The sequence below is a fragment of the Paraburkholderia lycopersici genome (assembly GCF_900096975.1).
Taxonomy (GTDB): Bacteria; Pseudomonadota; Gammaproteobacteria; order Burkholderiales; family Burkholderiaceae; genus Paraburkholderia; species Paraburkholderia lycopersici.
The window spans coordinates 114,084-224,986 of the sequence record NZ_FMYQ01000008.1; the positions used below are offsets into that span (position 1 = coordinate 114,084).

The window sequence follows — 110,903 nt, forward strand, 5'->3', positions numbered from 1 at the left end:
CGTCACGGCCGCTTGTCGCGCTGCGCCGCCGACGTGAAATCGAAGCTCGCGAAACAGCCGTCCTGGTACCGCTGCGCCACTGGATCGAGCGGGTTCTTTTGCGCCAGAATCCCGGCCGCCCAATCTTCCGCGTTCTGCGTCGGCTCTTGGCCAAGATGGCGGTATTCGGTGGGCTTTGGCAGGCAACTGCCAATGTGCACGTTCACGGTCTCGATGCCGTGCCTGTTCCAGTAGAGGCGCGCGAGCGATTCGCCCCACGCCTTGGAAAGACCGTAGAAGCCGCACGGGCACACAAGCACCGGGGTGATAACCAATACAAAAAAACTATTTGCACAAAGTTGTAAAGCAAATAACGAGATGACGGGGATTTCCCCCAATCGGCATGCGTCCTTCGATGCGCGCGTTCGGCGGTGCGGACCTCGGCGTGCTTTACGTCACGACGATCTGGCCGCCAGCAAGCTGGGAAGCAGGACGGCCTCGTGTTCGCCATCGACGCAGGCGTGCGTGGATTGCCGGAACCCGATTTCGCAGGTTCGCTGCGCGCGGCTGTTTGACTTTTTTCCTCTGTGCCTTCACAGCAGCGCGCGACCGAAATCGGTCTGCGGCGGTCCGGTTCGACGTCGCGGTACGTGGTCACGACCCGGACGCTTGCGCGGGCGTGCAAGGCAAAGTGGCAGCAAATTGGTAAAGCGGGCTCGAACGGGCTTCAAACTGGCTGAAACAGGCGTGAAACGGGCGCGGAACGGGGCCGGCCAAGTGCACGGGAACGCCGTCGGTACGCCATATGACTTACAATTGACGACACTCCTGACAACCCAAATGCATCGTCCGATCATGCCTGAGCAGAAGGCGCCGAATATGCCGGCGCGGATTTACAGCGATATCCTCAACCGCATCATCGAAGGTGAATACAAGGAAGGGGAGCGCTTGCCGACCGAGCACATGCTCGCGGAGCACTTCGCGACCTCGCGCCCGACGGTGCGCGAGGCGCTCGCGCAACTGCGCGCGGACGGCATCATCGCCACGCGCCACGGCTCCGGCACGACGGTCATGCGGCGCCCCGACCCCGACGTGCGCCGCTTCGCGCCGCTCGAAACGTTGTCGGACATTCGGCGCTGCTACGAATATCGCGTGGTGGTCGAAGCGGGGGCGGCCTCGCTGGCCGCGCAAAAGGCCGATGACGCGGACATCGCCGCCATCCGGCGCGAGTGCGACAACCTGCAGACCATCATCGAGACATCGGGTATCGGCGCGAAAGACGACTTCGCGTTTCACATGGCCGTGGCGCGCGCCTCGAAGAACCAGTTCTTCATTGCGGCGCTCTCGGGCATCCAGGAGCAGATGGTGTTCAGCATGAATCTCTCGCGAAATCTCTCGCTCGTGAAGTCGATCGAGCGGCAGCGTCTCGTCCAGGGGGAACACCTCGAAGTGCTCGAAGCGATCCAGGCGCGCGACGCCGAGCGCGCCTCGGCAGCCATGCGCGCCCATCTCGAGCGCGCTGTGAACCGCATGTTCGGTTCCTGAGTTTCCCGATCCGGCGCGGGCCGTGCGCATGCGCTGCTTCGCGTCGCCGATGTCCCGCCAGTCGGCGTTTTTCCCTCGAAACGACAAACGGGCGTGGGCCTCGCATTGCACGAGAACCACGCCCGTCTTCTTCAGCCGGGTCTGGAGGGCGAGCCGCCCCCCAGTGGAAACGGAAGCAGCTTACGCAGCCTGCTTGACCGCGCGCGCCGACGCTTGCGCGACGGCCTTCGTCGCGGCCTTGCCGGCGGCATCGAAGTTGCTTTCCGCAAATTCGACAGCCTGCTTCGTAGCCTTGTTCACCGACGAGTACGCGCTGCTGGCGGCGTTCAGCGCCGACTTGATCGCGGCGACAGCGGCTTCCGAGCCGGCCGGCGCGTTCTTCGCGGCGTTGTCTACGAACGATTCGATCGCGCGTTGCTGCGACTCGTACTGCGACTGGGCGGCGGTGGCGAATTCAGCCTGCGCGGCCGAAACAATGCCGTAAACGCTGCGGCCATAGGCCAGCGCCTTTTCGGCGGTGGGCTGGGCGGCGCCGGCCTGCACGGCGAAGAAACCTTGCGGGTCCTTTGCCGAAAGCGCGCGCTGCGCGTGTTCCTGGCTTTCGGCGAACGCCGAGCGGGCCGTTTCGATGTTGAGTTCGGCGAGCTTGATCGCACCTTCGAATGCCTTGCTCGTCAGACCGAAGAGCGTTTCGAGGCCAGCTTTCTGGGTTGCGGCGAACTGTTCGGGGGTCGGCAGGTTCATGTCGTCTTTCCTGTAGGGGGACGCTACGCGTCGGCTCCGGTTGCGAAAAAAGGGAAAACTTTCGGATCGATCACCGGTTCGCGCAGAGAAGGTTTTGTGCGATGCAGCAATCGACTTCATATTAACCCAGCCATAATTCGTGTCAAGTGATTTTTGTGCGTCGCAGCAATTATGTAAACGCCTGATTCTTTGCTGGAAATTTCCAGTGCCGGGAAATGCGGGGTGCGGGATGCGGACCCGCGCGCCTGGCGCCGGCTTTCGTCCGACCAGCCGCCGTAAGAACCGGAACGGTGGCGGCGCTTTTACGCACGTTCCCTTTCCCTTGGCGATCGACGACAACCCCTGCCTCCAAACTGGCGCGCTTGCCATCTGGCGGATTCGGCGGCGTCAGGGACGGGGGCGCATAATGCGCGGGTCGCCGCTCGGGCCGCGTTGGACACGCCCTGCGGCGTGCGGCCCGCGGCGGGAATAAACGCGCCGCGCCGCGCGTTATCCCCACTGTTCCGCTACGGCAGGCTCATGTGAAAACTTCCCTTTCCGCCGAATCCGCTTTCGCCGATCCCGCTGCCGGCGCGCAGAAATACACGCGGGTGGCGGTGCTATTGCACTGGTTGATCGCGCTACTGATCCTCACGAACGTCGTGCTCGGCCTTACCGCCGCGTTGCTGCCCGACGGCGCGCTTTCGGACATGGCCATTCGCCTCGTGATCGACACGCACAAGTCGATCGGCATCACCGTGCTCGGCCTCGCGATCCTGCGTCTGCTGTGGCGCGTCACGCACCGGCCGCCGCCGCTGCCCTCCGAATTCCCGGGCTGGGAGCGCGCCTCGGCCCATGCCGCGCACCTTGCGCTTTACGTACTGATCTTCGCGATGCCGCTGACGGGCTGGCTGCACGACTCCGCCTGGGTCGCCGCCGCTTCGCATCCCATGTCTCTCTACGGCCTCGTGCCCTGGCCGCGCATCGGCTTCATCACGAGTCTCGATCCGGCCACGAAGGAACAGTTGCACAACCAGTTCGGCGCGCTGCATACGGCGTGCAGCTATGCGCTCTACGGCGTGCTCGCGCTGCACGTTGCGGGCGCACTCAAGCATCAATGGATCGACCGTCATTCGGTGCTGCGCCGGATGATGCCGTGAGCAACACGCGAGGAAACGACTTGAATAACACGCTTGAAGAGGCGCTGGCCCGCACGTCGCCGCGTCTCGTCCCGCCTCCCACGCCCTTCGCGAGCATCGTGATTCATTTGAGCGTCATGGCGCTCTGGGTCGTGTTGTTCGCGCGCGCGTTCTTTCTGCAAGGCGTGGTCGCGTGGTCAACCGGCATTGCCTACGTGGTCTACGACACGGTGTTGCTGTTGTTCGTCGCGTGGAAGGCGCGCGTGCTGCTTGCGCCGGCTGCCGTGTCGCGCGCAGGCGAAAGCGCCCACGCCGGCGAGGCGAAGCTGCCGACGCTCGGCGTGATCGTCGCCGCGCACAACGAGGCCTCGGTGCTACCGATCACGCTCGATGCGCTCTTCGCGCAAACCCGCGCGCCGCAGCAGATCGTGATCGCCGACGACGGTTCGACCGACGGCACCGGTGCGCTGCTGGCCGGACGCTACGGCCTTGTCGAACCGTGCGAAGGGCAGTTGAGCGCGCCTTCGCTGCAATATCCGAACCTGCGCTGGCTGAAGCTCGCGCACGGCGGCAAGGCGCGCGCGCTCAACGCTGCGTTGCTTGCGATCGCAACGGAAGCGGTCATGACCGTGGACGCCGATACGCTGCTCGACCCCGGCGCCTGCGCCGCGATGGCGAGCGCGTTTGGCGGCGAGCCCGAGCTGGTCGCGGCGGCGGGCCTGCTCACGCCGGTTTGCGACCATACGTTGAGCGGACGCTTCTTCCAGTGGTTCCAGACCTACGAGTACATCCGCAATTTCATCTCGCGCTTTGCGTGGATGCGTGCCGACAGCCTGTTGCTGGTCTCCGGCGCGTTCGCCGGTTTTCGCCGCGATGCGGTGATGGCCGTGGGCGGTTTCGATGCGGACTGTCTCGTCGAGGACTACGAACTGATACACCGTTTGCGCCGTTACTCGGCGCGCAAGGGACTTGGCTGGGATGTGCGCGTGCTCGGCGCAGCCCGCGCGCGCACCGACGCGCCCGGCACGCTTGCGAGTTTTCTGCGCCAGCGCCGCCGCTGGTTCGCGGGTTTCCTGCAGACGCAGTACTGGTATCGCGACATGACGGGCAATCGTCTGTATGGAAAGCTCGGCCTCATGATGCTGCCCGTCAAGGCGTTCGACACCGTGCAGCCTGTTTATGGACTGACGGCGTTTGCGCTGTTGATCGGCTTTTTGTTCGACGGCCGCTTCACGATCGTGTTGCCGGTGCTGGGCGTGATCGTCGGCAAGATTGCAATCGACCTCGCATTTCATTTGTACTCCGTCCATCTTTATCGCCGCTGGAGCGGGGATCGCACGCATTCGAGCTTCGGTATGGCGTTTCTCGCCGCCATCTTCGAGCCGTTCTCGTTCCAGTTGATGCGCCACAGCGGCGCGGCGCTCGGCTGGTTGCATTTTCTGCTCGGGCGGCGCAAGTGGGGTGTGCAGCGGCGCACGGGACTGGCGGCTGCGCACAGTCGCGAAAGTGCGGCGTCTCAATGACCGGAATGCGGCGCTCGCGCGCCGTACTTCGCGCAAGGCATTCGCGCGAAACGCGGGTTCGCTCGGCGCGCTCCTTGCCGATCCCTCGTGGATCGAGTGGCGTCTGCATGCGCCGGGCGCGCCCGGTGCACCACCTTGAGGCGCGGATGCGGCGCTGACCCGACGCGCGCCATGTCGATACCGCCGATCCTGTCCGCCCTGCACCAATCGAGCGCATGAAACAAGGTCGCTTGCCGTGGCATACCCCTTGCTTTTTCGCCTGTACCGCAGCGCACGGCGCATTCCGCTTCAATCATGAGACGAAACGCGGCACGCCGCTGCACGCAGTCGCATTCACGCGCGAGAACGAACCGATGCAAGTCCATGACGAGATGCGCGAAGAGGGCGCAGTGCGCCCGCACTACGAACGCTTTCAGTACTGGCTGGAGAGGCAGACCGGCGAGACGATGGCGCGCAAGCGCGCCGAGGCGGACTTGCTGTTCCGGCGGGTCGGCATCACGTTCGCGGTGAACGGCGACCTCTCCGGCACCGAGCGGCTGATTCCCTTCGACCTCATTCCACGCATCTTTCCCGCCGACGAATGGGCGTTGCTCGAACGCGGGCTGCGCCAGCGCGTGCAGGCGCTCAATCTGTTCCTTCACGACGTCTATCACGAGCGCAACATCGTGCGCGCGGGCGTGATTCCCGCCGGACAGGTCTATACGAATGCGCAGTATCGCCCGGAGATGCAGGGCATCGACCTGCCGCTGGGCGTCTATGCGCATATCGCGGGCATCGATATCGTGCGTGACGGGCGCGATGGCGCGTTCTATGTGCTCGAAGACAATCTGCGCGTGCCCTCCGGCGTGTCGTACATGCTGGAGAACAGAAAGATGATGATGAGGCTCTTCCCCGAGCTGTTCGTCCTGCACAAGGTGGCGCCCGTCGCGCACTATCCCGATCTGCTGCTCGATACGCTGCGCTCGGTGGCGCCCGACGGCGCGGACGATCCGACCGTGGTGCTGCTCACGCCCGGCATGTACAACTCGGCGTATTTCGAGCATACGTTCCTCGCGCAGCAGATGGGCGTTGAACTGGTGGAAGGCAAGGACCTGTTCGTGGAGGATAACTACGTATTCATGCGGACGACACAGGGGCCGCGCCGCGTCGACGTGATCTACAGGCGCGTGGACGACGACTTTCTCGATCCGCTCGCATTTCGCGCGGACTCGGCGCTCGGCGTGCCGGGACTCCTCACGGCATATCGCGCGGGCCGCGTCGTACTCGCAAACGCCATGGGCACGGGCGTGGCCGACGACAAGTCGATCTATCCATACGTGCCCGACATGATCGAGTTTTATCTCGGCGAAAAGCCGATCCTGAAGAACGTGCCGACCTGGCAATGCCGGCGGCCCGACGATCTTGCCTGGACGCTCGAACACCTGCCGGATCTCGTCGTGAAGGAGGTGCACGGGGCAGGCGGCTACGGCATGCTGGTCGGGCCCGCTTCGACACGCGCGGAAATCGAGGCGTTTCGCGCGCGGTTGCTCGCGCGTCCGGGCAACTACATCGCACAGCCCACGTTGGCGCTGTCGGCTTGCCCGACCTTTGTCGAGGCGGGCATCGCGCCGCGCCATATCGATCTGCGACCCTTCGTGCTTTCCGGCAAGACGATTCAAATGGCGGCGGGCGGTCTCACGCGCGTTGCGCTGAAGGAGGGCTCCCTCGTCGTCAACTCGTCGCAGGGCGGCGGGACCAAGGACACATGGGTGCTCGAATAATTTCACCGGCCATGCCGCACGTTCAAGACGAGGTCCGATCATGCTGAGCCGCACTGCCGATCATCTGTTCTGGATGGCCCGCTACATGGAGCGCGCGGAAAATACCGCGCGCATGCTCGACATCAATCTGAAAGCGCTGCTGCTGCCGGGCAGCGCCGACGCCGAAGCGCGCACGCATCGCGCGGTGCTGCGCATCTCCGAACTGGAGCGGGCGTTCGACGCGCGCCACGAGGAAACGACGAGCAGCAACGCGCTCAAGTTTCTCGTTGCGGACCCAACGAATCCTTCGAGCATCTATTCGTGCCTGCAGGCGGCGCGCGAAAACGCACGCGCGGTGCGTGGCACGCTCACGACGGAATGGTGGGAAACGATCAACGACACCTGGCTGCAATTCGCGGAGCGTCTGCGTGGCGGCGAACTGGAGGCGCATCCCGATGCGTTGTTCGAGTGGGTGAAGTTCCGCTCGCATCTGTCACGCGGCGTGCGCTTCGGCACGGCGTTGCAGGACGATTCGCTGTTTTTCACGCAGCTCGGCACGTTCCTCGAGCGCGCGGACAACACGGCGCGCATTCTCGACGTGCGTTTCGTCGAAGTGGAGAATGCCGATTCGCGTTCAGCTGCGCGGCAGCTCGAGGACTTCTATTACTGGACTTCGATTCTCAGCTCGGTTTCGGCGCTCGAAATCTATCGCAAGGTTTATCGCGACGTAGTGACGCCCGCACGCGTGGTGGAACTGCTGATACTCAACCAGCAAATGCCACGCTCGCTGCTGGCGTCGCTCGACGGCGTCTGCGCGAATCTCGCGATGCTGCGCACGGAGGCCTCGCGCGAAGTCGAGCGTACGGCCGGCAAGCTGCGGGCCGAACTGCTCTATGCGGACCTCAGGCAGATCTTTTCGATGGGCGTGCATACGTTCCTTACGCAATTTCTCGCGCGCGTGTATGAACTGGGCAATCAGGTTGCGCGCACCTATTTGATGTTGCCGGTGAGTTAGCGCGATCCAGCGCTTATCGATATCCGAATCGTCTCGTTGGAGGAATGACGTCATGCAGCTCGCCATCCGGCACGACACGGTCTACCGCTACGAAGCGCCCGTGCATTATTCGATCCAGCAATTGCGGCTTTCGCCGCTCACCACGCCCACGCAGATCGTCACGCAATGGCACATCGATGCGCCGGGCAAGCTCGATGCCGGCCGCGACGCCTATGGCAACGCGATGATGACGCTGGTGCTCACGCGTCCTCATACGGAAATCCGCCTGCGCGTGCGCGGCGAAGTGGAAACCGTGGCGCTTCCCGACGGTCGCCTGTCCGAAGGCGAGGGCCCGGTGCCGATGCATCATTTCACGTCGCCCACGCGGCTCACCGAGGCGGACGAGGCCCTCATGGAGTTTGCCCACAGCCTGGCGCCGCTCGACGACACAGCGGCGGTCCTCCAGGCCGCCGAGCGCATCGCCGAACGCGTGCGCTACGAGTCGGGCGTCACGGACGTGACACATACGGCGGCGGACGCGCTCGCGCTGGGCCGCGGCGTGTGCCAGGATCACGCGCATGTGATGCTGGCGGTGTGCCGCGCGCGTGGCGTGCCGGCGCGCTACGTGAGCGGCTATATCGATCCCGGCGACGTGCCCGGGATGGCGAGCCACGCGTGGGTCGACGTCTGGCTCGACAACGGCTGGGTGACGGTGGACGTCACGCATGCCTGTTTCGCCAGCGAAAAATATTGCCGGATCGCGGTAGGGCGCGACTACGACGCTGCCGCGCCGGTTCGCGGCAGCCGCGTAGGCGGGGCCGGGGAGACGCTCGACGTCAGCGTGCACGTGAGCACGCAGCAATCGCAGCAGTAGGTATGCTCCGATAATAAAGTAACAAAGACCGGGATGAGCAAGGAGGCACATGACGTACTGTGTGGCAATGGCAGTGGAAGAAGGACTGGTGTTTCTTTCGGATACGCGCACGAACGCGGGTGTCGATCACATCAGCACGTCGCGCAAAATGGCCGTGTTCGAGGAGCCCGGCGAGCGCGTGCTCGTGCTGCTCGTCGCGGGCAATCTGGCCATCACGCAGGCCACGCTGCAAGTCTTGACCGAACCGCAGGACGCGGCGCGCCCCACGCTCTGGAACGTGCCGACCATGGTCGAGGCCGCGCGCGTGGTGGGCGAGGCAGTGCGCGAAGTGCATCGGCGCGATGCGGAGGCGCTCAAGACCTTCAACGTCGATTTCAACTGCAGTTTCATTCTGGGCGGCCAGATCGGCAGCCTGCCCATGCGCCTGTTCCAGGTCTACGCAGCCGGCAATTTCATCGAGACGTCGAGCGTGAATCCCTATTTCCAGATCGGCGAGTCGAAGTACGGCAAGCCGATCATCGACCGCGTGCTTACGCCGTATACGCCGCTTGACGAGGCCGCGAAATGCGCACTCATCTCCATGGACTCGACGCTGCGCTCGAACCTCTCGGTCGGTTTGCCGCTCGATCTGCTCGTGTACGAGCGCGATGCGCTGCGCGTTACGCGATACGCTTCGCTCGATCAGTCGAATGCGTATTTCCAGATGATTCATTCGACGTGGGGCGCGCGCTTGCGCCAGGTGTTCGGCGAGATTCCGGACCCGCTCTGGGCCGACGAAGGCAACGTGCCGAGGCACGAGCGCACGACGTTGCCTAGCGCCCCGCGCCCCGCGCATGATGGCCACGTGCCCGAGCCGCGCCCCGCGCAAACGCTCGCGCAAGCCCAGCCGAACGCGGCGGCAAACGCGCCGCGCATGCCGCGCGATGGCTGACAGCGCCGCTTCGGAACCGGGCTCGCCAACCTCTCGCATGGCCTGCCGGTAAAGGAACCGGTATCCTCCTGCGTAGCATTCGCGGCACGCCGCGCGCACCGTCGCGCGTCCCCTCGACAGGACAAAGGAGGAAGGCTGATGAAGCAGACCGACGACCCGAAAAGCGGGCACCCCGAGGAACACACCGTTCCCGGCGGCCCGGAAGATCCCGCGCGCCGGCGCGTGCTCGGCGGCCTCGCGGCGGTTGGCGTCGGCCTCGCGCTCGGCGGTTGCCAGACGCCGGAGCAGAGCGCGGCGGCCGCGACGCGCAGCGCCGCCGATTCCCGCGTCGATGCCGCGCTGCGCGATCAGGTGCGCCAGATCGTCGTGATCTATGCGGAGAACCGCAGCTTCGTGAACCTGTACGGCAACTACCCGGGCGTCCAGATGCCGCTCGCCAGCGTAAGCGCCGAACGCTACGTGCAGTTCGATCGCGATGGCAAGACGCCGCTGCCGCAGTTGCCGAAGATCTGGGGCGGTCTCGTGCCCCAGGCGCAGGAGCTCGACGGCAAGCGCTACATGATCGCCGAACATGCGATCATCGGCCTTCCGAACCGGCCGTTTCGTATCGTGGATGCGCAAGGCAATCCGTTGCCGAATGGCGTCATCACACGCGACCTCGTGCATCGTTTCTATCAGAACCAGATGCAGATCAACGCGGGCCGCAACGACCAGTTCGCCGCATGGGGCGACTCGGGCGGTCTTGTGATGGGGTACTACGAGAATTCGGCGCAGACCTTGCGGCTCTGGAACATCGCCCGGCAGAACACGCTGTGCGACAACTTCTTCATGGCGGCTTTCGGCGGCTCATGGCTCAACCACATCTTCCTGATTTCCGCGCAGGCGCCGCACTACGCCGAGATCGAGGCCAGTGCCGCGAAGCATCTCGCTTCGGTGGTGGAGGGCGACGACCCCAGGGGCACGCGCCTGAAGCTCGCGCCGAACTCGCCGGCTTCCGCGCTCGACGGGCCGCCGAAGTTCGTGAACGACGGGCTGTTCACGCCGGACGGCTATGCGGTCAACACCATGGCGCCGCCTTATCAGCCGAGCAACGTGCGCCCGTCTGCGGACGGCAATCCCGCGCTCGCCGATCCTGCCAATCCGCGCGTGCTGCGCCCGCAGACCTATGCGACGATCGGCGACCGGCTCTCCGCGAAAGGCGTGGACTGGGCCTGGTACAGCGGCGCCTGGCAGTACGCGCTCGATCATCGCGACACGGGCGCGGTGCCCGACTTCCAGTATCACCATCAGCCGTTCAACTACTTTGCGAACTTCGCGCCGGGCACGGCCGAGCGGGCGCGTCGTCTGCGCGACGCGGGCGTGGGCGACGACCCGGCCACGAACCGTCTGCTCGCGGACATCGACGCCGGGCGCTTGCCCGCCGTCACGTTCTACAAGCCCCAGGGCAACCTGAACATGCACGCCGGCTACGCGGATGTGGAATCGGGCGATCGCCACATCGCGACCGTGATCGAGCATATCCAGCGCGGTCCGCAGTGGGCGAACACAGTAATCGTGGTGACGCACGACGAAAACGGCGGCTGGTGGGACCCTGTTGCGCCGCCGGCGGGCGACCGCTGGGGCCCCGGCTCGCGCGTACCCGCGCTCGTCATCGCGCCGTTCGCGAAGAAGGGCTACGTCGATCACACGTTCTACGACACCGTTTCCATCCTGCGTTTCATCAGCCGCGTGCACGGCCTCGCGCCGATCGACGGCGTGGCCGCGCGTGACCAGGCGTTCGTTTCGCGCGGGCAAACGCCGCCCGGCGATCTCACGGCGGCGCTCGACCTGGCTTGAGCGCGCGCTTCGTGTGGCGACGGCGGCACCCGGAAAGCCCCACGTTGCCTTCCGGTTGCCCATATGAAGCGCAAATTGACGCGAGCGCGACACAAGCGACGAAGTCCCCATGCGATCAAGGAGTTGGCGCGATCGCCAGGCGGTTATCAACAGGTTTTTCCCCGAAATCTGTGGATAATTTTGTCGTGCTCGCAACAACCTCGATTATGCGAGCAGGAAAGACCGCGAATCGCCGGCTACCGCAATTCGCCCGATCTATACCATCCCAGGCGCGGAAGCCACTACCTTGCTCTTGCGGATATCGATCAGTCAGTGCCGTACTTCGGCGAGTGCGGACCGTACAGCAACCCGTTCGGTGGCCCGGCATGCAGCAACCGGTAGCTTGTGATGCCGGCAATAGCGTGGCTTCTGTCAGTCACTGAGTTAGCAATCTGCTTGATCGCCGCTGTCACCAGCATGCCGATCAATCCACCACCGCTGTTGTTGTTGCCCTCGTTGCTGCTCGCGCTCGCGCTACCCTGCCAGAGCACATCGCCCGTTTTGAGGTCGATGAGTTTTGCTGAGGCGGTGACTATCGCTGCGCTGTCCAGCATCCGGTACACCGTGCCGTATTGCGTCACCTTGCAGTACAACGCAGCATCTGCGCCGAAAATCTCGCGCAGTTTGGCGGGCGCGGTCGCCTGGATGTCGTTCGCCGTCGTCAGGCCGTTCTGCCTGAACGTCTCATCCATTACCGCCACCGGTACCACGTAGTAGCCGGATTCGGCGAGTGGCATCGTCATCTGGGAGAGCATGCTGCTCGTTGCGTTGACGTCGGACGTTTCATTGGTCGGCGGCAAGACGAGGATCGAGCGCGGCCGGCTGTTCTTGAATGCCGTGTAGTCTGCGTGCTTTACGGGCTGCGCACATGCGGCGAGTAGCGCAAGCGTCGAGAGGGCAAACCAGAGTTTGAGAGAAGAGAACTTGGACATGGTGGCTCGCTCAGGGTTGCTTCGGTTTCTTCATCAGGAAGTCCATATAGATCGAGGATTCCGGAAAGAGCGCTTTCTCGGCCTCGAACTCCTGCATGGCCTGCGTGTCGTTGCCGACACTCGCGTACAGCATCCCCAGTTGCGCATGGAACCCTGGTGGTGGCGTGCGGCCCTTGCCGCGAATTTCCTGAAGCGCTTTGTCCAGCGCGTCGATCTGCTCCTGAGGCGCCTTTCCTCCCTTCAGGTAGTCGTAGACTGCTGGCTGGTAGCCGTTCCACTGATAGAGCGGTGGTGAGGTGTTCGCCGCGCATCCACCGAGAAACACGGCAGCCGCTGTGACTGGCAGGCAGATAACCCGTTTGATTTTTATTCGTTGCATTGTGGACCCTGTCGCATGGTTATTGCAGTTGTTGAATCCTTGACGGCCGAAGCGGCCGTGCACGCCTATCGGGCTGCCTTTAATGCGCCGGCGTCGACCTGTTCGACCAGATGATTGACGGCATTCTGGATCGCGAGGTCGAGCACCTTGCCGTTCAGTGTCGAGTCATAGCTCGCCGTGCCGCCGAAACCGATGACTTCGCGGTTGGACAGGCTGAACTCGCCCGCCCCCTGACTCGACGTGATGACTTCCGATGTCGTCGTGTCGACTACGTTCAGGCTGACTTTTGCGTAAGCGATCTGCTCCTTGCCGCGACCGAGGATGCCAAACAGTTCCTGGTCGCCGACTTCCTTGCGGCCAAACTCCGTCACATCGCCGGTGATGATGTAGTGCGCGCCCTTGATCGCCTGTTCCTTCTTGAGGAAACCCGACTCCTGGTGGATTTCGTCAAGGTTGTCGCGATCGAGGACATTGAAACGCCCGCTTTGCTGAAGCGCCGTGATCAAGATGGTCTTGGCCTGGCCTCCGAGACGGTCGATGCCGTCGGAGAAAATGCCACGCATGTAGCTCGACCGGTTATCAAACTTGCCCACTGCAATGCCAACCGGTTTGCCGGCAGAGGGTCTCTGGGCGCTGGCGACTGGGGGTACCGGCAACGAACGCGACGACTCGGTCGCGCAGCCGGCAAGGGCGACAACAGCAGCTGAGAGCACAACGCCGTACATTTTTGACGGACTCATTTTTCTTCTTCCTTTTATAAAAAAACAATTGATTCGATACCATCAGGGACGAAGCAGCATAGCCCCATGGGTTCGAAGGGAAACGCTTCTGCCAATTTCAGAATTGCGCTGTTACCTGGAAGCCGAGCGTTACGCTCGGTGCGGGAAAACCGGACGGTGCATAGATCGGAGTACCGGCGAATACGTCATAGCTGTACGTGCCGAGGCTAGTCGGTACGGAGCCCTTCACGCCAATAGCTGCACCCGCGAGTTGCGTGCCGGCCAGCGCCACCGTAGAGGGGCCCCACAGGTGGCCGTAATCCACGCCCGCGTATATTGCTTGCCCCGTCTGCCCGAGTGGATATTGCAATTCGTTGCGCCAGTAGAACCCCTTTTCCGCCGCCAGCATCGTTTCGCCGCTGAAGCCGCGCACGGTGTAGCGGCTTCCAATGGTCAGATCGTCGATGTAGTTCAGTTCGTCATTGGTGAACTGCCCGTGCAGCGTGCCGACATAACGCAGCAACTGACCGGCTACCTTGAACGGCACCGACAAGTTGGCATCGAGCGTCGCCATCTTGAAGCGATAGGTCGGTCCACCCGGCGTATCAGGCTGCGCGCCTAACCCGCCAATGCCTAGCCGGTAAGCAAGCGTGCCGTCGAACTGTGCTGCACCGAAGTAATGGCGGCTTGTCAGGCCTGCTTCGATGAACGTGTTGTCGCGGGACTGCTGCGGGATTTCGGTATCCTCGATAAAGCTCGCGCCCCATCGCTTGACAAGCTGGAACTCGACGCCCGATACATCGCTCTGGCTGCGATAGATAACTCGCTCGAGCTTCACGCCTGCCGTCTGCGCGTTGCCACTCGAAACGAAGATCTGGTTGCCCCAGGCAATCTGCTGGTAATACGTATTCGTGTAGCCGTACAGCGTGCCGGTCCAGTAGCCCCACGGCACCGAATACGAGGCATTCCATCCGTGCGTGCCGAGTTCGTGATTGCCGAACTGCAAATCCTGGTTGAAGCCACCCGACAGAATGTCATTCAGACCCAGCAGGTTATACAGGCCAAGCGTCACGTTACCGATATAGCGGCCTGCCGCGTTCGTGCCCGAGTTGTCTGCGGAAATCACGAGCGACCATGGTTTGGTGCGCATTGCGGTAATGACCACATCGCTTTCGCCCGGTACGGCGCCGGGAACGATCTGTATGCTCGCATCCTGGTTCGGCACGCGCTTCATCTGCTCCAGACCTTGCTCAAGGTCGCGCAACTGGAGCACTTCACCGTCACGCGTGGGAAAGGCCGTTTTCCAGGTGCCACGCGTATTCGCGCTGGCGAACTTGAGATTGCGGATAACGCCCGGTATGAGCGCGAATTTTAGCGCTCCCTTTGACAGATCCTGTGCGGGAAGCAGGACGCGCGTGGTAACGTACCCGTGGCTCAGGATCACGCCTTGCAGGCCCTTGGTTAGCATATCGAGGCCTTGTTTACCGACGCATTGCCCCTCGTAGCGCCGCAGCCAGTCGTGCAGAAATGCGAACGGGTCCATCGACAGGGCAGACGCGCCTTTCGCACGGACCACCTCGGGCAGTGTGTCCGGCACCTCGACGGAGAACGTGTCGATGCGGAAGCACGGTGTCTCGGCGGGCAAGACCGGCCACTCTCCCACCAATGGCGCAGCCGAGCGTACAACGGGCGCTGCAACGGTCGCTGAACGCTGCAGCGCGTCGCGTCGCTGCTCGACCTGTTGTTCCTGTTCGGCGCTCGTGCGGGCTACCGCTGCAGCATCGGGTGGCGTTTGCGCGTAGACCGCAAATGTAGCGAGAACAGAGAGTGAGAGTACGGCCAGATTTTTCTTGTTTTCCACTAGTCACAAATTCCTATACCGATACCAATGCTCTTTTAGTCAACGTAGCTAGCCATCAGTCAATATCGCCCGTGATATTGAAACCGTTGAAGTCGCCGCTGCCGTCGATGATCGGGTTGCCTGTGCTGGGGATACTCTCGACGTCTTGACGAAGCCGCCGTCGTCCATAGCCAGACCGGACCCGTTGGTGATCGCGACAGCAGCGGTTTTTGCGCTCGCCGCCTCGACATACTTCTTCAGTAACGAAGGAGTGTTGCTGTTGACCTGGTTGACGATGCCCGGTTTCGCCGTGATTCGCGTTGTCTTTTCCAATTGCCGCTTCGGAAACGGCGACGGACATTCCCCGAAGCTCGCTGAAAACAAGCCGGAAACAGCGGTTATTCATTCTTCTCGACCTCGTGATACCGGATGAACCCTCTCCGCTTTGCAGGGTGTGATCCAGCTACTTCAGATAGTGCCGGGCCAGGCATCGCCATGGTATGTATTTCACATGTCGCGCGGCATTGGTACACGCGCGTGATTGGATCTGATATTCCCCGAATTCGCGAAAAATATCTGTCAATTGTTGTCAATTATCCAGATTGGCACCGCCCAGTATCGTATGGACACGACGTCACCCGGATAGGTAGCGTCCATTGAGCAGCGGTTGCCGGTTTTCATCTCGATCGTTGCACTGGACTCGACGCGCTTGCTGTGCCAATCACTGGAGGTCGCAATACCGCGGGATCGTTGGCTGTGAACTGGTTTTCCGCGGTCGTTAGCAATGTTCCATTCGCGGTAAAAATCCAGAATTGGGTAATTAAAAAAACGATTTTTTAATTCGAAGGGTACGAGATAACGAGATTGATTGAAGATGAGATCTATCGCGTTGGCTGCTGTAACCTTGTCAGCCTGTCGTCGTCGGACATGCAGGCGATGCAGCCGCTCGTGGTGCTCGCCAGGCGCGTAGGCCATTGAGGTGTCGTTGCATTGTCGTGCGGATAAGACACGAGAATCAGAAGGCCGCGGAACGTGTCGCCTTGCATCAATCGGTGTTTGAATTTCTACGCGAACGTTCTAGTTGTGAATTTTCAGCTATTTTTAATTGAGATGCCATTTTTAGGACTGGTCTGATACGAGATTGACGGGCTGGCGACTATAGTCGGCCGGCTCCGCTTGGGAATTGGGAAACGGAGCGGAACCTTCAAATCGCGCGATCTTCTCGTTGTTTCTGGTTTCCCGATTTGTGAGGTCGATCTTGCGATTGCAGGTGCTTACTGCAACGTTTCACCAAACTCCGTCGAGAACAATGAAAGAAAAGCGCGTGTTATTGGTCCGTGTAGGCATGCTTGGTGACACCATCTGGGGAATGGCGCCCATAAATAAACTACTGAAGTACTATGGTCCAGATTCGACGGTTGATATTGTCGTCAAGAAAGGAATGGGCGGTCTGTTCAAACACGATCCAAGGGTTGGGCGCGTATTCGAAATCAGGAAGAGAAAGTTGCCGCTCTTCTTAAGTCCAACAAAACTGCAAATTTTATGGCATTCGGTCCGCCACCCCTATGAGCTAGCGCTCGACATGGAGACAAGACCGTTCTCTGAGCTATTGTTCCGGCTGTTGCGAGCCAGGAAGAAGATTCTGGCGCGAGCGATCCGCGACGATATCGGGGCCCCTACAGAGCATGCTGTTGAGTCGATCCGTAAGATTACCCGGCTGGCCCTCCCCAAAGATTTGGCGGACGCGGTCACGCCAACGCTAGTGGCCCCGACTTCGATCGATCGACGTTCGTTACTTCCGATCGAAGGCCCTTATATCTGCCTTCATTTCGGGAACAGCTGGATCGCGTCCGGTAGAAAAGCTTTGCGTGCATGGCCCTCGGAGTATTGGAGGCAGTTGCTTTTGAACTGGGAATTTTTTTTCCCTGGGCACACCCCCGTTGCTATTGGCACCGCCTCGGAGAAAACGTTGGCGGCGTCGATCACCGCGGGGATTAAAGGGTACATTGATCTTTGCGGAAAGACGGACGTGCCGGGAATGATGGCCGTCATTGCCGGCGCTGACGCGCTCATTGGTACGGACACCGGCCCGAGTCATATGGCGGCGGCTTTCGGCACACCTGTTGTAGCGGTATTCGGTCCGACGCAACAGTTTCAGACTGGGCCGTTTGCAGATGGCCAGAACTGCGTTGAGATCCTGTCCGCCGCAATGTTGTGTCGTCCCTGCGTTCGCACACCGGCGTTCGAGCGTTGCCAACGCAATCGCTGCATGGAGGCGATTACGCCGGCAATGGTAGCGGCCTCGGCACAAAGGCTCATTCAATTGCGCCGACGAGGATCAGACATGAAGTGCACTTCGCGCTCGCGGTGAGCGGCGACCATGTGGACGTCGCCTGAGAGTGGGGTAGTACGGTGGCGTATTCAGAAATAGCGCGCACATCAAGCGGCAGCACGCGTCGATGAGGGCGGTTTCGGACGTTTCCTGACACGTCTCCATGTCGAACTCCGCACAAAAGACGTCGTCGGATACGGTTTGCAGATCTTCGCCATTGCACCGGCAGCGTGGAGCGAGGCGTCGTTGTGAAGAAAACGGAAAACGCCTCTGTGATTGCGTGGGGGCTTCTTCCGGCATTACGGATTCAGAAAATGAATAACCGTTGTTACCGGCTTGTTTTCAGCAAGCTGCGGGGAATGCTGGTCGCCGTGGCAGAAACGGCAACGACTCACGGCAAGGACAGCCAGGGCGAAACCACCGGATCATCCGTATATCGCGGCATATCGCTGTTTGCCATGCGTCAGGTGGCTTTTGCAGCACTCGCACTGTTTGCCTTTACGCCGGTACTGTCCGGCGCGCAGATTGTTCCGTCCGGAACCCATGCGCCGAACGTCATCAGCACTGCGAATGGCGTGCCCCAGGTGAACGTGCAGAAGCCGTCAGGTGCCGGCGTTTCGATGAACACCTATTCGCAGTTCGACGTCCAGAAAAATGGTGCAATTCTCAATAACTCACCTGTTATTGTGAATACGCAACTGGCTGGGCAGATCAATGGCAACCCGACCTTCGGATCGAACGACGCCGCGAAGATCATCGTCAACCAGGTCAACAGCAACAACCCGTCGCAGTTGCGCGGCTATGTCGAAGTCGCCGGCCAGAGGACGGCAGCGGTCGTCGTATCGAATGCATCGGGACTTATTGTGGATGGCGGCGGGTTTATCAACACGTCGCGCGGTGTTCTCACGACCGGCAACGCGCTGATCGACGCGAACGGTAACCTCGCCGGATTCGATGTCACGCAGGGCAACATCACGGTCCAGGGCGAAGGCTTCAACGCATCGAATATCGACCAGGCCGCTCTGATCGCGCGAGCCGTGCAGGTCAACGCGGCGATTTACGGCAACACGCTGAATGTCGTGACCGGTGCGAACAACGTCGATTATTCCAGCCTGAAGGCAACACCCGTTGCCAGCAGTGGGGCCGCGGCCGGTGTTTCCATCGACGTGTCGCAGATCGGTGGGATGTACGCGAACCGTATCATCCTGGTCGGGACCGAAAACGGCGTGGGTGTTGCCAACGCCGGCACGCTTGCCGCACAGGATGGCGACCTGACGCTGACCACGGCGGGACAGGTCATGCAGTCCGGGCGGATGCAAGCGAGCGGCAATGTCGCGATCAGTGCCGGCAGTGTCGCGAACAGCGGCACGATTTACGCGCGGCAGAGTACCGCCCTTGCCTCGGCTGGGGCGCTGACGAACAGCGGCACGCTCGCGGCGCAGTGGGATACATCCATCCGCGCGGGCAGCGTCGCGTCAAACGGTCTGCTAGGCGCAGGCATCAACAGCGACGACACGCTGGGTACGGCCGGCAACCTCACGGTATCGTCGGCGGGCCTGCTCTCCGCGACCGGTCACAACGTTGCCGCCAGCAGGGTTACGCTCGACGGCGTGTCGCTCGACCTGTCGAGCGCGCGGACCCGGGCGGGCACGGCGCTTGTTCTCTCTGCCACAGGCGGCGACCTGAGTCTGCGCCGCGCGACCACGGGCGCGGGATCGTCCATCACCGCGAATGCGGCCGGTACGCTCGACAACAGCGGCGGAACGCTCAGCGCGCCGCAGCTCGCGATCCAGGCGGGCAACCTCACGAATCGCGGCGGTACGATCACGCAGACCGGAACCGGGGCGACGGACATTGCCGCAGCCGGCACACTCGACAATACGGGCGGCCTGTTGCAGACCAACAGTGCGGGCCTGACGCTTGCGCCTGCCGCCCTTGTCAACGACGGTGGCAGGATTGCCGTTTCGGGCACAGGTAAGCTGTCCGTATCGGCCGGATCGCTGTCGAATAATGGCGGCACGATTGCCACCAACGGCGCGCTCGCGATCCAGCGCGGACTCATCTCGAACCGGGGCGGCACGCTGGAGGCGAAGTCGTCAGCCACGGTTCAGGCCAGCTCGCTCGATAACAGCGCGGGTGGGCACATCGCGGCGCAGGCGGTGTCCATCGCAGACACGGGCGCGTTCAATAACGCGGGCGGCACCGTGCAGGCAGCCGATACGCTTGGCGTTGCCGCGCAAACGATTGCGAATGACCGCGGCACGATTGCCAATGCCGGGACGGGGGTGACCACCGTTACGGCATCGGGCACGCTCACGAACACGGCTGGCGGTTTGATCGGCGGCAATGGTGATACGTCGGTATCGGGTGGAAGGATCGACAATCGTGGCGGTTCGCTGGTGGCGGGTGGCGCATTGTCCACGCGGTCGGGCAGTACCCTGGACAATACGGCGGGCCGGATCCAGGCCAGCGGCGATACGTCGGTCGCGGCGCAAGGAGCCATTGCCAACGTTGGCGGGCGGATCGGCGCGAACGGTTCGCTACGGGTGTCGGGCGCGTCGCTCGACAATACCTCGGGGCGCGTTGCCAATACGGGCACTCGCGTCACCGCACTTGACGCCGGGACCATCACAAACAGCAACGCAGGCGGCACGGCCGGCGCGGGCGTCATCGGCGGCAACGGCGATGTCGTGATTTCGGGCCAGTCGCTGTCGAATACCGGCGGCGGTCAGGTGGTCGCCGGCCATGACCTCTCGATCAACGAATCGCAGGCCGTGGACAACTCGGGTGGCAAGCTCTCGGGCACAAACAATCTGACGCTCAACGGTACAGGCGCAGCGCTTTCCAATGTAAACGGCTCGATCCACGGCGACGGCACAGTGTCGCTCCACGCCGCATCGTTCGACAATACATCGGGCACGATCGGCAACGACCGGGGCAGCGGCGGCAGCGTCGCGGTCACGACTGGCGCGCTCACGAACCAGAACGGCGCCATCGGCAGTGACCGGAACCTGACGCTGACGACGAACCAGCTCACGGGCGACGGCACCATCGTAGCGGGGCAAGACGGCGCGGTGACGGTCAACGGCGATTACACCTACAGCGCGGCCAACCGGATTCAGGCCAATCACGACCTCGCCTTCACCGTAGCGGGCAACCTGACTAATCACGGCGCGCTGGCAGCGGTCAACGCGCTGACTGTAAGCGCGGCGAACGTCGACAACCAGGCCGGCGGCACCCTGAATTCCGTCAGCACGACGCTCAACGCAGCGGGCGCGATCAGCAACGAAGGACGCATCGAAGGCGATGCGGTCATCACGAACAGCGCAACGCTGACCAATACGGCGACGATCATTGGCAATACGGTGACGCTCAACGCTTCGCAGTCGATTGCCAACGACGGTGCGGCGGCGATCATCGCGGGGGCGTCGGGGGTGAACCTGTATTCACCGGGCGATATCTCGAACACAGACGGCGCGAACGTGTTCAGCCTGGGCAACGTGAACATCGCGGCCGATGCGACGCGTGATGCGAACGGCCTGCTCGCGAACCGCGCGAATTCGGTGACGAACGACCAGTCCACGCTTCAGGCGCAGGGTAACGTCGAGATTGCCGCGCAGACGCTGACCAATACGCGGCCCGCGCCGGACGTCGAGACGGTCGCGACCGATGTATCGACTGTCTACCAGACCAAGCGGGCCAAATACATAGCGTGCGCGACCACGAATGCCGACGGGCATTCGTCGTGTACGCAGGCAGTATGGGACTACGGTTACAAGAGTCCGGTCAACAGTACGTTTTCCGCCACGCAGATCGTGTCGGAAACCTCGGGGTCGAACGCGACCGATAACGTGCTGGTCGTCAATGTCGCTGGCGTAGCGCGAACGATCTACTACAACACGCTGACGAAGAATGGGGACGGCACTGTCACGGTCAATTACTGGGATGGCTATGATCCGAACATCAATTATGTTCCGGACTCGGAATACGTCACCCGCAGTGACGCCCACAACGGCTACCAGCGGGTCGAGATTGCGCGGAACACGACGACTACCACGCAGCGGGACCAGGTAAGCGGCACATCGGCTCAGCAGGGGCAGTTGCTGGCGGGCGGTAACATGACGCTGGCGAACGTTGGCACGCTCAACAACGCGTACAGCGCCATCGCGGCGGGCGGCTCCATCCAGATCGGCAGTACCAGGCAGGACGGTACGCTCGACCCATCCGGTAGCGGCAATTACGGCGGCACACTCGTCAACAACGTCGGGCGAACCCTCTATCAGTACCAGCAGCAGGACATCGTTTCGACCTATGCGTGGAACGAGGACATCGGACGTGATGTGGGGATGGTCGTGCAGCCCTCCGTCGTTCTGTCTCCCGTCGCCATCGGCGGCACGGGCGGCACGATCATCGCGAACAACGCGGTCAGCATCACCGGCACGGACATCAACAATACGAACGTGGCGGCAGCGAACTCCGCAACGGGGGCGACCGGCGGCACGCTCGGCGCCAATCAGGCACTGGTCGCACAGAAGGCGGATGCGCCGCGGACGGTGGCCGATAGCAACGAGTCGTTGCACATTACCTTGCCGACGAACGGCTTGTATTCGCTGCACACTGCGCCGAACGCGTCGTATCTGGTCGAAACCGATCCGCGCTTCACAAGCTATACGAAGTTCATCAGCAGCGACTACATGCTGGGCCAGCTCGGCCTGAATCCGCAGAACGTGGAGAAGCGCCTGGGCGACGCCCTATATGAACAGCAGCTCGTGCAAAACCAGATCACGCAGTTGACGGGGCGCGTCTACCTTCACGGTCATGACAGCGCCCTGGACGAATACACGGCGCTAATGACGGCGGGTGTGAATGTCGCGCAGGCGTTCGGGTTACAGGTTGGCGTGGCGTTGAGCGCCGCGCAGATGGACGCGCTCACGAGCGATATCGTATGGCTCGTCAACCAGACCGTCGCGCTGCCGGACGGCACGACGCAGAACGTGCTGGTGCCGCAGGTCTATCTCGCGCACACGCACGCGAACGACCTGCAACCGACCGGCGCACTGATTGCCGCCGACGATGTCGCGTTGCACGCGACCGGCAGCGTGACCAACATGGGCACGATCCAGGGCGGCGCGCAGACGGCGTTGACCGGCACGAACATCGTGAACCGCGCGGGCACGATTGCGAGCAGCGCCACGGACGGCACGACCGTGGTGTCGGCGGTCAACGACGTCGTCAATGCGTCGGGTCTGATCACCGGCAACCGGGTCGCGGTGCTGGCGGGCAATGACATCGTGAATGCGACGCTGGTCGATAGCACCGGCATCCGTTCGGCAGTGGGTGGCGGCAAGGTCAGCCAGACGTTGCTGGGCGCGCAGGGGACAATTGCCTCGACCGGTGACATGCTGGTGAGCGCCGGCAACGACCTTGCCGTACATGGCGCGAACATCGCGGCGGGCGGCAGCGCATCGGTCGGCGCAGGTCATGACATGACAGTGGACGCGGTGCAGTCGGTCACGTCGCAGTCGTTGAACCAGAACGCGAACCGCCATTGGGAGGCGAACGGCGTCACGCACGAGACGAGCGCCATCACCGCAGGCGGCAACCTCGCGATGCAGAGCGGCAACGACATGACGCTCAAGGGCGCACAGGTCATGGCGGGGGGCGACCTGGCCGCGGCGGCTGGAGGAAATCTGACCGCTACGACCGTCACCAATACGGCGAAATACGACAACGTAGCGGCCGACAGCAGGACGCGTCAGCAGGTCGATCACACCTACGACGAACAGGCGGTCGGCACGAGTTTCACGGCGGCCGGCAATGCGACGCTCGGCGCAGTCAGTGCCGATGCATCGAAGGGCAACGTCACGCTCACCGGTTCGTCGCTGACGGCGGGCATGGTGGGCGACGTCGATACCGGCGCGGGGGCCGCGAACATCGCGGCGACGGGCAACGTGACGCTCAACGAGGCCCGCGAGGAACACGACAGCTATCAGGCGGTGCAGTCGCGGCGCGGCAGTTTCGTCAGCAGTACGAAGACCGGCACGATGCAGAACACGCAGTCGAACATCGGTGTCGGCAGCCTGGTATCGGGCGATACGGTGAACGTGCAGGCGGGGAAGGACCTCACGGTGCAGGGCAGCACGGTGGTCGGCACGAACGATGTGAGCCTTGCCGCGGCGGGCAACGTCAGTATCACGACTTCGCGGGACACGCAGACCCGGGACAGCTACTACAGGCAGACCCATTCGGGAATCGGCACATCGGGACTGAGCGTAACGATTGGTACGCAGTCGGCGTCTGAAACGGGCCAATCGTCATCGGTGGTGAACAACGCCAGCACGGTCGGCTCGATCAATGGGGACCTGACCATTTCGGCAGGCAAGGATCTGCATGTGACCGGCAGCGATCTGGTGGCGGGCGGTGACGTGACGGGAACGGCACAGAACGTCATCATTGATGCAGCGACCGACAGTTACCATCAGACGCAGAACCAGCAGACCCGTAGCAGCGGTCTGTCGATTGGTCTGTCGGGTAGCATCGGGGATGCGATCAACGGCGCGTACCAGCAGGGACAGGCGATCGGCAGCAGCGCCGGCAGTAGCAACGATCGCGCCGCGGCGCTGCACGCGATTGCTGCGACGGGCGATGCGGCGCTCGCGGGTTATGGTGTCTATCAGGCGGCCAAAAGCGGGCTTTCGTCGGCGAGCGCGCCGAGCATCGGCGTCCAGGTCAGCGTTGGGTCGAGCCACAGCAGCAGCGACTTCAGCGAGAACCAGACAGCAGAAAAAGGGTCGACGGTCATGGCCGGCGGTACGGTCGCGCTGGTGGCGAGCGGCAACGGCACGTCGGGTAGCGGCAATGTCACCGTCGCCGGATCGGACGTGAGCGGTACAGACGTACTGCTTGCGGCGAAGAATCAGGTGAATCTGCTTAACACGACGAACACCGATTCGACGCGCAGTTCGAACGCTTCCAGCGGCTGGAGTGCGGGCGTATCGGTCGGCACGAACGGTGTGGGCGTATCGGCATCGATGCAGAACGCGCATGGTGACGGCAACAGCGACGCGGCGATCCAGAACAATACACATGTGACCGGTACGAGCAGCGTGACCGTCATATCCGGTGGTGACACGAGCCTCATCGGATCGAATGTGAGTGGGGGAAAGGTCACAGCGGACGTGGGTGGCAACCTGAACGTCGCGAGTGTGCAGGATACGACGGCGAGTGCCGCGCACCAGAGCAGCGCGGGTGGTGGGTTTAACGCGAGCATGGCGGGCGGCAGCGCGAGCTTCAGCGCGCAGAACGGGCATGGCGATGGCACCTACGCGCAGGTCAACGAGCAGGCGGGAATCTACGCTGGCGACGGCGGCTTTAACGTCAACGTGAAGGGCAATACGGACCTGACGGGCGCGGTGATATCGAGCACGGCCGAAGCGGAAAAGAACACGCTCGCCACCGGCACCCTCACCTTCAGCGACATCGAAAACCACTCGCACTACAGTGCGGCGAGTAACGGCATCGGCGCGGGTATCGGCGTGGGCAGCACGGGCAAGGCAACCGGGCCGGGCTCGGTGAGCGGCTCGGGCGGGATCACGCCGATGATCTCGCAGGACGAAAACGGCGACCAGAGCGCGACGACGCGCAGCGCGGTGAGCGCGGGCACGATCAACGTGACGAACCAGGCGGCGCAGACGCAGGACGTGGCGAGCCTGAGCCGGGATACGACGAACACTAACGGCACGGTGTCGGCCACGCCGGACGTGAACGCGATCCTGAACCAGCAGGCCGATACGATGCAGGCGGCGCAGGCGGCGGGCCAGGTGGTGGCGCAGGGCATCGGCGCGTATGCGGACAAGAAGGAAAAGGACGCGCTCGCTGCGGCCCAGAAAGCCTACGAAAGCGGGGATCTGGACGCGATGGGCGCGGCCCTGGCCGATTACAAGAACTGGAAGGAAGGGGGCGACTCGCGCGCCGAACTTCACGCGGCGGGCGGCGCGCTGATTGGTGGGCTTGGCGGCGGTAGCGCGTTCAGCACGATTGGTGGCGCGGCGGGCGCGGGACTGTCCTCGAAGCTGGCGCCGCAGACGAAGGAACTCAGCGATGCCATTGCCGGTGCAACGGGCTCGTCGCTGATCGGGAACCTGGCCGGGAACGTCGCGGCGGGCCTGAGCGGGGCGCTCATCGGCGGCACGGCGGGCGCGGCGATGGGCTCGAACGTGAACCTCTACAATCAGGGGAACAACAAGGACGAAAGTGCGCTGGCCCAGGCGGCCGGGGATCTGGTCGATCTGTACAACGCGGCGAGGCAGACCCAGCAGGCGGTTAGCGACGCAATCTCATCGGGTGTGAACCAGTTCATCGGGCAGATGAACGCTGACGCGCAATCGATGAGTTCGCAGCGTCCGTCGGACCTGGCGGCACAGGGCGCAAGAAACGGGCTGGACGCGATAGTGGGAATGGGCGGAGGCAAACCGCCGACCGCGAGCCCGGGGGCGGTGCTGGTTGATGGCGCGGGACAGGCGCTCGCGGGCGGCACAAGTTCCAGTGCGTCCGTAGCAGGGTATGGGGCGGGTAATACGACGCTCAATAGTGGGAACGGCAATGGCGAGAGTGGCAGTAGCTCGCTTCTTGATCCACAGGCAGAAACGCACGTTCTGTACGGTGATGGGCCGACTTCCGGGGGGCATCTGTCGGGGGTTGGAAAACCGGGGAAATCGGAGTTTCCTTCTACGTGGACTCCGCAAGACATTACCAATGCTATTTCTGATGGCTACGAATCCGAATACGCAGTGGTCGAAGCCATCAGGAAACGGTTATGTGACAGGGGCGGGCACAGTTAATGGTGTGGAAATTAAGGTGGTTGTCGATCCGAGCAAGGGGCGCATTGTGACTGGATACCCAACGAATTTACCGAGAAATCCGAAATGACAAGTCAATCAGATTTTGAATTTATTGAAGATAATTTAATTTTTGTTCTGGATGAGATGTCGGCGCAACCGGAGGTTGGTCAACATTACCCGGCGAACGTGATGTCATATGAGGATGAGATAGCGCAAATCCGGGAGTTTATTGAACTGGCGGGGGAGTACGGGCTTGCATTCGAATATATAAATAGCGCGCTGGAGCAATTCCCGTACAGGATCTCGGGTAAGGCGGCTGTCAAGTTGTTAGAGGTTGGGCTGCTAATGGGGTTCAAGTCAGAAAATGACAAGGATAAGAGATTTGATAGAAGGCACTAGTTTGCTTTGGTGATGAGTCGTCGCTGGGGTGGTTCACGAAGGCTTGCGCGGTTCTGGAGCAGTGGGACGCAAGTGCCCTGTTCCGCCGGGTTTGCCGTCTCCCTTCGGGAGCCGTCAAACCCGGCGGGACGATGACGCGCAACCTTGACAGTCCTTAACAAATGTCTGGCACGCAACTGGCAAAATCGCGTCTTAAAGTGAAAACCCGCGTCGGGGCAAAAAATTGCAGATCGGAGGTCACGTCAGGGCAAAACGGACTGCAAGCCTCTGGTGCGTCAAGGGAAAACCGGCTTCGACAACACGGCGCACGTTGGACGTTCGCAACTGGGATGAGGGTGGGACGAATCGCGTAGCGCTGCACGTCGCGGGTGGTGCGTTGATCGGTGGGCTGGGTGGTGGAAGCATCGGGACGGCGTTGCAGGGCGCGGCGGGCGCGGGGCTGTCGGCAGCGATGGCGAAGCAACTGGACGATATCTACAAGGGCGTGGGATCAGCGACGGGTTCCGAGCTGCTCGGCAGCATCGCGGCGAATGTAGTGGCTGGTGTGGGCGGTGCGCTGGTCGGTGGCGCAGCGGGAGCCGCCACGGCCTCGAACGTCGAGCTGTATAACCAGTCCCTGCACCGGAAGAAGAATGATCTGGTTGCGCAGGCGTGCTCGGCGACTGGGCAGTGTAACGAGGCGGTGCTGAATGCGGCGATTCAGGCGCAGGGGGACAACGCACAACTTGCACTTGGGACAATGTCTCCAGATCATGTGTCGATCCAAGGCAACATCTATATTGCTTCAGGCGGCGTAGTAATTAATCTGCACAACGGCGATACATTTGGAAGTTGGGCGCTTGGTAAGCCCATCCCCACGTATTCGTTGAAGCCCGGGCTTTCCGTGACGTTCGGGAGTATTCTTGGTGGAGGCGGTGCAGAAGGTACTAGCTCGTACTTGGCCGGTGGCGGTGCTAATGCGTCAACGTTCGTACCTGTTCCTGGCTTCCCTGCCATTGGTGCGGGTGGTGGGATCAGTCACGCGTATGGTGGACAAACCTCCATTGAGTATGGTCTTGGCTTCCCGCCGGGTACCGCAGTGAATCCCATTAGTTATGGGTTTGACATGAAAAAGTAGAGGGGCCGATATGGCTGGACCATCGTTCAAACCGGGCCAATACGAGAAGCTGAGTAAAGGTCAAAAGACAATCTACTGGGTTGCCATCGTTATTGGATTTACTCTGATTGCCGGCATCTGGATTTATAAACTCGTTCTGGCACATTGAAACAACAGACCCAGCCTTGAGCTGGGTTTGTTGTTTCAATGTGCCGTTCAATCGTGCGTGATGACGAGCCTGCCGTGTTCGACCTCGATCCTCACGTGCTGGCCGGCCTCGAAGCCCGCAAGCTCAAGCCACCGCCCCGAGAGCTTGATCCACGGATAAAGCGGCGGGTCCGTGTGGGTTCGCGCATTGATGCGCCGGTATCGCCACGACTGCTGGACGGTGACGCGCCGCTCCGGATGGCGGGCAATGCATTAAGAATGGCATCAGCCATGATCAACTCCTTGCTCGAGTTGGTTGTGGTCAGCGGGCCGCAGGTGTTGGTAGCACCTGAATGTCTCCGCAGGCAACGACCTTCGCGTAGCCGGCAGCGTCCTTCACGCGGGCCAGGACGTGAGCATGGCCGGCAAGACGGTCACGATTGACTCCGCTTATGACACGTCTTCGCAGGCCGAGCAGCAGAAGGCGCACTCGGCGGGGTTGACGGTCGGCATCACCAATCCCGTTGTCTCAGCCGTCCAGACTGCCACGCAGGTGACGAAAGCCGCGCAGCATGTCGATGGCGATCCGCGTCTGCTGGCACTGACGGCTGCGACGACGGGCCTTGCCGCGAAGAATGCCTACGATGCCGTGGGCGGCGATCCGGTGAAGGCGGCAACCACGGTAGGCATCAACATTTCCCTGGGCGCCAGCAGTAGTCACAGCAGCGGCGAGGCGCAGTCGAGTATCGCTGTAGGCAGCACTGTCGCGGCGGGTCGTAACGTCACGATTGCAGCAGCGGGTGCAGGAGCCGACAGCAACGTCAACGTGATCGGCAGCACGATTTCGGCGGGCAACGACGCGTTGCTGGCGGCGCAGGGCAACGTCAACCTTCAGGCTGCGCAGAACACGGGCAGCCAGCGCAGTAACAGCAGCGGCGCAAGTGCGGGTGTCGGCGTGTCGATTTCGGCGCGTTCGACCAATGGCATCTCGTTCACGGCAAGCGCATCGGGCAGTCGCGGCAATGCCGACGGCGATTCGACCACGTGGGCAAACACGCACACCGTGGCGGGCGACATGTTCACGGTCCGGTCAGGCGGCGACACGAATCTGGTGGGCGCGGTGGCCTCGGGCAGGCAGGTCGTGGCCGACGTGGGCGGTAACCTGAACATCCAGAGTCTCCAGGATACGGATCACTACCGCTCGAAGGATCTGAGCGCAGGCATCGGCGTCAACGCGTGCGTGACGCCGCTGTGTGGGCGTGAACAGCCTGACGACCGGCACGCTCACGTCCAGCGAGATCCTGGCCTTCCCCCGTTCTGCCGGACGGGTAAATTAGCCCGTCATACGCTGCTCGAACTGAACCGGGCTAAGGAAGTTCAGTGTTGAATGTCGGCGATGCGGGTTGTAGAAACGCTCGATGTAGTCGAACACGTCGGCCCGCGCTGTGTCCCTCGTGCGATAGATGCTTCGGTTCACACGTTCGGTCTTCAAGGTGCTGAAGAAGCTTTCCATCGCGGCATTGGCGCTCCTATGTCAAGAAGTGCGTGCTGAATCGGCTAGGTCAGCCAGAATGAGCGGGTACAGTTCCCTGACGATATAGCGCTTCAGGCAGCGGTGAATCTCCTTGTTCGACATGCCCTCCCTGGTTCGTCGCTCGACGTATGCCCGGGTTCTCGGATCACTGCGCATGCGCACCATGGCAATGGTCCACAAGGCATTGTTTGCGGCGCGGTCGCCGCCTCGGTTCAGGCGATGTCGGACCGTTTTGCCAGAAGATGCCTGTAATGGACTCGTGCCACAAAGCGCGGCGAGAGCGGCATCGCTTTTCAACCGCTCCGGATTGTCGCCTGCAACGGCAACAAGCACTGCCGCCGTTTGAGGCCCAACGCCGAATCGTTCTCGAAGCCGTCTGGCATGCTTGAGGGTCAGTTGTTCGAGCATCGCGTCGAGCGTCTTGAGTTCCTCCGCGAGCGCCAAAGACGATGTTCAAACCGGCGGCTGGAATGGACTATTGGAATAGACAATGATGCAAGAGAAAGAAAGTGGCTTACCCTGCCCATGCTGTGAAAGCTTGACGATTGGTGTACGAGGCGATTATGAAATCTGCCCTGTGTGCGGCTGGGAAGACGATCCAGTGCAATCAGATGATCCAGCATTCGCAGGAGGCGCCAATCGAAGCAGCCTGAATGAGGCTCGCAAGCATTGGCGGACAACGAAAACGAAGGTGCATTAAAAACAACCCCGGCCTTGGCCGGGGTTGTTGTTTGCAGGGCTGTTCAATCGTGCATGATGACAAGCCTGCCGTGTTCGACTTCGATCCTCACGTGCTGGCCGGCCTCGAAGCCCGCGAGCTCAAGCCACCGCCCCGAGAGCTTGATTCACGGATAAAGCGGCGGCTCGGTGCGGGTTCGCGCATTGATGCGCCGGTAGCGCCACGACTGCTGGACAGTGGCCTTCCCCCGTTCTGCCGGACACATCAGCTAAGCTGACGTAATCCGACGAGGACGGAATGAGCAAAACGAGAAGGCACTTCACCGACGAATTTAAACGCGAAGCGGTCCGGCTATGCAACGAGTCGGGGGCCGTCTTAACCCAGATAGCGCGTGACCTTGGCATTGGCGAGAACCTGCTGCACCGTTGGGTCAGGCTGGCGCGAGATGGGGCGCTGGAGATGGACGCCAGCAAGCCACTGCGAGCCGAAGCACTTTCCGAAGTGCAGCGCTTGCAGCGCGAGTTGAGGCGGGTCACGATGGAACGCGACATTCTAAGAAAAGCGCTCGGCTACTTCGCGAAGGACCCGCAGTGAAGTATGCCTGGATAGTACGGCAGCGCGGCGTCTGGCCGACTCGGGCCATGTGCCGGTTGCTCGGGGTCTCGCATAGCGGCTTCTACGAATGGCTCGGCCGGTCACCGGGCAAGCGTTCGCAGGAGAATGTTCGACTCACGCGGCTGGTCCGGGAAAGTTTCGAGTCAAGCGACAAGACCTACGGTAGCCCACGCATCTGGCACGATCTGCGTGCAGCGGGCGAACGCTGTGGAGTGAATCGTGTTGCCCGATTGATGCAGCAGGCCGGATTGCAGGCTCGACAGCGGCGACGTCGCATGCCTGGCAATTCAGGGGCTGCTGCGGCTCACGGCATCGCGCCGAATTACCTGCAACGCCAGTTTGAAGCTGACGCGCCGAACCGGAAATGGGTCGCCGACTTTACCTATATCTGGACTGCAGAAGGCTGGGTGTTCGTTGCCGCCGTGATGGACTTGTACTCGCGCCGCATCGTCGGCTGGTCAATGAGCAACACGATGCATGCGAAGATGGTGGCCGACGCATTACTGATGGCGCTCTGGCGACGTGGCCGGCCCGCGCAACTGATACACCACAGCGACCAGGGCAGTCAGTACACCAGCGAGGACTTCCAGTCGCTACTCAGGCAGCAAGGCATTACCTGCAGCATGAGCCGTCGCGGGGACTGCTGGGACAATGCCGCGATGGAAAGCTTCTTCAGCACCTTGAAGACCGAACGTGTGAACCGAAGCATCTATCGCACGAGGGACACAGCGCGGGCCGACGTGTTCGACTACATCGAGCGTTTCTACAACCCGCATCGCCGACATTCAACACTGAACTTCCTTAGCCCGGTTCAGTTCGAGCAGCGTATGACGGGCTAATTTACCCGTCCGGCAGAACGGGGGAAGGCCAGTTTACCGGAGGCCGCTCACCGGCAGCGCCGGTTGTGGTGCGGGTCGATCAGATCAGTGCATGTATGTGACGCGACGCGCACGGTCGCTCAACTGCAGGCCTGCGTCGAGCAGCGCGATCGCGAACCAGCGTGCGGACTTGAGCATGCCGCTCACGCTCGGCATGGGCAGCCAGTCGTTGAGCAACTGCACGGCGGCTTCGCTGCGCGTGGACTGCAGGAGCGCGATGACCTGCAGCAGCGAGCCTTCGTCCTTCGCAAGTTCGGAGGCGCAGCGGCAGCGCGTGTCGAGCGGCCGGGACGAGGCGCGGCACAGCGTGCCCATCAGCAGATCGAAGTGGCCGATTCCCGCCACGCCGAGTCCCGCTTCGACGAGCACGCTGCGCCAGCTTTCCGCCTTGGCATAGGCGTCGCAGTGCGGGCGCAGCCAGGTGCGCACGGCGCGCAGGACGGTCTGTTCGGCGCTGTCGGGATGCTGGACGAAGGAGTCGTCGATCAGCGTGTCATTTCTCGCGAAAGGGGCGGTGTGGTTCATGGAGCCTCCTGTCGGCCGGCGTGAGTGCTTTAGCTGTCGATCCGGAACGGGTGCGCTTCCGCGCTTGCTCCGGGCCTATGCAAATCTGGCGAACGAATCGGGGTGCTGCCCGCGCGCCACGACTCATCATCCGAGTCGTGGCCGGTCGTCCGGCATGAGTTCCATTTTCGGACAAATCATCATCAAATGCAAATGATTCTCATTTGATGATGATTCGACGAATGATAAGACCTGGCGCCGCTGGGAAAAGACTGTTCCAGCCGGGCTGCTTAATGAGGGATAAGCGAGACGCTAAAGTGCCGGCATGCGTGTTCCAGTCCCTGGCACATCGTGAGAGTTGGCCCCGGCCCCATGAAGGCCGGGGCTTTTTTTTTGCGCCGCGCAAGGGCCTTCATCGCGGAACTGGTACGGATTTTGACCGGTGCGCAGGGCCATATCCCGACACATAAGTCATTGAACCGAAAGAAACAAGTAAGGTATTATTCGGGCCGCGCAGCGCGACTGCCTGCCGCGCGTCACAGCGCCCTGGGAGTCGAAAGCGCTGCTTTTGCGATCAGAAATGGGCCGTAACAGCCCATTTGTTGTTTTTCGTCTTAGTATGTTTCTTAATAAAAACAATGACTTGTGTCAATCGTAGATCCGGCCCGTGTTGTTGCGCTGCAAAACTTCCGTATTCCGTTTACCCTCGTTAACCCTTGAACGTGTGTTGCATTTCGCCTCGTCGCTGACAAATACATTACAGCCAGCCTGGTCCGATTTTCACCCCGCGTTAATCTTTCAAATTGCTTTCGCACCAGAGCGTGCGTTGTCGAAGCTTTTGCTCCGCATTTTTAAGGTCCCGTTGAAATGCAATCCGTTCCATTCCTGAGTCTGGCGATCTGGATTCCCATCCTGTTCGGCGTGGCTGTGCTGCGCCTCGGGTCGGATCGTCATCCGCAGCGCGCTCGCTGGCTCGCTCTTATTGGTGCCATCGTCGGCCTGCTGCTGACCTTCCCGCTCATCTCCGGCTTCGACAACCATGCGGCCGGCATGCAGTTCGTCGAGTTCCGCGACTGGCTGCCTGAATTCGGCGTGGCGTGGCGACTCGGTATCGACGGTATTTCGATGTGGCTCGTGGTGCTGACCGCGTTCACGACGCTCGTGATCGTGATCGCCTCGTGGGAATCGATCACGGTGCGCGTCGCCCAGTACTTCGGCGCGTTCCTGATTCTCTCGGGCCTGATGGTCGGCACCTTCGCGGCGACCGACGGCATGCTGTTCTTCGTATTCTTCGAAGCTACGCTGATCCCGCTGTACCTGCTGATCGGCACGTGGGGCAACGCGCGCCGCACCTACGCCGCGGTCAAGTTCTTCTTCTTCTCGCTCGCCGGCTCGCTGCTGATGCTGGTGTCGATGCTGTATCTCTACAGCCAGTCGCACACCTTCGACATGTCCGCGTGGCACAGCCTCACGCTCGGCTTCGTTCCTCAGATCCTGGTGTTCATCGGCTTCTTCGCGGCCTTCGCGGTGAAGGTGCCGATGTGGCCGTTCCACACGTGGCTGCCCGACGTTCACCTCGAAGCGCCCACCGGCGCGACCGTGCTGATGGCCATGCTCAAGCTCGGCGGCTACGGCTTCCTGCGCTTCACGCTGCCGATCACGCCCGACGCCGCGCACTTCTTCGCGCCGGCGATCATCACGCTCTCGCTCGTGGCCGTCGTGTACTCGAGCCTGCTCGCGCTCGCGCAGACCGACATGACCAAGCTGCTCGCGTACTCGACGGTCGCCCACATGGGTCTCGTCACGCTGGGCCTGTTCCTCTTCAACCAGATCGGCACCGAAGGCGCGATCGTGCAGATGATCTCGTACGGCTTCGTTTCGGGCGCGTTGCTGCTCTCGGTAGGCGTGCTGTTCGACCGTACCAGGACGCGTACGATCTCGGCCTATGGCGGAATCGTCAACGTGATGCCGCGCTACGCGACCTTCATGATGCTGTTCTGCATGGCCAACCTCGGCCTGCCGGGCACGTCGGGCTTCGTGGGCGAGTTCATGGTCATCATGGGCGCGATCCGCGTGAACTTCTGGATCGGCGCGATTGCCGCGACGACCATCATTTTGAGCGCTGCGTACACCCTGTGGATGTACAAGCGCGTGATCTTTGGCGCTGTGGCGAACAAGGGCGTCGCGAAGCTGGCCGACATCGGCCGTCGCGAGTCGCTGATCTTCGCTTCGCTCGCGGCGCTGGTGCTGGTGATGGGCCTCTATCCGAAGCCCTTCACCGACGCGATCGAGCTCTCGGCGGCGAACCTCGTCACCCAGGCCGGACGCAGCAAGCAACCCGTCGACGACGCAGCGCCTGCCGACGCAGTGCGCGCGGGCACGGACGTTCGTGCGTCGCAGCCGCATTCGCCGACGTGATTTCATAACAGGTTGACGACGCAACGAAGCGCCGTACCGCTGGAAGGCGGTGCGGCGTTTCGTTACGTGTAAGGGTTTTCGAATCTGCGATTCGAAAAGAGCCGCGGCGAGCCGTTGTCAAGGGCGGAGTGGGGCGCGCGTGCGTGTGTTCCCGAGGCGCGACAAACCTCGCGAACGCATGCGACAAAGTGTCTCAATCCTCTTTTGACAAAGGTCATTTTCCACATTCATTGATTGCGAAATATCAAAGCGGCTGTATGATGCGGGCGCGCTTCCTTTGTCGGATGTCAGGGGATGTGTCCGGAACTATTCAATGAATGAATTTCAGGCAAACGTGATGAAAAGAACGACCTTTCAAAGGTTATTGCTTCCCGTAAGCGCCGGATTGGCCATGTGTCTTTCTGGATGCAACATGGAAGTCCTCGACCCCAAAGGAAGTGTGGGCATGGCGGAAAAGTCGCTGATCGCGACCTCCACCTGGGCCATGCTGATTGTTGTGATCCCCGTGATCTTCTTGACGCTCTGGTTCGCTTACCGCTATCGCGCGTCGAACCGCAGCGCCACGTATGCGCCGAAGTGGTCGCATTCGACGGCTATCGAAGTCGTCGTCTGGACCATTCCGACGCTGATCATTCTCTTCCTCGGCGTGCTCACGTGGAAAACCACGCACGAGCTTGACCCCTACAAGCCGCTCGAATCGAACGTCAAGCCCATTAACGTCGAAGTCGTCGCACTCGACTGGAAATGGCTCTTCATCTATCCGGATCTGGGCATCGCCTCGGTGAACCAGCTGGCCGTGCCGGTCGGCACGCCGGTGAACTTCAGCATCACGTCGGATTCGGTGATGAACTCGTTCTTCATTCCGCAGCTCGGTACGCAGGTGTACGCGATGGCCGGCATGCAGACGCGTCTGCACCTGATCGCCGACCAGGCTGGCGACTACGCCGGCATGTCGGCGAACTTCAGCGGCAAGGGCTTCTCGGACATGAAGTTCCGCACGCTCGCCACGAGCCAGCAAGATTTCGACGCGTGGGTCCAGAAGGTGAAGGCGTCCTCGACGCAGCTTTCGATGGATCGATACGCGACGGTCTCGCAGCCGAGCGAGAAGGCGCCTGTCGAGTACTTCTCGACGGTAGACCCGAAGCTCTTCAACAACATCATCGCGAAGTACAACAACGGCCACGTCACGAATTTCAGTGACCCGTCGTGCGTGACCAAGGGGTAAGCAGGCATGTTCGGAAAACTTACACTGGATGCCATTCCGTATCACGAGCCGATTATCGTCGGCACGATGATCGGCATGGCGCTCATCGGGGCAATCGTGCTCGGTGGCGTCACTTACCTCGGTAAGTGGAAATATCTTTGGACGGAGTGGCTGACGAGCGTCGACCACAAGCGTCTTGGCGTGATGTACATCGTCGTCGCCCTCATCATGCTCGTGCGCGGCTTTGCCGACGCTATCATGATGCGTACCCAGCTCGCGCTCGCGTACAACGCGCCGGGCTATCTCCCGCCGCACCACTACGACCAGATCTTCACGGCGCACGGCGTCATCATGATCTTCTTCATGGCGATGGCCTTCATGGTCGGCCTGATGAACATCATCGTGCCGCTGCAGATCGGCGCACGCGACGTCGCGTTCCCGTTCCTGAACTCGCTGTCGTTCTGGATGACGGCCGTCGGCGCGGTCCTGCTGATGATTTCGCTCGTCGTGGGTGAATTCGCGCAGACCGGCTGGCTCGCGTATCCGCCGCTTTCGGAGCTTGCATACAGTCCGGGCGTCGGCGTCGACTATTACCTGTGGGCACTGCAGCTTTCGGGCGTGGGCACGCTGCTGACCGGCGTGAACTTCTTCGTCACGATCATCAAGATGCGCGCCCCTGGCATGACGATGATGAAGCTGCCGGTGTTCACGTGGACCGCGCTCTGCACGAACGTGCTGATCATGGCGTCGTTCCCGATCCTGACCATCGCGCTCGCGCTGCTCGGCCTCGACCGCTACGTCGGCACGCACTTCTTCACGAACGATGCCGGCGGCAACCAGATGCTGTACCTGAACCTGATCTGGGCCTGGGGTCACCCCGAGGTGTACATCCTGATCCTGCCGGCGTTCGGTATTTTCTCGGAAGTCGTGGCGACCTACGCGAAGAAGCCGCTGTTCGGCTACAAGGCCATGGTCTACGCGACCTGCGCGATCATGGTGCTGGCGTTCCTCGTGTGGCTGCATCACTTCTTCACGATGGGTTCGGGCGCGGACGTCAATGCGTTCTTCGGCATCATGACGATGATCATTTCCATCCCGACGGGTGTGAAGATCTTCAACTGGCTGTTCACGATCTACCGCGGCCGCCTCGAGTTCAGCGCTTCGGTGCTGTGGACGATCGGCTTCATGGTCACCTTCACCATCGGCGGCATGACCGGCGTGATGATGGCGATCCCGGGTGCGGACTTCGTGCTGCACAACTCGCTGTTCCTGATCGCTCACTTCCACAACGTCATCATCGGCGGCGTGCTGTTCGGCTATCTCGCCGGCATGAACTTCTGGTTCCCGAAGGTTTTCGGCTTCAAGCTCAACGAAAAGCTCGGCAAGCGCGCATTCTGGTTCTGGCTGGTCGGCTTCTACGTCGCGTTCGTGCCGCTGTACGTGCTCGGCTTCATGGGCGTGACGCGTCGTCTGAACCACTACGACAATCCGGCATGGCATCCGTGGATGGTCATCGCCTGGGTCGGCGCCGTGCTCGTGCTGATCGGCATCCTGCACCAGTTCGCGCAGCTGTACGTTTCGATCCGCGACCGCAACCTGCCGGAAAACCGCGACCTGACGGGCGATCCGTGGGGTGGCCGTACGCTGGAGTGGTCGATCTCGTCGCCGCCGCCGTCGTATAACTTCCCGGTCATCCCGCACGTGAGCGAACTCGACGAATTCGCGCACCTGAAGGAAACGGGCCGCGAAACGCCGGACGTCGCGAACACGAAGTACACCGATATCCATATGCCCTCGAACACGAGCGCTGGTGTGTTCATCGGCTTCTTCAGCCTGGTGCTCGGCTTTGCTGGCATCTGGCACATCTGGTGGCTCATGATCGTTGGCTTCGTCGGCATTGTCGGCACCGCCATCGCGTACAGCTTCCAGAAGAACGAGGGCTACTACATCCCGGCCGCCAAGGTCCGGGCAGACGAAGAACTGCGCAATCGCGCACTGGTCAAGGCGTTCGAAGAGAAGCAACGCCGTGGCAAGGTTGAAGCAGCACTGGAGGCCAACTGATGTTGACGAAGACAAGTGCGGCCGCACTCGCGGAGCACGATCACCACGATCACCCGCCGTCACACTCGGTGTTCGGCTTCTGGCTGTACCTGATGACGGACTGCATTCTGTTCGGCTCGCTGTTCGCAGTGTTCGCCGTGATGCAGAACCAGTTCGCCGGCGGTCCGACGGGCAAGGACCTGTTCGACATCCCGGGCGTCGCGCTGGAAACGGCGGTGCTGCTGCTGTCGTCCATCACGTACGGCTTCGCGATGATCGGCGCGCACAAGAAGCGCACCGGTCAGGTGCTGTTCTGGCTGGCCATTACGTTCCTGCTGGGCGCGACGTTCCTGTATTTCGAACTGCATGAATTCGCGCACCTGATCGAAGAAGGCGCAGGCCCGCAGCGCAGCGCGTTCCTCTCGTCGTTCTTCACGCTGGTCGCCACCCACGGTATCCACGTGACGTTCGGCATGATCTGGATGGTCGTCCTGATGGTGCAGGCCGCGAAGGCGCCTGTTCTCGGCGAGCGCGAAATCCGCCGCCTGACGTGCCTCAGCCTCTTCTGGCACTTCCTGGACATCGTCTGGATCTGCGTGTTCTCTTTTGTTTATCTTGCGAGCGTGATCTAAATGAGTGCTCATTCCATCCACGAAGAAGAAAGCCACGGCAGCTTCGGCGGCTATCTGGCCGGTTTCATCCTGGCGGTGGTGCTCACGGCCGCTTCGTTCTGGCTCGTCCTGCATGGCGGCTTTCCGCGCGAAACCGCGCTGATCGGCCTCGCCGTGCTGGCCGTCGTGCAGATCCTCGTTCACCTCGTGTTCTTCCTGCACATGAACACGTCGTCGAGCCAGCGCTGGAACGTGACCGCGTTCGGTTTCACGGCGTTGACCGTGCTGATCGTCGTGATCGGCACGCTGTGGGTCATGCACAACGTCAGCATGAACATGATGTCGCGCTAAGCGTTCATCGTTGCCGGACTTGCGCGTCGTTCCTCGAACGGGGCGCAAACGAAAAACGCCGCCAGGCCTTCGGGCCGGCGGCGTTTTCTTTGGGGCTCGCGGATCTCGCCGGGACGTTCTTCGCGAGGCAAACGCGCGCTCGCCTACGCGCCGAAGCGCTGGCGCACGATGTCCGCGACGGCCTTGCCGAGCCGATGGTGTTGCGCGGCTTCGAAGTGGACGCCGTCCGTAGGGCTGACCGCCGCGAATTCGCCGGCGTCGAGAAACGCCGAGCCGTACTTCACGGCCACGCGCTCGTAGAGCGGGGCGAGCAGGCGGGATTTGGCCGCACCGCCCGCGAAGATCGCGCCGAGAAAGCCGATCTCCTCGATCGGCACGGGCGACATCAGCAGCACGTGCGGCGTCGAGCCGCCCGGACCCGCGCGGCACGCGACCAGCGTTTCGAGCAGCACGTCGACCGAATTCGCGATGTCGGCCGGCGTGACGGAAAAGCGTGTCTTGAGGTCGTTGGTGCCGAGCATCAGCGCGACCACGTCGACGGGCAACTGGCTTTCGAGGCACGGCCGCAGGTACGCGTGCCCGTTCTTGTGCCGGCCTTCGATCGGATCGTCGTGAACCGTGGTGCGTGCGGGCAGGCCTTCCTCGACGATCGTCCAGCCTGGTCCGAGCGCCTCGCGCAGCGCTCCGGGCCAGCGGTCGGTAGGGCCGAAGCGTTCGAGGACGCCGGGCGCGGTCAGCGGCTTCGTGCCGTGCGTATTGGAATCGCCGTAACAGAGCAGGGTGCGTGACGTCATGGTTTGCCTCTCTCCAGGTTGCGGGGTTGCCGGGGGTGCAATGCCACTACTCAGCATGGGAGATTACTAGACGACCGGTCTAGCCGCTCGGTAAGATGCGATCCCATGAACGCAGCCGCAGCCGCCGATGTGCGGCAACATATCCTCGATACCGCCATGCCCATCTTGCTGGGCAAGGGCTTTTCCGCAGTCGGTCTCAACGAGATCCTCGCGGCTGCCGGTGTGCCCAAGGGGTCGTTCTATCACTATTTCGGCTCGAAAGAGGCGTTCGGTGAGGCGCTGCTGAACGCGTATTTCGCCGAATATGCGGAGCGCCTCGACGATCTGCTGGTGCGGCAACCGGGTACGGCAGCCGAGCGGCTGCTGTGTTACTGCGAGCATTGGCGCACGACTCAATGCGCCGACGACCCGGTCGGCAAGTGCCTCGCGGTAAAACTGGGCGCGGAGGTGAGCGATCTTTCCGAGGCGATGCGCGCGGCGTTGCGTCTCGGCACGGACACAGCCATTTCGCGCATTGCTGCCTGCATCGAGGAAGGACGGGCGGACGGCTCGCTCGCAAACGTGAACGATGCCGCGACAGCGGCGGTGACGCTCTATGAACTGTGGCTGGGCGCGACGCTGCTCGAAAAGATCCGCCGCGACCGCAAGCCGCTCGACGCCGCCATGGCGACCACACGAATCCTGTTGAACCTGCCTCCGGGCAACTGATCGAACGCGAAGCTGCGGGGAGCGGCGCGCGAGATCGCCGCGGATTGCGCCGATGAACTAGACAACCGGTCTAATAGTAACGTATTCGCTACGCCGAAAAGACCGGTTCCAGGGGCGCATGAGCGCCCGAATCTCACCGATAAAGGAACGCCGATGAAAGTTCTGATCGTTTTGACCTCACACGAAGAGCTCGGCGACACGGGCAAGAAAACGGGTTTCTGGCTCGAGGAATTCGCTGCGCCGTACTATGCCTTGCGCGACGCGGGCGTCGAGCTCACGCTCGCTTCGCCCAAAGGTGGCCAGCCGCCGCTCGATCCGAAGAGCAGCGATCCTTCGGCGCAGACCGGTGCGACGCGGCGGTTCGCGTCCGACAAGCAGGCGCAAGCGGCGCTTGCCAATACGAAACGTCTCGCCGATGTCGACGCCAGCGCGTTCGACGCCGTGTTCTATCCGGGCGGCCACGGCCCGCTTTGGGATCTCGCGGAGGATCCCGTGTCCATTGCGCTGATCGAAAAGACGATCGCCGCCGGCAGGCCCGTAGCCGCCGTTTGCCACGCGCCTGGCGTGCTGCGTCATGTGAAGGGCGTGGACGGCAAGCTGCTCGTGGCCGGCAAGTCGGTCACCGGTTTTTCGAACGCCGAAGAGGCGGCGGTGCAACTGACCGAGGTCGTGCCGTTCCTCGTCGAGGACATGCTGAAGGCGAGCGGCGGCCAATACACGAAGGCCGCCGACTGGCAGCCGCACGTGGCCACCGACGGCCTGCTCATCACGGGGCAGAATCCGGCGTCGTCCGAGCCGGTTGCCGAGGCTTTGCTCGCGGCGCTGCGCCGCACCTGATCGTTCGTGCTCGTTTCGTTCCCGCTCGTTTCGTTCGAGCGAGTGCGCCTGTTTTCCCCGTTTTTTCCTTTCGGCAACGCTGCGAGCGGCGGCTGTCCGTCCGCGCCCGGCTCCGTCTTGCCGGGAGGAAATCCCGTTTTGCCAACCGGCGCGGGCGCCGCGCGCAGCGCGACCTGTGTCAACAAAGGAGCTGTAGATGTCCGCATTGTTCGAACCGTTCAAGCTCAAGGGCGTATCCCTGCGCAACCGCATCGCCGTGCCGCCGATGTGCCAGTACATGGCCGTCGATGGCGTGATCAACGACTGGCATCACGTCCACTACGCGCAAATCGCGCGCGGCGGCGCGGGCCTCGTGATCGTCGAGGCGACGGCGGTTTCGCCCGAGGGCCGCATCACGCCGGCTTGCGCGGGCCTCTGGAACGACGCGCAGGCCGAGGCATTCAAGCCGACCGTCGCGGCGATCAAGGCGGCGGGCGCCGTGCCCGGCATCCAGATCGCGCACGCGGGCCGCAAGGCGAGCGCAAACCGCCCGTGGGAAGGCGACGACCACATTGCCGATAGCGACGCGCGCGGCTGGCAGACCATCGCGCCGTCGCCGATCGCGTTCGGCGCCCATCTGCCGAAGGTGCCGCAGGCGATGACGCTCGACGACATCGCGCGCGTGCGCGAGGACTTCGTGGCCGCAGCGAAGCGTGCGCTCGAAGCCGGTTTCGAATGGCTCGAGCTGCACTTCGCGCACGGCTATCTCGGCCAGAGCTTTTTCTCGACGCACTCGAACCAGCGCGACGACGCGTACGGCGGCAGCCTCGAAAACCGCAGCCGTTTCCTGCTCGAAACGCTGGCTGCGGTGCGCAAGGTCTGGCCCGAGCATTTGCCGCTGACGGCGCGCTTCGGTGTGATCGAGTACGATGGCCGCGACGAAGAAACGCTCGCCGGGTCGATCGAACTCGCGAAGGGTTTCAAGCGCGAAGGGCTCGACATGCTGGGCGTGAGCGTCGGTTTTTCGACGCCTGCGGCGCAGATTCCGTGGGCGCCCGCCTTTCTCGCGCCGATCGCGCAAAAGGTGCGCCGCGCGGCCGGTCTGCCGGTGTCGTCGGCGTGGGGCATCGGCACGCCTGAACTGGCCGAGCGCTCGGTGGCCAGCGAGCAACTCGACCTCGTGATGGTGGGCCGCGCGCATCTTGCGAATCCGCACTGGCCGTACCGCGCGGCCCAGGCGCTTGGCGTGGAGCGCGCCGCGTGGACCTTGCCCGCCCCCTACGCGTACTGGCTCGAGCGCTACAAGGCCGGCTGAGCACCGCCGGGATTTGCCGATCAGCACGACTGTCGATGACGAGGGAATTTCAATGACTGTCTATCTATTTGCGAGCATCACGCCCAAGCCCCAGCATGTCGCCGAAGTGGAAGCGCTGATGCGCGACATGGTCTCGCACACGCGCAAGGAGCCGGGCAATTTGCGCTATGACCTGTTGCGCCGTGCGGACGGCGCGCCGGGCTTTCACCTCTATGAAGCCTATGTCGACGAGGGCGCGGTGCAAGCGCATCGCGAGAGCGCGCATTTCGCCGCATACCGCGCGCAGATCGCCGCGTGGGTAACGGAGCCGCCCGAAGTGAAGCTGTTGACGGGCGTGGATGTCGCCGACTGAAGCGGCGATTTCGTCGCGTTCGTGATCGCGTTCGGCGAGCGCCGGACATCGTTTCGCAGCGGTGTCCGGCGTATTGCTTTCGAGCGCCGCTTAGCCAGCCATATCGAGCACGACGCGGCCTTCGATTGCGCCGCGCTCCATGCGCGCGAACACGTCGTTGATGTTCTCGAGCTTGTCCGTGGAGACGGTGGCCTTCACCTTGCCTTCTTCGGCGAACATCAGCGACTCTTCGAGGTCGAGGCGCGTGCCGACAATCGAGCCGCGCACCGTCACGCCGCCTAGCACCATGTCGAAGATCGGCAACGGGAAGTCGCCGGGCGGCAGGCCGTTCAGCGACACCGTGCCGCCCCGGCGCACCATGCCGAGCGCCTGTGAAAACGCAATGGGCGATACCGCGGTGACGAGCACGCCGTGCGCGCCGCCGATTTCCTTCTTCAAATACGCAGCGGGGTCGGTCGTTTTCGCGTTGACCGTCACGGCCGCGCCGAGGCGTTTCGCGAGTTCCAGTTTCGTATCGTCCACATCGACGGCCGCGACGTTGAGTCCCATCGCGCGGGCGTATTGCACGGCCATGTGGCCGAGGCCGCCCACGCCGGAAATGACGACCCAGTTGCCAGGGCGCGCGTCGGTGACCTTCAGGCCCTTGTAGACCGTGACGCCCGCGCAGAGCACCGGCGCGATCTCGATGAAGTCGATATTTTTCGGCAACCGCCCTACGTAATTCGCGTCGGCCTTTGCATATTGAGCGAAGCCGCCGTTCACCGAATAGCCTGTGTTCTGCTGCTGCTCGCAAAGCGTTTCCCAGCCGCCCAGGCAATGTTCGCAATGGCCGCACGCCGAATAGAGCCATGGGATGCCCACGCGGTCGCCTTCCTTCACATGCGTAACGCCCGCGCCCACACCGACGACATGGCCGACTCCCTCGTGACCCGGAATGAAGGGTGGCTGCGGCTTGACGGGCCAGTCGCCGTGCGCGGCGTGCAGGTCCGTGTGGCACACGCCGCACGCTTCGATCTTCACGAGCAGTTCGCCGGGCCCCGGGGTGGGCACAGCCACTTCCTCGAGCACGAGGGGTTGGCCAAATGCGCGGACTACCGCGGCTTGCATCGTCTTGTTCATCGTCGAGCTCCTGAATGGCGGCGCGCGGCTGGATGCGAAGCGCATCGCGGTGTCGCCTTGCGTCCGCGGCTGATTTTCAAGTTTGGCGGAAAGAAGGTTCGTGTGCGATGAGCGTGCGCAAGCGTCGCTTCGGGCGGGAAATAGGCGGCGAAGCCTTTTCAGACGAATCTGCCGTTAAGTTAATATTGAATAAGGTGCCGTAACAGTCCCGTTGCCGAGAAACCATGAACCCGATGCAAAGCGATTTTCTCTTCGAGCGCGCGAGCGAGAGCCATTTCGCCGGCGATTTGCCGTGCGCGCGTCAGTTGTATATGCAGATTCTTGCCGGCGATGCAACGCATGCGGGTGCGATGTTTCGGCTCGGCGTCATCGGTTTGCAGGAAGGCGTACCGGCCGATGCGATCCTCTGGCTTCAACGCGCGCTCGCCATCGAGCCCGGCCAGCGGCGCTATCGCGAAGCGCTGGCGCAGGCATGGGCGATGGCCGGACGCCATGCCGAGGCGGCGGACCTGTATCGCGATCTGCTCGCAGACGACGCATCGTCCGCCGATCTCTGGTGCGGGCTTGGCTCGGCGTTGCAGGCCCAGGGGGCGCTACGCGAAGCGGTCGATGCATGGCGCTCGGCGCTCCAGTGCGACGCGAACCGCGGCGACGCCTGGAACAATCTCGGCAATTGCCATCGCCTGCAGCGCGAACCCGGCGAGGCCGAAGCGGCGTATCGCCGCGCGCTTGCCGTGCAACCGGGCGACGCTACCGCGTTGACGAACCTCGGCACGCTGCTGCAGGAGCAAGGGCGCGACGAGGCGGCGCTCGACAGCTTGCGCGCCGCGTTGGCGGCGGGGCCGGAGGCGGCGGCCGCGATGATCAACCTCGGCGTGCAGTTGACCCGCCTCGGGCATCTGGACGAAGCGTTGCCCTTGCTCGAGCGCGCGACGGCCCTCGAGCCTCACCTCGCGCACGCCGCCTATAACTACGGCGTCGCGCTTCAGGCGCACGGCGGTCTGCGCGAAGCCGAAGCGCAATATCGCCGCGCGCTCGCGCTCGACCCCTCGCATGCGCAAGCGGCCAACAATCTCGGCAACGTGTGCCGCGATCTCGGCGCGTATCGGGCCGCGCGCGAAGCATACGAAACGGCCATGCGCGTGCGGCCGGATCTCGTCGATGCGTACAACAACGCCGCCAACCTGATGCGCACGCTCGGCAGTCTCGACGAGGCGCACGCGACGCTGCGCAAGGCCCTGAGCATCGACCCGTCGCACTCGGCCACGCTCAACAACCTGGGCAACGTCCTGAAGGACAGTGGAGACCTGGACGAAGGCGTCGAATGTTTTCGCCGGGCCGCGGCGAGCGAGCCCGGCAACGTCATCGCGCACAGCAATCTTCTGTATGCCTTGTCGTTTCAGGCCACGGATCCGCAGGTGATCCTCGACGAGGCGAGACGTTGGTCCGCACAGCACGAGGCGCCGCTGAGCACGGCACGCATCCGCGCGCATGCCGGATCTGCGCACGGAAGGCGATTGCGCATCGGCTACGTATCGGCGGATTTTCGTGAGCATTGCCAGGCATTGTTCACGACGCCGCTCCTTGCCCATCACGACCGCATGCGCTTCGAGATTCATGCCTATTCGAGCGTCGCGAGGCCCGATGCGACGACCGCGCGCCTTGCCGCGCATGTCGAGAAATGGCACGACGTCCGTACCTTGAGCGACGCGGCGCTGGCGGACAAGATCCGTGCGGACGGCATCGACATCCTCGTCGATCTCACGATGCATATGTCCGACGGCCGGCCTCTCGTGTTTGCGCGCAAGCCGGCGCCGGTGCAGGTCGCGTGGCTTGCGTATCCGGGCACCACCGGGATCGAGGCGATCGACTGGCGGCTCACCGATCCCTGGCTCGACCCGCCGGCACACGACGGCCACTACAGCGAGCGGTCGTGGCGTCTGCCGCACACGTTCTGGTGCTATGCCCCACTTGATTCGGAACCCGAAGTGAATGCGCTGCCCGCGCCGCAGGCGGGGCATGTCACGTTCGGCAGCCTGAACAACCCCTGCAAGCTCACGGATACGACACTGCGTTTGTGGGCGCGCGCGCTTGACCGATTGCCCACGGCACGCCTCGTGCTCATGGCCGCCGAGGGCGACGTGAGGCATCGCCTTGCACAGCGGCTGGCGCGAGCCGGCATCGACCCGGTGCGCGCGCGCTTCCTGCCGTTCAGGCCGCGCGACGCCTATTTGCGCAGCTATCACGAGATCGATGTCGGCCTCGACACGCTGCCGTACAACGGCCATACCACGTCGCTCGACGCGCTGTGGATGGGCGTGCCCGTCGTCACGCGCATCGGGCCCACGGTGGCAGGGCGTGCGGGCTGGAGCCAGCTGGCGAACCTCGGTCTCGCGGAACTTGCCGCCCGTTCCGACGATGCGTTCGTGGAGGCCGCGGTGAACCTCGCGACCGACCTGCCGCGACTCGCGGGGCTGCGCGCGACGCTGCGCGAGCGCATGGCGCAGTCGCCGCTCATGGACGGCGAGCGCTTTGCGCGCGGTCTCGAGGCCGCGTACGAAGGCATGTGGCGCGCCGCGGCGCAATAGCGCGACCTGGCGCAAACAAAATATAGCGCGGCCTGGCGCGCAAATTCGCAGCACGGCTCGCGGCAGCCGGGCTGCGAAGCACACGCTCGGCGTGCTGTATAAATATACAGTAAAATCTGAGCCTGACAGCCAGGGCCGCGCACCGGATTCTCCGCGCGCGCCGCGCTGCAAGCTGCCGGGCCGCGCCGCCACTCGCGCGCCGTCCGGCCCCATGCGTGTGATCCAGCCGGAATGCCAGCGCAAGTGAGCGAAAACCGATCCATCCGAATCCGTGGTGCCCGCCAGCACAACCTCAAGAACCTCGATCTCGACCTCCATACCGGTGAAATGACGGTCGTCACCGGGCCTTCGGGCTCGGGCAAGTCGAGCCTTGTGTTCGATACCCTTTACGCGGAAGGCCAGCGCCGCTACGTCGAAACGTTCAGCGCCTACGCGCGCCAGTTCCTCGACCGCATGGACCGGCCGCAGGTCGATCGCGTCGACGGCGTGCCGCCCGCCATCGCCATCGACCAGACGAACCCCGTGCGCAGCTCGCGTTCTACGGTCGGCACGATGACCGAGTTGAACGATCATCTGAAGCTGCTTTACGCGCGCGCCGCCAGTCTGTTCGACCGCGTAACGGCGCAGCCCGTGCGGCACGATACGCCCGAGACGATTTACGCCGAGCTGATGGCGCGAACCGCTGTCGGCGATCCGCGGCTCGTGCTCACGTTTCCGGTCGAGTTGCCCGATACGACGACCGAGGAAGAAGTCGCGCAATGGCTCTCCGCGAGCGGCTATACGCGCGTGCAGGCGCAGCGCGAGGTGAAGACCGCCGACGGCACGCGCAAGCTGCTCGACGTGGTCGCCGACCGTTTCCGCATGCAGAACGTCGAGAAGAGCCGCGCGATCGAGGCGATCGAAGCGTCGCTCAGGCGCGGCGGCGGTCGCGTGAACGTCCATGTGCTGCCCGACAGCGGAGCCGATGCGCAAGCCGAGCCGCAGATCTGGCGCTTCTCGACCGGCCTGCATTGCCCCGACAGCGACCTGCGCTACGCCGACCCGCAACCCGCGCTGTTCTCGTTCAATTCCGCCTATGGCGCCTGCGACGCGTGCCGCGGCTTTGGCCGCGTGATCGGCGTGGACTGGGGGCTCGTGATCCCCGACGAGCGCAAAACGCTGCGCGGCGGCGCGATCAAGCCGTTGCAAACGCCCGCGTGGAAGGAATGCCAGGACGATTTGATGCGCTATGCCGCAAAGGCCGGCATTCCGCGCGATACGGCATGGTCCGAACTCACCCGGGCGCAGCGCGATTGGGTCATCAACGGCGCGCCCGACTGGAAAGGTAGCTGGCAAACGCAGTGGTACGGCGTGAAGCGCTTCTTCCAGTATCTGGAATCGAAGGCCTACAAGATGCACATTCGCGTGCTGCTGTCGAAGTACCGCAGCTACACGCCGTGCGAAACGTGCGGCGGCGCGCGCCTGAAAACCGAGTCCCTGCTGTGGCGTCTCGGCACGCAGCAGAACGCCGACGAAGTGCTCGCGCCGTCCGCGCGCTTCCTGCCGCACGGCGTGGAGTGGGCGCGCGCGCAGCTCGAAGCGCTGCCGGGCCTCACCGTGCACGACGTCATGCTGCTGCCGATCGAGCGCATTCGGCGCTTCTTCGACACTCTTTCGCTTTCCTCAGCATTGCTCGACGATGCGCTGAAGCTGCTGCTTGCCGAAGTGCGCACGCGCCTGAAGTATCTCTGCGACGTGGGCCTCGGCTACCTCACGCTCGACCGCCAGAGCCGCACGCTCTCGGGCGGCGAAGTGCAGCGCATCAACCTGACCACGGCACTCGGAACGTCGCTCACGAAAACGCTGTTCGTGCTCGACGAGCCGAGCATCGGCCTGCATCCGCGCGACCTCAACCGGATCGTCGAAGCGATGCACCGGTTGCGCGACGCGGGCAATACGCTCGTCGTGGTCGAGCACGATCCTTCGGTCATGCTCGCTGCCGACCGTCTCATCGACATGGGCCCCGGCCCCGGCGAGCGTGGTGGCACGATCGTCTACGACGGCACGCCCGACGACATCCGCTCCTCGGGCACCTTGACCGGCGAATACCTGGGCGGCCGTCGCGCCGTGGCCGACGCCTCGCACTGGGAACGCCGCCCTGTGGACGCCGCGACGCCGAGCCTGCTGCTCGAAGGCGCGAGCGAGCACAACCTGCGCGACGTGACCGTGCAGATTCCGCTGCAGCGCCTCGTTTGCGTGACGGGCGTATCGGGTTCGGGCAAGTCGACGCTCGTGCAGGACGTGCTGTATCCCGCATTGGCGCGTCATCTCGGCAAGGCCACCGAAGCTCCGGGCACGTTCCGCAAGCTGAGCGGCGCGGAGCAGATCAGCGACGCCGTGTTCGTCGACCAGTCGCCGATCGGCAAGACGGCGCGTTCGAATCCGGCCAGCTATGTCGGCGCGTTCGACGAGATCCGCAAGCTGTTTGCCAAGGCGGCGCTCGCAAAGCAGCGCGGCTATACGGCGGGCATGTTCAGCTTCAACTCGGGCGAAGGGCGCTGCCCGACCTGCGGCGGCTCGGGCTTCGAGCACATCGAAATGCAGTTCCTGAGCGATGTCTATCTGCGCTGTCCCGATTGCGATGGCAGCCGCTACCGCGCGGAAGTGCTCGAAGTGAAGATCGAACGCGGCGGCCGCACGCTTTCGGTAGCGGACGTGCTCGACCTCACGGTGAGCGAAGCGGTGCGATGCTTCGCTGAGGATGCCGAAGTACTGCGCGTGCTGCAGCCGATCGTGGACGTGGGGCTCGAATACGTGAAGCTCGGCCAGCCGGTGCCGACACTCTCGGGCGGCGAGGCGCAGCGCCTCAAGCTTGCGGGCTATCTCGCCGAGACGGCGCAGTCGCGCGGCAAGGATGCGGGCGGCCGCCTCTTCATGTTCGACGAGCCGACCACAGGTTTGCATTTCGACGACATCGCCAAGCTCATGCGCGCGTTCGGCAAGCTGCTCGCGGGCGGTCATTCGCTGCTCGTCATCGAACACAATCTCGACGTGATCCGCGCGGCCGACTGGCTGATCGATCTCGGCCCGGAAGGCGGCGATGCGGGCGGCGAGATCGTCTGCGTCGGCACGCCCGACGACGCGATTGCGTGCCAGCGATCGCACACGGGCGCGGCGCTCGAGCGCTACGAAGCACAACTGCGCAGCGGCGCCGAGCCGTTGCTCGCCGAAGAAGAGGGCGTGGCGCTGCAAACCGCGTTGCGCGCGGCGCAGGCGCGCCGCGAAGTCCAGGGCGAGGACGTGGTGCGCATCGTGAACGCGCGCGAGCATAACCTCAAGGCGCTCGACGTCGATATTCCGCACGGTCGCTTCAACGTCATCACGGGCGTGTCGGGTTCGGGCAAATCCACGCTCGCGTTCGATATCCTCTTTCACGAGGGGCAGCGTCGCTACCTGGAATCGCTCAACGCCTACGCGCGCTCGATCGTGCAGCCCGCGGGCCGCCCCGAAGTCGATGCCGTGTACGGCATTCCGCCGACCGTCGCGATCGAGCAGCGCCTGTCGCGCGGCGGCCGCAAGAGCACGGTCGCCACGACCTCCGAGGTGTGGCACTTCCTGCGTCTGCTTTACGTGAAGCTCGGCGTGCAGCACTGCGTGCATGACGGCACGCCCGTCACGTCGCAAAGCGTCGATGCGATCGTCGCACAACTGCTGCGCGAGCATCGCGGCCAGCATGTCGGTCTGCTCGCGCCGCTCGTCGTCAATCGCAAGGGCGTGTACACCGATCTCGCGAAGTGGGCGAAGGCGCGCGGCAACACGCATTTGCGCGTGGACGGGGAATTCGTGCCCGTCGCGCCATGGCCCAGGCTCGATCGCTTCCGCGAACACACCATCGAATTGCCGGTGGGCGATCTCGTGATCGAGCCCGAAAACGAGGCGCAATTGCGCTCGATGCTCGACGCAACGCTCGAGGCGGGCAAGGGTATCGTGCATCTGCTCGCGCCGCTCGACGGCCTCGATCGTGCGCTCGGCAACGGCGGCTCGACGGCGCACATCGGCGCCGTGAAAGTGCTTTCCACGCGGCGCGCTTGCCCTGTGTGCGGCACGAGCTATCCCGAGCTCGATCCGCGCATGTTCTCGTATAACAGCAAGCACGGCTGGTGCACGACCTGCGTCGGCACGGGCCTCGCGCTCACGCGCGAGCAGCGCGCCGCCTACGACGACACCATCGTCGCCGAAGACGGACGCGGACGCGAGCAGACGCTGCCTTCGGAAGAGCAGGAGCCCGAAGGCATGGTCGACGAGCCGTGCCACGATTGCGGCGGCACGCGACTGAATCCGGTGGCGCGCGCCGTGACGTTCGACGCGCATCCGATCGTCGATGTCGCGCAATGGACCGTTGCGGATACGCGCCGCTGGATCGATGCGCTGAAGCTCGACGGGCGCGACGCGCAGATCGCGCGCGACGTGGTCAGCGAGATCCGCAGCCGTCTGCAGTTCCTCGAGGAAGTCGGGCTTGGCTATCTGAGCCTCGATCGCGCCGCGCCGAGTCTTTCGGGCGGCGAGGCGCAGCGCATTCGTCTCGCGGCGCAACTGGGCAGCAATTTGCAGGGCGTGTGCTACGTGCTCGACGAGCCGACCATCGGTCTGCATCCGCGCGACAACCAGATCCTGCTCGACGCGCTGCGCAACCTTGGCGAGAAGGGCAACACGCTCGTCGTCGTCGAGCACGACGAGGACACGATCCGGCGCGCCGATCACATCATCGATATCGGACCGAGCGCGGGCAAGCGCGGCGGCCGCGTGGTCGCGCAGGGCAGCGTCGCGGATCTCGCGGCGCAGGCCGATTCGCTCACGGGCCGCTATCTCGCGCAGCCGATCCAGCACCCGCTGCAGCCGCGCCGCGAAGTGCGTCCCGCGCGCGCGGGACGCGAGGCGGTGCCGGGCCAATGGCTCACGGTGCACGGCGGCAAGCTGCACAATCTGCGCAACGTCACCGCGCAGATTCCGCTCGGGCGCCTCGTGGCCATTACCGGCGTGAGCGGTTCCGGCAAGTCCACGCTCGCACGCGACGTGCTGCTTTCCAACCTGCTCGACGCGGTGGGGCGCTCGGTACTTTCGTCGCCGGCCGTGCGCCGCGCGCGCAAGGCCGCGAAAGAGCGCGCGCCGAGCGCGGCGGAACGCCGTTCGAGCGTGCTTGCGCGCGCGAGCGCCAAGCCGAAGCTGGAGGTTTCGCATAGCTGGCAGGGCTGCGATTCCATCAGCGGATGGGAGAGCATCGACCGCGTGCTCGAAGTCGATCAGACGCCGATCGGTAAAACGCCGCGCTCGTGTCCCGCCACCTATATCGGCGTGTGGGACGCGATTCGCCGGCTCTTTGCCGGGACGCTCGAGGCGCGCGCCCGCGGTTACAGTGCGTCGCGCTTCTCGTTCAACACCGGCGACGGACGTTGTCCCGCGTGCGAAGGCCAGGGCGTGCGCACCATCGGCATGAGTTTCCTGCCCGACGTGAAGGTTCCGTGCGACGTGTGCCACGGCCAGCGCTTCAATCCCGAAACGTTGGCGGTGACGTGGCGCGGCCGGAACATCGGCGAAGTACTGACGATGGAAATCGACGAGGCCGTGGAGTTCTTCGCGTCGATCACGAATATTTCGCATCCGCTGCAACTCATGAAGGACGTGGGTCTCGGCTATCTCACGCTCGGCCAGCCTTCGCCCACGCTTTCCGGCGGCGAGGCGCAGCGCATCAAGCTCGTGACCGAGCTGTCCAAGGTGCGCGACGACGTCACGCGGCGCGGCCAGAAGGCGCCGCACACGCTCTATGTGCTCGACGAGCCGACGGTCGGCCTGCACATGGCCGACGTGGCGCGACTCATCAGCGTGCTGCACCGGCTTACGGACTCGGGGCATAGCGTCGTGGTGATCGAGCACGACCTCGACGTGATCGCCGAGGCCGACTGGATCATCGACCTCGGGCCCGAAGGCGGCGTGGGGGGCGGCACCATCGTCGCCGCCGCCGATCCCGAAGCGCTCGCGAAGGTGCCGGCGAGCCATACCGGTGTGGCGCTTGCGCCGGTGCTCGCGCGTGGCCGGAGCCGCGCCGAAGTTGCCGATCGGAAACCGGCGGCCGACCGGCGAGCGGCAAGCTAAACGGTTTATCGCCGGGCTGCGCAGCGGGCCGCAAAGGCCCGCTGCGCCTTGAAACCGCTTGATCTGTGCCGCGCGCGCAAGGTATGATGGGCTCCGCTTGCAGCAAACGGTCTCTCACCTGTAGCGGCGTCACCTGGCGAGCGGAGCAGCGGACTACAGATCCCCTCCGAACTGGTCGCGGGTTCCACACCCAGACCCCTCATCAGTGCAGCAAGGCTTCGCAGTTTGCTCGCGAAGCCTTTGTCTTTTCAGGGAAGACGATTCGATGCCGATCGTTGTATCGGCGCCTTGCCCTTGACGAAGCGAGAGGAATTAATCGATGTTCGACCTCGATGGAGAGGCGCGCGAACGGCTCATCGTGTGGATTCGACGCCGCATGGAAGAGTACGGCATTACGCTCGAAGAGCTTGAAGCGTCCATTGCCGAAAGCGAGAAACTACCGAAGTACCGCGACGCATACGGGAATACCTGGAATGGCGAAGGTGAAATGCCGTCCTGGCTATTACGCTATAAGCACGCGGGACAGGATATCGAGCATTTTCGCTGCTAGCCGCGACAGTGCACGAAGGTGCGCCGGCGTTGCCGTTCGACCGTTCGCGGCGCATGCCGCAAAGCACGCGCGCTGCTGCTGCGCCCAGTATTATTCAGCATGGTTTTAAAATGCCTTTCGGCGCGGTACCGATATTAATCGCGTCCCTGTAATCTGATGCCCCAGTCTGGAGCGTAATGATTTACGCATTGGCTTTCGGCGACCACGTTTGGTGGCTGCTTCTGGCAATTGGCGGCATTTGCGCCTGCGTGATCCGTCAGACTTTTTGAAATCGCCGGTTGGCCGCGCGATCAAGCTGCGCGACAATCTCGCCCATTCCGTTCATGCTGCGGCAGGGAGGTTGTCATGGCGATACTCGTGCTGGGCCTCGTGATTTTCATCGGCGTACATTCGATTCGCATCGTGGCCGCCCCGTGGCGCGCCGCACAGATCGAGCGCTTTGGCCCGCAAGCGTGGCGAGGCGCGTTCGCGGTGCTCTCGATTCTGGGCATCGTGCTTACCGTCCATGGTTATGGCCTGTCGCGCCGCTACCCGGTGCCGGTCTGGTTGCCGCCTTTCTGGACGGCCCACATTACCGCGCTTCTCACCGCCATCGCCTTCATCATGATCGTGGCGGCATATGTGCCCGGCAATCACCTCAAGCGCGCGCTCGGTCAGCCGTTCGTGACGGGTATCGCGGTGTGGGCCTTCGCGCATCTGCTCGCCAATGGCACGCTCAACGACATCGTGCTCTTCGCGGTTTTTCTCGTGTGGGCGCTGATCGAGCTTCGCGTCGAGAACCGGCGCGATCGCGAGGCGGGCGTCGTCTATCCGCCCGCACAGGTGTCGCGCGATGCCGTGGTCGTCGTGATCGGGCTCGCGGCCTGGGCCGTATTCGCCTTCTGGCTGCATGGCGTGCTGATCGGCGTCCGGCCGCTCGGCTGAAAGGCGCGGTAAGCCGCAAGCCAGGTACAGGCCAGGTACAAGCGGGCCCAAGGCGAGCCGCAAAAAAAGAAGCCTGCGCATGGCAGGCTTCGCAAGGTACGGCTCGGAGTTCCGCGATCAGATCGCAGTGGAACGATCATAGGGCCAGTTCATGAAAGGCGTGTGAAAGTGCAGACAATTCGGTCCGCGCCCGCCCCGATTCATCACAGATCGAAGAACACCGTTTCGCATTCGCCTTGCATGCGGATGTCGAACGTATAGACGATGCTGCCGGCCTGCTCGCTGCGGCGCGCGACGAGCGTGTCTCGGCGGGCTTCGGGCACTGCGGCGAGCACCGGGTCTTCGGCGTTGGCGGCGGCTTCGTCTTCGAAGTAAATGCGCGTGAACGTGTGCGTGAGCATCCCGCGCATCATCACGATCACATTCAGATGCGGGGCTTCCCCGGCGGCCTCGCTGCCTGGCTTGACGGTGCGCACGACGAAGCGGTGTTGCGGATCCGCGCCCGTGCCCACGCGCGCAAAACCGCGGAAGCCGTTTTGCGCGATTTCCTCGCGCGAAGCCGGATAGCGGCCGTTCGCGTCGACCTGCGAAAACTCGAGCATCGCGTCGAACACGGCGTTGCCGTCGCCGTCGAGCACGCGGCCGATCAGCGTGATGTGCTCGCCCGGCGTTTCGGGCCCGGCCACGTCGGCCGTGAAGAGGCTCTTCAGATCGAAATCGTATTGTTGCGGACACAGGCCGTAGGCGAAGTACGGGCCGACGGTTTGCGAGGGCGTTTCCTTGAGTGCCATGGTTCAACGCTCCGTGGGGGTTTGGTTCGGACCGCGCAGCACGACGTCGAATTCGTAGCCGAGTGCGAAGCCTTCTTCGGTGACGTCGAGCGAGAAACGCGAGATCAGGCGTTCGCGTGCGTGCTCTGGCGTGCCCTGGAAGATCGGGTCGAACGCGAGCAGCGGGTCGCCGGGGAAATACATCTGCGTCACGAGGCGCGAGCCGAAGTAGTCGCCGAACAGCGAGAAGTGGATGTGATTCGGACGCCACGCATTCGGATGATTCCCCCAGGGATACGCGCCCGGCTTGATCGTGAGGAAGCGATAGCGGCCGTCGTTGTCGGTGATCGCGCGGCCCGCACCGAGGAAGTTCGGGTCGAGAGGCGCGTCGTGCTGGTCCTGCTTGTGGACGTAGCGGCCGGCGGCGTTGGCCTGCCAGATTTCCACGAGCGTGTTGCGTACCGGCTTGCCGCCTTCGTCGAGCACCCGGCCCGTCACGACGATGCGCTCGCCGAGCGGCGCGCCGTTCCTCGCGGCGTTGCGCGTGAGATCGTGATCGAGCGCGCCGAGGTCGTCGGTGCCATACACGGGCGCATGCTGGTTGCGCAGCTTTTCCTTCAGCGCAATGAGCGGGAGCGTGGGTCCGCGTTTGACCGACGAACGATACGGCGGATAAACGTACGCGGGATGCGAGTCGAAGTCGCGCGGCGACAGGATGGACTCGTCCATGGGATGTCTCCTCGGTGGATTGGATTTTGGGGAAGGAGGCTCGTCGCCGAAGTGCGAATACGGTGCGAGCCGGTGCAGCCACTTTATCCAATGCGAAAAGTTATGCAAAATGATGTTTTTTCGCATCTCGTATAACAATTCGTTATGCAAAACCGGCTCGCGGACGGACGCGTCAAATTCCGGCATCTACAGTGTTTTTTGGCGGTGGCCCAGATGGGAAGCGTCCAGCAGGCTGCCGCAAGTCTTTCGGTCACGCAGCCTGCGGTTTCGAAGACGATCGCCGAACTGGAAACGGTATTGGGCGTGAAGCTGTTCGAGCGGGGCCGTCACGGCGCGGTGCCCACGCGCGAGGGGCAGCTTTTCATGCCGCATGCGAGCGCCTGCGTGAGCGCGCTGCGCCAGGGCGTGGCCCTTCTGGCGCGCGACGACGGCGCGGTGGCGGCGACGATCGATATCGGCGTACTGCCCACGGTGGCGACAGCCTTGCTGCCCGGCTCGTTGCGTCACTTCGGGCAGGCGTGGCCGCGCGTGAGCGTGCGGCTCGTGACGGGCGCCAATACGGAGCTGCTTGAGCGCCTGAAGGCGGGAGCGATCAGCTTCGCGGTGGGCCGTCTCGCCGATCCCGAGCGCATGGTCGGCCTGAGCTTCGAGCAGTTGTACAACGAGCCGCTCGCCGTGGTGGTGCGCGCGGGCCATCCGCTTGCGCAGGGCGCCGGGCTGCCGGCGCAGCTCGCGACGTTCCCGCTCGTGCTGCCGCCGTTCGGCACGCTGATCCGTCAGGCCGCGGATAGCCTGCTCGCCGCGTGGGGCGCGCTGCCGCTATCGGCGTTCGTCGAGTTGCTCTCGGTTTCGGTGGGGCGGGCGCTTGCGCTTCAAAATGATGCGGTGTGGTTCGTGCCCGCCGGCGCCGTGGAATACGACCTGCGGCGTGGGACGCTGGTGCGGTTGCCACTGCCTGCCGCGGGCGGCGAAGAACCGGTTGGCGTGATTCAGCGGACCGATACGCAGCCCACGCCCGCCGGGCGCGCGCTGATCGAGGCCGTTCGGCGCGCGGCGCGCGAGCGCGACATGTTGCCGGATGGCGTTGCGGTGCCGAAGGCGCGGCGTGCCCGCACGGCCGCCACTGGCGCTAGCCCTGGCAAGCGCCAGCCTGGTGCGAAGCGCTGATTCACCGAGCCATTCAGCGAGGTTCAGCCAGCCGACACTTTGGGCTTCGAACGTGATTTCGACGTGGCCGGCGCTTCCGGCGCGACACCCGGCAGGCGCGCGCTCGTGGCCATCCAGAGTACTTCGGCGTCTTCGTCGCTCGTGGAAATGGCCGCGTGCCCGGTGCGGCTGTCGAAGTAGAGGCTGTCGCCGGCCTCGAGGTAGGTGGGCGCGTAAAGCTCCGAATAGAGGCACACGCTGCCGCTGATCACGTAGAGAAACTCTTCGCCCTCGTGGCGGCCCCAGTCGTCGAATGCGTCGAGCGAATGCGCGGTAATACGGATGCGGAACGGCAGCATTGCCTTGTGCGCGAGATCCGTGGCGAGCAGCTCCATTTGATAGCCGCGATAGGCATGGCGCTGACCCGCGCCGCTGCGCGTGAGCGCGCGGCGGCCGCCCGCATTGAGCTTGGGCGGCCGGCCGAACAGCTCGGCCAGGTCGATCCGGAGCCCGCCGACGATCTTCTGCAGCACGTCGAAGGTCGGTGACATCAACCCGTTTTCGACTTTCGACAACGTCGAGCGTGAGACGCCGCACAGGCGGCTGGCCGTGTCGAGCGTCAAGTCCTGGGCGACGCGCGCGGCGCGGACGCGGCGGCCGAGGTCGGAGGTCGCCGGGCTGGCGGAAGCGTTGGGCGTGGTGTCCATGAGGGAGGTTTGGGAACTGGCGAAATGCGCAGATTTGGCAGGTGGGCCGCGCGACGTGTTTCCGATCATATCAAACGACTGGCCATACGAAGCTCCGCCGGCGCCGCTGTGCGGCGGTCACTGCACCAGACGATTAATGGCAAATTAAATAGGCAGATTTAACAATATTTAAAATTCTATCGATGGATTATTTGACATATTTTAAAATTTTTCCTATGAGATATTAGAGTGTAAACTCAATATGCGTCCATGCGCCGCGCCTGACACAGAATTTGATATTTATCATGGTAATCAAATGATGTGGATCAAGTGGAGAAGTCAAATGCATGACGAGCGACTTGAATTATTGTTGGCAATCTCTCGAAGAACGCTGGGCATCGAACGTTTCGAACTGACCGGCAAACCTACCGCCGACGTGCATCTCGTGAATGCCGAGGACGTTGGCCGCGCGCTGGAGTCGGCGTATGACGCGGGGCTTCTCGTCGGTTACCGGATGTGCCGCGCGGGATGCGAGCAAGGCGCCTGAATATCGCGCGAGGCAATTTCAGGGACGGCGTCCTTTAGCGGGCGCCGTTTTTTTGTGTTTACAAAAAACGATAAGAAACACTTGTCCGTGGATCAATGCGTGAAGCGTCGGCGGAAATCAAGACTTGCGGTGGCGAATGGAACGGGAGTCAAACCAGTCGCCGCAACGGTTCGATCGACCAGTCGTGCGGCACGCCGTGCACGGCGAAAAACCAGGCCGCCACCCACGACGCGGCGACGACAATCAGATCGCATCGGCCGCTGCGCCACCAGTTCAGTGAATGCCGCTGAAAAATCCACGGCACGCCAAGCGGATTGGGCCAGTCGGCGAGCAGATGAATCACGCCTCCGCAGGCAAAGCCGAACGCGGGCGCCGCGACAGGAAAATGCCCCAGCGTGTGAAACGACCACAGGAGCAGCGAGCACCAGCCGATGCCCCAGTGCGTGAGTGTGCGATGGGTGATCCAGAGGCGCCGCTTCTTGCGCCACCACGCCACTTCGAGCCAGTCGGGCGCCGATCCGCCCGCGACGCCTGCCACGAAAGCGAGCGCGGCGCAAAGATGCCATGGGCTGTCGGCGCCCTGATGCGTGACGATCGCGGCGGCGATGACGCCGGCGGCCCAACCCGTCGCGTGGTGTGCGGTGCCTGATGCCATGAAGCGGAGTATTGCGAAGTCGAAGGGGGCGCAATCTTCGCAGATGTGTCGCCTTTATGACAGGGGCAATACGCGGTTTATCGTGCGGCGCGCACTGCCGCGCCGGACAGCGTCAGCGCGTCAGGTCGTGCAGCGCGCGACATCGAAGCGCAGTTCTTCTTCGGGCGGATCGTTCGATGCGGAAGCACCGTACGTCACGCGAATCACCGAGCCGTGGCCGTTTGGCGTGAGCGTGACGACGTACGACGCGTCGGAGCGCGAGCCCACGCTCAACTCGGTCGTATTGCCGTCACGCGACGTGTGTACGCGCGGGAGGCGGCCTTCGAGGCAGTTCGCGACGGAAGCCGCCGAACGCGCCGACGAAGCGTAGATCATCGGCTCGCTGTTCGATGCGGTGCCGGACGGCGGCGCCGATCCGCATGCGGCGATGAGTGCGAGCGGGGTTGCGGCGAGGAGGCGTCGAAGGGGCGTATTCATGAGTGGCAGGTCAAGCAACGTGCGAGGGCGAATGCCGGGAAGTATACGCACGCAGCCGTGCCGCGAGACGTAAAAAGATGAAACAGCGAGATGGCGCGGCGAGAGAAAGCGCCGAGGCGTCATGCCAGCCGGCTGGAAACAGATACCCATGAAAGGAAACGCGCAAAAAAAACGCACATGCGGTTATGCCGCATGTGCGTGTGCGAGGGTTGGGCGGAACGGCGGATCGCGCCGTCTGCCCGATCGCCGTAGCGATTAGAAGCGGTGACGCAGACCGACCGTGGCGGCGATCTGGTTGTTCGTCGACGACGCCGGCAGCGTGTTGATGGCTGCCACGTTCGCAACCGGAGCGCCGTCTGCATCGCCCAGATAACCCGAAGCGTGCTGGTACACGCCAGCCAGGTACACGTCGGTACGCTTGCTGAGCGAATAGTCCGTGCCGAGGACGACGGTGTGCCACTTCGGCGACTGGTTGCCGCCGCTCGTGCCGCTCACGGTGCCGTCGGTGTACGTGTACGAGCCGATCATGGCGAGAGCCGGGGTCAGGTGGTATGCGCCGTTGAGTTCGAAGTTGTCGAGGTGCAGGTTCAGGCCGCTGTTGATGCCGCCCAGTGCCACGCCGCCGCTGCTGAGGCCGCCGAGGCCATCGATCTGCGCGTGCGTCCACACGAAGCCGACTGCTGCCGGACCGAACGCGTAGTTGGCGCCGACACCGAAGGTGCGCTGCAGGCGGGCCTGGATATTCGTGTTACCCGCCGTTGCGCCGGCCGAATTGATGGCGTTCGGATTGTTGTTGTTCTGCTGTGTATAGGCAGCAGCGACGTTCAACGGACCATAACTGTACTTGCCGCCGACGCTCCACGCGCGACCGTTCGCGAAGTCGCCCGGAGTGTTACTGAAGCTGTACAGGCCGCCGAATTCAAAGCCGGCGTAGTTCGCGCTCGAGTACTTGACAGCGTTGTTGAGCGAGAACGTCGACGAGAGGTTGTCGTTATCGAACGGGTGGCCGGCCAGGTTGGCGCCGGGGCCGGCGCCTTCCAGCGACAGCGGTGCCAGATAATCGACGACGGAGTCATATTGACGGCCGAGGGTCACCGTACCGAACTGGTCGCTTTGCAGACCAACGTATGCCTGACGGTTGAAGATGGTGTTGTTCTGGTTGAACCTGCCGTTGTTCAGGTTGAAGCCGCTTTCCAACTTGAAGATCGCCTTCAGGCCGCCGCCGAGGTCTTCGGCGCCACGCAGGCCGAAGTAGTTGTACGACAGGCCACCGCTATTTTGCAGCCATGCGCTGTGACCAGCGGCATTGTTGGCATAGGCAATGCCGGCATCCAGCGAGCCATACAGAGTCACGCTGCTTTGCGCGTGCGCGCTCATTGCAAATGCACTGAGAACGCCAGCGAGGATAAGGGTTTTTTTCATGCTTTTTCTCCGGTCAGTACTGGGGTAGATCTCACGCCCGAATATTCTGGAAATCGGTTTCGTGTTCTGTTGATTCGCCACGAAGTTTAAGCCCGTGATTTCGGGGATTCACCCTGATCGCCGCAATAATGGCGATACCTCATTTCGGAATCAGCATCAATTGCGGTAAGTTGTTGCATATAAAGAAGTTTTTATTTGATTATCTGGTGCGGCAAAATGTGACGCCATGAAAATCCGTTGTGTGCTCGCCACGGTGCGGCAAATCCGCGCGGAGATTGCCATAGCGCGGATGTCTGTTTTTTTCAAGTACGATTCTCGCTGTTTTGTGGAAGGTACTGTTCCAGATCCCGGTCTGAACAGCAGCGTTACGCGGCGCTACAATTTCTTCAGCCCTCGACCAAGGGTGGTCTTTTTTCATCTGTTTTTACGCGGCTCTCGGGCCGCGTTTTTTTTTACGAAAATCAATATTAATTGACTGTGCACCATGGAATGGTGCGTTACGAAAATCGCAAGAATAAAAATCGCCTGCCGATATCGGATTTGGAGTGGGGATAATCGGAATGGGGCAGGCTCACGGGCGCAGTGCCCGGTGTGCGCGGCGATCCGGGTAGAATCTTGCCCTTGCCCGGCGACGGGCAAGCCTCGCAGAACCCGATGAAAGCCTCGCCATGACCGATTCCCCACCCTCAGCCGCCCCCGATTTCTCCACCGATGACCCCGCCGCCGAAGCCGAGGTGATTCAGGAAGCGCGTCTGTGGCGCAAGGACGGCTGGACGGCTCGCGTGATCAAAAATGAGGACGACGACGGCTGGGCCGTCGAAATGATCAAGGACGGGGAGCCGGAACCCGCGCTGGTAGGCCCATGGACCATGGGCCGCGACAAGAAGAATCCCAAGCCGCTCGATACGTCGGCGTTCAATACGCTCGTGAAGACCGCCTCCGAGGTGCTGCGCCGCCACGAACAGCAACTGCGCGCGCTGCTGCACAAGCGCGTGAGCGTGCAGACGGCCAACGGCGACGTGGACGTGACGCTCGACATCGTGCCCGATGAGTACGAGCCCTATGCGCTGCTCAGCGCGCTCGACGCGTTTGGGGGGCAGCTCGCCCAGGCGCGCGTCGCGCCGAACTTCAAGCTGACGAAGGCGCGAGCCGAGGCTTGGGCCGAGGACGGCTTTGGGCGCGTCGAATAGCTTTCGGCCTCAGTCCTGCTGGCAAAAAATAGCGGTGAGGAGCGGCCCAGCGTGATGGACGATGGCGGCATTGCCCGCCGCCGTGAGGGCGGCCTGCACATTTGCCTGGGTGCCGACCACGACGGCCCCGTAGGCCGAAGCCGCGATGGGCTTGCCGTCCCCGGTCTGGAAGAGCGGGTCGTCCTTCTGGAAGCCGACCACTGCGAACACGCTGAAGCCGTAGGCGGTCATGTGCTGGCCGCGCGCGGGCCAGAACGCGTTGATCGAGTTGCTTTCGACTTTCATGGGCTTGGGATCGATCAGCTTTCGGGCGATCAGCCCCGAGATGAACTCGTGTGCGGACTCGTTGCAGGTCAGTGAGTCTTCGATGGCGGCGGCGCGAGCGTTGCCGGCGAGAAACGGCAGGATAGCGAGGAAAAGGGCGATGAAGGAAAAACGTTTCATTGAATACATGGCGAAAGTGCGTGCGCCGGAGCCGGAATGCCGCGGCCGCACAACGACCGGGCCGGCGCGAAGGGTTGCACTCTACGCGTGTTCGGGCAAGTTCGCTCGCGGCGCTGCGGGACTTCGATCGGCGCCGTATCTTACATGGCGTAAGGTCGCTGGTGCCTGAACGTCGGAAAACCTGCAAGTTTTCTGGAAGCCGTATATATTTCCCGGTTATGACTGGAAAAGACAAATCTGTAAAAGCGGCTCCGCGGGCGGTGCCGTTGCCGCGCACCTGGGACGCGCGCGCGGCGCGCTGGCTCGTGACGCCGCTCGTCCCTACGCGCGTCACCCCGAATCACCTGACCACACTGCGACTTCTGATCGGCGTTGCCGGCGCATTCTTCCTGGCGCGCGGCAATTTTTTGCACGTCAATATTGGCGCATTTCTGATCGTTTTGTCGAATTTTGTTGATCATACCGACGGCGAGCTGGCCCGTATCAGCGGCAAAACCAGCCGCATTGGCCATTTCTACGATCTCGCAGCCGACGCGCTCGTCACCGTCCTGCTGTTCCTCGGCATGGGCTGCGGGCTCGGCGCCATGGCTGCGGCCACGGGCGCCGAATGGCGCGTGCCGCCGGCCGCGCTTGGCGGCATCGCTGGCGTGGCCGTCGCCGTGATCTTTTTCTTGCGCATGCGCATCGAGGAAATGGCCGGCAAGGCGGGAACGCAACAGGCTTTTGTCGGCGGCTTCGAAACCGAGGACGTGCTGTATCTGCTACCCCTTGTCACGCTGACGGGTGTCGTCTCGCCGTTCATCATCGCGGCTTCTATTGGGGCGCCGCTGTTCGCGATCTGGGTCGTAATCGACTATGTGCGCGTGATGCGCCGCATGCGCCCCGGCAAGCAAACCAGTCAGGTGTGGATCAGCCGATGAGCTTACAAGCAGAAGAAGAACGTGTCGTAACGCTTCCTGTCCGGGGGGCCGGCAGCCCCGCGCGCGCCGTGGCGGCCGCCGGACCGGAAGACGCAATTGACCGCGCGTTGCAGGCCCTGAACACGGACCGCCTGCGCGACGACTACCAGAGCCAGAGCTCGTTCCTGTATCTCTCCGAATTCCTGCCCGCCGACGCGACGCAACAGTTGATCGACGCGGCCAATGCGCTGCTTCCCGAAGTCAATCGCAACTACCTGCCGGGGCACAAGGCGGGCGGCAGCGTGAGCCGTCACACCATCGACCGCCTCGCGCCGTACATCGCCGAGCTTTACCGCTCGCCGCGGTTGATCGCGTGGCTCGAGAAGATCACCGGCGACCGCCTTCAGCTTTCGCCTGAAGACGACCCGCACGCCTATGCGCTCTATTACTACACGCGCGCCGGCGACCATATCGGCTGGCATTACGATACGTCGTACTACGACGGCCGCCGCTACACGGTGCTGTTCGGCGTGATCGACAACTCGTCGTGCAAGCTCGACTACGAACTGCACACGAAAGACCCGAACAAGGCCGACGTTCCGGGCTCGGTGCAGTACCCGCCGGGCGCGCTCATCCTGTTCGACGGCGACAAGCTGCGCCACCGCGTGACGCCGAGCCTGGAAGGCGAAATGCGCGTCTCGCTCACGCTCGAATATGTGACGGACCCGAACATGCGCCCGTGGCGGCGCTTCATCTCGAACATGAAGGACGCCATTGCCTACTTTGGCTTTCGCCAGGTGTTCCGCAAGGCGTTCGGAGGCAAGGTGTGAACCGTGCCGCCATTCTGCTGCTGTCGATCGGCACGGCACTCTTCATCGCGCTGCTCGCGTGGCAGGGCCTCGGCTCGGTGACGGGCGCGCTCGCGGCCGCCGGCTGGGGGCTTGTGCTCGTGGCGGCGTTCCATGTCGTGCCGCTCGCACTCGACGCAGGGGCGATCGCCGTGCTCTTCGGCAAGGGCGCACGCCTCGACCAGCGCGACGCGCTGCTCGCGCGCTGGACCGCCGAATCCGTCAACAGTCTGCTGCCCGCCGGCCAGATCGGCGGGCCCGTGGCGATGGTGCGCCAGCTCGCGCAACGTGGCATGGCCATGCGCGACGCGGCCGCGGCCATCACGGTCAGCACCACGCTGCAGGCGGTCGCGCAGATCGTTTTCGCGGTATTCGGCATCGCGCTCTTTTCGGTCTACGCCGCGAACGACGCGCCGCGCGACCTCGGTATTGCCGCGCTGATCGCGACAGCCGTGCTCGGCGGCCTGATCGCACTGTTCTATGTCGCGCAGCGCCGCGGCCTGTTCGGGCGCGCGTTGCGTCTCGTTTCGAAGGTGTTCGGCAAGCGCGACTGGTCCGCGCTCGCCACGCGCGCCGATGCCATCGACGTCGCCGTCAAATCGCTTTACGACCAGCGTGGCCGCGCCGCGGCGAGCTTCGCGCTGAGTCTTTTGGGCTGGCTCGTGGGTACCGCGGAAGTGTGGCTCGCGCTGCGCTTCCTCGGCCATCCCGTGGGCTGGATCGATGCGCTTTTGCTCGAGAGCATCGGCCAGGCCATTCGTGGCGCGGCCTTTGCCATTCCCGGCTCGCTCGGCGTGCAGGAGGGCGGTTACCTGCTGCTTGCGCCGCTCGTCGGCCTGCCGCCCGAGGCGGCGCTCGCGCTCTCGCTCGCCAAGCGTGCGCGCGAAATCCTGCTCGGTCTGCCGGGCCTTCTGTACCTGCATTTCAGCGAACGTAGCTGGCAACGCCGGCGCGCCCCGCGCGTGCCCGCTGTCGAAGTCGCCGATTGATATTTTTTCCCAAGGAACGCTTGCGCATGCGCGCCATCATTCTCGCGGCAGGTCTCGGCCTGCGCCTTCAGCAACGCGCTGGAGAACAGTTTCCGAAATGTCTGCTGCAGTTCGAGGGCGTGACGCTGCTCGAACGCCATCTGCAATTGCTGGAAGAGGCGGGCGTCACGGAGGTCGTGCTCGCGCTCGGCTTCCAGCCTGAGCTGGTCGAGGCCGAGCTCAAGCGCATCGGCTGGCCGCACAAGGTCGAGGTCGTGCTGAACCCCCGCTTCGATCTCGGCAGCGTGCTGACAGTGCATCGCACGGCCGGGACGCTCACGCGCGGCGGCGACGTGCTGCTGATGGACGCCGACGTGCTCTACGACGAACGCGTGTTCGCGCCGCTCGTGGCGGGCGAGGTGCCGGCCAATCGCCTGTTGATCGACCGCGACTTCGAAGCCGGCGACGAGCCCGTCAAGCTGTGCCTGCGCGACGGCGTGCCCGTCGAGCTGCGCAAGCAGCTGGCGGTCGGTCTGCAATACGACACGATTGGCGAGTCGGTCGGCTTCTTCCGCCTGAACGAGGCGACGGCGCGCCGCTTCGCGCAAATCGTCGAAGGTTATGTCGACACGGGCCGCGCGAACCTGCCGCACGAAGAAGCGCTGCGCGACCTGCTGCTCGAGCGCGGCAACGAGTTCGAAACGGCCGACGTGACCGGTGCGCCGTGGATCGAAATCGATTTCCCCAACGACGTGACGCGTGCCGCAGAACAGGTGCTGCCGCAACTGCGTCCTGTGGTGAGCCGCGTGAAGCAGACGGCCGTCTGACCGGCTCGACGTTTTTCGCGCGATCAGGCCGCGAGGTCTGTCGCCGCCTTTGTGCGGCGGCGGGTTTCGCGGTTTTTGTTTTGGCGGCGCGCGCGCCGGCTTCATCCAGGCGCCGCTTCATCTGTTGCCGGGTTCCCGTTTTCTGCAACACAGTGCCATAATGGCAGCTTTACGCCGTCAGCCCCGCTGATTGTCGTTCCTGCCCATGCCACTAGCCCTCGGCGCTTTCATCGTTCCGCTCATTGTCGCGTGCTCGATGTTCATGGAGAACGTGGACGGGACGGTCATCGTCACATCGCTTCCCGCGCTGGCCCGCGATCTCGGCCAGGACCCCATCACACTCAAGCTGGCCGTCACGAGCTACGTGATCGGCCTCGGCGTATTCATACCGATTTGCGGCTGGGTTGCTGATCGCTTCGGTTCGCGCAACGTGTTTCGCACCGCCATCGGCATCTTCATGGCGGGCTCGCTGTTGTGCGCGGCCTCCGGCTCGCTCGGGATGTTCGTGGCCGCGCGCTTCGTGCAAGGCATCGGCGGCGCGATGATGGTGCCCGTGGGCCGCATCATCATCTTCCGCTCGCTGCCGAAGTCGGACTTCATCCGCGCGGTGAACTATCTCACCGTGCCCGCGCTGCTCGGTCCGGTCGTCGGGCCGCCGCTCGGCGGCTTCATCACCACGTATCTGCACTGGCGGCTGATTTTCTTCATCAACATTCCGATCGGCGTGCTAGGCATCTGGCTCGCGAACCGGCATATCGCGAACATGCACGAGGAGCATCCGGGGCGGCTCGACTGGTTCGGCTTCGTGCTTTCGGCGGGCGGTGCGTCGCTCTTCATGCTCGGCCTCTCGCTCGTGGGCGGCGAACTCGTTTCCGGCGCGACAGCGCTGACGATGTGCGTGGCCGGCGCGCTGCTACTGGCGGCGTACTGGTTGTATGCACAACGAGCCGGGCGGCCCGTGCTCGATCTCCGGTTTCTGCGCATTCCGACTTTCAACGCGAGCGTGGCGGGCGGCTCGCTGTTTCGCATCGGGCTCGGCGCCGTGCCGTTTTTGTTACCGCTCACGCTGCAGGAAGGGCTCGGCATGACGGCCTTCGCGTCCGGCGCCATCACTTGCGCATCGGCGTTCGGCTCGATCTTCATGAAGGCGATCGTCTCGCGGGTGCTAGGGCGCTTCGGTTTTCGCCGCACGCTGATGGTCAACGCGGCGCTGGCTGGCACGGCCATCGCGATATGCGGGGCGTTTTCGCCGGGCACGCCGGTGTGGCTCATCTGGCTCATCGTGCTCGCGGGCGGGATCTTCCCTTCGTTGCAATTCACCGGCCTCAACTCGCTCGCGTACGCCGATATCCCGACCCGCGACATCGGCCGCGCCACGAGCGTGGCCAGCGTGATCCAGCAGGTATCGCTCGGCCTCGGCGTGACGATCGCCGGCATCGTGCTGCAGATTTCGCATCGCGTGCAAGGGCATTCGACGATCGTCTGGTCCGACTTCTGGCCGGCGTTCCTCGTGGTGGGGCTCTTTTCGGTGGCGTCGATTCCGGTGACGATGCGCCTGCCGGCGAACGCCGGCGACGAGATTGCGCGCGGGCGGCGCGGCAAGGCGTGATCTGGCGCGGGACTCCCGCACCGCACCGGCGCGGTATCCGCGGATGGCCGGATCGCAAACGATTTGTGAGCATGCTATAAGGCCAAAGCGGAGCCCAAAGCCGCCAAAGCAGGTAACAGGTAGGCCGATGAACCGAATCATGGAGGACGAACTCAATGAAGCTGGTTGAAAAAACGAAAATTTCCGCTGCCGCTCTCGCACTGCTCGCGCTTTCCGCGCTGTCCGCGGGCTTTCTCGAAGCCACGCCGGCCTTTGCAAAGGATACGCAGCAACGCCCGGCGGTCCTGAATGCGTCGGCGGTGGCCGTTGCCGACAAGTACGCGGCCGACGCCGCCGAGCAGATCTTCAAGGAGGGCGGCAACGCGGTCGACGCGGCCGTCGCGATCGCTTTCTCGCTCGCCGTGACCTACCCGGAAGCCGGCAATATCGGCGGCGGCGGGTTCATGACGCTCTACGTAAACGGCAAACCGTACTTCCTCGACTATCGCGAGCGCGCGCCGCTCGCCGCCACGCGCACGATGTATCTCGACGACAAGGGCAACGTGATCGAAGGGAAGAGCCTTTATGGCTACGACGCGGTGGGCGTGCCCGGCACCGTGGAAGGCATGTGGGAAGCCCAGAAGCGTTTCGGCAAGCTGCCTTGGAAGCAGGTGCTCGCGCCCGCCATCCGGTACGCGCGCGACGGCTTCGTCGTGGACGAGCAACTCGCGAAGCGGCGCGAGGACGCCTCGAAGGAATTCGGCGGCAAGACCAACTTCGACCAGTACTTCGGCGACTTGAAGGAAGGCGTGACGTTCAGGCAGCCCGATCTCGCCAACGTGCTCACGCGCATTGCGAACCAGGGCGCGAAGGACTTCTACGACGGCAAGACCGCCGACCTGATCGCCGCGTCGATGAAGGGCCATGGCCTCATCACGAAGCGCGACCTGCAGGAATACAAGGCGGTGTGGCGCCAGCCGGTCGAGGCGAAATGGAACGGCTACGAGGTCATCACCGCGCCGCCCCCGAGCTCAGGGGGTGTCGGTCTCGTGCAACTGCTCAAGATGAAGGCGATGCTCGCGCCGCAGTTCAAGGACGTACCGCTCAACTCGCCGCAGTACATCCACCTGATTTCGGAGATCGAGAAGCGCGTGTTCGCGGATCGCGCGCAGTATCTCGGCGACCCCGACTTCTACAAGGTGCCGGTCGCGCAGCTCACCGACGACGCCTACCTCGCGAAGCGCGCCGCCGAGGTCGATCCCGACAAGCCTTCGGACACGAAGAGCGTGCAGCCGGGCCTCGGCACCTCGATGCCGGAGAAAGCGGAAACGACGCACTTCTCGGTGGTCGACAAGTGGGGCAACGCGGTGTCCAGCACCTACACGATCAACGGCTACTTCGGTTCGGGCGTGGTCGTGCCGGGCGCGGGCATCGTGCTCAACGACGAGATGGACGACTTTTCGTCCAAGCCGGGCGTGCCGAACATGTTCGGCGTGGTGGGCAGCGACGCGAACGCCATCGCGCCGAAGAAGCGCCCGCTTTCGTCGATGACGCCGACCATTCTCACGAAGGACGGCAAGGTGGCGCTCGTGATCGGCACGCCGGGCGGCTCGCGCATCTTCACCTCGATCTTCCAGGTCATCAACAACAATTACGACTTCAACATGCCGTTGAAGGACGCGGTGGCGGCAATGCGCTTCCACCACCAGTTGCTGCCGCCCAACACGATTTTCTGGGAGCCGTACCAGCCGATCGACGGCGATCTCGCGAAGCAGGTCGAGGCCAAGGGTTACGTGCTGAAGGGGCAGAACTTCAATGGCGACATTCAGGCGATCCGCATCGATGGCGACACGCCTGAGGCGGTTTCCGATCCGCGCGGCCGCGGCGTGTCGCGCGTGATCCAGTAACTCGCCACGTGCGAAACGATGCGCCGCGCATAACGGCAAATCGTTTCGTACAGGCAATCGGCTTTGAGGGGCCGAAAGTTTGCATGGAATGAGCGTTTGTCCTCAATATTGGGGATGCCGTGTGCCATTTCGTCGCGTACTATGCAACCTCCGGCGGAAGACAGCCCTTTGCCGGCGTGTGTTTTTCTTGGGGTGGCGCGAGCCGCCCCATTTTCTTTTTGCCTTCGCGTTTCATATTGAATTCGTCGGGCGAGGTCACTAAGCTCTGACGATTGCGCCGTGACTTGCGCCTTGAATCGCGCCGACAGCCTGGCGTGCCAGCCAACCTTTCATCGCCCCCGAGCATGGACCTGACGAGCCGCGAACTCGCGTTGATCGCCGACGTCTTCAAGCTGCTGGCCGATCATGCGATGCCCGAGGATGTGCTGCGCTTCGAGGTGGGGCGCCGGATGCTGGATCTTCTGCGTGCCGACGGCCTGCGCAGTGGGACGAAACTGTTCGTCTGGTCGGGCGAAGAGAACCTGGGCCACCTGTTCATTTCGCGCGGCGCGCAGCGCGAGCGTTTTTCCGGTCGCGAACGAGCCTTGTTCGATCTGGTGCGACCGGCTTTCACGGCCGCGTTGGCGCGTTCGCGAGCTCAGGCCGGTCTTTTCGAAGCCACGATGAGCAGCGCGCCCGCTGCGGGGAGCGAAGCGTTCAGCCGCCTGACGCGGCGCGAGCGCGACGTCGTCTCGCTTGTGGTGGAAGGGCTGCTGGACAAGGAAATTGCGGAGCGGCTCGGGATTTCCTATACGACCGTGCGCACCCATCTCGATCGCTCGTTCCAGAAACTCGGCGTCAGCAACCGGTCGCGGCTCGTGCGGCTCGTGCAGCCGCTGCCGCGCTGAGGCGCGCTCGCGCCCGCCGCGGAGACGGGCGCCGTGCTGCGGATTATTTCGGCACGTCCGCCGAAACGTTTTCGCCGGCCGCATCGATCAAGCCGAGGCAGGTTTGCGCATTGCCGATCCGTTCGATCGTGAGCAGCGCGAAGCGCGCGAGGAAGAGCGGACCGTTGGCTTCGCCGAGGCCGGTCATGGTCTTGCACAGATGCGTGTAGACAGTGTCGAGTTCGTTGTCTGTCATGGCTTTCTCCACGTGTACTTGATTCGCCGGCGGTCAGGAGCGCAGCGCCTGGTCGAGGGCGGCGAGCGCGTGCGCAGCCAACGTTTGCGCGGCGCCGTGCCAGCGGCCGAGCACATGGCCGTCCGGGCGCACCAGGTACAGCGTGCCCGGCCGCGCGCCGTACATCGGGAACAGGCGTCCGGTGTGATCCCAGCCGCTGCGGCGCGCCGCGTCGGCGGGTGGGCGTTGCGCGAGCGGCGTCAGCGCGAACGGCAGCGCGCGTTCGGCGAGCGTCGTTTCCAGCGCGGCGACCGGCGCGGGCGTCGCGCCGTCCTCGCTGAAGTAGAACGCCGTGAAGCGCGGTGCGATCAGATCGGTCAGATGGCCCTCGCGCGAGCCTTCGCGATCGACGATCGTGAGCGGGCATTCGGACAGGACCGCGCCCGGCGCCGGGCCGCTTGCGAAGGCGTCGGAAGCCGCGTTGAGCGGGGAGGCCGCGTAGGCGATGGCCGAGGTCTGTCGCGGATTGATCAGCGAGCGCACGGCGGCATGCCGGCGCGCGAGGCTCAGCACGGCGGTGCGCATCAGATCGAAGGCGAACGAGGGCGGCGCCATGAATTCCGTGCTCTTCGTGCCGTAGCTCAGGTTTTCGCGCGCCGCGTAGACGCGTTCGTCGGAGTAGCTGTCGAGCAGCGCTTCGCCCGCGAGCCCCTGCACGACGAACGCGAGTTTCCACGCGAGGTTGTCGGCGTCGTCGATGCCCGAATTCGCGCCGCGCACGCCGAAGATCGGCACAAGGTGCGCGGCGTCCCCCGCGAATAGCACGCGGCCATGGCGATAGCGCTCGAGCGTGAGCGCATTGGCCTTGTAGATCGTGATCCAGATGGGCGACCAGGATGCCTTCTCGCCCATCATGTCGAGCAGGTTTTGCACGCGCGGCATGACGTTTTCGGGCCGGATCGCTTCGTCGGCGTCCTCGCCGTCGCGCAGTTGGTAGTCGATGCGCCACACGTTGTCGGGCTGCTTGTGCACCAGCACCGTCGAGCCGGGATTCGAGGCCGGGTCGAAATACGCGAGCCGCTCGGTGGGGCGCGTGCTGTCGAGCAGGATGTCGACGATCACATAGCGGCCTTCGTAGCTTGTGCCCTTGAGCTTCAGGCCGAGCGCCTCGCGCACCGTGCTGCGCCCGCCGTCGGCGGCCACGAGCCAGTCGGTCCGGGCCGTGTAGTCGCCATCGGGCGTGGAAAGCGCGAGCGTCGCGCCGTGCGCGTCATGCTGGACGGCCGTCACTTTCGTGCGCCAGCGAATGTCGATGAGGTCGGCGTGTCGCTCGGCCGCGTCGAGCAGGAACTGCTCGATGTGATATTGCGCGAGGTTCACCATCGGCGGCAGCTTCTGGTTTTCGTCCTGCGGCATCGTGAAGTGCAGCACTTCGTCGTTGCGATAGAAGCTGCGGCCGCCCGTCCAGGGCAGGCCTTTCGCGAGAAAGCCCTCGAGCGCGCCGAGGCGTTCGATGATTTCGAGGCTGCGGCGCGAGATGCAGATCGCGCGGCTGCCGTAGCAGACCGATTCGTCGGCCTCAATCAGCACCGAGCGCACGCCGTGCTTCGCGAGCCCGAGCGCGATGGCGAAGCCGACCGGGCCGCCGCCGACGATCGTCACGACGTGGCGTTGCGCGTCGCGGCCGTCTTCGAGTTCGGGCAGGCGTGCCGCGTACTGCCTGGCCTCGAACGGATAGGGTTGGAATTCGGCGCTCATGGAATGCGTCTCCGATACGAAAGTCTTGTTCTTGCCGGCGGCGATGGAACCGCTGGCGATGAAGGCAGTATGGAGCGAGGAGGGCGGCCCGCTGTCCTCAATTTGGGTACACGGGGCTTACAAGGCGGGACGAGGAGGAGAGATGCACGCGGGCGGTCCTGCGCGTGCGTAGGGCGCTCAGCCTTGATTCGTCGCGAGACAAAGCGCGAACAGCTGCCGCTGGCTCGAAATCCCCAGCCGCTGATAAGCGCGTTTCTGATACGTCACGACGCTGCTGGGCTTCACGCCCATGCACTCGGCGATCTCGACCGCGCTGCGTCCTTCCAGCACGCCGCGCAGGGCGTCGAGTTCGCGCTTGGAAAGCGTGGGGCAGAGGCCGCGCAGCCGCGCGAGCATCAACTGGGGAATGCCGGGCTGGCTCTGTCCGCGAATCGTGTAGTGATGCCGCGCCGACTCGCCGATCAACGGCGCGAGCGATTCGACCAGCTCGACTTCTCCCGGCTGGAAATTGCCGGCGTCGCGTTCGCGGTAGAGGTTCACGGAGAGCCAGATGTCGGCGGCCGGCTGCAGCAGCAGCGAGAGCCGGTCGGACACATTGGGCGTGGCGTAGCATGCGGTGCGATAGCCGTCGTGCGCAATGTCGTCGCTGCTCTGCCAGTGCAGCACGAGCGAGGAGTCCGGCTTGTCGGCCGAACCGCCCGTGACGATCTGCTGATTGCCGTCGAGCGCGTAGAACAGGCGCGCGTAGGTGTCGGCGACGTCGCGCAGAAAGCGTCCGCCGCGGTGATCGGCGACGGAAACCGTGCGCGGCCGGTTGCCGAACTCGTATGCGAACACCGTGCACTGCGTGACCGAGATGGCCGGTCCGAGCATGTTCAGCACTTCGGCGGCGAGCGCGTTCGCATCGTCGTGGCCGATAGCCGAAACGAGGCGGGTGACGCGCGAGAGGTCGAATTGACCCGTCTGCCTCGGTCGGTCGAGATGCCAGTAACGCATGTTTCTTGACGGGAAAACGGCGGGGGAAACTACTTTTACGAGATTAGCATCGTTTCGCATCCGTGCGAAAGTGCCGGCAGCGGGGCCGGATCGCCCGCTATGCCCCTTATTGTGACCTCGCTGTGATCCTGCCGTGACGGCTCCGTGATGCTGTGCCGGGACGAGCAAGGAACCGCACCTTGCGGTAATCTCCCTGCTCGGCCGGCGCATGCGCGCCGTGCTTTCTCACCTGAACATCCCGCGCGCAGGATATCTTGAAATGCTGATGCTCCCCACCGCGATTCCACCCGATTTCGGCGCCGGAGCGGTCTTTCTCAGCGTGCTGGTCACGCAGTTGGGCGTGCCCGTGCCGGCCGCCCCGGTACTGATTCTCGCGGGCACGATGGCGGCAGGAGGCGAAACGTCCTACGGGAGCCTGCTGGCTGCGGCAGTGGTCGCCACGCTGCTCGCGGATTCGCTCTGGTTCGCGGCGGGCCGTATGCGCGGCCGGCGTCTGCTCAACGGCATCGTGCGCTTTTCGCTTTCGCTCGACACCACGATTCGTATCGCGCGCAACGTGTTCGAGCGCTACGGCGCGCCCATTCTCTCCGTGGCGAAGTTCGTGCCGGGGCTCGGCCTCATTTCCGCGCCGCTGCTCGGCACCACTTCGGTGGCCCTGCACGTGTTCCTGCTTTGGGACTCGGTCGGCGCGGCCTTGTGGGCCGGGACCTGGCTGCTTGGCGGCGCGGCGCTGCATGCGGAAATCGTGCGCTTTGCGGCGTTCGTGCGCGCGAACGGCATGACGATCTTCGACGTGCTCGCCGTGGCGGGCGGGCTGTTCCTCGCGTGGCGCTGGCTGCGGCGCATGCAGTTCCGCCACTGGCTCGCGACGCATCGCATTTCGCCCGATCAGCTCGACGAAATGATGAAGTCGAGCGCGCCGCCCATCGTGCTGGACGCGCGCCCGCAATCCGTGCGCGATAGGGAGGCGTACCGGATTCCGGGCGCGCGGCCGCTGAACCTCGAGTCGAGCGAAGAACTTTCGCCCGAATTGATCGGGCGTCCGATCGTCGTGTACTGCGTGTGCCCGAACGAAGCGACGGCCAAGCGCATCGTCAATCAACTGCGCAACAAGCACATCTATCACGCGCACGCGCTCAAGGGTGGGCTCGACGCCTGGGAGCGCCGCGGGTATCCGGTCGAGCCGCTGTCCACCGACTTTCATACGGCGCACGCCAGCCCCGAGGCGCTCGACGCGGGCGAGGAAGCCGCGTATACGGTGCGCGCAAGTCTCTCCGAATAACGCGGCGCCGCGCGTAGCCGAAAGCGCGCGTTTGCCGCGCATCTGCCGGCACTTGCCGCGTGACCTGCGCGTGCCGCCGCCCACGTTCTGGCGGGCGTCGTGCGCCATCATCGCGCCGCCGGCGGCTTGCAGGACGCGCGCGGCCACGACTTCGCCGACGTTCCGCGAGACTTCGCCCGGCACGGACACCAACGTGAACGTAACCACGACACCGAAGCGCACGGTGCGCGCGCCGCATCGGTCGGCCACCCGGCCGCTGGCCGGAATGAGGGCAACCAGCCAGGCATGCAGGCCGTCACGCCAAGGCTCAGGCTGTTCGGGGCGATGCCGGGCGAGCGTGCCATTTGCGGCAGCGCCGGCGCGATGACGGTCGTGTCCGGATATTCCATGAAGAACGTCGCGGCGACCGCGCTTGCCGGCAAGCGCGAATCGAACGGCGTAGACTCGGCGGCTGTCGGCAATTCATCGTCAACCCTTCGATTTGTGGAGATCGGAAATGGAATACCGTTTTCTGGGTGCGTCTGGATTCAAGGTGCCGGTGCTGAGCTTCGGCACGGGCACGTTTGGCGGCAAGGGCGAATTCTTCGAGGCATGGGGTGCAACCGATGTCGCCGAGGCGCGCAAGCTCATCGACATCTGCCTCGACGCCGGGGTCACGATGTTCGACACGGCGGACATCTATTCGGGCGGCGCGTCGGAGTCGGTGCTCGGCGAGGCGCTCAAGGGGCGTCGCGACAAGGCGATCATTTCGACCAAGGCGACCTTCCGCTTCGATGACGAACCCAACAATGTGGGCTCATCGCGTTTCCATCTGAAGCGCGCCGTCGACGCGGCGCTCAAGCGTTTGCAGACCGACCACATCGACCTGTTCCAGTTGCACGGCTTCGACGCGCGAACGCCGGCCGAAGAGGTGCTCGCGACGCTCGACGAACTCGTGCGCGCGGGCAAGATCCTCTACACCGGCGTGTCTAACTTCTCGGGCTGGCACTTGATGAAATCGCTGGCTGTGGCCGATCGCTACGGCTACCCGCGCTACGTCGCGAACCAGACGTACTACTCGCTGATCGGGCGCGACTACGAGTGGGAACTGATGCCGCTCGGGCTCGACCAGGGCGTGGGCGCGGTGGTGTGGAGCCCGCTGGGCTGGGGGCGCCTGACCGGCAAGATTCGCCGCGGCCAGCCGCTGCCCGAGAAGAGCCGCCTGCACAAGACCGCCGACCAGGGGCCGCCGGTGCCGGACGAGCGTCTTTTTCGCGTGCTCGACGCCATCGACGAAATCGCGAAGGAAACTGGCAAGACCGTCCCGCAGATTGCGCTGAACTGGTTGTTGCAGCGGCCGACGGTGGCGACCGTGCTGATCGGCGCTCGCGACGAGGCCCAGTTGCGCCAGAATCTCGGTGCGGTCGGGTGGAATCTCACGTCCGGGCAGGTGGCGAAGCTCGACGCCGCGAGCGCGGTGCGCCCCGCCTATCCTTACTGGCATCAGGAAGGCTTCGCCGAGCGCAATCCGTCCCCGGTGTGAGGCGGCTTACCGATCGGGGGCGCGTATTCAGGCGAGGTCGGACTGGCGCAGGATCTGGTTTGCGCCTAGATGCAGCGCCAGCGCGAAAAACTCGCGCTCCGCGAGCTTGAGCGTTTTTGCGGCGGCCAGCGCGCGGTGATGATCGTCGGGGTGCAGGAACAGCTTGACTTCGACTTTCGAATGCGACTTCTGTGCGGACTCCATGGATGCGACTCCTTCGGTAACCGGGCACTCGGCCCGTGACAGGGGCAATGCCCATTACCGGGCGTCCATGCGCGCAAAGGCGCGCGCCGTTCGCCGCAACGCGAGTGGCGGCAGGAAACGGCGATGACGCGGAGTGGGCCTTGGGTTCGCCTGCCGCTGCGCGTGCGCGACGGCAGGACACGCGCGCTGTACTAGCGAAGCGTGTGGCGACGCGATGCGTCGGTAGTGCGGGTGATGCGGGGATGAGACGTGTGATGCAACGAATACGGCGGGGCAACGTACGGCATAAGCGACCAACCTCCGGATTATTCTTTTGTGCGGCAGGACGCCGCAGATAGTACGGGCGACAGTGTAGTCGGGTTTTTACCCAGGGTAAACCCCTAACTCAAAAGATTTTTTTGCGGGGGTTGAGAAGGTTTCACGGCAAGGCGTGGCCGGGGCGCGCTTCAGTTCATGTGCGGTGAATAAACGGAAATGCCGGGGGCGGCGTGAACCGCCGCCCCCGGCGACTCCCTGACGGGCGCCGCGGGTTGGGCATGCGTGAGCGCCCGGTCATTGTTTCCCGGCGCGCTTGCGCAGGCGCGCGCGCGCTTCGCCGAGCGACTCGAATTTCCCGCCCGCTTCGTCGAGTACGGTGACCTCGCCGTGACCGATGTCGTACACCCAGCCCTGCAGTGCGAGCTGGCCCTGGGCCACGCGCGCCGCGACCGCGGGGTGCGTGCGCAGGTGTGTGAGCTGCAGGCGGACGTTTTCCTCCACGAGCGCCTGGACGACATGATCTTCGTCCAGACCACGGATTTTCACCACGCTGCGCGCCGCTTCCGCGTTGCGCAGCCAAGCCTGCACGGTGGGCATGTCGGCCGTGGCTTCGGCACCCGACGCGAGTCCCTTCATGGCGCCGCAGTCGGTATGGCCGCACAGCACGATCTGCTGCACGTTGAGTTCGAGCACCGCGAATTCCACCACGGCCGAGACACCGCCGAGCATTTCGCCGTAAGCGGGCACGATATTGCCGATGTTGCGGCAAACGAACAGATCACCGGGTTTCGCCTGCGTGATCATTTCTGGCGAGACGCGCGAGTCGGCGCAGGTGATGAAGAGCGTGTGCGGCGCCTGGGAGTGAGCGAGGCTGTGGAACAGCTCTTTATTGCCCGGAAAAACGCGATGAGTGAATTCGTCCACGCCGTCGAGCAGGTGTAGCAGATCGCAGCCGCACGACTCGGAGTGACCATCGTGCGAGTGAGTATTGTCTGGCATGGATGTTTCTCTCTTTATCATGAATCGACACTATCAAATGGCAACAGCGGGAGTTTACGCTGAGGCGACCCCTTGCGGATCGGAAAACTTCAGTCGCGCCGCGCCAGATTGCCGTGACGCCGGCATCCATGCGTCGAACCGGCGGGATATGTCGATAAACCGGCCGAAAAGACCGCCAAATGCGAGGAAGTGGAGTGCGCAGCGTGACGTGTTTCCGTCCGAAATTCAATTTTCTCATGCCGCGCGCAATCGGCACATCCGGGGTGTCGCCGGGTGTGCCGATGGAGGGATCGGACGAAACGCGACCGGCCAGTCGGTCGGCGGGCTCACCACGCCATGCGCCATTGCTCCGAAGAATTGGCAGGGGTGGCGGGCCAGGAGTCGCTGCGAGGGGGCGTCGCCGCGTCGGAGAAGTCGGAGAGGATCTCGTTGCGCAGGCGCGCGAAGCGCGGATCGGCGCGCTCCCGTGGGCGCGGCAATGCAACGTCGACGATGCGCCGGATGCGGCCGGGGCGCGGCGCCATCGTCACGATGCGCTCGCCAAGGTAAATGGCTTCGTCGACGTCGTGCGTGACGAGGATCATCGTGATGCGCTCACGCTCCCAGATGCGCAGGAGTTCGTTTTGCAGGCGGCTGCGCGTGAGGGCGTCGAGCGCGCCGAACGGCTCGTCCAGCAGGAGCACGCGCGGCCGGTTGACGAGTCCGCGCGCAATCGCCACGCGCTGCGCCATGCCGCCCGAGAGCTGATGCGGATAAGCGTGCTCGAAACCGGCGAGGCCCACGAGCGCGATGTGCTCGGCCACCGCCTTGCGCTTTTCGCGTGCCGAAAGCGGCGCGTTGCGCAGCGCCGCGAGGATGTTCTGTGCGGCTGTGAGCCAGGGGAACAACCGGTGATCCTGGAACACGATGCCGCGCTCGAGCGACGTGTCGCGCACGCGCTCGCCGCCCATCTTGATCGCGCCTCTATAACCGGTGTCGAGACCGGCTATCAGCCGCAACAGCGTGGATTTTCCGCAGCCGCTTGCGCCGAGCACGCTCACGAATTCGCCTGGACGCACGTGGAGCGTCACGTCGTCGAGCACGACCAGCGCCGATTCGCCTCCGCCGTAACGTTTGCTCACGTGAAGAATGTCGAGTCCCTCGGGTTCAACGGCGCTCATCGGTTTTCCTCTCAGGTTCGATTCAATGTCGGTTTGAATCTGGATCGAATGGCAGTGCGAATCATTGGTTCGAGATGTGGAGCCGGGAAAGCACGGCGCGTTCCACACGCCGTGCGATCGCATTGAGCGCCCAGCCCGTTGCGCCAACAACCACAATACCGAGCAGTACGAGGTCCATGCGGAACTGCTCGCTGCCGTCGATCAGCAGATTGCCAATGCCGCTGCCCGCAACAAGCAGATACTCTGCGCCGAGCGTGGCGAGCCACGAGTAGATGAGCGCGAGATACAGGCCCGTGAAGATGGAGGGCAGCGCGGCAGGCAGCAGCACGTGACGGACAAGCTGTAGCCTCGAATAGCGGAGCGCATGCGCCAGCTCGACATATTTGCGCGGAACGGCGTGAATGCCGTCGCAGGTATGCGCGGCGACCGGCAGCAATGCGGCGAGCGAAAGGAATACGACCTTGGCTGCGTCGCCGAGCCCGAACCACACGGAAATGAGCGGGATCCACGCGAACAGGGAAATCTGCTTGAAAGTGTCGAAGCTCGGACCCACGATGCGCGCGGCGATACGCGAGAGCCCCAGCGTGCCGCCCAGCAGAAGTCCCGCCGATGCGCCGATGACGAATCCGCAGGCCTCGCGGGCAAGCGACGCCGACAGCGCGCGGACCAAGGCGCCACTCCCGATCTGTTCGTAAGCGGTACGAAGCACGTCGGCGGGACTCACCAGCAGTCCGCTCTTCACAAGATGCGCGGCGCTCAAGGCCCACCACAGCGCAACGGCGACGATGGGCAGGGCGACGCCCCGCAAGTCGATGCGGCGCGGCCGTGCTTCGACGGCTGCCTCACAGGAGCAAACGGGCGGCACGGCCTTGCGCTCACGCGAAAACTTCATGGCGAAATCCTCAGAGTTGAATGGAGATCAGCCCCGAAATGCCGAGGGCGTTCCGCGCCGCAAGCGTTTCTCGAGCGCATCGAGCAGGCGATTGATGACGAACCCGACCACGCCCACCACGACCACCGATGCCATGACGAGATCGAGCTGAAAGAGCTGGCGGCCATATACGATCAGATAGCCGAGCCCTTCGGACGACGCCACGAGTTCGACCACGACGAGCGCGAGCCATGCCTTCGTGAAAGCGAGGCGCACGCCGGTGGCGAGCGTCGGAATTGCCGCGGGCAGCACGAGTCTCACGATGCGTTGCCAACGGGTATAGGCGAACACGCGCGCGACTTCGTCCAGCGCAGCGGGTGTTTGCCGAAAACCCTGCATCGTGCTCAGCGTGACGGGAACGAGCGCCGCATGACCGATCAGTAGATATTTGAGCGGCTCGCCCACGCCGACGAGCAGCAGAAGAAACGGCAGCCAGCCGAGAACCGGTATCTGCACCATGGCATTGAAGCTCGGCAACACCCAGGCTTCGAGCGTACGCGAGAGCCCGAGCGCCGCGCCGATCACGAAGCCCAGGAGCGTGCCCCCGAAGAATCCCAGCAGCACGCGTTGCAGGCTGACGAGGGTGTTACGCGCGAGTTCGCCGCTTTGGGCGAGATCGACGAGTGTTTCGTAGACACGTTGTGGCGCGGGCAGAATTTGCGGAGCGATCCAGCCGCGCGCGCAGCCCACGCTCCACAGCAGATAAAGCAAGGCGGGCAGCAGCCAGGGCGCGAGGTGCCACGCGCAGGCGCGCAACGCGAGGCGCCGGCGCGCGCGTGCCGTCGCGGCGTCGATGCGCGGCGCGGCGGCGCGTGGCGTTTCCGGCGAGGTCGTAATCGCGGTTTCCGTCATGATGCGGCTCCCTTCGCGCGTTCAGCCGAGCGGCTTGCCTGCGGCGTCGTAGCGGGTCCAGTAGTGCTCGAGCTTTTGCGCGCGCAACGCGGTGTCGAGATAGCGTGGCTCGAACCACGAATCGACGTCCACGGGCTGGCGAATCAGCTTGAGCCGCAGCGCGTCCTGCGCAACGGCCTTGTAGCGCGCCACGATGAACGGATCGAGCAAGGGCGAATTGCGGTACTTGAGAGGTTGTTCGGCAAATTCGGCTTGCCACGATGCGTAACTCACCCCGCTTTGCGCCCATAGCTTGAAGAGCGCGTCGCGGTTTGCTTCGTCGGATGACCATTGCGCGGCCTGCACGAATACGTTGACCACGCGCTGCACGATGTCGGGGTGCGCCTTTTCGAAGCCGTCGATCACCAGCAGGTGCGCCTGACGCGTAAGCTGCGGGCCGTCGTGCTGCGATTCATAGACGATGCGCGCGAGCCCCTGATCGCGAAGCCGGTAGAGGTGATAGTCGTTCACCGAAGCGTCGATGCCTTTCGACGCCAGTGCGGCGAGCGAACTCGCGGTATCGAGGTTGATGACGCGAAGCGCGTGCTCGTCGAGCCGGTTCGCGGCGAGCGCATTGTCGGCCACGAGCTGCAGGTTCGTGCCGCGAAAGATGGCGACGCGCCGGTCCTTGAGATCCTTGATCGATTTGATGTCCGAATCAGATGGAACGCCCACCTTCACGCCCGAGCGCACGCCCGTTTCGAGCAGGATGTGCGTCTTGAGGCCGTTGGCGCGTGCGAGCACCGCAGGCAGGTCGCCTTGATACGCGAAGTCGAGTTCGTTGTTGGCAATCGCTTCGTTGACGGCAGGGCCCGCGCCTTTGAAAAAGAGCCATTCCACTTTGATGCCGTCGGCGGCGAATTCTTTTTCGAGCAACTGCTGTCCGCGCACTGTCGCGGCGGGCGAACCGCCGAAGGTGGGCGGGTCGCCCGTGCCTTGCTGCGCGACGCCGATGCGGAGCACGGCGGGTTTTTCTGCGGCGGCATACAGGGACGTGAGCGAAAGCGCGGCGCAAAGCAGGTACTGCAGAACGCGGTGTGGACGCATGGACAGGATCGGAATGAGTGACGAAACGGAATGCGCGGACCGGCGAGCTTCATGTCGCCGTCGCTGCCATCAGGTCATTTTTTTCCGGGTGTCCCGATCAGGACAACCAATGATTCGCGATTTGCATTTCTCGATAGAGCCGCTACGCGATGAGAGAGAGGGCAGCGGCGAAAGCGCATCCATGGTAGTGGAGAGAGGGATGCGTCGAAGGAAGAAATCGTGCTATCGATGTGAGCAGAAAAGAAAAACCGCACCGCGTGCCGTGGGTGGTGGCGCGTGGCGGTGCGTAAACGCCGAGGCGTTACGGCGTTTCGATCGCGTGGCGCGCCGGATTGGCGCGGCGCGACGGCATGAAGTACCACACGGCGCAGAGCAGTTGCAGCACGACCAGGACTGTCCACACGGTCTGGTGCGCGACGGCGGGGTAGTGGCCGTCGAGTGCCGGCCAGTGCGCGAGCGCGGCGCCGATGGCGATCTGCAGAACGAAGATGCCGATGAAGATGACGAGCGTGAAGGTCGTGTTCACGCGGCCGATCAGGCGCGGCGGGAAATATTCGGCGAGAACCGCATAGGTGAGAATGCCGGTGCCGCCCAGCGCGCCGTAAGCGGCCCAGAGCAGCGGACCGGGAAGCGGCACGCGCGCCGCGAGCAAGGCCTGGACGAGCACGAAGAGCAGCATCGTCACGCCGGAAAAGAGCTGCACGCTCACGCCGCGCCGCTCGAAGCCGCGTGCGAGCGCGCCGAAGCCGATATTGCCGACGATGAATGCGCCGCCCAGCACGGAAACGAGCGAAGCCGCGCGTGCGCCGATATCGGCGGTGCCGGCGGGGACGACATCGCGCAGGAACGCGCCAACCCACAGCGACTGCATCGCATAGAAGACGGCCTGGGTGAGCGCGGAGAACGTCGCGGTCTTCCAGAATGCACGGCTGCGCAGAATATGCGCCGTGCCCTTGAATTGCTCGAACACGCTGGCTTGATGATGGGCGTCGCGCGTGCGCGGGCCGCCGATCCAGACGATGGCGGCCACGAGCACCGTGAGCGCGGCGAGGCCGAGGCTCACCGCGCGCCAAGGCGCGATCGAGAGCAGCCAGGAGAGCGGGGCGCCCACGGCTACGCCGCCCAGCCCGCCCACGGCCATCACGAGACCGTTCACGAGGGTGAGCTGCGCGACGGGGAAATGCTGTGCGGTGGCTTTGAACGCGCCGCCAAGGCAAACGGACACGCCCACGCCGATCAGCAGCCGGCCAACCATCATCGCTGCCATGTTGTGCGAGACGCCGAAGATCAACGCCCCTGCTGCTGCCACGAGCATGACGCATGCGGTGACGCGGCGTGGGCCGTAGTGGTCGAGCAGCACGCCACCGGGGATTTGCGCGCCGGCGAAGCCAAGGAAATAGAGGCTGGTGAGCGTGCCCAGATCGGTCGCGGTGAACCCCATTTCGCGTGCGAGAAACGGCGCAAAGCCGAGATTGACGCCACGAAACAGATATGAAATGAAATAGCCGAGCGCGAAAACGGCGAAAACGCGGAGTCTGAGTGAAGTCATGGTGCGGGGTGAAACCCGAAAGCGGACTGAATGCCTGGGTGTCGATTATTGGCGATCGCCATGCGTGAGGCCAGCGAGAGATTTCAAACGGCATTGTGAGTAAAATTTGACGTCATGGCACGATCCCTACCTCCTCTCCAGGCGCTGCGTGCGCTCGAAGCCGCCGCGCGGCGGCGCAGTTTCAGCCGTGCAGCGGAAGAATTGCATTTGACGCACAGCGCGGTGAGTCATCACCTGCGTGCGCTCGAAACGGAGCTTGGCGTCGAGCTGTTCCGGCGCGCAGGCAGCCGCATGATTCCGACCGCGGCGGGCGCGCAACTTGCCGAGCGCGTGCGCCGCAGCCTCGACGACCTGCGCGACGCGCTCGATGCCACGCGCCCCGGCGTGAGCGGCGTGACGCGGCTCGAATTAAGCGTGATGTCCGATTTCGCGTCCGTCTGGCTGATTCCGCGCCTCGGCGACTTCTATGACCGCCATCCCATGGTCGATCTTTCGTTGCGCATGCACGCCGACGTCACGCCGCCCGATCCGTATCCGTTCGACATCGGCATCTGGCATCGCCGGGTCGACGAACCCGGTTTCCAGATCCGCAAGCTGCTCGACGATCAGGTGGTCGCGGTTTGCAGCCCGGCCTTGCTTGCCCGCCATCCGGACTTTCGCATGGAAGCGCTCGCGAGCATGCCGCTGCTGCGTTTTTCACGCCGCTCGTGGCGCGACTTCTTCGAGGCCGCGGGCGTGGCCGGCGATGAGCCCGAGCGCGGCCCGGTATTCGACGACGCGGGCCTGCTGCTTCAAGCCACGGTGGCCGGCCAGGGCGTGGCCACGGCGCGCCTGCAGCTCGCGCGCGGTTTTATCGAGCGTGGGGCGCTTGTGCAGCTCGGGCAGGTCCGCATACCGGCGTCGCTCGACTATTACTTCACGTGGCGCGAAGGACATCCGCGCGAGGCGGCAATCCAGCAGTTTTATCGATGGGTAAAGGCGCAATTGGCCAATTGAAGCGGCGTGCCTTTCGTATCGCGCATTGCCTGTCCGGGTAAAACCGGTGCCAGCTCTGTCAACGCTGCCTGTGCAACGTGCGTTGCTTTTCGATTAAGGCGGCTGAATACGCTCCGGATTATGCGATTAGCTGGCGTATTCATATGGCATGCACCAAAGCGGCCCATGCTCCTGGCATTGAGCGACGGCGCTAAAGCGTTGCAATGAAATGACGGTGAAATGATTGCAACGCAGTTCGTGAAGGTATTTCGAATGCATTTGTCCGCGACGCTCCGATATTTGGCGGTCGAATGCATTTGTCTGCGGAAAAAGCGGCGGGAAGTGTGGCGCGGAATCACAGATTGGTCACGCTTCGCGTCATGAATGAAATAGTTGAGGTATCGTTAGTCCCCATCGCGGTTCGGCGCGCGAATGTTCGTAGTCAATGGTGTGTAGTGAAAGGACCCGTTCGTGGGTCGGATATAAGACTGTGACAACAGGAGAAATTGCATGAAGGCTATTCAGATGTTCAAGCTGGCCGCAACCACGGTGCTCGTGGCGGCATCGTTCCAGGTTTATGCTCAGGACGCAGCTTCCGAAGCGCCCGCCGCGAGCGGCCCGACTGCCGCCGCCCAGCACAGCGTCAGTCAATCGAAAGCGGCGTTGCGTCAGGCCCGTGCAGCCAATCGTGCGCTCGGCCGCAAGGTCCGTGCTGCGCTCGCCCGCGACAAGAACGTGAGCGTCTCCAACATCACCGTGCGCGCAAAAGACGGCGCCGTCACACTGCAAGGCAGCGTACCCGAGCAGTCGCAGGTCGAGCGAGCCGAGACTGTCGCCAAGGGTGTTCAAGGCGTGACGTCGGTCCGGAACGCGCTGACGATCCGCCCGGTCGGAACCTGAGCATCGCCACGCGGCGCGCGCCCTTGCCCCGTGCCGTCAAGGGTGCGGGCGGCGGCGCCGGAGCGGATGTCTCCGGGTCCATCCCCGAAGGCCGCACATGCAGTCCACGAAAGGACTGCATGTGCGGTTTTTTTATTGCATGTCGAGCGTCGCGCTGTGGCGTTCAGGGCTCGACGTAGTGCATATCCCGCGATTCCCCCATCAGCAGCGGACGATTGGCGTCGGCGGCCGCTCGCAGGTAATCCCAGAGCGACGTGACGCGCCGCAGCTTGCGCAGATCCTCGCGGCTACATAGCCAGAAGCGCCGCGTCACCACGATTTCATCGCCGAGTATCGGCACGAGGCGCGGGTCCGGTTCGGCCATGAAACAAGGCAGTATGGCCAGGGCGCTGCCTTGCAGCGCAGCGTGATACTGCGCGATGACGCTGGTGCTGCAGAGGTTCGCAGTAACGTTCGGCGCCGTTCGTTCGAGATAGAGCAGTTCGTGGCTGAACGCCAGATCGGCCACGTAGCTGATGAAGGCGTGATTGCGCAGGTCGGCGGGCGTGCGGATGGGCGCATGTTTCTCCAGATAGGCCGGCGTGCCGTAGAGACGCAGCCGGTAGTCGCATAGTTTCGTGGAGACATACTGCCCGCGCTCCGGGCGTTCCAGCATGATCGCAAGGTCGGCTTCGCGCTTCGAAAGGCTCACGAAATGCGGCACCGGCAACAGGTCGATCGACATGTCGGGGTGCTGGTCCGTGAAGCGCGCCAGTTGCGGTGCAAGGAAAAAACAGCCGAAGCCCTCGGTCGAGCCCACGCGCACGTGGCCCGACAGCGACTGCGAGCCGAGCGCGAACTGCTCGCTGGCCGATTGCACCGTGGTTTCCACGGCGTCGGCGTAGGCTAGCAAACGCTGGCCTTCGGCCGTCAGCACGAAGCCGCCCGAGCGCGACTTGTCGAAGAGGACGGTGCCGAGTGCGGCCTCCAGCTCGCGCACCCGGCGCGCGACGGTAGTGTGGTCCACGCCCAGGCGCTTCGCGGCGCCGCTCGCGCGTTGCGTGCGCGCCACCTCGAGGAAGTACCGCAAATCGTCCCAGTTCAGTGTCTCCATCTTGCTCGTTGTGTTTTTTTGCATATCGGATGGGCTTTTTCATCTCTATGCCGTGGATATTCGAATAACTATACTCGGTGCAGACCTCAATACATATGGTCGCCTAAAACAAGGATGGAGACAGACGATGCAATCGCAGTCGATCCCCGAGCGGACGGCGCAAGCCGCGACCGTCATCGACAAGATTTCCCTTCTTCTGCCCGACTCCATTCCTCGCATGTTCGCCGGGAGTGCGCCTGTCCGCATATTGCAGATGCGCTCGCGGTGCAGTTGAAGATTCTGCCTATTCCTCTACATCCGGCCGTGGCCGGCCCGTTCGAATCCATCAGGGAGAGTTCAAGATGAACGCAGTGACCCAGGCATCCAGCGCACACGTTTCGACCGTCAAGCTGCTGATCGACGGCGAATTCGTCGAATCGGCAACGAAGGAGTGGCGCGACATCGTCAATCCCGCCACGCAGGAAGTGCTCGCGCGCGTGCCGTTCGCGACCGTCGACGAAGTGGACAAAGCCGTGAAGGCCGCGCACGCCGCGTTCGCGACGTGGAAGAACACACCGATCGGTACGCGTTTGCGCATCATGCTCAAACTCCAGGCGCTGATTCGCGAGCACATGCCGCGCATCGCGAAGACGCTCACCGCCGAGCAGGGCAAGACGCTGCCCGACGCCGAAGGCGACATCTTTCGCGGACTCGAAGTAGTCGAGCACGCATGCTCGATCGGCACGCTGCAGCAAGGCGGTTTCGCCGAAAACGTCGCGGGCGGCGTGGACACCTATACGCTGCAGCAGCCGTTAGGCGTGTGCGCCGGCATTACGCCGTTCAACTTCCCCGCCATGATTCCGCTGTGGATGTTCCCGATGGCGATCGTCTGCGGCAACACGTTCGTGCTCAAGCCGTCGGAGCAGGACCCGCTCTCGACCATGCAGCTCGTCGAACTCGCGCTGGAGGCCGGCATTCCGAAGGGCGTGCTCAACGTCGTGCACGGCGGCAAGGAAGTCGTCGACGCGATCTGCACGCACGATCTCGTGAAAGCCATTTCCTTCGTGGGCTCGACGGCAGTGGGCACGCATGTCTATCGCCTCGGCAGCGAGCACGGCAAGCGTGTGCAGTCGATGATGGGCGCGAAGAATCACGCGGTGGTGCTCCCGGACGCGAATCGCGACCAGACGCTCAATGCGCTCGTTGGCGCGGCGTTCGGCGCAGCGGGCCAGCGCTGCATGGCGACTTCGGTGGCGGTGCTCGTCGGCTCGGCGCAGAAGTGGGTGGACGAGCTCGTGGAAAAGGCGAAGACGCTCAAGGTCAACGCGGGCCATGAGCCGAAGACCGACGTCGGCCCCGTGGTTTCGCGCACGGCGAAGGCGCGCATTCTCGGCCTGATCGACACGGGCGTGAAGCAGGGCGCGACGCTCGCGCTGGACGGCCGCGACGTGAAGGTGCCGGGCTACGAGACGGGCAACTTTATCGGCCCCACGGTGTTCACGAACGTGAAGACCGACATGGACATCTACACGAACGAGGTCTTCGGGCCGGTGCTCCTGGTGCTCACCGCGAACACGCTCGACGAGGCGATCGCCATCGTCAATGCGAATCCGTTCGGCAACGGCGTGGGCCTCTTCACGCAAAGCGGGGCGGCGGCGCGCAAGTTCCAGAGTGAGATCGATATCGGCCAGGTCGGTATCAACATTCCGATTCCGGTGCCGGTGCCGTATTTCAGCTTCACGGGCTCGCGCGGCTCGAAGCTCGGCGATCTTGGCCCCTACGGCAAGCAGGTCGTGCAATTCTATACGCAGACCAAGACGGTCACTGCGCGCTGGTTCGACGACGCGACCGTGAGCGACGGCGTGAACACGACGATCAGCCTGCGTTGATTCGCGCTCCGAAATAACGAAGCGATGCTGAACAACAATGGAGACAGGCTCATGAAAATCGGATTCGTCGGGCTGGGCCACATGGGCGCGCCCATGGCGCTCAACCTGCTCAAGGCGGGACATACGGTGGTGGTGTTCGACCTGAGCGCGAGCGCCATGCAGACGCTTGCCGACGCTGGCGCGCAGAAAGCCGCATCGGCGAAGGCGGCGGCGAGCGGCGCGGAGTGCGTCATCACGATGCTGCCCGCGGCGGCGCACGTGCGCAACGCGCTCACCGCGGAAGACGGCGTGCTGGCGGGCATCGCGAACGGCGTGACGATCATCGATTCGAGCACGATCGATCCCGCGAGCGTCAAGGAGTTCGCGAAGCTCGCGGCCGCGCAGGGAAATGCGTTCGTCGATGCGCCTGTGTCGGGCGGCACGGGCGGGGCGGCCGCAGGCACGCTCACGTTCATGGTGGGCGGCAGCGCCGCGCTCTATGAAAGCGTGAAGCCGGTGCTCTCGGGCATGGGCAAGAACATCGTCCATTGCGGCGAGACGAGCACGGGGCAGGTCGCGAAGATCTGCAACAATCTCGTGCTCGGTATCACGATGGCCGGCGTGGCCGAGGCGATGGCGCTGGGCGAGGCGCTCGGCATCGACCCGAAAGTGCTGGGCGGCATCATGAACACGTCCACGGGGCGTTGCTGGAGTTCGGATACGTACAACCCGTACCCGGGCGTGATCGAGACCGCGCCTTCCTCGCGCGGCTATGCGGGTGGCTTCGGCACGGATCTCATGCTCAAGGATCTCGGTCTCGCCACCGACGCCGCGAAGGGCGCGCATCAGCCTGCATACATGGGCGCGCTCGCGCAGCAGCTCTATCAGGCCATGAGTAGCCGGGGCGACGGCAAGCTCGATTTTTCGGCGATCATCAAGCTGTATCGCGCAGAAAAGGGTTGAGTGCCGTTACGAGTCGCGAAAGGCGCGCTGCGAAGCGCGCCTTTTTTATGCCCGCGTTTCAGGCCTTGATGCGAGCCTCGATACGCGCGAACAGCCGCCTGAACCAGACGCCGAGCAGCGCATCGGAAGGCGCGAGCGCGGTGGAGCATGCAAGGATGCGATAGACATCGTTGCGCGTAACCTTCGATGTCTTCGCGGGATCGAGCCAGTCGTCGTTGTCGACGAGATGCCCGAGCGTTTCGAGGCCGATGAGAATCGGCCACAGGCACGCCAGCCGCAGGCGCACGGAAAGACGCGGCAGCGCGAATGTATAGTCAATGGCCGAGCGGAAGTGATCGAGCGCGATGCGCACGAGTTCGAGCATGATCGGCCGCGCGCGCGCCGACGCTCCCGGCTGCAGCAGGTCCTGCGCGCTGAGCCCGGCCTGGGCCAGCATCGACGCGGGCAGGTAGCAGCGGCCAATACGCAGATCCTTGCCGCAGTCGCGCAGCACGTTCACCATCTGCAAGGCCTTGCCGAAGCGGATGCCGCGCGCGTACATGGTTTTTTCCAGCGAAGGCGCGAGCGTGCCCGGCAAATGCATGTAGGTCATCTTCGTCCAGAACTCGCCCACACAGCCCGCCACGAGATACGTGTAGCGATCCAGCTCGTCCCACGTTTGCAGCGCGGCCACCTGGCCCGAGCGCTCGTCGGGGAACGTGCGCAGATCGAATTCCATGCCTTCGGTGAGCGTGGTGACGATCTCGCGCACCGCCGCGCGGTCGGCATGATCGAGTTGCGCGAGCACGTCGAGCGCGCCGCCTAGCGATTCGAGCAGCAGCTTCTCGTCCGATTGCGTTTGCTGGCCCGCGACCTCGACCGCTAGATGGGCGAGCACGGTGTCGTCGCGGGTCGCACCGTTTACGCGCTCGCGCAGCGCAAGCAGCAGGGCGAGCCGCCGTTCGGGCGAAATGAGCGCGGTGTCGGCGATGGTGTCGGCGGCGCGCGCGAGCAAATAGGCTTCGCCCACGGGGTCGCGCATGCCGGCGGGCAGGACGCGCATCGTAAGATAGAACGAACGGGAAACGCCTTTGAGCAACGGGCCCAACAGGAAGGCCCGGGTAGAGTTCTGCATGTCGTGTGGAGGCAGCGAGGGGACGGAGCGGACGCATTGTATCGTGGACGGAGGAGACAAGGCCCGGCCCAGCCCGAACGCACGTTTTACGCCGCGCGTGCGCCCGTCCCGATGCTTCGGGCCTTTCTGCTTGCCCGCTCAAACTCAAGCTTGGCTTTTCGGTCGTCAAGCACACCGGCGACCCGTACCAGAAGGTTCACTTACAGATTAGTACGTTGTTCTAACTGAATCGCTTGTTGACTAGATCAGCAGTTCCAGCGAGTGATAGAGTCGCCGCCGTTCAGGGTTCGCCGAGGCCTCGCCTGCGTGAATGGCCTCCTTGAGGCAGTCGAGAAAGCATTCGGCGGCGGCGGAAAGCGGCACGCCGCGCCGCGCGACGACGCTCACCACCGTGCGGTCCACTTCCTCGTGGAGCGCGAGTGCGCGCAGGTTCTCGCGCGCAAAGCGCGTTTCCACGAGCGGCCAGGGGAAGATGCTCACCATGTCCGTATTCATGATGAGCCCCATCGCCACCACGAACGAGTGCGCGAGGTGCACGTTGGGCGGCATCGGCAGGCCGTGGCGGCGGAATACGTCGTCGGCGATCATTTCCTTGCTGGCCGGATCCCAGTTGAGCAGCCATTCGCAATCCTGAAGTTCCCGCAACGTTTTTGCCTGCGAGAGCGGGTGGCTCTTGCGCACGACCACGGCCGACTCCGTGGCGAAGATCGGCGTTTGCGAGAATTCGGCGTGCAGCGAGGCGGGGCCGGGCTTGCCTAGCGAAAAGTCCAGCGAGCCGTCGCGCAGCCGCGGCATCACGATATTGAGCAGGCCCTCGTAGAACTCCAGTTGCATGTCGGGCATGCGCGCGCGAAACAGCGTGACGGCGTCGGGCAGGAAGGAGAGCGCGAGCCACGGCGTCACGCCGATCGCGAGCTTGCCGCCGCCGCGTCCGCGCCGCGCGTCGAGTTCGTCCTGGGCGCGCGACATCTGGTGGACGACGAGACGCGCGTGCACGAGCAGCGCCTGGCCCGCTTCCGTGAAGGCGATGCCGTTCGCGTTGCGGGTGACGAGCGCGATTTGCTGCTCGGCTTCGAGTTCGCGCACCGCCTTGGTCGCCGCTGCCGGCGAGATGCCGAGCTGACGCGCGGCCGCGCGAATGCTGCCCGTGTCGGCCATGGCGACGAGCGCCCGGAACTGGTGGAACTTCATAAGGGATAACCCGAGTGCGCACTTCTGGTTGGCGGGCCAACCATTTTAGGGCTGTCGGCGCAAAACGGACGTCATTATTCTCAAGCGGATTCGCAATCCCGTTGGAGGCAATTCGTATGAACACGATGGCTATTCCGGCCGCAATCGTCGCGATCGAAGAAGAGATGATCGCGCTGCGCCACGAGATCCACGCGCACCCCGAACTGGGCTTCGAGGAATTCGTCACGAGCGATCTCGTCGCGCAGCGCCTCACGGAGTGGGGCTACGAAGTGCATCGCAGGCTTGGCGGCACGGGCGTCGTGGGCACGCTCAAGGCAGGCGACGGAAAGCGGCGCCTCGGCCTGCGCGCCGACATGGACGCGCTGCCTGTCCAGGAGAGCACGGGCCTCGATTACGCGAGCCGCATACCCGGCAAGATGCACGCGTGCGGCCACGACGGCCATACCGCCATGCTGCTCGCGGCGGCAAAGCATCTCGCGCAGTCGCGCCAGTTCAACGGCACGCTGCACCTCATTTTCCAGCCCGCCGAAGAAGGCTTGGGCGGCGCGAAGCGCATGCTCGACGAAGGCCTCTTCGAGCGTTTTCCCTGCGATGCGGTCTTCGCCATGCACAACATGCCGGGTTTTCCCACCGGCAAGCTCGGCTTTCGCGCGGGGCCTTTCATGGCCTCGTCGGACACGGTCATCATCGACATCGACGGGCGCGGCGGTCATGGCGCGGTGCCGCACAAGGCTATCGATCCGGTCGTGGTATGCGCGAACGTCGTGCTCGCGCTGCAGACCATCGTGTCGCGAAACGTGCCGCCGCTCGACATGGCGATCGTCACCGTGGGCGCGATCCACTCGGGCGACGCCCCCAACGTGATCCCGCAAACCGCGCAGATGCGGCTCTCGGTGCGCGCGCTGCGCCCCGAAGTGCGCGACCTCTTGCAGGAGCGCATTACCGCGCTCGTGCACGCGCAGGCGGGCGCCTATGGCGCGACGGCGCGCATCGACTACCAGCGCCGCTACCCGGTGCTCGTGAACGACGAGGCGATGACCGCGTTCGCGCAGGATGTCGCGCGCGACTGGCTCGGCGACGACGGCTTGATCCACGACATGGCGCCGCTCACCGGCAGCGAGGATTTTTCATTCCTGCTCGAGCGCTGCGCGGGCAGCTATCTCATCATCGGCAACGGAGACGGAGAGGGCGGCTGCATGGTGCACAACCCCGGCTACGACTTCAACGACGATTGCCTCGCCACCGGTGCGGCGTACTGGGTGCACCTCGCCGAGCGCTTCCTGCGCGACTGAAGCCGGCGACCCGAGACACCAAAGACACATGCGAGGAGACCCGCAATGAACGCCACCTCGATTCAGGCGCCGGCCGCCGCCGCCGCCGCATCCACGCGCCGTTCGCGCGCGAAGGCCATCTTCGCGATCACGCTCGGCAACGGGCTCGAGTTCTTCGATTTCACGGTGTACAGCTTCTTCGCCTCGATCATCGGCTCGCTGTACTTTCCCGTGCACGGCTCGCTGAACCAGTTGATGCTCGCCGTGGGCAGCTTCGGCGTGGGCTTCGTGGTGCGTCCGCTGGGCGGCGTGGTGATCGGCGCGTTCGCGGACCGCGTGGGCCGCAAGGCCGCCATGACGCTCACGCTCTGGCTCATGGCGCTCGGCTCGGCGCTCATTGCGTTCGCGCCCACCTATCAGCAGATCGGGTTTGCCGCGCCCGTGCTGATCCTGCTCGCCCGCCTCGTGCAGGGCTTCGCGGTGGGCGGCGAAGTGGGTGCGTCCACTTCGCTGCTGCTCGAATACGCCGACGACCGTTCGCGCGGCTTCTACGGCAGCTGGCAGTTCGTGAGCCAGGGGCTCAACACGGTGTGCGGCGCGCTCATCGGCGTGGCGCTTTCCACGACGCTCTCGCAGGCCGCGCTCGAAAGCTGGGGCTGGCGCGTGCCGTTCGTGATCGGCATGCTGGTGGTGCCGGTGGGCGTGTACATTCGCCGCCATCTCGACGAAACGCTCGCGCATCCCGTGCCCATGGAAAGCACCGAGCCGGTGGCCGACATGGCGAGGCCGCTGCGCGAGATTTTCGGGCGTCATCGCACGGCGCTCGTGGCGGGCGTCGTCACGACCATCGGCGGCACGGCGGCGAACTATATCGTGCTGTTCTATATGTCGACCTACGCGATCAAGATTCTCGGCCTGCCCATGTCGGTCGGCATGAGCGCGGCGCTGGTCGCGGCCCTCGTTACCGCCGCGTGCTCGCCGCTCGCCGGCATGCTGTCTGATCGCGTCGGCCGCAAGTGGGTGATGGGCGTGTCGCGCGTGGCGCTGATCGCGGTGATCTATCCGGCGTTCGCGATCATTCACGCGATGCCGACCGTCGCCACCGTGCTCGCCGTCGTGGCCATGCTCGGCGCGATCGTCGCGTTCACGGCGGTCCCCAACATCGTGATGCTGCCGGAACTCTTTCCTCAATCGATTCGCGTAACGGGCATGTCCGTGGTGTACTGCGTGGGCGTGTCGATTTTCGGCGGCTTTGCGCAGTTCTTCGCGACCTGGCTCATCAAGCTGCTCGACAACCCGCTCGCGCCCGCGTGGTATCTGATCGGTTGCGGGGCGGTTTCGCTGCTCGCGCTGCCGCTGATTCGCGAGCCTGCGGGCCGTCCGCTCGACTGAGCCGCGCCCGTCGCACGCCACGCGCGACGCGGCCGGCGCCATGCACTTTTAGCGCGGCCGCGGCGTCTGCTTACCGGTTGTTTGCGCCGCGCTGCCTGGAATCGGTTCGTGCTCCACTCGCGCGCGCCGCCCGAAAGGGTATGTGCGCGCCACACGTATACCGTCGCCTGTCTCGCAAGGCTCGTCTTCCTAAACTTGCCGTTCCGCCGTGGCCCATTGCGTAACACGCGCCAGACGGCGTCACATCGCGCTATGGTGCAACGGGTCGTGCGCGTGCCGACGAGCGAGGCGCAATTCGCGAGGTGCGCGCTGCATGGTGTCCTTGGTGGCGCGCTCGGCGCGCATACGGTCGACATCGGTCTCGCCGCCCGAGCGAACGCGCGGACCGTGCGTTCGCAACGGCTGCCTCCCTTTCCCTGTGTGCGCGTATCGCCGGTTTGCGGGCGAACGTTAGCGAACGATCGATCCCATTCATTTCGGATTTCGAAGCGAATCATGCCATTGTTTCGCCGCAAGAATCCGCATGGATATCGCGCGGAATTTCTGGTCACTCTGATTCTGCATTGCGTGGAAAAACAGTAGTATTTGCTCGAGCACCAAGTCAGTTTTGCGATTCGCCCCATCGCATGCGCGCCTGGCTCGGGTTCGTCGGTCCAGCGCAGATCGCCGATAACGGAGAACAGCATGACACATGGAACTCGGGTGGCCAGCCTGTGCCTGTCGCTAGGATTGCTTGCTACTGTCTTGGGATGTCATGAAAACAAACCTGCTGCTGCGACGCCGCCCGCTGCAAGTGTCGACGTAATCAACGTCGCGCTGCGCGATGTCCCGGTGGTCTTCGAGTTCGTGGGGCAAACGCAGAGCTCGCAGCAGGTCGAGATCCGCTCGCGCGTGAACGGCTTCCTCGAAAAGCGCGTGTATCGGGAAGGCTCGCTGGTCCATCAGGGCGACGTCATGTTCATCATGGACCGCAAGCCGTTCCAGGCGGCGCTCGACGCCGCGCAGGCCGAGTATGCGCAACAGAAGGCGCGGCTCGATACGGCGCAGGCCGACCTCAATCGCGTGCGTCCGCTGGCCGCGAAGAACGCGCTGAGCCAGAAGGATCTCGACGATTCGGTCGGGCAGGAACAGGCCGCGGCCGCCGCGCTCGAGCAGGCGCGCGCGAACGTGACGAGCGCGTCGCTCAATCTCGGCTACACGACCATCACCTCGCCCGTCACCGGGCTATCGAGCTTCGCGAAGAAGCAGGACGGGTCGTATATCGACGCGTCCAACAGCCTGCTCACCTACGTCGCGAAGCTCGATCCCATGTGGATCAACTTCTCGCTCTCCGAGAACGAGATGCTCGATCTGCGCACGCAAACGCAGAACGGCACGCTCAAGCTGCCGCCGGTCGGCAAGCTCGACGCGGTGATCGTGCTCGCCGACGGCAGCATCTATCCGCAGCGCGGCCGGATCGCGTTCACCGACGCCTCGCTCAGCACGGAAACCGGCACCTACCTGATCCGCGCCGAAATGCCGAACCCGACCGGGTCGCTGCGGCCCGGCCAGTTCGTGCGCATCAAGCTGCTGGGCGCCGAGCGTGCTTCCGCGGTGGCCGTGCCGCAGGCGGCGGTGCAGCAAGGACCGCGCGGCGCGTATGTGTGGACCGTCGATCAGGATGGCAAGGCCCAGCAGCGCGCGGTGGAAACCGGTGAATGGAACGGTAACGAGTGGGTGATCAAATCGGGGCTGCGCCCCGGCGATCATGTCATCGTCGACAACACGTTGCGGCTCATGCCGGGCGTGCCGGTCAAGGCGAACGTCGTGGCCACGCCGTCCGCGGCCGTCAATCCCGGCGGGGCGGCCGGCATGGACGGCGGCGGCGCTGGCGGCGCAGCCCAGGCGGGCGCGGCCGGGGCTTCCGGCGCGGCCGCGACGGGCGGCGCGAACGCGGGCAAGGAAAACGCCAGCGTCACCCCCGGGGGCGAGGCCAATGCGGGAACGGGCGCGGCCCCGCCGTCCGGAGAGCACACTTCGCTTTACTTCGCGTCGGGTAGCGCGAGCCTCGACGCGCACTCGGCGGACGTACTCGCAGGCGTGGCCCGCCGCCTCGTCGCCACGCCGGATGCGCGCGTGGCGATTTCCGGCTACACCGATTCGAGCGGTTCTCATGCCGCGAACGAGCGCCTCGCGGCCGCGCGCGCGGCCACGGTGCGCGCTGCGCTGATCGTGGCGGGCGTGCAGAACGAGCGCATCGAAATGCGCAAGCCGGCGCAGATCGTCGCCTCCGATCCGCCCGACAAATCCCGCCGCGTGGACGTCACGCTCTCGTCCGCCGCGGGAGGCTAAACGATGAAGTTCTCCCACTTCTTCATCGACCGGCCGATATTCGCGTCGGTCGTCTCGATCGTGCTCGTCGTCGCGGGTCTCGTGGCGATGTTCAACCTGCCGATCGCGCAGTTCCCGGACATCGCGCCGCCCACCATTACCGTGAGCGCGACGTATCCGGGCGCGAGCGCCGACATCGTGGCGCAGAACGTGGCCGCGCCGATCGAGCAGCAGGTCAACGGCGCGGACAACATGATGTACATGAGTTCGTCGAGCTCGTCGACGGGCAATATGACGCTCACGGTGTACTTCAATATCGGCACCGACCCGTCGCTTGCGCAGGTGGACGTGCAAAACCGCGTGAACCTCGCGCTGCCCACGCTGCCCGATGCGGTGACGGCGCAAGGTGTGTCGGTGCAGAAGCGCTCGTCGGCGTTCATGATGGTGATCGCGATCTATTCGCCCGACAACGCCTACGACCAGGCCTATGTGGCGAACTACGCGAACGTCTACGTGCTCGATGCGCTCAAGCGCATTCCTGGCGCGAACCAGGCGTCGATATTCGGTTCTGCTGATTATGCGATGCGCGTCTGGCTCAAGCCCGACCGCATGGCGAAGCTCGGCATTACCGTGGCCGACGTGCAGAACGCGATCAGCCAGCAGAACCAGCAGTTCTCCGCGGGGCGACTTGGCCAGGCGCCGACCGACGGGCCCGTCAACCAGACCTTCCCGGTCGCGACGAAAGGGCGCCTCACGGAGCCCGCCGACTTCGACAACATCATCCTGCGCGCGGCGTCGAGCGATGCGGCGATCGTGCGCATCAAGGACATCGGCCATACGGAACTGGGCGCGAAGGACTACACGCTGCGCGGCCGCTACAACGGCAAGACGGCCACGCTGATCGCCGTGTACCAGCAGCCGGGCGCCAACGCGCTGCAAGTGGCCAAACAGGTCCGCCAGACGCTCGAACAGTTGCACAAGAGCTTCCCGCCGGGCCTCAAATACGACATCGCGCTCGACACCACCGAGTTCGTGCAGGAGTCGATTGGCGAGGTGGTGCACACGCTGCGCGACGCCGTGATTCTCGTGATCGTCGTGGTGTTCATCTTCCTGCAGAGCTTCCGGGCGACGCTCGTGCCGCTGCTTGCCGTGCCCGTTTCGATCATCGGCGCGTTCATCGGCATGGCGGCATTCGGCTTCTCGATCAACATGCTCACTTTGTTCGGCATGGTGCTCGCCATCGGTATCGTGGTGGACGACGCGATCGTGGTGATCGAAAACGTCGAGCGCAACATGACGGAGTTCAAGCTGGCGCCGAAGGAAGCGGCCAAACGCGCGATGGACGAGGTGAGCGGGCCGGTCGTGGCGATCGTGCTCGTGCTGCTCGCCGTGTTCATACCGGTGGCGTTCCTTTCTGGCATCACGGGCCAGCTCTACAAGCAGTTCGCCGTGACGATCGCGGTTTCCGTGGTGCTCTCGGGCGTCGTTGCGCTCACGCTTTCGCCGGCGCTCGCCGCCATCCTGCTCAAACCGGGCGAGCACAAGAAGAACCGCTTTTTCCGCTGGTTCAACGAGAAGTTCGAGCGTTTGACGCAAGGCTATGGCAACTGGGTGCAAGCGGCCATGCGGCGCGTGATGATTTCCATCGGCTTGATCGTCGTGATGCTGATCGCGACAGGCGGCCTCTTCAAGCACATTCCGTCCTCGTTCCTGCCGGTGGAAGATCAAGGCTATCTGCTCGGCGCGGTCGTGCTGCCCGACGCGGCGAGTCTAGATCGCACCGGCGACCTGTCGAAGAAGGCGGAGGACTGGTTCTCGAAGCAGCATGCGGTGAGTTCGGTGGCGGCGCCGATCGGCTACAGCCTGATCGACTCGCAGTACAAGTCGAACGCGGGTACGCTGTTCGTGACGCTCAAGGGCTTCAAGGAGCGCGGCGAGAACGGCACCGCGCAGGACCTGATCCGCGAGGCCACCAAGGCCTTCTCCGGGTTCAAGGACGGCGTGGTCGTGCCGCTCAATCCGCCGTCGATTCCGGGTCTCGGCACGACAGGCGGCTTCGAGTTCTGGCTGCAGAGCACCGGCGACGGCACGTATCAGCAGCTCGAGGAGAAGGTCCGCCAGATCATTGCGAAGTCGCGCCAGAACCCGGCGCTGCGCGGCGTGAATTCGACCATCAACACGAATTCGCGCCAGCTGCTCGTGGAAGTGGACCGCGAGCGCGCGGAAACGCTGGGCGTTCCGGTGCAGGATATTTATTCCGCACTCCAGACGATGTTCGGTTCCTTGTACGTGAGCCAGTTTCCGAAGGGCAGCCGTCTTTTTCAGGTGATCGTGCAAGCGGAGCCGCAGTACCGCTTGAGCCCGGACGACATTCAGCAGCTCTATGTGCGCAACCGCAGCGGCGACATGGTGCCGATCAAGGCCGTGACGACTTCACGCTTCGTGCCGGGGCCCGACATCGTCAACCGCTTCAACAACTTCCCGGCGGCGAAGATCACGGGCGATGCCGCGCCCGGCCGCAGTTCGGGCGAAGCGATCTCGGCGATGGAGCAGATCGCGAACGAGGTGCTCGGCGAGGGCTACAGCTACGAATGGAGCGGTCAGGCATACGAGGAGAAGAAGGCCGGCTCGACGGCGGCGCTCGTGTTCGCGTTCGCGCTGCTGATGGTGTTCCTCATTCTCGCTGCGCAGTACGAAAAGTGGTCGCTGCCGATCGGCGTGCTGCTGGCCGTGCCGTTCGCGATTTTCGGCGCGCTGGTGGGCATTTTTCTGCGCGGAATGGAAAACGACGTGTACTTCCAGATCGGCTTGACCGTGCTGATCGCGCTTGCCGCGAAGAACGCCATCCTGATCTTCGAGTTCGCCGTGGAGATGCGCGAGAAGGAGAGCATGACGCCCTACGACGCCGCGCTCCACGCCGCGAAGCTGCGTCTGCGGCCGATCATCATGACTTCGCTCGCGTTCATCCTGGGCTGCGTGCCGCTCGCCATCGCGAGCGGCGCGTCGGCCGCGAGCCGGCGCTCGCTCGGTACCGGCGTGATCGCCGGCATGCTCGGTGCCACGGTGATCGCGCTCTTCTTCATTCCGATGTTCTTCTGGGGCCTCGAAACGCTTTCGTCGCGCAAGAAGCCGGACGCGGCGCCGCATGCCGGCACGCCCCCCGCGGCGGCGCCTCCTGAGGAGGGCTGAGCGATGAAGACACGCTCGTATTGCACGCTGCGTCCTCTCGGACTGATCGTCGCGACGGCTTGCCTCGGCGCCTGCGCGGTCGGGCCCGACTATCGCCGACCAGCGGTCGAGACGCCGTCGTCGTTTCGCTATGCTTCGCCGCAGGCGGAAGCGGTGGATACCTCGCTCGACTGGTGGACGCAGTTCAACGATCCGGTGCTCGACGATCTGGTTGCGAAGGCGCTTGCGCAAAACAAGGATCTCGCCATCGCGGCCGCGCGCGTCGAGGAGTTCTATGGCCGCTATGTCGTGACGCGCGCGGGCCTCTTCCCGCAGGTCTCGGCGAATTTCGGCGCTTCGCGCAGCCGTGGCGTTCCCGCGCCCGGCTATCCGCCCGTGGTGGGCAACCAGGTGCAACTGAACGGCGCGGTGTCCTGGGAACTCGATTTGTTCGGCCACTTGCGCCGCCTCACCGAGGCGGCGCGCGCCGACTATCTGGGCACGAAGTCGGCGCAGCAGGCCACGCGCATCGCGATTATCGCGAACGTGGCGACGTCCTATCTGCAGTTGCGCGACTTCGACAACCAGCTCGTGATCGCGCAGGCCACGCTCGAAAGCCGCAAGGGCGCGCTGGATCTGTTCAACGAACGCTATGCGGGCGGCGTCGTCTCCAGGCTGCAGGTGAGTCAGGCACGTTCGGAGTACGAATCGGCGCAGACTTCCGTGTTTTCGATCCAGCAGGAAATCGCACAGCAGGAAGACGCGATCTCGCTGCTGCTGGGCCAGAATCCAGGGCCGATTCCACGCGGCAAGGCGATCACCGATCTCGCCGCGCCGGCCATTCCCGCCGGCTTGCCGTCGGCGCTACTGGAGCGACGGCCCGATATTCTGCAGGCCGAACAGGCGCTCATATCGGCGAATGCGTCGATCGGCGCGGCGCGCGCGCTGTATTTCCCGCAGATCTCGCTCACCGGCCTTTTCGGCGCGGCGAGCACCGCGCTCTCGGGGCTCTGGACCGGCCCGGCGCGCGTATGGTCGTTCGCGGGGGTGGTGACACAGCCGATTTTCGAGGGCGGCGCGATCGCGGGCGGCGTGCACCAGGCCGAAGCGGTGCAGCAGGAAGCACTGTTCAGCTACGAGCAGACGATCCAGCAGGCATTCGCCGATGTCGAAAACGCGCTCGTGGGCGTGGCGCGCACGCGCGATCAGTTGAACTCGACGACGCGCCAGGTGGCCGCGCTCACCGAGTACTCTTCGGTTGCGCGCGACCTTTATGAAGGCGGCTACACGAGCTATCTGGAAGTGCTCGACGCCGAGCGCAGCCTCTTCACCGCGCAATTGCAGCAGTCGTCGCTGCAGGACCAGGAACTGGCGCAGATCGTGAACCTCTACAAGGCGCTCGGCTATGGCTGGACGCCGCCCGCGCCGCCGGCGGCGGAGAGCGCGAAGCCGTCGCAGTCTTGAGCCGCGGCGGCCGCGTTTCGGGGCGGCTTCGAGGTGGCGTGGCGAAGGGCGAATCTGGCGCGGGCGCGCCGGTTCGCTTCAGGGAGTGTCCGAGACCAGCCAGCGCAGCGATTGCGACGCTGGCTTCGTGGCTTTCGCGGTCTGCTGCGCTTTGGGGGCCGGCTTGGCGACTTTTTGCAGCGGAATGGGCCGGGCGGTGTTGAGGGCGGTTGCATGGCCGCCGGTTTGCGCCTTCGCGGCGGGGCTCGCCGCCGCGAAGGCGAGCAGCGCGGCGGCGAACGTCAGGGCGTGGTAGCGAGTCATTCGGGCTCTCCCGCATGGACGGGCAGCCGGCAAGGGGCCAGTGCCGCAAGCGGAAGCATGTTCTGAGGATAATCGCCACGCGTCCATCATTTGATGGAGAAACGTGTACGGTCTGCCAGGGCCGCGGGAATGCGTGTAGCGAACCTGCCTGTCAGGTCCTGCTTATTCGGCGGGCCGGCGGTCGGCGAGCGCTCGTTCGCAGTCCTTGAGCACCTGCAGGACGAGCTTCGCCTGATAGTTCAGGTCGTCGGTGTCGAGAATTTCCTCGACCGCGTCGCGCGCCCACACAGCGTCCACGAACCACGCGTGCTGCTGCGCGATGTCCTGCGCCATGGCGGCGAGCCGCGCGATCGCGAGCCAGTCGGCTTCGCGCGCGTGGCGGTCGAGCCACTTGTGCGCCGCCTGGACGTGAAAGGCCGCGTTTGGCCAGGACTCGTTGAGATAGTAGGCTCCGAGGCTCCCGCAGGTGAGCCAGCAGAGCAGTTCCACGCGATCGCGCGGACTCAGATGGTGGCGTACATCACTCATGGCGACGCTCGCGAAAGTAACAGAGTTCGATTGACGGGTGCGCGCAGGCTTTCCAATCCGATGACAAAACGATATCACGGCTTGCGGAAAATCGCCTGCCCCTCACTGGCGCTGCACGCACGGGTGTCACATGGATAGCGTCGCCTGGTGGCGCGTCGTATGCAAACCAGGAGTGACACCAGGGAGACGCGTGCGGTACGGGCTGCCTTGCAGCGCCTCGCGTGCCTGCTCATCGCGCCCCCGATTCACGCGCGCTTGCCGCCCTCCGTCCGGGCGAGCTCCGCAGCCGGCGCGCCGCGCGTGCGAGCGATAAAAAAAGGCGCTGCCCGTGCCGCAAAAGCGGCCGGCGCAGCGCCTTCCTTCGTGGCGGGAACCGCGAACGCTCAGGGCACGAGCCAGAGGGCGACGGCGTAAATCACGAGCGAAACGGCGAACGTCACGGCGGTGTAGCCCATCACGCGCTGAATGCGGATACCCGCGATCGCGACGATCGGCACGGCCCAGAACGGTTGCAGCATGTTCGAGACGTTCTCGGCCATCGCGACGCCCATGGCGGTGCGCGGCACCGAGGCGTGCAGGCTCAGCGCGGCGGGCAGCACGAACGGCCCTTGCACGGCCCAGTGGCCGCCCGCGCTCGGCACGAGCAGCGTGATGATGAGCGAGCTCAGATAGCTCCAGAGCGGCAGCGAGAGCGGCGTGGCGATCGTGACGAATGCCTTGGCGATCATCGAGGCGAGGCCCGTGCCCTTCATCATGCCCATGATGCCGCCGTACACGGGGTACTGGAGCAGCATGGAACCGGTCTGGCGCGCGGCGCGGCGAATGGCGTTCGCGTACGCGATGGGCGTGCGCTGTAGCGCGAGGCCGATCAGCAGGAAGATCAGGATCGTCGTGTTGATGTCGAGATCGAAACCCTTTTCCCGCCATTCCATCGTGAGATAGCCGACGCCGAGGACGATCAGCAGCAGCGTGCCGAGCATCGACTGCTCGAGGCGCGAGGCGAACGAGGGCGTGCCGTTGCCGATGCGCGCGTGCGGGTCCGCACTGCCGCCGGCATCGCTCGCTTCGGCGTCGGCCGACTGGCTGAAGGGCGCCACGTGCTCGGGTTTCGGGTGCATGCGGATGAAGATGAACGTCATCACCACCACCACGAGCACGGTGGGCATGAAGACGAACGGCGCGAACACGGTTTCGCTGAGCGGGACCACGTGGCCGGTGGCTTTTTCCACGAGGTTCAGCGCGTTGCCGGGCGAGGCTTGCGAGAGAGCGATCGAGCTCGACAGCCCGCTATTGCAGATCGACCATGCCGAATAGCTGCCCGCCACGAGCCACGCGAAATCCACGTTCACGCGCCGCGCGATCTCGCGCGAAAGCAGCGCGCCCACGATCAGCCCCAGGCCCCAGTTCAGCCACGCCGCGACGGCGACGACCGGAAACACCAGCAGCGCGGCGCGCGCCGGCGTTTGTGCCTTGGCCGCGAGCGCGCGCAGCACGCGCTGGATCACGGGCGCCTCTGCGATCGCGTAGCCCGTGGCGAGGATCAGGATCATCTGCAGTGCGAAGCCGAGAATGCCGAAGGTGCCGTCGTACCAGGAACCGAGCAGCGTCGGGATATTGCCGTGCGGCGCGATGGCGAGTGCCAGCACGGCGACGAGAAACGTCAGGCAAATGGACAGAACGAAGGGGTCGGGCATGACCCGCTCGAAAACGTACACAAGGGCGGCGACGACGCCCTGGCGGGAATCGCGCGTTTCAGTCTGGAGGTCTCTTTTCATGCTCTTTTTCAGCGAATTCGTAGCATGCGGCTACTGGCTGGCCGGAGCGGGCAGGATCGGCGCGATTCGCAGGTGGTCCCGGCACCGTCAGGCAGGTGGACCGGAAGGCAGGTGCGGTGTGCTCCTCCATGTGCTAGAGGCGGTGCCGCCCCGGCGCAGCGGGTTCATATCACGCCCCGCGCGCGGATCTCCACGGCAAGACGGCCAGCCCGTTCTTGTTATTCGTGCGTTCGCAATACGAACGCCGTTTCGATTATCGAACGACGCATTATTCGCTTCATGTACAAGGGATGTCAAGGCTGCAATATCGTGTCGATATGATTTTTCGACGATAAATGAGGGTTGAATGAATGTATGGGAGATGTAATGAAAGGGAAGCGGGAAAGAAATTCCAGACGGGTTGCGCGAACTACCTAAAATGCAGAAGCGAAAAGCGCTTTTTACGCGCACGCCGACCCGGTAAATCATTGCATTCAGGAGGCTGGAGATGACGATTCGTCTAGGAGAAGATGCACCGGATTTCACAGCGGAAACCACCGAAGGCACGATCCGTTTTCACGAATGGATCGGCGACCAATGGGCAATCCTGTTTTCGCATCCGAAGGATTTCACGCCCGTCTGCACGACAGAACTTGGCTACATGGCGCGCCTGAAGCCGGAATTCGACAAGCGCAACACGAAGATCATCGGCCTGAGCATCGACCCGGTGACCGACCACGAGAAATGGGTGAAGGACATCGAGGAAACACAGGGCAGCGCCGTCAACTATCCGCTGATCGGGGACCCGGACCTCGCGGTCGCCAAGCTCTACGACATGATTCACCCGAACGCGAGCGGCGCGAGCCCGCGCACGGCGGCCGACAACGCCACGGTGCGCTCGGTGTTCCTCATCGGCCCGGACAAGAAGGTCAAGGCGATGCTCGTCTACCCGATGAGCTCGGGCCGCAATTTCGACGAGGTGCTGCGCCTGCTCGACTCGCTGCAACTCACCGCGAAACACACGGTGGCGACGCCGGTGAACTGGAAGCCGGGCGACGACGTGATCATTCCGACTTCGGTTTCGGACGACGCCGCGAAGCAGAAGTATCCGCAGGGGTTCAAGACGCTCAAGCCGTATCTGCGTACGGTCGAGCAGCCGAAGTGACGATACGCGCTACATGAAAAAACGCGGCGCACTGGCGGTGCGCCGCGGACCGGGGCCAGGAAGGCTCGCGCCTTGCGCGGCCCGGACAGGGGAAACGGGCGTGCTCAGTTCGAAGGCGTGGGACGCCACTTGAGCAGGCGATGCTCGATCGCCGTGAGCAGATAGTCGGCGGCGAGCGCGACCACGGCCAGCACGATCATCGCGGCGAACACGCCGCTCGCATTGAACGCGCCTTGCGCCGTCGAGATCAAGAGGCCGATGCCTTGCTTCGAGCCGAGGAATTCGCCGACCACGGCACCGACCAGCGCGAAGCCGAAGCTCACGTGCAGGCTCGCGAGAATCCACGAAAGCGCCGAGGGAATCACGACAGAGGTCGTCACCTGGCGGCGCGACGCGCCGAGAATCTGGGCGTTGGCGATCATGTAGCGGTCGGCTTCGCGCACGCCCTGGAACGCGTTGGCGAACACCACGAAGAACACCATCACCACGGCGAGCGCGACTTTCGACGCCATGCCGAGCCCCAGTGCGATCACGAACACCGAGCCGAGCACCACGCGCGGAATCGAGTTGGCGATCTGGATGTAGAGGCTGAACACGTCGGAGAGCAGCTTGTTGCGGCCGAGCACGATGCCGCAGAACACGCCGGCCACCGAGCCGATGATGAAGCCGAGTCCCGTTTCTTCCAGCGTGACCCAGACCTGCGTGAGCAGCGGCCCTTGCGAGGTGCCGTTCACGAACCAGTCGACGATCTGGTCGAAGATGGCCGTCGGCATCGAGAAGAAGAACGGGTCGATCCATTTGAGGCGCGCGGCGATCTCCCAGCCGCCGAGCACGACGACGAGCACCGCGATACGCAGCGCGATGACGAGCGCCTGGCGCCGGCGAATGTGCTTTTGCGCGGCGCGCTCGACGGCGTCGAGCGCCGCGGCATCCAGGCCTTGCGGCAAGGTTTGTTGCGGGGTGGACATGTTTGGACGGCTCCGGAAGTTAGGCGATCTGCACTTCTTCGCGCAGGTCGTGCCAGATCTGGCGCGACAGCTCGACGAACTGCGGCGCGTAGCGGATCTCGGACGTTACGCGCGGGCGCGGCAGATCGATCTCGTAGACCTTCTTGAGCGTGGCCGGGCGCGCGGTGAGCACGAACACGCGGTCGGCGAGCGCGATGGCTTCTTCGAGGTCGTGCGTGACGAACACGACCGAGCCCGTGCCGCCCCACAGTTGCAGCAACTCGTCCTGCATGAGCGTGCGCGTTTGCATGTCGAGCGCCGAGAACGGCTCGTCCATCAGCAGGATTTCAGGCTTGTTGATGAAGGTCTGCGCGAGCGCCACGCGCTTTCTCATGCCGCCCGAAAGCTGATGCGGATAGTGCTTGCCGAAGTTCGCGAGACCCACGCGGCGCAGCCATTCGTTGGCTTCTTCGTAGGCGGCCGACTTCGAGCGGCCGCGATAGAGCGGGCCGGCCGCCACGTTGTCGAGCACCGGGCGCCACGGGAACACGGCGTCGGCCTGAAACACGAAGCCGATGCGCGGATCGATGCCGTTCACGGGCGCGCCCATCACGCGCACTTCGCCCGTGGTGGGCTTGAGCAGCCCGGTGATCATGCTGAGCGTGGTGGACTTGCCGCAGCCTGTGGGCCCGACGATCGCGACGAATTCGCCGCGCGCGACCGACATGCTGAAGTCGCGCAGCGCGACGGTCGCCTTGCCGTCCGGCGAGATGAAGCGACATGAAACATTGCGCAGCTCGATGGCCGGCGTGCCTTGGGAACTGGAGGAAGTCATGGTGTCTCGAGGGCTGGACGTGGGGCCGTCTTCTTGATGCTTACTTCGAAGCCGTGGCGGTCGCGGCCGGCAGATAGTCGTTCGAGTAAGTCTTCGCGAGATCGATGTGCTTGCCCTTCACCGAAGGATTGAACGCCGAGAGCACCTTGAGCACGGTGTCGGGGCCGTCCGCGGGCATGCGGCCGTCCTTCGTGAACATCGGCAGCGAGGACTTCAGCGCGGAAACATAGAGGTCCTTGTTGCTGCCGTAGTAGTCCTTCGGCATCTTCGCGGCGATTTCCCCGGCGCTGTGCGTGGCGATGAAGTTGAGCGTGCGCGAGAACGCGTGCGCGAGCTTCGTCGCTTCGTCCTTGTGCGACTGCGCCCAGGCGCGCTGCACGTAGAAGCTCGAAGCGGGGTAGGTGCCGCCGAGCGCCGCGCGCGTGCCGTCGAGCGTGCGCATGTCGACAAGCACCTTGGCGTCGCCGGTTTGCAGCAGACGCGAGACCGTGGGTTCCGTGGTCATGCCCGCGTCGATGCGGTTCTGCTTGATCGCCGCGATGAAGGTGTTGTCCGCGCCCACGGGCAGCAGCGTGTACTGGTTGGCGGGCACGCCCCCGCGCTGCGCCAGGTATTGCGTGAGGAAGCTCGTGGAGGAGCCGAGGCCCGTCACGCCGAGCGTCTTGCCCTTCACGCCGGCCATGCTCTTCAACGAGCCCGCCGCCGCGTTCGACACCATTTCCACTTCGCCCGGCACCTGGCCGAACACCACGAGCGTCTGTACTTCCTTGCCCTTGCTCTGCAGGTCGATGGTGTGGTCGTAGAAGCCCACCACGCCTTGCACCGCGCCCGCGAGCAGTTCGTTCTCGGCGTCCACGCCGGCGGGCTGCGACTGCAGTTCGACGTCGAGCCCTTCGTCCTTGAAGTAGCCGAGTTGCTCGGTGAGCTTGGCCGGCAGATAGATGATCTTGGTTGCGCCGCCAACCATGATCGTGATCTTCTCCGCGCGGGCGGCCGTGGAGCCGGCGGCAAGGGCGAACGCGACACTCGATACGGCGGCGATCTGGCGCAGGGTAGGCATCGTGGAGTCTCCTGAAGGTGGTGCGCCGCGCTTGGGAGGCGGCGCTTTCTGATGGATGCAGCCGATTATAGAAACCGTAAGCCTTCTGCCAGCCTTCCAGGCCTTCGCAAAAACGTCCGTGTTAACCCGCAGGGCGGCCGCGCGCCGGCGACGGCACAATCGATTCCCCCGAAACCATGGCTTCTCGCCCGCCCCGCGCACCCATGAAGCTGCTGCTGATCGAAGACAATCCGACGCTTGCGCACTGGCTCGTCAAGACGCTGGAGGAGCAGGCGTTCGCCTTCGACGCCGTGCAGGACGGCGAGGCTGCCGATCAATTGCTGCAATCCAGTCGCTACGACGTCGTGCTGCTCGACCTCAATCTGCCGAAGCTCTCGGGCAAGAACGTGCTGCGGCGGCTGCGCCAGCGCGGCGACGCGACGCCCGTGATGGTGCTGACCGCGAGCGGCTCAATCGACGAAAAGGTGGAACTGCTCGGTGTGGGCGCCGACGACTATCTCGTCAAGCCGTTCGAGGTGCGCGAACTCGTGGCGCGCATCAAGGTGCTGATCCGCCGGCAGACGCCCGCGCGCGCCAATGAAATCGGCTGCGGGGATCTCGTCTTTGATATCAACACGCGCCAGTTCGCGTTGAAGGGCGCGCCGTTGAACGTCACGCCGCGCGAGCGCACGGTGCTCGAAACGCTCATTCTGCGGCCAGGTCAGACGGTTTCGAAGGCCGCGCTCGCCGACGCGATCTTCACGCTCGCTGACGAGCCCAGCGAGGACGCCATCGAGATCTACGTCTCGCGGCTGCGCAAGAAGCTCGAAGGCAGCTCGGCCGTGATCGTCACGTTGCGCGGGCTCGGCTATCTGCTGCGCAGGAAGGAAGAAGCGCTATGACGACGAACGCGTGCCGCCATGACGGCTAGCCTGCGCATCCGGCTGCTGTGGTGGATGCTCGTGCCGCTCGCGCTCTACGTGAGCTTCACGGCGACCTCCGAGTATCGCGCCGCGCGCCATACCGCCGATCTCGTGCAGGACGGCCGGCTGCTTTCGTCCGCGCGCATGATCGCCGGTTCCGTGCAATGGGCCGATGGCGCGTTGCGCGCCGACGTGCCGCCGGCGGCGCTGGAGCTCTTCGCTTCGCCGCAGCAGGATCAGGTGTTCTACAACGTGCGCGTGGAGGGCGGCTCGCTGCTGGCGGGCATGCCCGATTTTCCGCACGCGGCCTCGGCTCCCGCCGTCGATTCGCCCGTGTGGTACGACGCGGCGCTGCGCGGCCAGGCCGTGCGCGCGGTGAGCGTGGCGCGGTCCATGTACGACAACGGCCGCGTGTCGCGGGTGCGCGTCTCGGTCGGCAAGACCGCGCGCTCGCGCGACGCGATGGTTCAGGCGTTATGGCGTCCTCAGCTTTATCGCCAGATCGGCATGGTCATGCTGGCCGTGGCGCTTGCCTGCATCGGCCTCACGTTCGAACTGCGTCCGCTCATGAAGCTAAAGAACGATGTTGCCGATCGCGATCCTTCGCATCTCGAACCAATCCGCGCCGAAGGACTGCACGCCGAACTGCGGCCCGTCGTGGACGCGATCAACCAGTGCATTGCGCGCCTTTCGGCGCAGACGGCGGCGCAGCGCCGCTTCATCGCCGACGCCGCGCACCAGTTGCGCACGCCGCTCACGCTGCTCGGCACGCAGTTGCAGTACGCACGCCAGCAAAAGGCCGTGGATACTGCGCTCGACGAAGTACTGGCGGCCATGCATGTGAGCAACCGCTCGATGGTCTCGCTCACGAACCAGTTGTTGCTGCTCGCGCAGGCCGAAGCGCTCGATCCGGCGCGAGTGCCGGCCGCGCCCGTCGACATGGCGCAGCTCGCGCGCGAAGTCGCCGAGGCGCTTGCGCTGCTCGCGCAGTCGCGCGGCATCGATCTCGGCGCGGAGCTGGCTGGCGAGGCGATCGTGGCGGGGCATCGCGAGCTGCTGCGCGCGATGGTCAGCAATCTCGTGGACAACGCGCTGCGCTATACGCCCGCAGGCGGGCACGTGACGGTGTCGGTGCGGGCGAGCGAGGAGACTGTCACGCTCGAAGTGCTCGACGACGGCCGCGGCATTCCCGCGGAAACGCGCGCGCGCGTATTCGAGCCGTTTTTCCGCGCTGCCGCCGATACGGAGGGCACGGGTCTGGGCCTTGCGATCGTGCGCGAGATCGCGCAGTCGCATCGCGGCGAGGTGCGCCTGAGTCCGGGTGCGGACGGGCGAGGCGTGCGCGCATGCGTGGTGCTCGCGCGCTGGCACCCGGCCCTTGCCGACGCGGCTCGGCAGACGTGAGCGCGACGTTCGACGTCATGTCGGGCAGGCGCGCGCCGTCCGCGCGCGGACGCGCTTTAAGGGGCGGTACAATGTGGGCCGCCGCCAGCCGCACGGCCGCGCCGCGCCATGCGGCCAGCGCGTCGGCGACCTCCCGCTCATCACAAGATCGAGACCATGCAAAAGAAGACGGTCCGCAGCGCCTCGTTGCCCGCCTATGAACAGATCAAGCGTCACGTGCTCGCGCAGATCGAAAGCGGTGCTTTGCGGCCCGGCGACGTGGTGCCCTCCGAAACAGAACTGGTAAAAGAGTTCGGCGTCGCGCGCATGACGGTTTCGCGCGCGCTGCGCGAACTGATGGCCGAAGGCGTGTTGAACCGCGTGCGCGGCTCGGGCACCTACGTGGCGCCGCGCCAGTACGAATCGACGGTGCTGCAGATCCGCAATATCGCCGACGAAATCGCGGCGCGCGGTCATCGACATTCGGCGCGCGTGCTGGCGCTGGAGTCGAGCGACGATCCGAACGCGATTGCGGCGCTGGAACTCGACGCGGGGCCCGTTTTTCACTCGCGCATCGTGCACAGCGAAGAGGGCGAGCCGATCCAGTACGAAGACCGCTACGTGAACCCCGAGGTGTTCCCCGACTACCTGTCCCAGGATTTCACCGTCGAAACGCCGAACCACTATATGGTGCGTCTTGCGCCGATCCAGCGCGCGGAGTTTCGCATCTACGCGCAGAAACCCGACGCGCGCGTGCGGCAATATCTGGCGATGGAGATCGGCGAGCCGTGCCTGCTGTTGCTGCGGCGCACATGGGTCGGGCCTCATGTGGCTACCTCGGTGCGCCTGTGGCATCCGGCCTCCCGCTTCCATCTGGCGGGCACCGTTTGAGGCGGCAAAAGCCGCTCGTTTGACTCGTTCCATCCGTTCCTCCCTCCCGGCTTTCCCTCCCTCCTGCCCCGCTTTTCCGCCGAGCGGGGCTGCCCGCCGCGTCGCTTCGACTCCTGTCGCCGCGATTCGTTTGCTGCCATCTTGTCTAGCCAATGAAGCGGCGCGCCGCTCGGGGTTCCGTATGTCCGGCGCCGAGAATTCTATCGAAATATCCAGGGTAACTACTTACCGTGGTTTTATTGAAACGAGTTGTATATACAACTTTGTGGCGTTAGACTTAGCCCACCTTGCAGCGCTCCTTGCCTCCCGGTACGTCGAGGCGACATGCAAACGCGAGCGCCGCCCTTCAGCTTGCTACCTGGACTCGAACGAACGCCATGAACCATCCGAACTTCACCGATCCCCGCCTCGACCCAACCCGCACGATCCGCGCGCCGCGCGGCGCGGAGAAGGTCTGCAAGACCTGGCTTGCCGAAGCCGCCTACCGCATGATCCAGAATAATCTGGACCC

92 protein-coding genes and 3 pseudogenes are annotated in these 110,903 nt (G+C 64.1%); 54 read left to right on the forward strand and 41 right to left on the reverse strand.

Going from position 1 to position 110,903, the window contains the following annotated elements:
* Window positions 1-2: 2 nt before the first annotated feature.
* Window positions 3-287 (reverse strand): annotated as a pseudogene (locus BLU17_RS11305) (NAD-dependent epimerase/dehydratase family protein); the annotation flags it as partial.
* A gap of 571 nt (window positions 288-858) precedes the next feature.
* Between BLU17_RS11305 and BLU17_RS11310 the strand changes: the two are divergent.
* Window positions 859-1,524: a FadR/GntR family transcriptional regulator gene (locus BLU17_RS11310; RefSeq protein ID WP_425434083.1), complete on the forward strand. Its 666-nt coding sequence runs from the start codon at window positions 859-861 to the stop codon at window positions 1,522-1,524.
* A gap of 180 nt (window positions 1,525-1,704) precedes the next feature.
* Here the strand turns inward: BLU17_RS11310 and phaP are convergent, their stop codons facing one another.
* Window positions 1,705-2,268, reverse strand: a complete 564-nt coding sequence (phaP, locus tag BLU17_RS11315) for a TIGR01841 family phasin (protein ID WP_091996819.1) — start codon at window positions 2,266-2,268, stop codon at window positions 1,705-1,707.
* 521 nt (window positions 2,269-2,789) lie between these two features.
* Here phaP and BLU17_RS11320 point away from each other — a divergent pair.
* The 7 genes from BLU17_RS11320 (at window position 2,790) to BLU17_RS11350 (ending at window position 11,283) form a co-directional block, all read left to right on the forward strand.
* Window positions 2,790-3,407: a cytochrome b gene (locus tag BLU17_RS11320; protein WP_091996820.1), complete on the forward strand. Its 618-nt coding sequence runs from the start codon at window positions 2,790-2,792 to the stop codon at window positions 3,405-3,407.
* A gap of 20 nt (window positions 3,408-3,427) precedes the next feature.
* Window positions 3,428-4,909 carry a glycosyltransferase family 2 protein gene (locus BLU17_RS11325; protein WP_091996821.1) on the forward strand — a complete coding sequence of 494 codons (1,482 nt, stop codon included), beginning with the start codon at window positions 3,428-3,430 and terminating at the stop codon, window positions 4,907-4,909.
* A 353-nt stretch (window positions 4,910-5,262) separates the two neighbouring features.
* Complete coding sequence (locus BLU17_RS11330) at window positions 5,263-6,669, forward strand: circularly permuted type 2 ATP-grasp protein (RefSeq protein ID WP_091996900.1); 1,407 nt, start codon at window positions 5,263-5,265, stop codon at window positions 6,667-6,669.
* 40 nt (window positions 6,670-6,709) lie between these two features.
* On the forward strand, window positions 6,710-7,663 hold the full coding sequence (locus tag BLU17_RS11335) for an alpha-E domain-containing protein (RefSeq protein ID WP_091996822.1): 954 nt from the start codon (window positions 6,710-6,712) through the stop codon (window positions 7,661-7,663).
* 52 nt (window positions 7,664-7,715) lie between these two features.
* Entirely contained in the window at window positions 7,716-8,516 is an 801-nt protein-coding gene (locus BLU17_RS11340) for a transglutaminase family protein (protein WP_091996823.1), read from the forward strand.
* A gap of 49 nt (window positions 8,517-8,565) precedes the next feature.
* Window positions 8,566-9,447: a proteasome-type protease gene (locus tag BLU17_RS11345; RefSeq protein ID WP_091996824.1), complete on the forward strand. Its 882-nt coding sequence runs from the start codon at window positions 8,566-8,568 to the stop codon at window positions 9,445-9,447.
* 138 nt (window positions 9,448-9,585) lie between these two features.
* Window positions 9,586-11,283: an acid phosphatase gene (locus BLU17_RS11350; RefSeq protein ID WP_091996825.1), complete on the forward strand. Its 1,698-nt coding sequence runs from the start codon at window positions 9,586-9,588 to the stop codon at window positions 11,281-11,283.
* A gap of 305 nt (window positions 11,284-11,588) precedes the next feature.
* Here BLU17_RS11350 and BLU17_RS11355 read toward each other — a convergent pair whose 3' ends face one another.
* The 6 genes from BLU17_RS11355 to BLU17_RS32320 form a co-directional block, all read right to left on the reverse strand.
* Window positions 11,589-12,254, reverse strand: coding sequence for a DUF799 domain-containing protein (locus BLU17_RS11355; protein WP_091996826.1), 666 nt, complete (start codon window positions 12,252-12,254; stop codon window positions 11,589-11,591).
* A 10-nt stretch (window positions 12,255-12,264) separates the two neighbouring features.
* On the reverse strand, window positions 12,265-12,633 hold the full coding sequence (locus BLU17_RS11360; protein WP_245746811.1) for a DUF4810 domain-containing protein: 369 nt from the start codon (window positions 12,631-12,633) through the stop codon (window positions 12,265-12,267).
* 65 nt (window positions 12,634-12,698) lie between these two features.
* On the reverse strand, window positions 12,699-13,373 hold the full coding sequence (locus BLU17_RS11365; RefSeq protein ID WP_091996827.1) for a CsgG/HfaB family protein: 675 nt from the start codon (window positions 13,371-13,373) through the stop codon (window positions 12,699-12,701).
* A 97-nt stretch (window positions 13,374-13,470) separates the two neighbouring features.
* A complete protein-coding gene (locus tag BLU17_RS11370) occupies window positions 13,471-15,213 on the reverse strand; it encodes a ShlB/FhaC/HecB family hemolysin secretion/activation protein (protein ID WP_091996828.1) in 1,743 nt (580 codons plus the stop codon).
* Window positions 15,214-15,268: 55 nt separating this feature from the next.
* Window positions 15,269-15,598 (reverse strand): ESPR-type extended signal peptide-containing protein, encoded by a 330-nt coding sequence (locus BLU17_RS11375; protein ID WP_091996829.1) that lies wholly within the window; start codon window positions 15,596-15,598, stop codon window positions 15,269-15,271.
* A gap of 173 nt (window positions 15,599-15,771) precedes the next feature.
* Complete coding sequence (locus BLU17_RS32320; RefSeq protein ID WP_143189231.1) at window positions 15,772-16,167, reverse strand: hypothetical protein; 396 nt, start codon at window positions 16,165-16,167, stop codon at window positions 15,772-15,774.
* Window positions 16,168-16,501: 334 nt separating this feature from the next.
* Between BLU17_RS32320 and BLU17_RS11380 the strand changes: the two genes are divergently transcribed.
* The 4 genes from BLU17_RS11380 (at window position 16,502) to BLU17_RS11395 (ending at window position 27,880) form a co-directional block, all read left to right on the forward strand.
* The gene (locus BLU17_RS11380; RefSeq protein WP_091996830.1) at window positions 16,502-17,563 is read left to right on the forward strand and encodes a glycosyltransferase family 9 protein; all 1,062 of its coding nucleotides are present in this window, start codon (window positions 16,502-16,504) and stop codon (window positions 17,561-17,563) included.
* 275 nt (window positions 17,564-17,838) lie between these two features.
* Window positions 17,839-26,364 carry a hemagglutinin repeat-containing protein gene (locus BLU17_RS11385; protein ID WP_091996831.1) on the forward strand — a complete coding sequence of 2,842 codons (8,526 nt, stop codon included), beginning with the start codon at window positions 17,839-17,841 and terminating at the stop codon, window positions 26,362-26,364.
* Between the two features lie 84 nt (window positions 26,365-26,448).
* Window positions 26,449-26,763 carry a hypothetical protein gene (locus BLU17_RS11390; protein ID WP_091996832.1) on the forward strand — a complete coding sequence of 105 codons (315 nt, stop codon included), beginning with the start codon at window positions 26,449-26,451 and terminating at the stop codon, window positions 26,761-26,763.
* 310 nt (window positions 26,764-27,073) lie between these two features.
* On the forward strand, window positions 27,074-27,880 hold the full coding sequence (locus tag BLU17_RS11395) for a polymorphic toxin type 22 domain-containing protein (RefSeq protein WP_091996833.1): 807 nt from the start codon (window positions 27,074-27,076) through the stop codon (window positions 27,878-27,880).
* A gap of 195 nt (window positions 27,881-28,075) precedes the next feature.
* Here BLU17_RS11395 and BLU17_RS11400 read toward each other — a convergent pair whose 3' ends face one another.
* The gene (locus BLU17_RS11400; RefSeq protein ID WP_091996902.1) at window positions 28,076-28,276 is read right to left on the reverse strand and encodes a SymE family type I addiction module toxin; all 201 of its coding nucleotides are present in this window, start codon (window positions 28,274-28,276) and stop codon (window positions 28,076-28,078) included.
* Window positions 28,277-28,355: 79 nt separating this feature from the next.
* Here BLU17_RS11400 and BLU17_RS11405 point away from each other — a divergent pair, with 79 nt between their 5' ends.
* On the forward strand, window positions 28,356-29,393 hold the full coding sequence (locus BLU17_RS11405; RefSeq protein WP_281247811.1) for a hemagglutinin repeat-containing protein: 1,038 nt from the start codon (window positions 28,356-28,358) through the stop codon (window positions 29,391-29,393).
* Here BLU17_RS11405 and BLU17_RS11410 read toward each other — a convergent pair.
* Together BLU17_RS11410 and BLU17_RS11415 are read right to left on the reverse strand one after the other, a co-directional pair.
* A pseudogene (locus BLU17_RS11410) lies at window positions 29,340-29,528 on the reverse strand (IS3 family transposase); the annotation flags it as partial. The gene BLU17_RS11405 and the pseudogene BLU17_RS11410 overlap by 54 nt on opposite strands.
* A 12-nt stretch (window positions 29,529-29,540) precedes the next feature.
* A pseudogene (locus BLU17_RS11415) lies at window positions 29,541-29,984 on the reverse strand (transposase); the annotation flags it as partial.
* A gap of 49 nt (window positions 29,985-30,033) precedes the next feature.
* Here BLU17_RS11415 and BLU17_RS11420 point away from each other — a divergent pair.
* Window positions 30,034-30,240 carry a CPCC family cysteine-rich protein gene (locus BLU17_RS11420; protein ID WP_091996903.1) on the forward strand — a complete coding sequence of 69 codons (207 nt, stop codon included), beginning with the start codon at window positions 30,034-30,036 and terminating at the stop codon, window positions 30,238-30,240.
* A gap of 43 nt (window positions 30,241-30,283) precedes the next feature.
* Here the strand turns inward: BLU17_RS11420 and BLU17_RS34225 are convergent, their stop codons facing one another.
* Window positions 30,284-30,385: a SymE family type I addiction module toxin gene (locus BLU17_RS34225; RefSeq protein WP_281247812.1), complete on the reverse strand. Its 102-nt coding sequence runs from the start codon at window positions 30,383-30,385 to the stop codon at window positions 30,284-30,286.
* 131 nt (window positions 30,386-30,516) lie between these two features.
* On the opposite strand from BLU17_RS34225, the gene BLU17_RS11430 reads away from it, so the two are divergent.
* Window positions 30,517-31,673, forward strand: a protein-coding gene (locus tag BLU17_RS11430) for an IS3 family transposase (RefSeq protein ID WP_091996835.1) whose coding sequence is annotated in 2 segments (ribosomal slippage) — window positions 30,517-30,784 and window positions 30,784-31,673 — 1,158 coding nt in all. Because the reading frame shifts where the segments join, the coding sequence is not laid out codon by codon here.
* An 84-nt stretch (window positions 31,674-31,757) separates the two neighbouring features.
* On the opposite strand, the gene BLU17_RS11435 is transcribed toward BLU17_RS11430, so the two are convergent.
* Window positions 31,758-32,237, reverse strand: a complete 480-nt coding sequence (locus tag BLU17_RS11435; RefSeq protein ID WP_091996836.1) for a hypothetical protein — start codon at window positions 32,235-32,237, stop codon at window positions 31,758-31,760.
* Between the two features lie 846 nt (window positions 32,238-33,083).
* Here BLU17_RS11435 and BLU17_RS11440 point away from each other — a divergent pair.
* From BLU17_RS11440 to cyoD, 5 genes are all read left to right on the forward strand, one after another.
* Entirely contained in the window at window positions 33,084-34,634 is a 1,551-nt protein-coding gene (locus BLU17_RS11440; RefSeq protein WP_091996837.1) for an NADH-quinone oxidoreductase subunit M, read from the forward strand.
* A gap of 337 nt (window positions 34,635-34,971) precedes the next feature.
* Window positions 34,972-35,859 (forward strand): ubiquinol oxidase subunit II, encoded by an 888-nt coding sequence (cyoA, locus tag BLU17_RS11445; protein ID WP_091996904.1) that lies wholly within the window; start codon window positions 34,972-34,974, stop codon window positions 35,857-35,859.
* 6 nt (window positions 35,860-35,865) lie between these two features.
* Entirely contained in the window at window positions 35,866-37,899 is a 2,034-nt protein-coding gene (gene cyoB / locus BLU17_RS11450) for a cytochrome o ubiquinol oxidase subunit I (protein WP_091996838.1), read from the forward strand.
* Window positions 37,899-38,510, forward strand: a complete 612-nt coding sequence (gene cyoC / locus BLU17_RS11455; protein ID WP_091996839.1) for a cytochrome o ubiquinol oxidase subunit III — start codon at window positions 37,899-37,901, stop codon at window positions 38,508-38,510. Before cyoB ends, cyoC begins: the two co-directional genes overlap by 1 nt.
* A complete protein-coding gene (gene cyoD / locus BLU17_RS11460) occupies window positions 38,511-38,840 on the forward strand; it encodes a cytochrome o ubiquinol oxidase subunit IV (protein ID WP_091996840.1) in 330 nt (109 codons plus the stop codon).
* 143 nt (window positions 38,841-38,983) lie between these two features.
* On the opposite strand, the gene BLU17_RS11465 is transcribed toward cyoD, so the two are convergent.
* A complete protein-coding gene (locus BLU17_RS11465; protein WP_091996841.1) occupies window positions 38,984-39,634 on the reverse strand; it encodes an SGNH/GDSL hydrolase family protein in 651 nt (216 codons plus the stop codon).
* 105 nt (window positions 39,635-39,739) lie between these two features.
* Here BLU17_RS11465 and BLU17_RS11470 point away from each other — a divergent pair, with 105 nt between their 5' ends.
* The 4 genes from BLU17_RS11470 (at window position 39,740) to BLU17_RS11485 (ending at window position 42,825) form a co-directional block, all read left to right on the forward strand.
* Window positions 39,740-40,342, forward strand: coding sequence for a TetR/AcrR family transcriptional regulator (locus BLU17_RS11470; protein ID WP_091996842.1), 603 nt, complete (start codon window positions 39,740-39,742; stop codon window positions 40,340-40,342).
* Window positions 40,343-40,495: 153 nt separating this feature from the next.
* Window positions 40,496-41,179, forward strand: coding sequence for a type 1 glutamine amidotransferase domain-containing protein (locus BLU17_RS11475; RefSeq protein ID WP_091996843.1), 684 nt, complete (start codon window positions 40,496-40,498; stop codon window positions 41,177-41,179).
* Window positions 41,180-41,375: 196 nt separating this feature from the next.
* Entirely contained in the window at window positions 41,376-42,473 is a 1,098-nt protein-coding gene (locus BLU17_RS11480; protein ID WP_091996844.1) for an NADH:flavin oxidoreductase/NADH oxidase, read from the forward strand.
* Window positions 42,474-42,525: 52 nt separating this feature from the next.
* Window positions 42,526-42,825, forward strand: coding sequence for a putative quinol monooxygenase (locus tag BLU17_RS11485; RefSeq protein ID WP_091996845.1), 300 nt, complete (start codon window positions 42,526-42,528; stop codon window positions 42,823-42,825).
* A 90-nt stretch (window positions 42,826-42,915) separates the two neighbouring features.
* On the opposite strand, the gene adhP is transcribed toward BLU17_RS11485, so the two are convergent.
* Window positions 42,916-43,944 (reverse strand): alcohol dehydrogenase AdhP, encoded by a 1,029-nt coding sequence (gene adhP / locus BLU17_RS11490; protein ID WP_091996846.1) that lies wholly within the window; start codon window positions 43,942-43,944, stop codon window positions 42,916-42,918.
* A gap of 224 nt (window positions 43,945-44,168) precedes the next feature.
* Here adhP and BLU17_RS11495 point away from each other — a divergent pair, with 224 nt between their 5' ends.
* The 4 genes from BLU17_RS11495 to BLU17_RS11510 all read left to right on the forward strand — a co-directional run bounded on the left by BLU17_RS11495 (window position 44,169) and on the right by BLU17_RS11510 (window position 54,135).
* Window positions 44,169-46,532: a tetratricopeptide repeat protein gene (locus BLU17_RS11495; RefSeq protein ID WP_245746813.1), complete on the forward strand. Its 2,364-nt coding sequence runs from the start codon at window positions 44,169-44,171 to the stop codon at window positions 46,530-46,532.
* Window positions 46,533-46,775: 243 nt separating this feature from the next.
* On the forward strand, window positions 46,776-52,661 hold the full coding sequence (gene uvrA / locus BLU17_RS11500; RefSeq protein ID WP_091996906.1) for an excinuclease ABC subunit UvrA: 5,886 nt from the start codon (window positions 46,776-46,778) through the stop codon (window positions 52,659-52,661).
* 319 nt (window positions 52,662-52,980) lie between these two features.
* Window positions 52,981-53,211, forward strand: a complete 231-nt coding sequence (locus BLU17_RS11505) for an H-NS histone family protein (RefSeq protein WP_091996847.1) — start codon at window positions 52,981-52,983, stop codon at window positions 53,209-53,211.
* A 345-nt stretch (window positions 53,212-53,556) separates the two neighbouring features.
* Window positions 53,557-54,135 (forward strand): NnrU family protein, encoded by a 579-nt coding sequence (locus BLU17_RS11510; RefSeq protein ID WP_091996848.1) that lies wholly within the window; start codon window positions 53,557-53,559, stop codon window positions 54,133-54,135.
* Window positions 54,136-54,338: 203 nt separating this feature from the next.
* On the opposite strand, the gene pcaG is transcribed toward BLU17_RS11510, so the two are convergent.
* Both pcaG and pcaH read right to left on the reverse strand, forming a co-directional pair.
* Window positions 54,339-54,926: a protocatechuate 3,4-dioxygenase subunit alpha gene (pcaG, locus tag BLU17_RS11515; protein ID WP_091996849.1), complete on the reverse strand. Its 588-nt coding sequence runs from the start codon at window positions 54,924-54,926 to the stop codon at window positions 54,339-54,341.
* Between the two features lie 3 nt (window positions 54,927-54,929).
* A complete protein-coding gene (gene pcaH / locus BLU17_RS11520) occupies window positions 54,930-55,634 on the reverse strand; it encodes a protocatechuate 3,4-dioxygenase subunit beta (RefSeq protein WP_091996850.1) in 705 nt (234 codons plus the stop codon).
* A gap of 144 nt (window positions 55,635-55,778) precedes the next feature.
* Here pcaH and pcaQ point away from each other — a divergent pair, with 144 nt between their 5' ends.
* The gene (gene pcaQ, locus BLU17_RS11525; protein WP_091996851.1) at window positions 55,779-56,801 is read left to right on the forward strand and encodes a pca operon transcription factor PcaQ; all 1,023 of its coding nucleotides are present in this window, start codon (window positions 55,779-55,781) and stop codon (window positions 56,799-56,801) included.
* Between the two features lie 23 nt (window positions 56,802-56,824).
* On the opposite strand, the gene BLU17_RS11530 is transcribed toward pcaQ, so the two are convergent.
* Window positions 56,825-57,487, reverse strand: coding sequence for a helix-turn-helix domain-containing protein (locus BLU17_RS11530; RefSeq protein ID WP_091996852.1), 663 nt, complete (start codon window positions 57,485-57,487; stop codon window positions 56,825-56,827).
* A gap of 322 nt (window positions 57,488-57,809) precedes the next feature.
* On the opposite strand from BLU17_RS11530, the gene BLU17_RS11535 reads away from it, so the two are divergent.
* Window positions 57,810-58,013, forward strand: coding sequence for a DUF6900 domain-containing protein (locus BLU17_RS11535; protein ID WP_091996853.1), 204 nt, complete (start codon window positions 57,810-57,812; stop codon window positions 58,011-58,013).
* A 148-nt stretch (window positions 58,014-58,161) separates the two neighbouring features.
* On the opposite strand, the gene BLU17_RS11540 is transcribed toward BLU17_RS11535, so the two are convergent.
* From BLU17_RS11540 to BLU17_RS11550, 3 genes are all read right to left on the reverse strand, one after another.
* A complete protein-coding gene (locus tag BLU17_RS11540; RefSeq protein ID WP_091996854.1) occupies window positions 58,162-58,668 on the reverse strand; it encodes a metal-dependent hydrolase in 507 nt (168 codons plus the stop codon).
* Window positions 58,669-58,788: 120 nt separating this feature from the next.
* Window positions 58,789-59,145 (reverse strand): sugar ABC transporter ATPase, encoded by a 357-nt coding sequence (locus tag BLU17_RS11545; protein ID WP_091996855.1) that lies wholly within the window; start codon window positions 59,143-59,145, stop codon window positions 58,789-58,791.
* A 255-nt stretch (window positions 59,146-59,400) separates the two neighbouring features.
* Entirely contained in the window at window positions 59,401-60,567 is a 1,167-nt protein-coding gene (locus BLU17_RS11550) for a porin (RefSeq protein WP_091996856.1), read from the reverse strand.
* 226 nt (window positions 60,568-60,793) lie between these two features.
* On the opposite strand from BLU17_RS11550, the gene BLU17_RS32325 reads away from it, so the two are divergent.
* Both BLU17_RS32325 and BLU17_RS11555 read left to right on the forward strand, forming a co-directional pair.
* Window positions 60,794-61,042: a hypothetical protein gene (locus BLU17_RS32325; protein WP_143189232.1), complete on the forward strand. Its 249-nt coding sequence runs from the start codon at window positions 60,794-60,796 to the stop codon at window positions 61,040-61,042.
* 193 nt (window positions 61,043-61,235) lie between these two features.
* Complete coding sequence (locus BLU17_RS11555) at window positions 61,236-61,757, forward strand: hypothetical protein (RefSeq protein ID WP_091996857.1); 522 nt, start codon at window positions 61,236-61,238, stop codon at window positions 61,755-61,757.
* Window positions 61,758-61,766: 9 nt separating this feature from the next.
* Here BLU17_RS11555 and BLU17_RS11560 read toward each other — a convergent pair whose 3' ends face one another.
* Window positions 61,767-62,201, reverse strand: coding sequence for a hypothetical protein (locus BLU17_RS11560; RefSeq protein WP_091996907.1), 435 nt, complete (start codon window positions 62,199-62,201; stop codon window positions 61,767-61,769).
* 218 nt (window positions 62,202-62,419) lie between these two features.
* Between BLU17_RS11560 and BLU17_RS11565 the strand changes: the two genes are divergently transcribed.
* The 7 genes from BLU17_RS11565 to BLU17_RS34230 all read left to right on the forward strand — a co-directional run bounded on the left by BLU17_RS11565 (window position 62,420) and on the right by BLU17_RS34230 (window position 70,125).
* Window positions 62,420-63,121: a CDP-alcohol phosphatidyltransferase family protein gene (locus BLU17_RS11565; protein ID WP_091996858.1), complete on the forward strand. Its 702-nt coding sequence runs from the start codon at window positions 62,420-62,422 to the stop codon at window positions 63,119-63,121.
* On the forward strand, window positions 63,118-63,930 hold the full coding sequence (locus BLU17_RS11570; RefSeq protein WP_091996859.1) for a 2OG-Fe(II) oxygenase: 813 nt from the start codon (window positions 63,118-63,120) through the stop codon (window positions 63,928-63,930). Before BLU17_RS11565 ends, BLU17_RS11570 begins: the two co-directional genes overlap by 4 nt.
* Complete coding sequence (locus BLU17_RS11575) at window positions 63,927-64,937, forward strand: flippase-like domain-containing protein (protein ID WP_091996860.1); 1,011 nt, start codon at window positions 63,927-63,929, stop codon at window positions 64,935-64,937. Before BLU17_RS11570 ends, BLU17_RS11575 begins: the two co-directional genes overlap by 4 nt.
* Window positions 64,938-64,963: 26 nt before the next feature.
* Window positions 64,964-65,743, forward strand: a complete 780-nt coding sequence (locus BLU17_RS11580; protein WP_091996861.1) for a phosphocholine cytidylyltransferase family protein — start codon at window positions 64,964-64,966, stop codon at window positions 65,741-65,743.
* A gap of 205 nt (window positions 65,744-65,948) precedes the next feature.
* Window positions 65,949-67,352, forward strand: coding sequence for an MFS transporter (locus tag BLU17_RS11585; RefSeq protein ID WP_091996908.1), 1,404 nt, complete (start codon window positions 65,949-65,951; stop codon window positions 67,350-67,352).
* 155 nt (window positions 67,353-67,507) lie between these two features.
* The gene (ggt, locus tag BLU17_RS11590) at window positions 67,508-69,238 is read left to right on the forward strand and encodes a gamma-glutamyltransferase (RefSeq protein WP_091996862.1); all 1,731 of its coding nucleotides are present in this window, start codon (window positions 67,508-67,510) and stop codon (window positions 69,236-69,238) included.
* Between the two features lie 371 nt (window positions 69,239-69,609).
* The gene (locus tag BLU17_RS34230) at window positions 69,610-70,125 is read left to right on the forward strand and encodes a helix-turn-helix transcriptional regulator (RefSeq protein ID WP_281247810.1); all 516 of its coding nucleotides are present in this window, start codon (window positions 69,610-69,612) and stop codon (window positions 70,123-70,125) included.
* Window positions 70,126-70,168: 43 nt separating this feature from the next.
* On the opposite strand, the gene BLU17_RS11600 is transcribed toward BLU17_RS34230, so the two are convergent.
* The 3 genes from BLU17_RS11600 to BLU17_RS11610 all read right to left on the reverse strand — a co-directional run bounded on the left by BLU17_RS11600 (window position 70,169) and on the right by BLU17_RS11610 (window position 73,093).
* Entirely contained in the window at window positions 70,169-70,360 is a 192-nt protein-coding gene (locus BLU17_RS11600; protein WP_091996864.1) for a hypothetical protein, read from the reverse strand.
* A gap of 33 nt (window positions 70,361-70,393) precedes the next feature.
* A complete protein-coding gene (locus tag BLU17_RS11605; RefSeq protein WP_091996865.1) occupies window positions 70,394-72,097 on the reverse strand; it encodes an FAD-dependent oxidoreductase in 1,704 nt (567 codons plus the stop codon).
* Between the two features lie 177 nt (window positions 72,098-72,274).
* Window positions 72,275-73,093 carry a helix-turn-helix transcriptional regulator gene (locus BLU17_RS11610; RefSeq protein ID WP_091996866.1) on the reverse strand — a complete coding sequence of 273 codons (819 nt, stop codon included), beginning with the start codon at window positions 73,091-73,093 and terminating at the stop codon, window positions 72,275-72,277.
* 259 nt (window positions 73,094-73,352) lie between these two features.
* On the opposite strand from BLU17_RS11610, the gene BLU17_RS11615 reads away from it, so the two are divergent.
* Both BLU17_RS11615 and BLU17_RS11620 read left to right on the forward strand, forming a co-directional pair.
* On the forward strand, window positions 73,353-74,375 hold the full coding sequence (locus tag BLU17_RS11615; protein WP_091996909.1) for a VTT domain-containing protein: 1,023 nt from the start codon (window positions 73,353-73,355) through the stop codon (window positions 74,373-74,375).
* A 496-nt stretch (window positions 74,376-74,871) separates the two neighbouring features.
* Window positions 74,872-75,897, forward strand: coding sequence for an aldo/keto reductase (locus BLU17_RS11620; protein WP_091996867.1), 1,026 nt, complete (start codon window positions 74,872-74,874; stop codon window positions 75,895-75,897).
* Window positions 75,898-75,924: 27 nt separating this feature from the next.
* Here BLU17_RS11620 and BLU17_RS33110 read toward each other — a convergent pair whose 3' ends face one another.
* The 7 genes from BLU17_RS33110 to BLU17_RS11650 form a co-directional block, all read right to left on the reverse strand.
* Window positions 75,925-76,101 carry a hypothetical protein gene (locus tag BLU17_RS33110; RefSeq protein WP_176929025.1) on the reverse strand — a complete coding sequence of 59 codons (177 nt, stop codon included), beginning with the start codon at window positions 76,099-76,101 and terminating at the stop codon, window positions 75,925-75,927.
* 552 nt (window positions 76,102-76,653) lie between these two features.
* Window positions 76,654-77,358 (reverse strand): carbonic anhydrase, encoded by a 705-nt coding sequence (locus BLU17_RS11625; protein ID WP_091996868.1) that lies wholly within the window; start codon window positions 77,356-77,358, stop codon window positions 76,654-76,656.
* A gap of 326 nt (window positions 77,359-77,684) precedes the next feature.
* Window positions 77,685-78,518, reverse strand: a complete 834-nt coding sequence (locus BLU17_RS11630) for an ABC transporter ATP-binding protein (protein WP_091996869.1) — start codon at window positions 78,516-78,518, stop codon at window positions 77,685-77,687.
* A 61-nt stretch (window positions 78,519-78,579) separates the two neighbouring features.
* Window positions 78,580-79,410 (reverse strand): ABC transporter permease, encoded by an 831-nt coding sequence (locus tag BLU17_RS11635; protein ID WP_091996870.1) that lies wholly within the window; start codon window positions 79,408-79,410, stop codon window positions 78,580-78,582.
* A 27-nt stretch (window positions 79,411-79,437) separates the two neighbouring features.
* Window positions 79,438-80,301: an ABC transporter permease gene (locus BLU17_RS11640; protein WP_091996871.1), complete on the reverse strand. Its 864-nt coding sequence runs from the start codon at window positions 80,299-80,301 to the stop codon at window positions 79,438-79,440.
* Between the two features lie 21 nt (window positions 80,302-80,322).
* Window positions 80,323-81,387, reverse strand: coding sequence for an ABC transporter substrate-binding protein (locus tag BLU17_RS11645; protein ID WP_091996872.1), 1,065 nt, complete (start codon window positions 81,385-81,387; stop codon window positions 80,323-80,325).
* Between the two features lie 301 nt (window positions 81,388-81,688).
* Window positions 81,689-82,936, reverse strand: a complete 1,248-nt coding sequence (locus tag BLU17_RS11650) for an MFS transporter (RefSeq protein WP_091996873.1) — start codon at window positions 82,934-82,936, stop codon at window positions 81,689-81,691.
* A gap of 114 nt (window positions 82,937-83,050) precedes the next feature.
* Here BLU17_RS11650 and BLU17_RS11655 point away from each other — a divergent pair, with 114 nt between their 5' ends.
* Together BLU17_RS11655 and BLU17_RS11660 are read left to right on the forward strand one after the other, a co-directional pair.
* Window positions 83,051-83,932, forward strand: coding sequence for a LysR substrate-binding domain-containing protein (locus BLU17_RS11655; protein ID WP_091996874.1), 882 nt, complete (start codon window positions 83,051-83,053; stop codon window positions 83,930-83,932).
* A gap of 489 nt (window positions 83,933-84,421) precedes the next feature.
* The gene (locus tag BLU17_RS11660) at window positions 84,422-84,811 is read left to right on the forward strand and encodes a BON domain-containing protein (protein WP_091996875.1); all 390 of its coding nucleotides are present in this window, start codon (window positions 84,422-84,424) and stop codon (window positions 84,809-84,811) included.
* Between the two features lie 163 nt (window positions 84,812-84,974).
* Here BLU17_RS11660 and BLU17_RS11665 read toward each other — a convergent pair whose 3' ends face one another.
* Complete coding sequence (locus BLU17_RS11665) at window positions 84,975-85,928, reverse strand: LysR family transcriptional regulator (protein ID WP_091996876.1); 954 nt, start codon at window positions 85,926-85,928, stop codon at window positions 84,975-84,977.
* Between the two features lie 317 nt (window positions 85,929-86,245).
* On the opposite strand from BLU17_RS11665, the gene BLU17_RS11670 reads away from it, so the two are divergent.
* Window positions 86,246-87,772, forward strand: a complete 1,527-nt coding sequence (locus BLU17_RS11670; RefSeq protein ID WP_091996877.1) for a CoA-acylating methylmalonate-semialdehyde dehydrogenase — start codon at window positions 86,246-86,248, stop codon at window positions 87,770-87,772.
* 51 nt (window positions 87,773-87,823) lie between these two features.
* The gene (gene mmsB, locus BLU17_RS11675) at window positions 87,824-88,714 is read left to right on the forward strand and encodes a 3-hydroxyisobutyrate dehydrogenase (RefSeq protein ID WP_091996910.1); all 891 of its coding nucleotides are present in this window, start codon (window positions 87,824-87,826) and stop codon (window positions 88,712-88,714) included.
* A gap of 58 nt (window positions 88,715-88,772) precedes the next feature.
* Here mmsB and BLU17_RS11680 read toward each other — a convergent pair whose 3' ends face one another.
* On the reverse strand, window positions 88,773-89,828 hold the full coding sequence (locus tag BLU17_RS11680; protein WP_091996878.1) for a phytoene/squalene synthase family protein: 1,056 nt from the start codon (window positions 89,826-89,828) through the stop codon (window positions 88,773-88,775).
* A gap of 240 nt (window positions 89,829-90,068) precedes the next feature.
* Window positions 90,069-91,019, reverse strand: coding sequence for a LysR substrate-binding domain-containing protein (locus BLU17_RS11685; RefSeq protein WP_091996879.1), 951 nt, complete (start codon window positions 91,017-91,019; stop codon window positions 90,069-90,071).
* 116 nt (window positions 91,020-91,135) lie between these two features.
* Between BLU17_RS11685 and BLU17_RS11690 the strand changes: the two genes are divergently transcribed.
* The 5 genes from BLU17_RS11690 to BLU17_RS11710 all read left to right on the forward strand — a co-directional run bounded on the left by BLU17_RS11690 (window position 91,136) and on the right by BLU17_RS11710 (window position 100,624).
* Window positions 91,136-92,311 (forward strand): M20 aminoacylase family protein, encoded by a 1,176-nt coding sequence (locus BLU17_RS11690; protein ID WP_091996880.1) that lies wholly within the window; start codon window positions 91,136-91,138, stop codon window positions 92,309-92,311.
* A 45-nt stretch (window positions 92,312-92,356) separates the two neighbouring features.
* Window positions 92,357-93,682 carry an MFS transporter gene (locus BLU17_RS11695; RefSeq protein WP_091996881.1) on the forward strand — a complete coding sequence of 442 codons (1,326 nt, stop codon included), beginning with the start codon at window positions 92,357-92,359 and terminating at the stop codon, window positions 93,680-93,682.
* 684 nt (window positions 93,683-94,366) lie between these two features.
* Complete coding sequence (locus BLU17_RS11700) at window positions 94,367-96,013, forward strand: efflux RND transporter periplasmic adaptor subunit (protein WP_091996882.1); 1,647 nt, start codon at window positions 94,367-94,369, stop codon at window positions 96,011-96,013.
* Window positions 96,014-96,016: 3 nt separating this feature from the next.
* Window positions 96,017-99,181, forward strand: a complete 3,165-nt coding sequence (locus BLU17_RS11705) for an efflux RND transporter permease subunit (RefSeq protein WP_091996883.1) — start codon at window positions 96,017-96,019, stop codon at window positions 99,179-99,181.
* A gap of 3 nt (window positions 99,182-99,184) precedes the next feature.
* A complete protein-coding gene (locus tag BLU17_RS11710; RefSeq protein ID WP_091996884.1) occupies window positions 99,185-100,624 on the forward strand; it encodes an efflux transporter outer membrane subunit in 1,440 nt (479 codons plus the stop codon).
* A gap of 78 nt (window positions 100,625-100,702) precedes the next feature.
* Here the strand turns inward: BLU17_RS11710 and BLU17_RS11715 are convergent, their stop codons facing one another.
* The 3 genes from BLU17_RS11715 to BLU17_RS11725 all read right to left on the reverse strand — a co-directional run bounded on the left by BLU17_RS11715 (window position 100,703) and on the right by BLU17_RS11725 (window position 103,230).
* The gene (locus BLU17_RS11715) at window positions 100,703-100,927 is read right to left on the reverse strand and encodes a hypothetical protein (protein WP_091996885.1); all 225 of its coding nucleotides are present in this window, start codon (window positions 100,925-100,927) and stop codon (window positions 100,703-100,705) included.
* A gap of 162 nt (window positions 100,928-101,089) precedes the next feature.
* Entirely contained in the window at window positions 101,090-101,455 is a 366-nt protein-coding gene (locus BLU17_RS11720) for a hypothetical protein (RefSeq protein ID WP_028214685.1), read from the reverse strand.
* A gap of 383 nt (window positions 101,456-101,838) precedes the next feature.
* Window positions 101,839-103,230 carry a short-chain fatty acid transporter gene (locus BLU17_RS11725; RefSeq protein ID WP_091996886.1) on the reverse strand — a complete coding sequence of 464 codons (1,392 nt, stop codon included), beginning with the start codon at window positions 103,228-103,230 and terminating at the stop codon, window positions 101,839-101,841.
* 487 nt (window positions 103,231-103,717) lie between these two features.
* On the opposite strand from BLU17_RS11725, the gene BLU17_RS11730 reads away from it, so the two are divergent.
* The gene (locus BLU17_RS11730) at window positions 103,718-104,374 is read left to right on the forward strand and encodes a peroxiredoxin (protein WP_091996887.1); all 657 of its coding nucleotides are present in this window, start codon (window positions 103,718-103,720) and stop codon (window positions 104,372-104,374) included.
* Window positions 104,375-104,478: 104 nt separating this feature from the next.
* On the opposite strand, the gene BLU17_RS11735 is transcribed toward BLU17_RS11730, so the two are convergent.
* From BLU17_RS11735 to BLU17_RS11745, 3 genes are read right to left on the reverse strand one after another with little or no spacing between them, the layout of a single operon-like run.
* A complete protein-coding gene (locus BLU17_RS11735; RefSeq protein WP_091996888.1) occupies window positions 104,479-105,342 on the reverse strand; it encodes an ABC transporter permease in 864 nt (287 codons plus the stop codon).
* Window positions 105,343-105,361: 19 nt separating this feature from the next.
* Complete coding sequence (locus BLU17_RS11740) at window positions 105,362-106,156, reverse strand: ABC transporter ATP-binding protein (RefSeq protein ID WP_091996889.1); 795 nt, start codon at window positions 106,154-106,156, stop codon at window positions 105,362-105,364.
* 40 nt (window positions 106,157-106,196) lie between these two features.
* Entirely contained in the window at window positions 106,197-107,216 is a 1,020-nt protein-coding gene (locus BLU17_RS11745; protein ID WP_091996890.1) for an ABC transporter substrate-binding protein, read from the reverse strand.
* Window positions 107,217-107,419: 203 nt separating this feature from the next.
* On the opposite strand from BLU17_RS11745, the gene BLU17_RS11750 reads away from it, so the two are divergent.
* From BLU17_RS11750 to hutC, 3 genes are all read left to right on the forward strand, one after another.
* Window positions 107,420-108,097 (forward strand): response regulator, encoded by a 678-nt coding sequence (locus tag BLU17_RS11750; RefSeq protein ID WP_091996891.1) that lies wholly within the window; start codon window positions 107,420-107,422, stop codon window positions 108,095-108,097.
* Between the two features lie 18 nt (window positions 108,098-108,115).
* The gene (locus BLU17_RS11755; protein ID WP_091996892.1) at window positions 108,116-109,522 is read left to right on the forward strand and encodes a sensor histidine kinase; all 1,407 of its coding nucleotides are present in this window, start codon (window positions 108,116-108,118) and stop codon (window positions 109,520-109,522) included.
* A gap of 156 nt (window positions 109,523-109,678) precedes the next feature.
* Window positions 109,679-110,392, forward strand: a complete 714-nt coding sequence (gene hutC, locus BLU17_RS11760) for a histidine utilization transcriptional repressor HutC (protein ID WP_091996893.1) — start codon at window positions 109,679-109,681, stop codon at window positions 110,390-110,392.
* The last annotated feature ends 511 nt before the right edge of the window (window positions 110,393-110,903 follow it).

Bases quoted from the DNA above. Each gene is read 5' to 3' on its own strand.
- BLU17_RS11735 (WP_091996888.1), bottom strand. From the start codon at position 105,342: ATGTCCACCCCGCAACAAACCTTGCCGCAAGGCCTGGATGCCGCGGCG.
- BLU17_RS11345 (WP_091996824.1), top strand. From the start codon at position 8,566: ATGACGTACTGTGTGGCAATGGCAGTGGAAGAAGGACTGGTGTTTCTT.
- BLU17_RS11730 (WP_091996887.1), top strand. From the start codon at position 103,718: ATGACGATTCGTCTAGGAGAAGATGCACCGGATTTCACAGCGGAAACC.
- BLU17_RS11510 (WP_091996848.1), top strand. From the start codon at position 53,557: ATGGCGATACTCGTGCTGGGCCTCGTGATTTTCATCGGCGTACATTCG.
- BLU17_RS11310 (WP_425434083.1), top strand. From the start codon at position 859: ATGCCGGCGCGGATTTACAGCGATATCCTCAACCGCATCATCGAAGGT.
- BLU17_RS11335 (WP_091996822.1), top strand. From the start codon at position 6,710: ATGCTGAGCCGCACTGCCGATCATCTGTTCTGGATGGCCCGCTACATG.
- BLU17_RS11720 (WP_028214685.1), bottom strand. From the start codon at position 101,455: ATGAGTGATGTACGCCACCATCTGAGTCCGCGCGATCGCGTGGAACTG.
- BLU17_RS11535 (WP_091996853.1), top strand. From the start codon at position 57,810: ATGCATGACGAGCGACTTGAATTATTGTTGGCAATCTCTCGAAGAACG.
- BLU17_RS11745 (WP_091996890.1), bottom strand. From the start codon at position 107,216: ATGCCTACCCTGCGCCAGATCGCCGCCGTATCGAGTGTCGCGTTCGCC.
- cyoC (WP_091996839.1), top strand. From the start codon at position 37,899: ATGTTGACGAAGACAAGTGCGGCCGCACTCGCGGAGCACGATCACCAC.
- BLU17_RS11565 (WP_091996858.1), top strand. From the start codon at position 62,420: ATGACTGGAAAAGACAAATCTGTAAAAGCGGCTCCGCGGGCGGTGCCG.
- BLU17_RS11635 (WP_091996870.1), bottom strand. From the start codon at position 79,410: ATGAAGTTTTCGCGTGAGCGCAAGGCCGTGCCGCCCGTTTGCTCCTGT.
- BLU17_RS11700 (WP_091996882.1), top strand. From the start codon at position 94,367: ATGACACATGGAACTCGGGTGGCCAGCCTGTGCCTGTCGCTAGGATTG.
- BLU17_RS11435 (WP_091996836.1), bottom strand. From the start codon at position 32,237: ATGAACCACACCGCCCCTTTCGCGAGAAATGACACGCTGATCGACGAC.
- BLU17_RS11530 (WP_091996852.1), bottom strand. From the start codon at position 57,487: ATGGACACCACGCCCAACGCTTCCGCCAGCCCGGCGACCTCCGACCTC.
- BLU17_RS32325 (WP_143189232.1), top strand. From the start codon at position 60,794: ATGAAAATCCGTTGTGTGCTCGCCACGGTGCGGCAAATCCGCGCGGAG.
- BLU17_RS11705 (WP_091996883.1), top strand. From the start codon at position 96,017: ATGAAGTTCTCCCACTTCTTCATCGACCGGCCGATATTCGCGTCGGTC.
- BLU17_RS11695 (WP_091996881.1), top strand. From the start codon at position 92,357: ATGAACGCCACCTCGATTCAGGCGCCGGCCGCCGCCGCCGCCGCATCC.
- BLU17_RS11330 (WP_091996900.1), top strand. From the start codon at position 5,263: ATGCAAGTCCATGACGAGATGCGCGAAGAGGGCGCAGTGCGCCCGCAC.
- BLU17_RS11715 (WP_091996885.1), bottom strand. From the start codon at position 100,927: ATGACTCGCTACCACGCCCTGACGTTCGCCGCCGCGCTGCTCGCCTTC.
- ggt (WP_091996862.1), top strand. From the start codon at position 67,508: ATGAAGCTGGTTGAAAAAACGAAAATTTCCGCTGCCGCTCTCGCACTG.
- BLU17_RS11680 (WP_091996878.1), bottom strand. From the start codon at position 89,828: ATGCAGAACTCTACCCGGGCCTTCCTGTTGGGCCCGTTGCTCAAAGGC.
- BLU17_RS33110 (WP_176929025.1), bottom strand. From the start codon at position 76,101: ATGGAGTCCGCACAGAAGTCGCATTCGAAAGTCGAAGTCAAGCTGTTC.
- BLU17_RS11550 (WP_091996856.1), bottom strand. From the start codon at position 60,567: ATGAAAAAAACCCTTATCCTCGCTGGCGTTCTCAGTGCATTTGCAATG.
- hutC (WP_091996893.1), top strand. From the start codon at position 109,679: ATGCAAAAGAAGACGGTCCGCAGCGCCTCGTTGCCCGCCTATGAACAG.
- BLU17_RS11750 (WP_091996891.1), top strand. From the start codon at position 107,420: ATGAAGCTGCTGCTGATCGAAGACAATCCGACGCTTGCGCACTGGCTC.
- BLU17_RS11660 (WP_091996875.1), top strand. From the start codon at position 84,422: ATGAAGGCTATTCAGATGTTCAAGCTGGCCGCAACCACGGTGCTCGTG.
- BLU17_RS11690 (WP_091996880.1), top strand. From the start codon at position 91,136: ATGAACACGATGGCTATTCCGGCCGCAATCGTCGCGATCGAAGAAGAG.
- BLU17_RS11610 (WP_091996866.1), bottom strand. From the start codon at position 73,093: ATGCGTTACTGGCATCTCGACCGACCGAGGCAGACGGGTCAATTCGAC.
- BLU17_RS11375 (WP_091996829.1), bottom strand. From the start codon at position 15,598: ATGAATAACCGCTGTTTCCGGCTTGTTTTCAGCGAGCTTCGGGGAATG.
- BLU17_RS11545 (WP_091996855.1), bottom strand. From the start codon at position 59,145: ATGAATACGCCCCTTCGACGCCTCCTCGCCGCAACCCCGCTCGCACTC.
- BLU17_RS11420 (WP_091996903.1), top strand. From the start codon at position 30,034: ATGCAAGAGAAAGAAAGTGGCTTACCCTGCCCATGCTGTGAAAGCTTG.
- phaP (WP_091996819.1), bottom strand. From the start codon at position 2,268: ATGAACCTGCCGACCCCCGAACAGTTCGCCGCAACCCAGAAAGCTGGC.
- BLU17_RS11645 (WP_091996872.1), bottom strand. From the start codon at position 81,387: ATGCGTCCACACCGCGTTCTGCAGTACCTGCTTTGCGCCGCGCTTTCG.
- BLU17_RS11630 (WP_091996869.1), bottom strand. From the start codon at position 78,518: ATGAGCGCCGTTGAACCCGAGGGACTCGACATTCTTCACGTGAGCAAA.
- mmsB (WP_091996910.1), top strand. From the start codon at position 87,824: ATGAAAATCGGATTCGTCGGGCTGGGCCACATGGGCGCGCCCATGGCG.
- BLU17_RS11755 (WP_091996892.1), top strand. From the start codon at position 108,116: ATGACGGCTAGCCTGCGCATCCGGCTGCTGTGGTGGATGCTCGTGCCG.
- BLU17_RS11615 (WP_091996909.1), top strand. From the start codon at position 73,353: ATGCTGATGCTCCCCACCGCGATTCCACCCGATTTCGGCGCCGGAGCG.
- BLU17_RS11380 (WP_091996830.1), top strand. From the start codon at position 16,502: ATGAAAGAAAAGCGCGTGTTATTGGTCCGTGTAGGCATGCTTGGTGAC.
- BLU17_RS11585 (WP_091996908.1), top strand. From the start codon at position 65,949: ATGCCACTAGCCCTCGGCGCTTTCATCGTTCCGCTCATTGTCGCGTGC.
- cyoB (WP_091996838.1), top strand. From the start codon at position 35,866: ATGTTCGGAAAACTTACACTGGATGCCATTCCGTATCACGAGCCGATT.
- BLU17_RS11625 (WP_091996868.1), bottom strand. From the start codon at position 77,358: ATGCCAGACAATACTCACTCGCACGATGGTCACTCCGAGTCGTGCGGC.
- BLU17_RS11475 (WP_091996843.1), top strand. From the start codon at position 40,496: ATGAAAGTTCTGATCGTTTTGACCTCACACGAAGAGCTCGGCGACACG.
- BLU17_RS11655 (WP_091996874.1), top strand. From the start codon at position 83,051: ATGGCACGATCCCTACCTCCTCTCCAGGCGCTGCGTGCGCTCGAAGCC.
- BLU17_RS11505 (WP_091996847.1), top strand. From the start codon at position 52,981: ATGTTCGACCTCGATGGAGAGGCGCGCGAACGGCTCATCGTGTGGATT.
- BLU17_RS11650 (WP_091996873.1), bottom strand. From the start codon at position 82,936: ATGACTTCACTCAGACTCCGCGTTTTCGCCGTTTTCGCGCTCGGCTAT.
- pcaG (WP_091996849.1), bottom strand. From the start codon at position 54,926: ATGGCACTCAAGGAAACGCCCTCGCAAACCGTCGGCCCGTACTTCGCC.
- BLU17_RS11465 (WP_091996841.1), bottom strand. From the start codon at position 39,634: ATGACGTCACGCACCCTGCTCTGTTACGGCGATTCCAATACGCACGGC.
- BLU17_RS11665 (WP_091996876.1), bottom strand. From the start codon at position 85,928: ATGCAAAAAAACACAACGAGCAAGATGGAGACACTGAACTGGGACGAT.
- BLU17_RS11470 (WP_091996842.1), top strand. From the start codon at position 39,740: ATGAACGCAGCCGCAGCCGCCGATGTGCGGCAACATATCCTCGATACC.
- BLU17_RS11385 (WP_091996831.1), top strand. From the start codon at position 17,839: ATGAATAACCGTTGTTACCGGCTTGTTTTCAGCAAGCTGCGGGGAATG.
- BLU17_RS11340 (WP_091996823.1), top strand. From the start codon at position 7,716: ATGCAGCTCGCCATCCGGCACGACACGGTCTACCGCTACGAAGCGCCC.
- BLU17_RS11600 (WP_091996864.1), bottom strand. From the start codon at position 70,360: ATGACAGACAACGAACTCGACACTGTCTACACGCATCTGTGCAAGACC.
- BLU17_RS11355 (WP_091996826.1), bottom strand. From the start codon at position 12,254: ATGTCCAAGTTCTCTTCTCTCAAACTCTGGTTTGCCCTCTCGACGCTT.
- BLU17_RS11620 (WP_091996867.1), top strand. From the start codon at position 74,872: ATGGAATACCGTTTTCTGGGTGCGTCTGGATTCAAGGTGCCGGTGCTG.
- BLU17_RS11540 (WP_091996854.1), bottom strand. From the start codon at position 58,668: ATGGCATCAGGCACCGCACACCACGCGACGGGTTGGGCCGCCGGCGTC.
- cyoA (WP_091996904.1), top strand. From the start codon at position 34,972: ATGAAAAGAACGACCTTTCAAAGGTTATTGCTTCCCGTAAGCGCCGGA.
- BLU17_RS11725 (WP_091996886.1), bottom strand. From the start codon at position 103,230: ATGAAAAGAGACCTCCAGACTGAAACGCGCGATTCCCGCCAGGGCGTC.
- BLU17_RS11570 (WP_091996859.1), top strand. From the start codon at position 63,118: ATGAGCTTACAAGCAGAAGAAGAACGTGTCGTAACGCTTCCTGTCCGG.
- pcaH (WP_091996850.1), bottom strand. From the start codon at position 55,634: ATGGACGAGTCCATCCTGTCGCCGCGCGACTTCGACTCGCATCCCGCG.
- BLU17_RS11580 (WP_091996861.1), top strand. From the start codon at position 64,964: ATGCGCGCCATCATTCTCGCGGCAGGTCTCGGCCTGCGCCTTCAGCAA.
- BLU17_RS11365 (WP_091996827.1), bottom strand. From the start codon at position 13,373: ATGAGTCCGTCAAAAATGTACGGCGTTGTGCTCTCAGCTGCTGTTGTC.
- adhP (WP_091996846.1), bottom strand. From the start codon at position 43,944: ATGAACAAGACGATGCAAGCCGCGGTAGTCCGCGCATTTGGCCAACCC.
- BLU17_RS11740 (WP_091996889.1), bottom strand. From the start codon at position 106,156: ATGACTTCCTCCAGTTCCCAAGGCACGCCGGCCATCGAGCTGCGCAAT.
- BLU17_RS32320 (WP_143189231.1), bottom strand. From the start codon at position 16,167: ATGGCCTACGCGCCTGGCGAGCACCACGAGCGGCTGCATCGCCTGCAT.
- BLU17_RS11640 (WP_091996871.1), bottom strand. From the start codon at position 80,301: ATGACGGAAACCGCGATTACGACCTCGCCGGAAACGCCACGCGCCGCC.
- BLU17_RS11485 (WP_091996845.1), top strand. From the start codon at position 42,526: ATGACTGTCTATCTATTTGCGAGCATCACGCCCAAGCCCCAGCATGTC.
- BLU17_RS11555 (WP_091996857.1), top strand. From the start codon at position 61,236: ATGACCGATTCCCCACCCTCAGCCGCCCCCGATTTCTCCACCGATGAC.
- BLU17_RS11710 (WP_091996884.1), top strand. From the start codon at position 99,185: ATGAAGACACGCTCGTATTGCACGCTGCGTCCTCTCGGACTGATCGTC.
- BLU17_RS11685 (WP_091996879.1), bottom strand. From the start codon at position 91,019: ATGAAGTTCCACCAGTTCCGGGCGCTCGTCGCCATGGCCGACACGGGC.
- BLU17_RS11360 (WP_245746811.1), bottom strand. From the start codon at position 12,633: ATGCAACGAATAAAAATCAAACGGGTTATCTGCCTGCCAGTCACAGCG.
- BLU17_RS11350 (WP_091996825.1), top strand. From the start codon at position 9,586: ATGAAGCAGACCGACGACCCGAAAAGCGGGCACCCCGAGGAACACACC.
- pcaQ (WP_091996851.1), top strand. From the start codon at position 55,779: ATGCAAAACCGGCTCGCGGACGGACGCGTCAAATTCCGGCATCTACAG.
- cyoD (WP_091996840.1), top strand. From the start codon at position 38,511: ATGAGTGCTCATTCCATCCACGAAGAAGAAAGCCACGGCAGCTTCGGC.
- BLU17_RS11670 (WP_091996877.1), top strand. From the start codon at position 86,246: ATGAACGCAGTGACCCAGGCATCCAGCGCACACGTTTCGACCGTCAAG.
- BLU17_RS11605 (WP_091996865.1), bottom strand. From the start codon at position 72,097: ATGAGCGCCGAATTCCAACCCTATCCGTTCGAGGCCAGGCAGTACGCG.
- BLU17_RS11560 (WP_091996907.1), bottom strand. From the start codon at position 62,201: ATGAAACGTTTTTCCTTCATCGCCCTTTTCCTCGCTATCCTGCCGTTT.
- BLU17_RS11480 (WP_091996844.1), top strand. From the start codon at position 41,376: ATGTCCGCATTGTTCGAACCGTTCAAGCTCAAGGGCGTATCCCTGCGC.
- BLU17_RS11390 (WP_091996832.1), top strand. From the start codon at position 26,449: ATGACAAGTCAATCAGATTTTGAATTTATTGAAGATAATTTAATTTTT.
- BLU17_RS11495 (WP_245746813.1), top strand. From the start codon at position 44,169: ATGAACCCGATGCAAAGCGATTTTCTCTTCGAGCGCGCGAGCGAGAGC.
- BLU17_RS11440 (WP_091996837.1), top strand. From the start codon at position 33,084: ATGCAATCCGTTCCATTCCTGAGTCTGGCGATCTGGATTCCCATCCTG.